Source organism: Serratia sp. M24T3, from assembly GCF_000257645.1.
GTDB lineage: Bacteria > Pseudomonadota > Gammaproteobacteria > Enterobacterales > Enterobacteriaceae > Rouxiella.
In genome coordinates, this window is the sequence record NZ_AJHJ01000010.1 from 1 (window position 1) to 115,343 (window position 115,343).

Here is a 115,343-nt window from a genome sequence, read left to right on the forward strand (position 1 = left end):
TAGAGCGCACCCTTGGTAAGGGTGAGGTCCCCAGTTCGACTCTGGGTATCAGCACCAGAAACAAAGCGTAGAGTTCGGTAAATTAACAGAATTTGCCTGGCGGCAGTAGCGCGGTGGTCCCACCTGACCCCATGCCGAACTCAGAAGTGAAACGCCGTAGCGCCGATGGTAGTGTGGGGTCTCCCCATGCGAGAGTAGGGAACTGCCAGGCATCAAATAAACAGAGAAACCTCAGTCGAAAGACTGGGGTTTTTTTGTTCTACCTCATTGATAAGTTTGAGTGATTTTCGATCAGTCAATGCTTAATAAAAAGGCCTCAATCTAACGATTGGGGCCTTTTTTGTTTCTTTTATCGGCAATAAATTAATGTTTACTGCTTTGTGAAATCCCAATACCGGTTTGAGAGCGTACAAATTGGGGCCAGAAAAGCTTTCTTTCTGCTGCGCCAGAAGGGGATTTATCAGTAATTGAGAAGAACCAGATACCCACAAAAGCCACGATCATTGAGAACAATGCAGGATACTCATACGGGTAAATCGGCTTGGCGTGACCCAAAATTTGCACCCAGATGGTCGGGCCGAGGATCATCAAGACGATCGCTGTAATTAGCCCTAACCACCCACCAATCATCGCACCGCGCGTAGTCAATTTAGACCAGTACATAGATAGCAGAATAATAGGGAAGTTACAGCTGGCAGCGATTGAGAATGCCAGACCAACCATGAAGGCAATATTCTGTTTCTCAAACAAAATGCCTAGAGCGATTGCTACAAAGCCCAGCACCACGACCGTCGATTTCGATACGCGAAGCTCGGCTAACTCTGTGGCTTTGCCGTCTTTTATCACGCTGGAATAGAGGTCATGCGAAACAGCAGACGCGCCCGCCAACGTTAACCCCGCAACGACTGCCAGAATGGTCGCGAAGGCAACTGCCGAGATAAAGCCAAGGAAGAAACTGCCACCTACCGCGTTGGCAAGATGAACGGCAGCCATGTTATTTCCACCTAGCAGTGCGCCGCTGGCGTCTTTGAAGGCCGGATTAGAACTGACCAACACGATGGCACCGAAGCCGATAATAAAGGTCAGAATATAAAAGTAACCAATAAAACCAGTGGCATAGAACACGCTTTTGCGCGCTTCTTTGGCATCGTTAACCGTGAAGAAGCGCATCAAAATGTGTGGCAAACCTGCTGTACCAAACATCAGTGCCAGCCCCAACGACAGTGCCGATATCGGGTCTGATACCAACCCTCCGGGGCTCATAATAGCAAGCCCTTTGGGATGCACGGCCACGGCCTGAGTAAACAGTGTATTGAAGTTGAAACCCACGGATTTCATCACCATTATCGCCATAAAGGTGGCACCCGCCAGCAGTAGGACTGCCTTGATGATTTGCACCCAAGTGGTCGCCAGCATGCCGCCAAAAAGAACGTAAAGCACCATCAGAATACCGACCAGCACGACTGCCACCAGATAGTTCAGCCCGAATAGCAACTGAATAAGCTTGCCCGCACCTACCATCTGCGCAATCAGGTACAAGGCGACGACAACCAATGAGCCGCAGGCTGATAGAGTGCGAATTGGTTTTTGTTTTAGACGATAGGAAGCCACATCGGCAAAGGTATATTTACCCAGGTTACGCAATCGCTCGGCGATCAGAAACAGAATAATCGGCCAGCCAATCAGAAAGCCGATCGAGTAAATCAGCCCGTCGTAGCCCGAGGTATAAACCAGTGCCGAGATCCCCAGGAACGAAGCGGCAGACATAAAGTCTCCCGCAATGGCCAAACCGTTTTGTAGCCCGGTAATCTGCCCACCTGCCGTGTAGTAATCCGTACGCGAGCGAGTGCGTTTTGATGCCCAATAGGTGATATAGAGTGTCGCGCCAACGAACAATACAAACATGATAATAGCTTCGATATTAAGCGGTTGCCGTTGCACAGCTCCGGCAATACCCTCGGCGGCCCAGGCACTGGAACTCAGCGCCAGAAGAGCCAGAACCCCCAGACGACGGGCGTTCATGGCTTCACCTCACGGATAATATCAGCGGTCAAACGGTCAAATTCACCGTTAGCGCGGAAAACATAAACACCTGTCAGCACAAAAGATATAACGATTAAGCCGACACCAACAGGGATGCCTCGCGTAATGGTTGCGCCAGCATAGAGAGGCGTGCCAAGCCATTGAGGCTCAAAGGCTATCAGGAAGATAAAAGCGACGTATAGCACCAAAGTGATGATAGAAAGCAGCCAGGCGAACCGGCTGCGTTTATGTACCAACTCTTTAAAGCGCGGATTACTTTCAACCTTTTGATAAATGAGATCATTCATCTACACGACTCCTATGAGGCATTGATTGAGTTCACCGCGCTCAGGCGGTGAAAATTATGACGACGTTTTCATTGATTGTTTTTCTTCCAACAATTTATCGACCACGCCCGGATCGGCAAGGGTTGAGGTATCTCCAAAGTTTGAGGTATCGCCCGCGGCGATCTTGCGCAGAATACGGCGCATGATTTTACCGGAGCGGGTTTTAGGCAATGAATCTGTCCAGTGAAGGATATCCGGCGTCGCGATTGGCCCTATTTCCTTGCGTACCCAGTTACGCACTTCGGTATAGAGTTCTGGCGACGGTTCTTCACCATGATTCAAGGTTACGTAGGCGTAAATAGCCTGACCTTTGATGCTGTGCGGATAACCAACCACTGCGGCTTCGGCAATTTTTGGATGCGAAACCAACGCCGATTCGATTTCGGCAGTACCCAGGCGGTGACCAGAAATATTCAGAACGTCATCCACGCGTCCGGTGATCCAGTAATAACCGTCTTCGTCACGGCGCGCGCCGTCACCGCTGAAATACATGTTTTTGAAGGTCGAGAAATAGGTCTGCTCAAAGCGTTCGTGGTCGCCAAACAGCGTACGTGCCTGACCCGGCCAGGAATCGGTAATTACCAGATTACCCTCGGTCGCCCCTTCCTGCGGATTGCCTTCATTATCGACCAGCGCAGGCTGTACGCCGAAGAATGGCAATGTTGCCGAGCCGGCCTTAAGTTCAGTAGCGCCCGGCAGCGGGGTTATCATGAAACCGCCGGTCTCGGTTTGCCACCAGGTATCTACAATCGGGCAATCACTATTGCCGATCGTTTTGTAGTACCACTCCCAGGCTTCCGGATTAATCGGTTCGCCGACTGAACCCAGAATACGCAACGAGCTGCGGGTAGTGCCTTCAATCGCTTTATCACCTTCGGCCATCAGAGCGCGGATTGCGGTCGGCGCGGTATAAAGGATGTTAACTTTATGCTTGTCTACAACCTGCGACATGCGGTTGGTTTGCGGATAGTTTGGTACCCCTTCGAACATCAGTGTAATCGCACCCACGGCCAACGGCCCGTAGAGCAAATAGCTGTGGCCTGTCACCCAGCCAACGTCGGCGGTACACCAGTAGACATCGCCAGGATGGTAATCGAAGGTGTATTTAAAGGTCAGCGCGGCATAAACCAGATAGCCGCCAGTAGTGTGCAGCACGCCCTTAGGCTTGCCGGTTGAACCCGAGGTATAAAGAATGAACAGCGGATCTTCGGCTTTAATTTCTGTCGGCGGGCATTCGGCGGAAGCGTTAGCGATGACTTCGTGCCACCAAACATCGCGACCCTCTTTCCATTCGCCTTTCTTGCCGGTGCGTTGGTAAACGATGACATTGGTAATGCTAACGACTGCGGGGTTTTTCAGCGCATCGTCAACGTTTTGTTTAAGCGGAATGGTGCGACCGGCACGCAGGCCTTCATCAGCGGTGATCACCAGTTTGGCGTTGGAATCGATGATACGGCCAGATACGGCTTCTGGGGAGAATCCGGCAAAAATTACCGAATGTACCGCCCCGATACGCGCGCAGGCCAGCATTGCCACGGCGGCCTCAGGCACCATTGGCATATAGATGGCCACCACGTCACCTTTTTGCACGCCGTGATCTTTCAATACGTTGGCAAATTTGCAGACGTCTTCGTGCAGCTGTTTGTAGGTGACGAATCTGTTTTCTGCATTCGGATCGTCGCCTTCCCAAATGATCGCCACCTGATCACCACGATCGGCCAAATGACGATCCAGGCAGTTTGCTGCCAGATTCAGCGTGCCATCCTCAAACCAGCGGATATCAATATTGCCGGGTGCAAAGGAAGTATTTTTAACTTTAGTGAACGGTTTGATCCAGTCGAGCACCTTGGCCTGCTCACCCCAGAACGTCTCAGGATCCTCAACAGACTGTTGATAATATTGCTGATATTTCTCAGGTGTGATTAAGGCTCGCTCTGCAATTGAAGCAGGAATCGGATGCTTTTGAGATTGGCTCATTATTGTTCTCCTTATGAATATGTTAATACTATGTCAATCAAAGGTTAATTGTAGTTTGCTGACCAGCTTTGTTTGGCTTTTGGGTGGCAGATCACGCAATGTCTCGGCAAGACAATCAGTTGTCATTGCTGTTTATAAATTGAGCGGTTAATTCAACACTTTTTCGCTCAAAATCGATTCTGATTTGGCTGCCTAAAGGCAACGTTAACATTGGATGGGTGTGACAACAGTCAAAGCCATCGACGATTGGCAGAGACTGTCCGTTAAGAACTTCTTGAAGAACATCGAAAGGACGGCGACCCGTACCTTTATCATCAAATCCTTCGTGTTTACCCAGCAAGACGGCAGCGACGCGATCAAACACGCCATTAAGTTTAAGCATGTTGAATGAACGTTCGATGGTGGCGATATCCTTGAGGCTGTCTTCAATCAGCAAAATATCGCCGCGCCTGATTTCAGGCATGTACGGGCTGCCCCAAATGCCGGATAAAGTATTCAGATTGCCACCAATCACTCTTCCCGATACCGAGCCCGAGCCAATATACCGGCAGTCATTTTCATAAAGTTTTTTCGGACGTTCGGGGGACGTGGTATCCCAGTTAAGCTTTTCATCGCTCCAGACTGGCGGTAAAGGATAGGTGTAAGGCAGAGCAGGAGGCGTTATCAGCAAATCAGAGAAAGATTGCCAGGTCGTGTCGACCAGGGGAGGAAACTCGCCGAAAGAGGCAACCAACGCCGGGCCGTAGAAAGTGATTAACCCTGTTTTGGCATAAATACCCAACAGCAAAGCGGTGCTGTCTGAATAACCGATGATAATTTTTGGATCGGCTTTAATCGCCTCATAGTCAATATAAGGCAGCAGCGCATTGCTGTTCATACCACCAATGGTTGACATCACGCAGCGAACTTTGGGGTCGCGCAGTAGCTGATTAAGCTCTTCGGCGCGTTCCTGAATGCTTCCCGAACGATAGAAATCGGATTTTTGCGTCAGACTTCCGGCCTGAAGTTTGAACCCTTTTGCCTGCAAAAACTGTTTGGCACGAGCAAAACGATTGGGTGCGGTAACGGTGACAGGCGATGATGCCGAGAAAAAACCAATGGTTTGTCCTGGCACAAGTGACTGAGGTAACAGCATTTGGAAGGCAGTATCCATAGGGTTCACTCCTTGTGACTGGGGAACCTTACCATCGCTTATTCGTTAAATTTCCTCAATAAAAATAGTGTGGCGCAATGAAACTTGCTCATTCAACGCCATCCTTAAATGGGTACAGAGAACTCGAAACAGGCACCTTTGCCAGGGCGATCAATTAATGTGATGTCGCTGCCGTGCAGTTCGAGTATGCGTTTTACAATCATCAGGCCCAGCCCTCCCGCGCGTTTGCGGCCAGTGCTTAAAATTGACGGGCGAATAAAAAGATCGTTCTTGAGTTCGGCGGCAATCCCCGGACCGCTATCGTTTAGCTGCACCATAACTTTTTCCTGCTGTGGCCACAGGCGTATTTCAATCGTGCCGTGGTCGGGAGTAAATCTGATCGCGTTATCAAGCAGATTAGTCATCACCCGCTCGATCATTGCCAAATCAGCATTGACCAGAGGAATACCCTGCGTCATATCGGCCTGTAACGTTAAATGGCGCGTTTCGGCGGTGAGTTCAAATTTTTGATAGACGTCCTGCACCAGCTCAGACATTGAAAACGGCTCTTTCTGCGGTTTCACCACGCCGTACTCGAGGCGCGCCAGTTCGAACAACTCCTGAGCCAATCGTCCAACCTTTTTACTCTGCACCAGAGCGATGTTCAGATAGCGATGACGATCTTCATCGCTGAGCTGGTCAGATTTCACCGACAGAGTTTCGAGATAGCCGTGCAGCGAAGTCAAAGGGGTACGTAAATCATGGGAGATGTTGGCGATAAATTCACGCCGCTGCTGGTCCTGGCGAGTCAGTCTCTGCCACTGTTCGTCGATGCGTTTTGCCATGTTGATAAACGTCTGCTGGAGCTGGAATACCTCGTCACGTTGCGCATTGGCGGCAGGAACCGTTTGTGACAAAGCTTGTACCGCCTCCATGCCGCCACTGTCGAGATTTCTGATTTGCGCAGTCAGGCGACGGATAGGGCGCGTGACCCAGCGGAATGCAAATCCCCCGGCCACCAGGCCAAATAAAATCACCAGCCCCATGGAGCGCACAGCCATCATGATTGCCGATTGAAGCTGGGCATCGCGGTCCAGCGCACTATATTGATCGCCCAGCAAAACGATGTAGATATAACCCTGCAACTGTCCGTGATCGAGTAAAGGCGCGGCGCTAAATACCTGATGTGAAGTTTGATCGGCATGGCGAGGGTTATCGCCATAGACCGGCATTTTTGCTCCCTTGAGCAATGCCTGTACCGGTTGCAGATTCACCTGCGACAATTTTACCGCGCCTGCCGGGGCGGCATCGCCAATAATTTTTCCTTGTTTATCTAGAAGATAAACTTCAACGCTGGGATTCACCGCCATCAGTTGATCAAAAAGGGTATGAACAGAAGCTGTGTTCAGTCCATTTTGGCCGAGCAAAGGGTTGCTGTCGGCAATGTGTTTGGCCATATCTTGCGATAGCCGCTGGATAACCGCCTGACTGTACTGACTGCTCGAACGAACCTGTAAAATACCCGAAATCGTGCAGCAGGCGACTAGCAAGAGGGTAAAGACTAGCGTCAGTCGCTGTGAAAGTGTCATATTTTTCATTGCATTACCCCTGAGATTCATCAGTGGATAGTATAAATTTGTAGCCTTTCCCCCACACAGTCAAAATCCTGTCAGGTTCTGCCGGATTAGTCTCGATCTTGATGCGTAACCTATTGATATGAGTATTAACCGTGTGCTCATAGCCTTCATGTTGATACCCCCAAACCTGATTAAGCAAACTAAGGCGCGAGAAGACTTTTCCCGGATTTTTAGCGAAGAAATACAGTAAATCGAATTCACGGGGCGTTAGCTCAATATTCTGCTGGTTGAGTAATACTTCACGGGCAATAGGATCGATAACCAGCCCGCCCGAGCTGAGCGTCCCGGCATCCATTTGCAGATTTCTGCCCATCGCATCTTGTCGCCTGAACAGCGCTTTTACCCGGGCAACCAACTCCAGCATTGAAAAAGGCTTCGCCAGATAGTCATCAGCTCCCAGCTCTAGGCCCAGAACGCGGTGGATCTCGCTGGAGCGCGCGCTGATGATGATAATCGGCGTATAGCGCGTCATGTTTCGGGCGCGGCGGCAAATTTCCAGACCATCGACGCCGGGCAACATCAAATCAAGTATCAGGGCATCCCACCCCCCCTTATCAAGGAGCGCGACACCCCGATCACCATCAGCGGCATGGGTAATGACATAGCCTTCATCGCGCAGATGCAGCGTCAGCAGCTCGGCAATATTGCTATCGTCTTCAACAATCAGAATCTTTTTATTCTTATCCATCAGTCGCGCCCTGAACCGGTTAAAGCGTGTTCGATCAGCTTGCAGTCTACACAAGGTCATCATCCGGAGTTATCACATTTTGTTTAACTTTGCGTGATGTCTCGGGGAACAAATCAATTCAATACTGCTTGCATCGAAAGTCGTGGGGCACAGGAGCAGTGGATGACAACTCATATTGAATCACCCGAGCCTTTGAAAACGGCGGGCAGGCCGAAAAAATCGCTTGTCGTTCACACCCTGTGGCTGCGTTTAACTCATTGGATCAATGCGTTGGCGATACTGATTATGGTCACCAGCGGTTGGCAGATTTACAACGCTTCACCGCTGTTTGCTTTTAATTTCTCGGAAAATCTTACTTTGGGCGGATGGCTAGGCGGTGGAATTCAGTGGCATTTTGCCGGAATGTGGCTGTTCGGCATCAACGGGGTGTTTTATCTGCTGATGAACATTGTGACTGGTCGCCTGAAAGCAAAGTTTTTTCCCGTCACTCCTCGGGCAATTCTGGCAGATTTGCTGGCCGCGCTGAAAGGCAAGTTAGCCCATGACGACCTCCGCCATTACAACATGGTGCAGCGAGTTGCCTATCTGTTTGTTATGGCTGACGGAATTGTGCTGGTGCTATCGGGGCTGGTGGTGTGGAAATCAGTACAGTTTCCTCTGCTACGTACGCTAATGGGCGGTTTTGATGCAGCCCGTTATGTGCACTTTTTTGCGATGTCGGCGATGGTAGGTTTTGTCGTTGTGCATTTGATTATGGTGTTGCTGGTTCCGAAAACACTGCTCGCCATGCTGCGTGGACGTTGAGGCTTTCGACATGAAAAAAGACAGCAAAATCATCATTCCTGGAACCGATGCTCAAGATATTTTGCAGCAGGCGCAGGCTCTGATTGCCCGTAGACTTGATTCCTCCTCCCGTCGCCAGTTTTTGCGTCAAGGGCTGACATTGGGTGGCATGGTGATGCTGACCGGTTGCGACATCAGCGATAATCAGAGTGTTGAAAAAGCGCTGGTTTCTATTTCTGGATTCAACGACAGGGTACAGGCATGGCTGTTTGGGGCAAATCGTCTGGCACCGGAATATACAGAATCGATGATCACCCGGCCGTTTCCTTTTAACGCGTTCTATGGTGAAGAGGATGCACCCGAAGTTGACGGACAAGCTTATCGCCTGCAGTTAGCGGGAAAAGTATTGGATAAATCTAGCTGGTCGCTGCCGCAGCTGTATCAGATGGCGCAGGTTAGCCAAATCACGCGGCATATCTGTGTTGAAGGCTGGAGCGCAATCGGTAAGTGGGGAGGCATCCCTTTTTCACAATTTTTAAAGCTGGTGGGGGCGGATCTCAGCGCCAAATATGTAAGTTTTAAATGTGCTGACGACTATTACACCAGCATCGATATGGCAACCGCGCTGCATCCGCAGACCCTACTGGCGCTGACCTATGATGGGCAAATTTTGCCACGCAAGTATGGTTTTCCAATGAAGCTTAGAATGCCGACCAAGCTCGGTTACAAGAATCCTAAACATATCAAACTGATTGAAATCACCAATGCCTATCCCGGTGGCTATTGGGAAGACCAAGGTTACAACTGGTTTGGTGGAAGTTAATTACAAACGACAACGACCCTGCACACATCGTGCATCTTCTTACAATAACGAGGAATTACCATGAAAAAGTTAATCGCTGTAATGATCTCTTCAACGCTGATGCTGGGTATGATGGGCGCACATGCCGAAGATACCATGAAGAAACCGATGGCCAAAAAAGACACCATGGGAATGTCTAAAGACAGCATGTCAAAAACCGACACCAAAATGTCAAAAGACCACATGTCAAAAGACAGCATGGCCAAAGACAAAATGAAGAAAGACGAAATGATGAAGAAAAAATCGGCCATGAGCCAATAAGCTTTCTCCCCCTGCGACTCTGGACCCTTAAAGTTCAGAGTCGTCTTCTGTTCTAATCAAAAGCGAATCAGCGTCACTATTTTGCCGTCAAGATAGTGCCATTGGCCGTTAAAAGTCATGCCGGCTGGAAGTGTGGCCGTCAAAGGTTGCACCAGCTGTAGAGTAAAACGTTGGGTCTGCGGGGAGAGCATGGTGATGTGCGCCGCAGAAAATTCAAAGTATTCTCCTACGTGGCGGAACAGCGCTTTAAACAAACTCTCTTTGGCCGAGAAGATAATCGTCAATGCCTCTTCTACTGAAAGGGTCGCCTGGCGCAGCAGTGCATATTCTTCACGCTGTATCACCCCATCGATTATTTCTTCGGTTTGTTTGGAAGAAAGCACCGATTCAATATCAATTCCTAATCCGCAAAGCCGCCCCGAATCTTTCGCTACCGCCGCCAATGCCAGACTCGCGGTGTGGCTTATCGAACCTATTATTCCCTCCGGCCACAGCGGCTGGCGATGCGACCCCACGGCCAGCAGCCGAGCCTCACAGTTAAGTCCGCGCAAGGCTTCCCGGGCGGCCAACCGGCCCGCGAGATGCTCGGCTTTACGCTGAGGCACGGCGCGAACCAATGTCTGATAATGAGGCAAAATCAGTAAATCCTCAGACTCCAGCGTATTGACATCGTAGTGGGTGACGATAATGCGCTGTGTCACAGTCGGTAATGTCAGGTCGATAAAAGAGAATCTCGTTTTCATGGATACATGGAAAAGTCGGCCCTGTTTGTAGGGTTTTCACTCTATTGCAAATGAAAATAATTATCAATACACTTATTTGCCACCTCGTTGAGGTTATAAACGCTTAAAGAAGTTAACCACTTCAAGGCATAGCCAGCCTTAGTTAATCACTATGTAGCCACAATAAGAGAAAGTGTTTTGAAACCAGATTGTTTAGACACACTGTCCCTCTCAGCGAGCCATACGCTGTTAAACAGTAAGCATGCAGGAAGCAACGGATGGTGGCTTGAAGTCGCCCGTCGGGGTACACCGTGGGTTGAATCTTCAGGCAAAGGGCGGTGCAAGGTCACCTTTTTTTGGCGTGATCCTCACGGCAGCGAGTTCACCTCCGCATATCAACGGGTCTGGATCAACATTAACTGCCTGACCGACCACCATCAGTCTTCGCCGCCGCAAAGTTTGCAGCGCCTGAATGGCACTGATGTCTGGTATTGGCAAATTGAACTTAAATCAGACTGGCGCGGCAGCTACAGTTTTATTCCCAGCGAAGAGAGTCAACCTTTCACTACACAGGCCGACGATGCCTTTGGGCAGATGTTTGCCGTGCGCAGCTGGTGGCGCAGCAATTTCGCCAACGCCAGCCATGATTTACTTAACCCCACCCGCAACTGGACAGGGGCGAAAGGCCATGCTTTGTCCGGCGTCAGTTTGCCAGATGCTCCTGCGCAACCGGCTTGGCGTGACTATGACAGCTATGGCACCTCCAGCGGGCGCTGCGTGCCTGCGCCACCGGCAAAAATCCAGCGTTTTTCCTGGAACAGCGCGCGTTTAGGCAACCAGCGTGACGTGTGGATTTATACCACCGGCGACGGCGTTGAGCTGTCATCCCGTCCGCTGGCTATCTTGCTTGATGGGCAGTTCTGGTCACAAAAAATGCCTCTTTGGGAACCGCTGCTGCAACAAACGGCGCAGGGCAACTTGCCGCAGGCCGTATATGTGTTGATTGAAGTGATTGATAGCCAGCATCGCAGCCAGGAGCTGACCTGTAATCCCGAATTCTGGTTGGCGGTGCAGCAAGAGTTGCTGCCCGAAGTGGCGAAACTGGCACCGCACAGCGATAACGCCGCAAAAACCGTAGTTGCCGGGCAAAGTTTTGGCGGCCTGTCTTCACTGTATGCAGGCCTCAACTGGCCGCAGCGTTTCGGCTGCGTATTGTCGCAGTCGGGATCGTTTTGGTGGCCGCGTCGCGATATGTTGCAGCTGGAAGAGATCCCCGAAGATGCTTGTTGGCTGCCAAAGCAAATAGAAAAAGGATTGGGCCGTGAAAGTGCGCTGCGAATCTTCATGCAGGCCGGTCGCCACGAAAGGCTGATCCACCGGGTTAATGACAGCCTGGCCGCAATGCTCGGTGATTCTCGACATAGCCTGCAATATCAGGTCGTTGAAGGTGGGCACGACGCTTTGTGCTGGCGCGGTGGTTTGCTCGATGGACTGCAGGCTCTGTGGGCCGAGGAATTCACCTCACAATTTTATTTGTTGGCAGGAGCCGATGATGGAAAAGCTTAACCCTTTCGATGACGAACAGCAGCGCAGCCTGATACTGCAAAATGACCAGCAACAATACAGCCTGTGGCCCGATTTCAGCGCGGTGCCGCCGGGGTGGCAACCGATTTTCGGCCCGGCCGAGCGCGCCGATTGTATTGCCTGGCTGGAAAGCCATTGGCGGGACATGCGGCCAACCGCGCAGCGCGCCGCTTCATAATTGCGCCATAGCCGCCGAAGGATACGGCAGAGGCTAATCATCCTCGGCACAGAGTTTATTTTTCAGGAGTATCAGGGTGCAAGACATCACTTCAAAGCTACAAACATCGCAGCCGCAGAGCTTAAAATCGCGGACTTCACAAGATACTTCCTCCCGCCGCGATGCTATGCCGCTGGTGGCCGCACAGCCGAGCATTTGGGTTGCCGATCAGCTTTCTCCCCACGATAACGCCTATGCAGTGGCCCACTATATTGAACTTGTCGGCGAGATTGACCGTGAAATTCTGCTGCAAGCTATCGCTCAGGGACTGTCCGAAGCCGATACTTTGCGTATGCGCTTTGAAGAGCACGACGGAGTGCCGATGCAGTGGTATGACAGCACCACCGCGATCCCGGCGGTGGAGTGTGTCGATCTTTGCGATCGTGCCTCGTTTAATATCTCCGCTCAGCCTGATCGACAAAGTCAGAGTCAGGATCACGCCGCGCTGGCGTTAATGCATGAGGATCTTAATGGCCAGTTACGCGTTGCCGATGGCGGGCCGCTGTTGCGTCATATTCTGATCCGCGTCGCGCAAAACCGCTGGTTTTGGTATCAGCGTTATCATCACGTTATCGTCGATGCCTTCAGCTTTAACGCCATCACACGCCGAATTGCCCACCTTTATACCGCCCTTTGCCAGCAAACCATGCCGGAACCAGCATCTTTCGTGGCGTTTCGCGACGTGGTTGAAGAGTATCAGCGGTACGAACAAGCCGCCGCCTGCCAGCGAGACAAACAGTTCTGGCTGGAGAAGGCGCGCCAGTCGCCGCCAGCGGCCAGCCTTAGTCCGCTTCCGTTAGCGGGGCAGACGCCAACCACGCATATTTTCCGTCTGTCACAGAGCTGCGATCGCCAACAGTTTGCCCAGTTGATTGCGGCCGGAGAGGCGCACAAGTTGACGCCTGCCGATATGGCGCTGGGACTGGTGGCGCTGTGGGTGTCCCGTTTGAGCGGGCAAAGTGCATTTACTGCCGGATTTATCTTTATGCGCCGAATGGGTTCTGTCGCGCTTTGTGCCACGGGTCCGGTGATTAACGTATTGCCGGTGGCCTTTAACGTAGAGCCGCAGCATACGCTGCTAGAAGTGGCGATTGAGGTGGCTCGTGAGCTGAAAAAGGCCCGTCGCCATCAGCGCTACGACGCGGAACAGATCCAGCGCGACGTCGGAGGCGTTGGTGATGCCCAGCCGATGTACGGCACGGTTTTCAACTTCAAGATGTTCGACTTCCGACTTGATTTCAATGGCATAAATGGTGTTACACACGAGTTGTCGTCTGGCCCGGTGCGTGATCTGGAAATCGCCCTGTATATCGATGAGTCCGGGCAACTGACAGTCGATGTGCTGGCGAACGCCGAACGTTATCAGCAGCAGGAGATTGAGGCACATTTACAACGTTTGCCACTCTTGCTTGGTCAGTTTGCCGCGAATCCCGCTTTGCTCTCGGGTGATGCAGAGATGTTGACGGCCGCCGATCGTGAACTGATTACACGGGTGAACGACACCGCTTTCCCGCTGGCCGAGAACACCTTGAATCGGTTATTGCAACAGCAGTCTGAGGCGACGCCGCACGCCCCGGCGCTGGCTGATGAGCAGCACCAATTTAATTATCGTGAAACGCGCCAGCAGGTTGTGGCTCTGGCGCAGCGGTTGATTGAGCAGGGCGTTGCAGCGGGCGATATCGTAGCCGTGGCGCTGCCTCGTTCAGTCTTTCTCTCACTGGCATTGATGGCGATTGTCGAGGTCGGAGCGGCTTATCTGCCGATGGACACCAGTTATCCTGACGATCGCCTGGCGATGATGCTGGAAGACGCCTCTCCACGTCTAATCATCACTGACAACAGCCAGCTGTCACGTTTTGCTCATAAAGGCAACGTGATGATTTACGATAGTTTATTAGACCTGAGATCAGATTTACCTCAGGAATTTAAGGGACCTTCAGAAAATCATCCGGCTTATCTCATCTTTACTTCAGGTTCGACCGGCAGGCCGAAAGGCGTGGTGGTGGGTCATCAGGCGATCGTTAACCGACTGCTGTGGATGCAAAACCAGTATCCGCTGGGCTGCGACGACGTAGTGCTGCAAAAAACGCCGAGCAGTTTTGATGTTTCGGTGTGGGAATTCTTCTGGCCGCTCGTTGTCGGCGCGAAACTATTCATGGCACCTCCTGAGGCGCACCGCGACTCGGAACAGCTCCAGCAGCTGATCGCCGCCCATCAGGTTACTACCTTGCACTTTGTCCCATCAATGCTCGCGGCCTTTGTCAGCACGCTGGAAGAGGCTGAATCGATGAGAAATTGTGCCTCGCTGCGTCAGGTTTTTTGCAGCGGTGAAGCCTTGCCTGCTGAACTTTGCCGCCTGTGGCAGCGCCGTACCGGTGTGGCTTTGCACAACCTTTATGGTCCGACCGAGGCGGCGGTTGATGTGAGCTATCACCCAGCCTGGGGTGAATCTTTAGCCGCAGTGCGCGGCGCGAATGTGCCTATTGGTTTGCCGGTCTGGAATACTGGCCTGCGCATTCTCGACGCACGTCTGCAACCGGTGCCGCCGGGTATTGCCGGAGATTTGTACCTGACCGGTGTACAGTTGGCGCACGGTTATCTGACACGGCCTGACCTCACGGCCAGCCGTTTTGTTGCCGATCCGCTGGGCCAGGGAGGCCGGATGTATCGCACCGGTGACGTGGCGCGTTGGCTGCCGTCCGGTGCGGTGGAATATCTGGGGCGCAGTGACTTTCAGCTGAAGATCCGCGGCCAGCGCATCGAGCTCGCGGATATCGATCACGCGCTGCTTTCGCTGCCGGGCATTGTTCAGGCGGTGACCCACGCTATGGCGCTGGGCAATGGCGGGCAAGAGGCGACCAGTGGCGATGCGCGTCAGCTGGTAGGTTATCTGGTGGCGCAACCCGGTGTCCGTTTGGATACTGCGGCTCTGCGCGGACAGCTCGCCGATCTTCTCCCTCCGCACATGGTGCCGGTGGCGCTGGTCGAGTTGCCAGATTTGCCGCTAAGTGCGAATGGCAAGCTAGACCGTAAAGCCTTACCTCAGCCCGAGGCGCAGCAGCAGACGGCAGGCCGTGAACCCGAAGCGGGGCTTGAAACACTGATTGCTCGCGCGATTGCGGGTTTGCTAAATCGTGAGACTGTGTATGCCGACGACGATTTCTTTGCGCTCGGCGGTCATTCGCTATTGGCGATGCGCCTGGCCGCGCAGCTGCGTCGTGAGCTGGAGCGCCCGGTTAGCGTCGGGCAAATTATGGTGGCATCAAAAGTTGAGCAGCTTGCGGCGCTGCTTGGCGAAAAACAAAGCCAGGCCGAGGTTGATAACTGCGGGTTCGAGGCGGTATTACCGCTACGCAGTGGTCAGGGGCCTGTCCTGTTCTGTCTGCATCCGGCTTCTGGTTTTTCCTGGCAGTTCAGTGTGTTGCCGCGTTACATCGACCAGCAATGGTCAGTGGCCGGTATTCAGTCGCCTCACCCAGACGGGCCGCTGTGCTCAAGTCAAAACATGGATCAGGTGTGCGACGCGCATCTGCAAACCGTGTTGAGCGTGCAGCCGCACGGCCCGTATCATTTTATCGGCTACTCCCTGGGCGGGACGCTGGCGCAGGGAATTGCCGCGCGTTTGCAGGCTCGCGGAGAAGAGGTTGCTTTCCTCGGCCTGCTCGATACCTATCCACCCGAAACGCAAAACTGGGACGTGATGCTCGACGACAACGTGCTTAAAGAGATCCAGCGCGAGCGGCAGCAATTTATTGCGGTTTCAGAAGAGGCGCTGGACCCCGCCGATAGCGGCGATAAAAGTGGCATGTTTGATAAAATCGAGGCCAACTACGCCGACTCGGTGCGATTGCTGTCGGCGACTCGCACCGCGTATTTTAACGGGCAGGCGACGCTTTTTGTGGCGAAAAGAACCCTGCAGGCCGGCATGGACGTGCAGCAGACTTGGTCACAGTATGTCAACGCGTTGCAGGTTCACGAGCTGGACTGTGCGCACGTCGATATTGTCTCGCCTTCGTCGTTTAAGGTATTAGGGCCACTGCTCAACAGGCTCCTGCGCGCACTGTAAATACCTTTCATCTTTCACGCTGCGGCGAAGTCTGACTCGCTGTAGCGTGAAATCTATTGGGGGTAAGTTTTTAATTAAGCTCGATGTCCCAAAGGTATCACCAGCGGGGTATGGGAAATTGGGCAATCGATGATGTGACAGCGCAGGCCAAATACTTGCTCAATCAACTGCGGCGTGACGATTTCTGCCGGAGCGCCTTCGGCAATAATCTGGCCGTCTTTCATGGCGATCAGATGACCCGCGTAGCGACAGGCATGATTGAGGTCGTGCAGCACCACTACCAGCGTGCGATCGTTTTGTCGGTTTAATCGACACATTAATTCCATTAAATCAATTTGATGGGCGATATCTAGCCAAGTGGTGGGTTCGTCCAGCAGTAATAAAGGTGTTTGTTGTGCCAACACCATGGCAATCCATACTCGTTGGCGCTGCCCGCCCGATAAATTATCTACCAGACTGTCGGCCAGTTCATAAACACCGGTTGCGCGCATTGCTTCATCTACCGCCTCAGAGTCTTTACGACTCCAGCGGCTAAATAAGTTTTGATGAGGATAACGCCCGCGAGCCACGAGATCGGCGACGCTGATATCCCCCGGCGCGATAGAACTCTGCGGCAACAATCCTAGCTGTTTGGCGACCTCTTTGGTCGGCACCTCGTTAATCATTTTACCATTCAGCCATACCGCTCCCGTTTGCGGCTGCATCAAACGGCTAAGCGTGCGCAGTAATGTCGATTTTCCGCAGGCATTCGGGCCGATAATTACCGTCAGCTTGCCTTCGGGGATCGCCACCGACAAATCTCGGGCGACGATTTTTTTTTCGTAGCCGAGGATGAGATTTTCTGCCCGTAAAGGGGATAAAGATCGATTGCTCATTAGCGTCGTGATTCTCGAATTAACAGCCCAATCAGATAGATACCGCCAATACTGACGGTCAATATCCCGACGGGTAATTGATAGGGAAGGAACATGCGCTGAGCAAGAACGTCGGCGGCAAGCAGCAACAGGGCCCCGGTCAGCGCCGCAAACAGCAGCGGCTGTTGATGACTGGCACACAGGCGGCGGGAAATTTGCGGGGCTACCAGGGCGATAAACGAGATTGGACCTGCTATCGCCGTGGCCGCTGCGGTGAGGGAAACGCCGACCAACATTAATAGTAGTCGTGAACGTTCCACCGGTACGCCCAGAGCGCAGGCAGTATCATCCCCCATCTCCAGCAGGCGCATCTTCCGGCATAACCATTGTGCCAGCACTACCGCGACTATCATTACAGCAATGGCGGGCAGACTCTTTTGCCAGCTGATGCCGTTGAGCGAACCTGCACTCCATAACCCGGCGGTCAGGGCCGATTCTAAAGAGGCGTTGATAATAAGCCAGGTGTTGGCTGCCGTCAGCAGGGCGCGAATGGCAATGCCGACAATGATCAGCCTGAAAGTTTCTACCCCTTTGCGCCACGCCAACCAATAGACCAGCAACCCGGTAAAAATGCCTCCGGCCATGGCTCCGGCGGTGATCTGATTAATGCTGCCGTTAAACAGAACGATGATCATCAGCACGCCGGTGTAAGCGCCGGAGTTGAAACCAATGACGTCTGGGCTGCCCAGCGGGTTGCGCATCAGCGATTGAAAAATAGCCCCGCTGATGCCCAGCGCTGCGCCGACGATCAGCGCTATCGTTACCCTCGGCAAACGCCACTGGGTCACAATAATGGATAGATTATGGGGACCTTCACCGCGAAGGGCATCGATCACCTGATGAGCGGTAAGTGAAAGCGCGCCGCTGCCAAGAGCGTAAACTGCCAGCACCAAGCAACACAACACCAGTGATAGTGCGATAAATAAAGGCCGCGTTAGACGGCTTTTTTTCGCAGCCAACGACGATTGGCCAAGTAGCGAATTCATGCTCATCCCCGGCCCAGTCCGTTATGACGGCGGACCAGCCAAATCAGCACCGGCGCACCGATCAGTGCCGTGACAACCGAAACTCTAAGTTCGCCAACAACTAACACTCTTCCTGCTAAATCTGCCGCCAGCAGCAGAGAAGGGGTGAGCACTAGTGTCCATGGCAGCATCCAGCGCGGATTGGCGCGTGAAACACGTCTGGCGATGTGCGGCATCATCAGTCCGACGAAACCAATCGGGCCAACGGCGGCGGTCGCACTGCCGCAAAGCAGGGTAATAGCCAGCAGGCCGGCTAACTGAGTCAGAGCAATACGCGTGCCGAGCGCGGTGGCAAGTTCGCTGCCCATCGTTAGATTATTTAGCGCGCGGCTTATCAATAGCGTCAAAATTGTGGCAACTAAGATCGGCAGCGCCACGGTATGGATCACTGACAGGCTGCGAATATCCAGCGAACCCGCCTGCCAGAAGCGCAGCTGATCAAAAGCCAGCGGGTTAAGTAAAGAGATCCCCGAAGACATCCCTTCAAGCACTGCGCCGAGTGCGACACCAGCCAGCGTGAGGCGGACAGGATTTAGCCTTCCGCGACCCAGCGCGCCAATCATTGCCACCAGCAGCGTGGCGACCATCGCGCCGGCGAAGGCATACCACAAGTATTGATCGATGCCAGTCGCGCCAAAAAATGCGATGCCTAGCACCACTGAGAATCCGGCCCCGGAATTAACGCCAAGAATGCCGGGATCGGCCAGCGGATTGCGCGTAAGAATTTGCATCAGCGCGCCGGAAAGGCCCAGCGCAATGCCCGCCAGGATGCCCGCCAGCGTTCGCGGCAAACGCGCATCGTGAATAATCACACAGTCGGCACTGGCACACTGGCCTTGCAAGGCGGGCAGCACGGTATCAAGAGGAATGGATTTTTCACCTATCGACAGGCTGAGCGCCACCATCGCCGCCAGCAGGAGGAGCGCGAGCAGCATGCCGCCCATCTGGCGTGAACCAGAAGAAAAGGAGGATGAAGATGCTGAGGAGGTGATTAGACGAGACATAGCAGCCTTTTTAATACCAGGTATCTTTCAAACTTCAACGGCGTTGAAGACCTGACTGCGATTTGAAATCTACTGAATATGTTCATTATCGAAACGGTCCGTCGAATCAAAAAGTATGAATGTTAATGATATTTATTATCGTTATTGATTTCATTTGTATATGGTAGCATGCCTCAATGTTCTGTTGCAGCCCTCTTGAATCGGGATCTTGTTGCTGCAACCCCAGTAACCGTTGGATTATGAATTTTCCATGGATAATTCCTCGATTTTATTGAATTTTAGTTTGCTAAAGACCCACCCTGCTTTTCGTTCCGTATTCTGTGCGCGCTTTATTTCAATATTGGCTCTTGGCCTGCTTGGCATCGCCTTGCCGGTGCAGATCCAGGCGCTAACCGGCTCAACGTTGTTAGTCGGTTTAGCCGTTACGCTGGCCGGTAGCGGCATGTTTGTCGGATTACTGCTGGGCGGTGTGATGGCTGACCGTTACGAGCGCCGTCGTTTAATATTGTTCGCCCGTTCCACCTGCGGTTTGGGTTTCATCGGCTTGTGTATTAACGCCACACTGCCTGCGCCATCTTTATTCGCTATTTACGTCCTGTCAGTTTGGGACGGATTTTTTGGTGCCGTTGGCGTTACGGCATTATTAGCCGCTACGCCTGCGCTGGTGGGGCGTGAAAATCTGGTACAGGCCGGTGCATTAAGCATGCTGACCGTGCGTTTCGGCTCAATTCTTTCTCCTGCCATTGGCGGTCTGATTATTGCCAGCGGCGGGGTAGTGTGGAACTACGGACTGGCTGCACTGGGCACTCTGCTGACGTTAATCCCGCTGCTGCGTTTGCCGAAATTACTGCCTCCTCCGCAGCCACGCGAGCACCCGTTAAAATCGCTGATTGGCGGCTTTAGCTTTTTATTGCGTAATAAAGTGATTGGCATGGTGGCGCTGATTGGCGCCCTGCTGACAATGGCCAGTGCGGTGCGCGTGCTTTATCCGGTGCTTTCTGGTCTCTGGCAGGTGGACGCTTCGCGGCTCGGGCTGATGTATGCCGCCGTGCCGCTGGGAGCTGCCATCGGCGCTTTCACCAGCGGTCGCGTTGCGGGCGTGGCTCGTCCCGGTTGGATGATGATGTTGACTGCGATTGCAGCCTTTGTCGCCATTGGGCTGTTCAGCCTGATGCCGTGGTACAGCACCGCGCTACTGTGTTTGGTGGTGTTCGGCTATCTCACGGCGATTAACTCTTTACTGCAATACGGCCTGATTCAGCGCCTGACGCCTGACGATTATCTCGGCAGGGTTAACGGCCTGTGGACGGCGCAGAATGTTACCGGCGATGCGATCGGCGCACTGTTGCTGGGCTCGATGGGCTCGGTGATGCTGCCTGCAATCAGCTCGGCCAGCTTTGGATTTGGCGCAGCCTTCGTCGGGTTGGTGCTGGTGTATTCGCTGCGGGCACTGCGAGAGGTGAGCAATCAAAGTACTCACTCCTAAGTGGAAGGGTTCCGCTCTAATATTATGAAAGGAAGTTCATATAATTAAGGAAACTTCCTTTCAGGACATTAGCCGATGCCACACTCTTTTGCTCATAAAAATGAGCAGTCTTCAAAAAAAAAGACTCTTTTGGTGAGGGTGAGAGCACCCAACTTGAAGATGCAATAGCCTATAACCCCATGGCACATTTGGATCCGAAAAGAGCTTTTCGTTTTCCTCAGGCACAAGGACGTGCGTTTGATAAATTGACCCTTACGCAAAAGGGGGTGTGGTCATTACATGCTTTTAACTCAGCGGCAGAGCTTCATCCGAACGGAAAAGTTCCCGCTTCTTTGCTACCCGTTGCCAAAGGAGGAGGGATCGGTGCGAATCTTAATAATAAAGATAAAGAAACGCCAAATAATGTGGAGAGTGTCGCTGTCGTCGGTGGATCATGGAATTCAGCTTCGAGCAGTTTTTTAACAGGTGTTGCAATGGCCGCATTAGCAGGACCGGTGACGGGCATCGCCACTGGGCTACTTTCTTTTCTTGCCAAGGATGCAAATAGTTACCCTTTGCATGCTTTACTTGAAATACAGAAGTACGATTCCTTAATCGACTACTATGATGAGCTTGATAACTCTACTCTCATTGATCCAAACGCAGCGCTGAGTAAATTAATCTTAGATGTCATGGTGTTTGGCTGTAAACAAAGAGGAATGACAGGAAATGTGAGAGCAAAACTTAAAAATACGACATTCAGAGTAACTATTTTCGATAGAGTTGATTCTGGATATAGTATTCTCAATGATAAGAAAAAGGCATATTTGACGACTACACCTTATAAAATTCTTACCGGACAATTTATGCGAGAGACGATTCCTTATCTTGGCTATGGAAGGGCGACAGCTTATGCTAGCCAAAAAATTCATTGGAGTGGTGATTTTAAAAATGACGATATTCAACAGTTTTTAAAGGATAATAGTGTCACTACTTATGTAGATAAACGGCTTGAAACATACTTTAAAAATTCTTCTAATCGCAGTACGTTGAAGTCTGATGTACGTAATACGGCTGAACTTGTAATATTATGGGCTAACCGTTTTGGTATAATGAAAAAACAAAATAAGCGTGTTTTGACATCGGAAGATCTGGATAATGTTCAGCAGGTCAAATTCAATGGTGACATTATTCCTAATTTATTTGCAATCGAAGGAATAGTGTATAGCCTTAACTTTGGATTTACCCCTGTGAATTTTTCTGATGTCCAATATAATTATGCAAACAATCAAGAATTGCTTGATGAAATTAAAAAAGGTTTAACGGAAAGCGAAAAACATGCCCGCAGTGATGCGCTAAAATTCACAGGGGATTTAACACTTTTACAACGATATCTCCGGGATAAATCACGAAGCATTTATAGGCTTGGAATTATAGGGCTGCAGCTGGGAAGCAGAGGTAAAGTTCAGGATTTAGCCATAGATAGGATGATTGAGGTTTATACTGAAAACTTTGATACTCAAACCTTTTCTGTCTATGAGCAGAGTTGGGTTAGTGGGGCTGCCATTATGGAGATTCCCTTTAAATTATTGCCATTCTGGGCACCTTTTGCCGGTCTTTCATTAGGTGTTAATATTGGCTTGGGACTGCTTTCATCCACTCCTGATTTTATTCGTGCTTTTGCAGAAGATGACCCGAAAAAAGCAAGTTCCTTTATCAAGCAGGCATTGATCACTCTTGCAATTAATGCCTTGGGAGGGGCGTTGTCGAATGTTAAAACTTTCCCAATTAATAAAGTAAAGCTAGATAAAGTGTATGGCTTAATTAGAAGAAGCATTTCTAAAATACTAAAAAATCCAGAGAAAAAAACAAAAGAAATAGTGAAATTTCTTCTTGCAGCAAATAGAATAATTTCTGGCCCGTCCCATGCTCAAGGTACTGTAGCAAGTTTATTAAAATTACCTCCAGGCCAGTTAAATCTTTTAATAAGAGTGCTGGGTGCAGAGGCTAGGTCTATTATAAAAGGAATCGAAAAATATTTTGCCAAAAAGCAGCGTAAACCGGCGGGGGTATCAACTGAAAAAAGTACTACTGAAAAAGAAGAGTTAATTAGTCTTGATGAATTAACTGACAGATTAATGAGTAACGAGAGCATTTCCTTAGGTAGTCTTCCCAGCAATATTAATATGTTACGCAGTCCCTTGAGTAGACTCTATAAGACCGAAGAAGGAGAATCGATAAGAAATATCACTATCAAAAGTTATGGCCCAAATCAGGAACATCTCTACTATCAACTGACCGATTTGAATAAAAACATATCAAAGGATCCAGATGATATAATACCGACTGGAACTGAGTTGACATTACCTTTTAAACTGATTGAGCGTGAGATCAAGATTCCGAATATTTTCGATACCGTGCGCCAGTAAGCAGCGGGCCGGAAGTTATTTCCAAGCCCGCCAAGCAGAGCCCACCAAACCGGTTAATGGCCGCTAAACTGCGTTTCCAGCTGCGTCAGTAAATTATTGGCGCTGTAATAATCCAGCCGGAAGGTGTCGTTACCCATGGCGTAAACCTGTTTGTTTTGTACCGCAGGCAGGTGGCTAAGGAAAACGTTACTTTCTAGGCGTTGAGCGTCAGTTTTATCCCCGGCAAACAGCAGCAGCGATTTACCGTTGAGCCCTGCCGCTAAATTCTCGCCTGATAGTTGAATAATGTCTTTGCGAATACCCTGAGTGTGGCCGCTGGCGGCGTTCGCCGGAGGTTGCGCCAGCGTGAAGCCGAGCTGCTGTAGCATTTGCCCCTGCGGCGACGCGGGTGTCCAAAGATTGGCGGCCTTGCCATCTGGGCGATAAACCAGCGCAGAAATCGGCTGCGGTGGCAGATGCAGGCTTTGTTTCAGCGTTTTTTCTCGCTGGTCAAAGCTGGCCACGACTTTAGCGGCATCGGCTTCTTTAGCGGTTGCCTCGCCCAGTTCTGCGGCCAATTCCTGCCAGCTTTTATCATCGTAGTTAACCACTATCACTGGCGCTATTGCCGAAAGCTGAGACTTCAGCTTCATGGCCGAATCCCCACCCGTAGCCGAAATCACAATTAAATCCGGTGCCTCACCGGCAATCGCTTCGGCGTTAGCTTCGCCGATATATAAAGCTTTCACTCCACGCTGTTTTGCCACGCTGCCCCATTGACGGAAAAAGCCCTGATCGTCAGCGATGCGGGTATTGGGGCTGGTGGCTCCGCTGGCAATAACTGGGGCATTAATCGCCAACAAAGTGCCGGTGACAGTCACGCTGGTGGAGACAATCCGCTGTGGCGGATGCTGCAAAATAAGGGTCCCGTGTGAGGTTTTAATCTGGCGTGGCCAGCCGTCAGCGGCGTGCGCAGCAGCCAAAAATCCCCAAAATACTGCTAAAAACGCCATAAACAGGCGAAATTTCATCCACTTCATGTTCAGACCTTAAAAGTAAGTTACTAACGATTTCAATAGATTAATGTCAAATACATGGCAGCTGAATTATGCCAGACCCATTTTTCACGCATTGACACTGATAAACGCATCACGTACTTTAACGCGATTAAATACAAATGATAATAATTATCATCCCAATTATCATTATATTGCATGGGAGTTTACAGATGGATACTGTGATGAAAGAACGTGATGTCTTGGGCGAAGAGTCAGTCAACCCAGGCGAACTTTCACCTACCTCGGGCTTTTTCTTTACCTCTGCCTATCGAAGCCTCAGTACTGAGGGATGCCTGCTAAAAGTTACTGCATCAGCGGCCGATGGCGATGCCATTGACGGTGAGTTTCAGCGGGCTATCAAGACAGCTTTTATCGATGCACACGCCGCAGGCATCAAGCATCCAGTGCTGGGCGGGGCCATTCCTTTTGATAAGCGCCTGCCTTCGGCGCTGTTTGTGCCACAGAAAACTCGGTGGCTGGATCGCCCATCCGCAATGGCGAGCGCAATGAGAACGGATAGCCCGCTGCCTGAAATAGAAAGCAAAACCGAGCTACCTGCTCAAAACATTTTTATGCAGATGGTCGGGGATGCCGTACAGGCAATGAACGAAGGGCGTCTCGACAAGGCCGTGCTGTCACGATTGCTGGAAATCAAGACCCGCAACCCGGTGTCACGCGATGCGTTGATGAACCGCGTAGTGGCGCAGAATCCCAACGGCTATCACTTCCACGTACCTCTTGAAAAGGGGGCGTTGATCGGCGCCAGCCCAGAGCTGTTGCTGCGTAAACACGGCAATCAGTTTTATTCCAATCCTCTTGCCGGCTCGGCGCGGCGCGAAAGCAGTCCACAAAAGGATGAAGAGGTCAGCCGCCAACTGCTGAACTCGGGTAAAGACCTTTATGAGCATCACATTGTGATTGAGGGCATGCGCAAGGTACTGGCTGAACGCAGCCATTCTTTGCAGTCTCCTGATTCTCCTGAATTATTAAGCACGCCAACTCTGTGGCACCTATCGACGCCTATCAAAGGTGAAGCACGAGATGCGCGAGAAAACGCGCTGTCACTGGCCTGTTTGCTACATCCGACACCGGCGCTGTGTGGCTCTCCGACAAATATTGCCCGTGATTTGATTGAGCAATTGGAACCCTTCGATCGTGGCCTGTTTGGCGGCATCGTCGGCTGGTGTGACGATCGCGGAAACGGTGAATGGGTTGTCACTATCCGCTGCGGCACCGTTGTTGAAGATCAAGTTCGGCTGTTTGCCGGTGCGGGCATAGTCCCCGACTCTTCGCCTGAATCTGAATGGCATGAAACCGGCGTCAAATTAAACACCATGCTGCGCGCATTCGGTTTGCATTAATTTCGAGAACACCTCTGGAAAAGTAAGTTTTAAAACTGAGCTTAATAAAATAGGTTTGAGAGAATAACTATGAGCATTGCTTTTAACGCCTGGCCCACCGATTTAGCCAAACGTTATCGCGAACGCGGCTATTGGATTGATCAGCCGCTGACCGACATACTTGCGCGCCAGGCCAACAATGACAGTATCGCGATGATTGATGCTGCTGGCAGTCTGTCTTATCGTGAATTGAATCAACAATCTGACCGGCTGGCAGGTGCGCTGCGTCGCCGTGGGCTGGTTTCCGGTGATACCGCGTTGGTTCAGCTTGGTAACATCAATGAATTCTACGTGGTATTTTTTGCACTGCTGAAAGTCGGGATTGTGCCGGTTAACGCGCTGTTTAGTCATCAACGCAGCGAACTACAGTCCTACGCTGGCCAGATAAAACCGTCGCTTGTCATCGCCGATCGCAATCACGCGCTTTTTGGCAATGACACCTTTTTGAATGAGTTTCTCGTCCAGCATTCTTGTGTACGCCAAGTCGCGCTGCATAACGAGGACAAGCCTGAACAATCATTAAAAGGGTGGATCGCCGAGCCGCAGGGCGATTTTATCGCCTCGCCAACCGCCGCCGAACAGGTGGCTTTTTTCCAGCTTTCCGGCGGCAGCACCGGCACGCCAAAGCTTATCCCGCGCACGCACAACGACTATTACTACAGCGTCCGCGCGAGCGTCGAGGTGTGTCATTTCGATACCGACACCCGCTATCTTTGTGCTTTGCCCATCGCCCATAACTATCCAATGAGTTCTCCGGGCGCGCTTGGCGTGTTCTACGGCGGCGGGCAGATGGTTTTGGCTGCTGACCCAAGCGCACAGTTGTGCTTCCAACTAATTGAAAAACATAAAGTTAATGTAACTGCATTGGTTCCGCCGGCGGTCACGCTCTGGTTGCAGGCTATTGAAGAATGGGGCAGCAATCAGGCTTTGGCTAGCCTCAGGCTGTTGCAGGTCGGCGGAGCCAAGCTGGGTGAAACGCTGGCTGCGCGCGTCCAGAATGAAATGGGCTGTCAGCTGCAGCAGGTGTTTGGCATGGCGGAAGGGCTGGTCAACTACACCCGTCTTGACGATTGCCAGCAGCATATTTTGACCACTCAGGGTTATCCGATGTCGCCAGACGATGAACTTTGGGTGGCCGACGATCAGGGTAATCCGCTGCCCGCCGGTGAAGTTGGGCGGCTGATGACGCGGGGCCCTTACACTTTCCGAGGTTATTTCAACAGTCCCGAGCACAATGCAGAGGCCTTTGACGAAAACGGCTTCTACTGTTCTGGTGACCTGATTTCACTGACCGCAGACGGCTACGTCAAAGTAGAAGGGCGGCTTAAAGATCAGATCAATCGCGGCGGTGAAAAAATCGCAGCCGAGGAAATCGAAAACTTGCTGCTGCGCCATCCCGGGATTATCAACGCGGCGCTGGTTTCTATGCCTGATGAACTGATGGGTGAGAAAAGCTGCGCATTTATTATTACTGATACTGAGCTGAAGTCCGCTGCGTTGCGCCGCCACCTGCGCGAGCAGGGCATTGCTGAGTTCAAACTGCCTGACCGCTTTATCCGCGTTGATCAACTGCCGCTCACTGCGGTCGGAAAAATAGATAAAAAACTTTTGCGCCAAACTTTTGAAGCGCAGCCAATTGCACAATCCTCTGGAGAATAATTGATGGCTATTCCAAAACTTGAATCCTACGCCTTGCCGACTGTGGCAGAGCTGCCAACCAACAAGGTGAAGTGGGAGCTTGAGCCCACGCGTGCGGCTTTGCTGATCCATGACATGCAGCAATATTTTTTAAACTTCTGGGGAGAAGACAGCCCGCTGATTAAGCAGGTGGTTGAAAATATTGCCAATCTGCGCCGCTACTGCAAAGCGCAGGGCATTCCGGTGTTTTATACCGCACAGCCGAACAATCAAAGCGATGAGGATCGTGCGCTGCTTAACGATATGTGGGGACCGGGCCTAAACAAGCATCCAGAGCAGCAGGCAGTAGTGGCGGCGCTTGCCCCGGATGAAGACGATCAGGTACTGGTGAAATGGCGTTACAGCGCCTTTCATCGTTCACCATTACAAGAAATCTTGCAGGAAACCGGTCGCGACCAGCTGATTATTTGCGGTGTCTATGCGCATATTGGCTGTCTGACTACTGCTATTGACGGCTTTATGCGTAATATCCAGCCGTTCATGGTTGCCGATGGCCTTGCCGACTTCTCCCGTGATGAACACCTGATGGCGCTGCGCTATACCGCTGGCCGCTGTGGCCGCGTGGTGATGACGGCAGACTTGACCGGCGCAGAATCCAGGCCTGGTTATGCCAGCAAGGAACAGCTGCGCAACGAAATTTTGCCGCTGCTGGATGAAGACAGCGAAGATTTGCAAGATGACGACAATCTGATCGATTACGGCCTGGATTCGGTACGTATTATGGCGCTGGCAACCCGCTGGCGTAAAATCCGCGAAGATATTGATTTTGTCGCGCTGGCTAAAAATCCTACTCTTAATGGCTGGTGGCAGCTGCTGTCCGGAGAAAAAGCCTGATGGAAAATAGTTTGGAGTTTGCCAACAAACGCGTATGGGTGACCGGCGCGGGGCAGGGCATTGGTTACACGACTGCGCTGGCCTTCGTTAAAGCCGGGGCCGAAGTTATAGGCTTTGATCGGCATTTCGGTAGTAGTCACTATCCTTTTCGCACTGAAGTGCTGGATATCACCGATGTCAAAGCGGTGCGCGAAGTGTGTCAGCGTGTGTTGGCTGAAAATGATCGACTGGACGTGCTGGTCAATGGTGCAGGTATTTTACGCATGGGCGTCACCGATGAGCTCAGCGATGATGACTGGAATGACTGCCTGGCAGTCAATGCTGGCGGGGCTTTCAATATGTTTCGCCATACGCTGCCGGTTTTTCGTCGCCAACAGCATGGTGCCATCGTCAGCATTGCCTCCAATGCGGCACACGTTCCGCGCATTGGCATGTCTGCCTATTGTGCTTCAAAAGCGGCATTGCGCAGTTTGTGCCTGAGCGTGGGATTGGAAATGGCTCCTTTTGGCGTGCGCTGTAACCTGATTTCTCCTGGCTCTACCGACACGCCGATGCAGCGCGGCTTGTGGACCTCGCCGGAAAGTGAGCAGAATACCATCAACGGTTTTCCGGCACAGTTCAAACTGGGCATTCCTTTGGGGAAAATGGGTAAACCGCAAGACGTGGCCGATGCTGTGTTGTTTATGGCTTCTGACCGCGCAGGGCACATTACCATGCAGGATATTGTGATCGATGGCGGTGCGACTCTCGCTGCCTGATAGATTACTGCTCTTTGGCTTGCAATAAAAAACCCACGGAAGTGAACTGCACCCCAAAAGTTGGATACCCGACTAAGTAAGGTGCAGTTTTTTATGGTGCTACCAGTGGCGAATCAACTTTTTGACCTTGATCAGTTTGCGTTTATAGCTAATCCGAACATTGGGATGCAGCAGGAAAGGCAGCATATCCACGTCCTCGATATTCTGTTTGATCGCGCCTCGGTCCTTCCATTTTGAAATCGTCAAATGGTTGCGATTAACAAATTCTATCCAATGACAGACTTGAAGGAATCGAAACTCTCCCTGCAGCACTAAAGACATTTGATCCAACCCTTTTCTGCACAGATGTATTTTCTCTTCACTGATATCGCTAGACAGCGTATTACCGTGCTTGAAGTACAAATAGGGGCCGGTTGCAGAAAGGTAGATTTTTTTGCAGCTCTTTAATACCTCAGGGAAAGCGAAAGAATCTTCGTAGCAAATATAGTTAGGGAATTTGCAGTGCAAAAGAATACTGCGCTTAATAAATTTGCCAATAAAGTGTGCCTGGAATGCCTGATGAATCAGATATTTTTTTATCGCAGCGTTGGTAGTAATCGGTTTGGGTTGCAGTGCTTGGCTAACCGCAGGCACGTCATTGTTTCTGACTTCGGTCAGGCGAGTGATAAGCATGTCGGGGTGATGGCTGCCAAGAAAATCGATGACTTCAATCATGGATCCAGCCTGTAGCTGGTCATCGCCATCAACCATGGTGATATATTCGCCCTGGGCTTTGGAAACGCCGAAATTCCTGACCTTACCAATATTTTTGTAGGCGACGTTATACAAGATGACATTGCTTTGGCTCTCGGCGAACTGCTGGTAAATATCGCCGGTGGCATCGGTGGAAGAGTCATTTATAAGCATGATCTCACACTGAGAGAATTTATCCCCCAAAGCCAGTTTGATTGAGTCAAGGCATGATGTTAAGTGCTGAGCACAATTATGCGCCGTGACTATTACACTCAAGTCATATTGTTTCATCTATATAATTTCTTAGTCGCTAAAGGAACCACTTTGGGTTGAGCCACTGCGTCAACAATCAGTTTAGCATTCTGGTTGCTGACTGCCTGTCGGGTTATTTTAGCAAATTCAATGAGGGTTATGTCACAAAGCCGAAACAATTCTCAGATGTTTAATAAAAATATCAGGCTGAGGCCATTAATTTAGGCAGGACTTATCGTTAGATAAATTTAAATGGTGAAAATTTTCAGGGCGTTGCGTTTGAAGTGGTAGGAGCGAAGAAGTGATTGGTGGGAAGAATCTGAAAGCAAAAAACCCGCCATAGGCGAGTTCTTCTAAATAGGGTGCCCGGACTCGGACAAAAACGTTGGGAACGTTTTGAACAGCGCTTGCGCTGGTCCGTCAGGGTGAGTCTCATGGATGAGACGAATAATCGAACGCAGTTCGATGGAGAGTCCGGATCACAGAAAGCAAAAAACCCGCCATAGGCGGGTTCTTCTAAATATGGTGCCCGGACTCGGAATCGAACCAAGGACACGGGGATTTTCAATCCCCTGCTCTACCGACTGAGCTATCCGGGCAACGGGGCGCATTAAACCGTATTGGCACTTGGTCGTCAACGCATTTATGCATTAAAGCCGTTAAAAGCTGACTGATTGCTGGCTTTTCAGACAAAAATCACGATTTTGGCATCAATTTAAGTCTTCAGACTTCAGGAAAGCGCGCCATGTTCGCGACAGCGCGCAATGTTCAACACGTCTTCCGCCAGACGATGAGCAACTTCGACATCATGCAACTGACGTTTTACCAGTAGCCTGCTTAAACAACCTTCCAGAATCAGCTCCATTTGGTGGGCAACCATTTCGGCATCGTCTGATCCCATCTCTTGTAACAGCGACAGGGTATAGTGATAAGACGCCTGTTTCTGCTGCTCGGCAAGCTGGTGAATTGGCGATTCGCGATCCGGGTAAAAACTGCATGCTGCAATAAACAGACAGCCAGGATAGCGCTCTTGCCTGACCTGCTCGTTAAGAACCTTATAACGTGCCAGCAGTTTTTGCGGCGGCGTCAGGGTCTCATCAAGCAATAACTGCCGACGCCAGACCTCAATCTGCTCACCGTGATGGCGCAGGCTGTCGTAAAGCAGCGCTTCGGCATCGGGCCAGTAAAGGGTTAGCTCGTTGAGAGGAACATCAACCAACTCGGCAACGGAGTCTAGCGACAAGGTTGCCAGACCGCGTTGTTCTAAAAAGTTAAGCGTTTGATCTAATACCTGTTCACGTAGCACTTTGTTCCTCCTCTCCTGCATGACTGGCGCCCTGAATCAATGGGCTATCCTAAGCTCAGCCACGCCGGAAAACATGCATTTCTTGATGCTATTATCGCCGCTCTAACCGATGGGTAATAATAACTCTGGGTTTCAGTTTCGTTTAAGGCTGAGTATTGTGCAAATGATTGCTGAATTCGGCGCTGTCCATAAAACCGGTAACCCGTGACTGTGGGATTTCCTTACCCTCAGGCCCAAAGAATAAAATAGTCGGCAGCCCCAGCACGTTCAGGCGCTTGAGCAGTGCAGCCTGTTCCGCACTATTTTGAGTGACATCCGCCTGTAATAATAAGGTGTTGGCAAGAGCGCTATGCACCTCGGGAGCCGTGAATGTGTACTTGTCGAACTCTTTACAGGCGACACACCAGTCAGCGTAAAGATCTAGCATCACGCGTTTGCCGTGCGCCTGCTGCAATGCAGCATTAAGCTGTTCAACATTCTGAATTTTCTGAAAATTAAGCTTTTGAGTGGCTGACTTGGCGGCATCAGGCTGCCCAAATACCCAATCCTGCAACGGGCGACTAACAATCAGCGCAGCGGCGAGAAACACCAGCTGGAGTAGCCTGACCAGCCCGCGTGAACTTTTCAGGCTTAGCTGCAATGCCCAGCCGAAGAAGGCGATGCCGAGAATACTCCACAGACGCAGCCCCCAGGTATCGCCCAATATTCTTTCCAGCAAAAACACCGGCAGTGCCAGAATGACAAAACCAAAGCCTTCTTTGACATAGTGCATCCACGGACCGCTTCGCGGCAGCAGACGATTACCAAACATTGTGGCGGCGATCAGAGGGATCCCCATGCCCAGCGCGTACAGATACAGCGTGCCTGCTCCGGCCCACGGATTTCCGCTTTGTGCGATATAAAGCAAAATAGCGCTGAGTGGCGCAGTGGTGCAAGGAGAACAAATCAGCCCGGCCAGAGCGCCCATGATAAACACGCCAATCAGCGATCCGCCTTTTTGCTCATTACTCATCAGCGCAAGCCGTGTCTGCACGGAGGAAGGGAGTTGCAGTGTAAACAGGCCGAACATCGACAGCGCCAGAGCAATAAACATCACAGACAGTGCAATCAGCACCCACGGGCTTTGCAGTGCTGCCTGAAACTGCAATCCGGCTGCGGCAACAATGACACCAAGCAGCGTGTAAGTTAGCGCCATACCCTGCACATACAGCATGGCCAGCAAAAAGATACGTTTAAGGCTGTGTGGGCGTTCGCGGCCCAGAATTATGCTCGAAATCAATGGGTACATCGGCAGTACGCAAGGGGTAAAGGCGATACCGATACCGATAATCAAAGCCCACAGCGGTGAGAATGGCAAAGGCGTGCTCTGTGCTGCGCTTTGCACGCCAACCGGGGCTGCTGGCGTCGTAACCGTGGCGGTATTGGTATTGTCAGCTGTGCCTGAATTCGTATAAGCCGCCACCTCGGCAAGCGGGATCTCGCGCGTTTCCGGTGGATAACAGAAACCTGCCGCCGCGCAGCCCTGATAGGTTACGCGGACTTTGGCGTCGGCCTTCACCTCGCGCAGCGGGATTGAAATATTCAGCGCGTTTTTGTAGATCTCGGAATCACCGAAAAATTCGTCATGGTGCGCCAAACCTTTTGGCAAAATATACGCCGCCAATGTGGCGTTGGCGGGCACGATTTCGATTTTCTGACGATAGAGATAGTAGCCGTCTTTTATTTGCCAGTTGAGAGCAAGATCCGAGCCTTTCTGAGAAAAATCAAAATTGAATGCCTGATCGACAGTAACAAAATGTGGCGTATCAGACCCGCCAAACAGCGATGCCCGGCTGCTGGTTGGCAAAAGCAACAGGCTGCATAACAGCAGACAGCAAAGCGGGAATAATTTTTTTAAAACTCGGTAATCCGTCACGGGAGCGTTTTCTCTATATATGTCGATAAGGCGTTGCTGATTTCAATCGCCTGTTTTTTAACCCGCGATTATAACCGTCATCGGGGAATACGAGAACGGTAGGGGCCAGGTATTAAGATTCTTTACACAAAAAATAAGGTAAACCAACGAGATAAGTGCCCGTAAAACTGTTAGAGAATGATGCCGCTGCCTATATGGCGGAAAAAAAAGGCGCGAGGTAGATTTAAACCTCGCGCCTTCAGCTGTTACCAAAAAATTTATTGCTCGTTTTCGTCGGTGTAGCGTTTTGCCTTGTAGGCCGGATGCATCAGGTTCTCGATAGAGAAAATATCATCCAGCTCGGCCTCGGTCAGTAACCCACGTTCCAACACCACTTCGCGCACGCTTTTACCGGTTTCTGCGCAAATCTTGCCAACAATGTCGCCATTGTGGTGGCCGATAAACGGATTCAGATAGGTGACAATGCCGATCGAGTTAAAGACATAGAATTCGCAAACTTCTTTGTTGGCGGTGATGCCGTTAATGCATTTTTCCAGCAGGTTGTAGCAGGCGTTGGTCAGAATATGAATTGACTCAAACATTGCCTGGCCGATAACCGGCTCCATTACGTTAAGCTGCAATTGTCCTGCTTCTGCCGCCATCGTGACACAAACGTCGTTGCCGATGACCTTGAAGCACACCTGATTCACCACTTCCGGGATCACAGGATTGACCTTGGCAGGCATGATTGACGAACCAGCCTGCAATTCAGGCAGGTTGATTTCATTCAGACCCGCGCGCGGCCCGGAAGACAGCAGGCGAAGGTCGTTACAGATTTTAGACAGCTTGACTGCCAGGCGTTTTAGCGAGCTGTGCACCATCACGTAAGCGCCACAGTCAGAGGTTGCTTCAATCAGGTCTTCCGCTGGCACACATGGCAGATTGCTGACTTCTGCCAGCTTCTGTACCGCCAGCGCCTGATAGCCTTCCGGCGTATTCAGACGAGTACCGATTGCGGTCGCGCCGAGGTTAACTTCGAGCAGCAATTCGCCGGTACGCAGCAGATTACGGGTTTCTTCTTTTAGCAGAACGTTGAAGGCGTGGAACTCCTGACCCAGCGTCATCGGCACTGCGTCTTGCAACTGAGTACGGCCCATCTTAAGAATTTTTGCGAACTCAACCGCCTTACGCTCAAAACCGTCACCCAGCTGGGCAATGGCGTCAATCAGCTTTAACTGTGAAGAGTAGACCGCCAGACGGAAGCCGGTCGGGTAGGCATCGTTGGTGGACTGGCATTTGTTCAGATGGTCGTTGGGGTTGAGGAATTGGTAATCACCTTTCTGGTGCCCCATCAGCTCGAGACCAATGTTCGCCAACACCTCATTGGTGTTCATGTTAACGGAGGTACCGGCACCGCCCTGGAAAACATCGATCGGGAACTGATCCATGCATTTCCCTTTGTCCAACACTTCATCACAAGCCTGAATAATGATGTCGGCTATTTTACGCGGGATAGTCTGCAGCTCTTTATTAGCTAATGCGGCAGCTTTCTTGACCATCACCATGCCCCGGACAAACTCGGGAACATCGCTGATTTTAGTGTTACTGATATAAAAGTTTTCAACAGCGCGCAGGGTATGGATACCCCAGTAAGCATCGGCAGGGACTTCACGTGTACCCAGCAGATCTTCCTCGATACGTATCGTATTTGACATGAGAACCTTCTTTTTGGTGCTGAACAGTTACAGGCTGATTAGAGTTATGTTACAGACGCTGGACTAGATAAAATATTACACCATGCGACGCGGCTGCGGGTGGGATCATATGCTGCTTGGCGCGAAATGCACACTTTAAGTGCATTGCATCGTGGCATAAATACCAAAGGTTTATGGTTTTGTGAAATTTCTCACAATAAATCACTCCGACCAATTTAAATCTTACCCACAGGTTGAAAACTCCCCTTAACGATACCATCTCAATGGAGTTAGTCCTCATAGGATAAGCCTATGGAGACCCCATTACAGAGTTCTGAATCGATGTCGTAAAGGATATTTTCAGAACTTCTTATTACAAGGAGAGCGCTGTGCGCTGGTTACCCCTTTTAGTGTTATTTCTATTGGCTTACATAGAAATAACCATATTCATTAAAGTTGCTGCTGCGATAGGCGTGGCAATGACTCTGCTGCTGGTGGTATTTACCTCCTGCGTCGGGGTGTCGCTGGTGCGAAATCAGGGCATGAAGACTCTTTTCCAGATGCAGCAGAAAATGGCGCAGGGTGAAAGCCCGGCGGCTGAAATGGTCAAAAGTGTTTCCTTGGTATTGGCCGGTTTTTTGCTGGTAATACCTGGCTTCTTCACTGATATTCTCGGCCTGCTGCTTTTACTGCCGCCGGTGCAAAAACTGCTGACCCTGAGGCTGTTGCCGCATTTACGGGTCTATCGCCCCGGCGGTGCCGGCCCAACGGCAGGCAATACTTTTGAAGGCGAATTTCAGCGCAAGGATGAAAACCCCGAGCGTTTGATTCGCCCGTATGATGAAGATCGACACGATCCCAAGGATCATTAAGTCGGCAGACAGGGAAAAACAAAAATTTTTCTTTTCTGCCCTTGAAGGGGCGCGGAATGCCCCCATTAATCAAACCACGAGGTCAGGATAGATCTTCTACCTGGCGTTCAACCCCTAAATTATTTAGATATGGACCTGCTCACAGGAGAGTTATCAATGAAAATTCGTCCATTGCATGACCGCGTTATCGTCAAGCGTAAAGAAGTTGAATCCAAATCTGCTGGCGGCATCGTTCTGACTGGCTCAGCAGCGGGTAAATCAACCCGTGGTGAGATTCTGGCCGTCGGTCATGGTCGCATTCTGGAAAACGGTGAAGTGAAAGCGCTCGACGTTAAAGTTGGCGACATCGTCATCTTCAACGACGGTTACGGCGTTAAAGCTGAGAAGATCGACAATGAAGAAGTGTTGATCATGTCTGAGAGCGACATTCTGGCTATCGTTGAAGCCTAATCGCCTCATATCACTTTTTCTGAACTGAACGAATTTAAGGGAAATTATAATGTCAGCTAAAGATGTAAAATTCGGTAATGACGCCCGCGTAAAAATGCTGAATGGCGTAAATATTCTTGCTAACGCAGTTAAAGTTACCTTAGGTCCTAAAGGCCGTAACGTAGTTTTGGACAAATCTTTTGGTGCGCCAACCATTACTAAAGATGGCGTCTCTGTAGCGCGTGAAATCGAACTGGAAGACAAGTTCGAAAATATGGGCGCTCAGATGGTAAAAGAAGTTGCGTCCAAAGCTAACGATGCTGCAGGTGACGGTACAACTACTGCTACCGTTCTGGCTCAGGCAATCATCATCGAAGGCCTGAAAGCTGTTGCTGCCGGCATGAACCCAATGGACATCAAACGCGGCATCGACAAAGCGGTTATCGCTGCTGTCGAAGAGCTGAAAACGCTGTCTGTTCCTTGTTCAGACTCTAAAGCTATCGCTCAGGTTGGTACTATTTCTGCCAACTCCGACGAAACCGTGGGCAAACTGATTGCTCAGGCGATGGAAAAAGTGGGTAAAGAAGGCGTTATCACCGTTGAAGAAGGCACTGGCCTGATCGACGAGCTTGACGTTGTTGAAGGTATGCAGTTCGACCGCGGTTACCTGTCTCCTTACTTCATCAACAAGCCTGAAACAGGTTCTATCGAACTCGAAAGCCCGTTCATCCTGCTGGCTGACAAAAAAATCGGCAACATCCGTGAAATGCTGCCAGTGCTGGAAGCCGTTGCGAAAGCCGGTAAACCATTGCTGATCATTGCTGAAGACGTTGAAGGTGAAGCTCTGGCAACGCTGGTGGTTAACACCATGCGCGGCATCGTTAAAGTTGCTGCTGTTAAAGCACCAGGCTTCGGCGACCGTCGTAAAGCTATGCTGCAAGATATCGCAACGCTGACTGGCGGTACCGTAATCTCTGAAGAGATCGGTATGGAGCTGGAAAAAGCGACTCTGGAAGATATGGGTCAGGCTAAGCGTGTTGTTATCAACAAAGACACCACCATCATCATCGACGGTATCGGCGACGAAACCACGATTCAGAGCCGCGTAACTCAGATTCGTCAGCAGATCGAAGAAGCGACCTCTGATTACGATAAAGAAAAACTGCAAGAGCGTGTGGCTAAACTGGCAGGCGGCGTTGCTGTTCTGAAAGTTGGCGCAGCGACTGAAGTTGAAATGAAAGAGAAGAAAGCCCGCGTTGAAGATGCCCTGCACGCTACCCGTGCTGCGGTTGAAGAAGGCGTGGTTGCTGGTGGTGGTGTTGCGTTGATCCGCGTTGCTCACAAACTGGCTGGCCTGAAAGGCGACAACGAAGACCAGACCGTAGGTATCAAAGTTGCACTGCGTGCAATGGAAGCGCCTCTGCGTCAGATCGTTATCAATGCCGGTGAAGAAGCTTCTGTTATCGCCAACAACGTGAAAGCGGGCGAAGGCAGCTACGGCTACAACGCTTACAGCGAAGAATACGGCGACATGATCGCGATGGGTATCCTGGATCCAACTAAAGTAACTCGTTCTGCTCTGCAGTACGCGTCTTCTGTAGCGGGTCTGATGATTACCACCGAGTGCATGATAACCGACCTGCCTAAAGACGATAAAGTCGATATGGGCGGCGCTGGCGGCGCTGGCGGCATGGGTGGAATGGGCGGCATGGGCGGCATGATGTAATCATCCCCCGGCAGCTTATCTGCTGAATTCCGGTGGCGTTTCGATGCCGTTGGAGTTAAAGAAGCCCGGCCTTTTTAGGTCGGGTTTTTTTTATTTGTACCTTTATTCCGCGCTGTTAAGTAAGATAAGTCTCATCGTCCAGATCAAATAACGTGTAAACTAGTGGCGCGCTCTGCCACGGGTTCGTGTCAGATAATGCGTTGAATTCTGGGTAAACTCGGCAACGGATGCCTTAGATTGCGAAATGTTATCTGATAGGCGTTAGGTTCTTCTCAACACAAATGGGGAAAGAGATGCGGATTAAAATGTTGCTTGGCCTTTCGGCAGTCATGCTGCTGGCAGGTTGCAGCACAGCACACCAATTAAGCTCTGCCGGTCAACAGGTGAAATTCACCGATGACAAACCGAGCAGCCACTGTCAGCTACTGGGAACCGTGACCGGTGCTCAAAGTAACTGGATGTCAGGCACCTCGGGTGATGGCAGTTCCATGCGCGGTGCTGCAAACGACCTGCGTAACAAGGCGGCAGACATGGGCGGTAATACTATTTATGGTGCCAATAGCCCAACGCAGAGTGTTTTCTCCAGCTTTGCGCCGCTGGACAGCAAAATGGTCGGACAGGTTTATAAGTGCCCGTAAGCGGCCAGAACTGATAGCGCTAGCCAATAAAAAAGGGATGCCAACGGGCATCCCTTTTGCTTTCTTTTTAAATGAAACAGTGACAAAAAGTCAGGACTGAGTCAGGCGTAAATCCAGCGGCGTTTTACTCGGCTCACCGCCGATTTCACGCGTCAGTGTTGGCACCAGGTAGCCCGAAACGCGACTCAACAGACCTTTTATCAGCATCCGCGCCTCTTCGTCTTCGACCATAAAGTGCGCCGCGCCCTGAACTTTGTCCAAAACGTGGATGTAGTACGGAAGGATACCGGCATCGAACAGCGCATTGCTTAGCATTGCCAGCTTGTCGGCACAGTCATTCACTCCGCGCAGCAAAACGCTCTGGTTGAGCAGCGTAACACCGGCTTTTTTCAGACGCGTCATGCTGTCTCGAAGTGTGTCATCTATTTCATTGGCGTGATTAATATGGGTCACCAACAACACCTGCAGACGTGATTCGCTCAGTCGCTGGCAAAGTTCCCGAGTGATACGTGCAGGGATAACCACCGGCAGACGTGTATGAATTCGCAGGCGTTTTATATGCGGTATCTCCTCAAGCCGGGTGATTAACCAGTCGAGTTCGTGGTCTTTAGCCATCAGCGGATCACCACCGGAGAAAATTATTTCATCCAGTTCTGGCTGAGTGCGGATATACTCCAGCGCCTGAGACCAGTTATTTTTGTTTCCCTGATTTTCCTGATAGGGGAAATGGCGTCTGAAGCAGTAGCGACAGTTCACCGCACAGCCGCCTTTGACCAGCAGCAACGCGCGATTGCGATACTTGTGCAACAACCCCGGCACCACGCTTTTTTGTTCATCCAGCGGGTCGGTGCTATAGCCAGGTGCCGTGATGAATTCCTCACGGGCAGTCAGTACCTGCAAAAGTAACGGGTCTTGTGGATCGCCCGGCTGCATGCGTGCAACAAATGCGCGAGGCACGCGCAACGGGAATAAACGACGGGCATCGTGGCCCTGCTGCAGTTCTGCATGATCGTTAAGTGCCAGAAGAGTAAGCAGTTCGTCCGGGTCCGTAATTACATCGCCGAGTTGATACAACCAATCTTCTCTAAATGGCGTATTTAGGGTTACAATGTGTGCCATTTTTTTGGCTAAGCTACCAGTTTAAAATTAAGAGGGCCATCATGGCGACTTATTCTAGCAACGATTTCCGTCCGGGTCTTAAAATCATGTTCGAGAGCGAGCCTTATGCTATCGAATCAAGTGAATTTGTTAAGCCGGGCAAGGGCCAGGCATTCGCACGCGTTAAAATGCGTCGTCTGCTGACCGGTTCTCGCGTCGAGAAAACCTTCAAGTCTACCGACTCTTGTGAAGGCGCGGACGTTGTTGATACCAACATGAACTACCTGTACAACGACGGTGAGTTCTACCACTTCATGCACCCTGAGACTTTCGAGCAGCACGGTGTTGAAGAGAAAACCGTTTCTGACGCGGCTAAATGGCTGCAAGACAACGCGGAATGTATCGTGACTCTGTGGGACGGTCGTCCTATCGCCGTTCAGCCACCGAATTTCATCGAAGCTGAAATCGTTGAAACTGACCCAGGTCTGAAAGGTGACACTGCAGGTACCGGCGGCAAGCCTGCTACTCTGTCCACTGGCGCCGTAGTTAAGGTTCCATTGTTCGTACAGATCGGTGAAGTTGTTCGCGTTGACACCCGTTCTGGCGAATACGTTTCTCGCGTTAAGTAATTTTCGCCCAAACGTATGATAAAGAGCCTCTGCATTGATGTTTTGCAGGGGCTTATTTCCAGAGCAGGCTGACCACAGAGTCGGCGTTCTACGCCTGGTGTATGGTTTTACTTTGATTAATTTTTATATTCTGCAGTACTTCTTATTGAACCTAAGACTCCCTCAATCAGTCTTCTCTGGGCGCGGATTTAACTACACCTAAAATGTCTTACTTTACATTCTCTAATAGGAAGGTTTTTTTATGTTTAAGAAAAGTATTCTTGCCATCATTTCTGTGTTGCTGCTTGCCAGCCTGCTGAGCGGCTGCAATACCTTCCGCGGCATGGGCGAGGATATATCGTCAGGTGGCCGTGCAATTTCACGCGCAGCCTAGCACTGATTAAAAAGCCGATGGTATAAGGGTGACAACCGTTTTGCAGTGTCACCCCCTGTCAAATTACTGCGTCGCTTTTGACTGATCGACCCACACCAGCTTGTTGGTATCAAAACCGTAATGCTGAGCGGTCTCAAGCAAATGCTGTTTCACGCCTGGCTGAAGCTGGGGGGTTCTTGAAAGGATCCACAGGTAGCTTTTATCCGGGCCGCAGACCAAAGCATACTGATAATCCTTGTCCAGCTCGATTACGTTATAGCCTCCGTAGAAGGGGCCAAAGAATGAGACTTTAAGCGCGGCTCTGGAAGTTGGGCCGGTAAAATAGCCTTTGCCTTCACTTTGCTGCCATTTGTTTTTCTCTGGGTTAAATCCGCGATTGATAACTTTTACGCCGCCGTCGTTGCGCAGGCTGTAATTAGCTGTAACTTGTTGTAGGCCGGATTCAAAACTGTGGTCGAGTCGCGCGACTTCATACCAGCTTCCCAGATATCGATTCAATTCAAAATTATTTACCACTTTGACGTTGTCAGGCGGAGTAATGCTGCAGCCGACTGAAAGTAATGCAGAAACAATAACACCCATTTTTGACCAGATACGCATAGTCTTCCCTTTCTTATGTTGAAGTTTAATTGTAGCTAATGGAAATTTGTTTGCCCGTCGCGATGCGAGTAGACTGCATGCCCTGTCTGATATCGGAGTAAGTCATCATGAGCGAAACAGCAAGCTGGCAACCCAGTGCATCTATCGCCAATTTGTTGAAGCGTGCGGCAATCCTTGCTGAAATTCGGCGTTTTTTCAGCGATCGCGGTGTTCTGGAGGTGGAAACACCAACCATGAGCCAGGCGACGATTACCGACATTCACCTGTTTCCTTTTGAAACCCGCTTTGTGGGGCCGGGCGCTGCCGAAGGCATGACACTGTACATGATGACCAGCCCGGAATATCACATGAAACGCCTTCTGGCGGCGGGAAGCGGGCCTATCTACCAGATGGGGCGCAGTTTTCGCAATGAAGAAGCCGGGCGCTACCATAACCCTGAATTCACCATGCTTGAATGGTATCGTCCGCGTTATGACATGTATCGACTGATGAATGAAGTGGACGACCTTCTGCAGCAGATCCTTGACTGCAATGCGGCTGAAACGGTGTCTTATCAGCAGGTGTTTATTCGTCATCTTGAGGTTGATCCCTTGTCTGCAGATAAAGCCCAGCTGCGAGAAGCAGCGGCGAAACTGGATCTTTCTAATATTGCCGATCAAGAAGAGGATCGCGACACGTTGCTCCAACTGCTGTTTGCGATGGGCGTCGAGCCGCATATTGGCCGCGACAAGCCGACTTTTGTCTATCATTTCCCGGCAACGCAGGCCTCTCTGGCAGAAATAAGTACCGAAGACCACCGCGTGGCCGAGCGTTTTGAGGTGTATTACAAAGGCATCGAGTTGGCGAACGGTTTCCGCGAATTGACCGACGGCCGCGAGCAGCGCCAGCGTTTCGAGCAAGATAATCGTAAACGAGCCGCGCGAGGGCTGCCGCAGCATCCAATCGATAACAATTTGCTGGCCGCGCTTGAACACGGCATGCCCGAGTGTTCTGGAGTTGCGCTGGGCGTTGATCGCCTGATTATGATTGCTCTGGGCGCTGAAAGCCTCAGCGATGTGCTGGCTTTCCCGGTAACGCGTGCCTGATTGACGTTGCGCGTCTGTAAAATAATCCTGGCCTGTAAGCGGTCAGGATTTTTTTTATCCTGATTTAATGCTCACTCTGACCCATTGCACATTAACAGTGCGAATTGGGCTTAATTTTGCACCTTATGAAACAAAAGTATGCAAATGATAATTTCATGATTTTAAAGTTTCAGGAAAAAATCATCTCGCCAAAGCCTGATAATTCGCGATGTTGCGAGCCGTGCAGTGAATTTTTCCTTCGGGTGGCCTGGTTTATGCATAACAAGATTAATTACTCCCCTTATTGCGGAACCTTGTTATGTCAGAATCCAATGAAAAAGAGCTGCTCTACGGACTTGAAGAACGCATCGCTCCAACGACTGCATTTTTCACCGCCGTGCAACACCTGCTGGCAAGTGTGGTCGGGATCATCACCCCGCCATTGATCATTGGATCGGTGCTCGGGCTTAACGCCTACATTCCTTACCTGATCAGCATGTCATTACTGGCTTCCGGGATCGGCACCTTTATTCAGGCGCGCCGCATAATGGGAGTTGGCGCGGGCATGATTTGCCTGCAAGGCACCAGCTTCGCCTTTCTTGGCGTGATCCTCTCGGGAGGCTTCCTGGTCAAGAGCCGAGGCGGTTCGCCGGAGGATATTATGGCGATGATCTTTGGTGTCAATTTTGTTGCTGCCTTTATCCCTCTTTTGATCAGTCGCTTTATCGGCCAGCTGCGCCGAGTGTTTACGCCGCTGGTCACCGGTACCGTGATCGTTCTCATCGGCATCAGCCTGATTAAGGTCAGCATCACCGACTGGGGCGGTGGCAACGGCGCAGCAGACTTTGGCGCACCGGCAAATCTCGGGCTTGGCGCGTTAACCCTGTTAGTGATAGTTATCCTTAACCGTATTCCCATTCGCGCTCTGCGCCTGTCGGCGATTGTGGTGGGTATTGCCGTAGGATGTCTGGCCGCCGCGCTGACTGGTCACCTGACCTTCAAGCCGCTACAGGGAAGCTGGTTTGAGTTGCCTCACCTGTTCCGCTTTGGCTTCCATTTTGACTGGACTATCTTCGCGCCTATCGCGCTAGTGTCGTTTATCAGCATTCTCGAGGCGGTGGGCGATTTAACCGCCAACTGCATGCTGTCTCAGCAGCCGATAGAGGGGGAGGCATTCCGCAAACGTCTGAAAGGGGGGATTTTGGCCGACGGCGTGAGCTGCATCATTGCCGCGATGTTCTCGTCTTTCCCGAATACAACTTTTGCGCAGAATAACGGCGTGATTCAAATGACCGGCGTGGCAAGCCGCCGCGTTGGCTTATATATTGGCGTATTACTGGCTGTATTGGGCCTGTTCCCAGTCATTGGCGGCGTGTTGCAGCAGATCCCGGCACCGGTATTGGGCGGTGCGACGCTGGTCATGTTTGGCAGCGTGGTAGCTGCCGGGATTCGCATTATGACTCAGGCACCGCTGGGTCGCCGCGAGATGCTGATTATCGCTATTTCGTTTGGTATCGGCCTGGGCATTGAGGCTGTGCCAGATGTGCTGAAACAGTTCCCACAGGTCATAGGAAACATCTTTGGCCATGCGGTCACCAGTGGCGGAATTGTCGCTATGTTGCTGAATTTCCTGATGCCGGCAGAAAACACCAAGACAGTCATCGAACCGGTAAAATCGTTGAAAACAAACTAATAGATCGCGCCGCGGCGCCCCTGGATCAGCAGACAGGGTATAACTGAGCTGGCTAACCTTATGATTCTTAAACTAAAGGAGCCAGTTATGTTGACGCAACGTACTTGGATCAAAAACCCTCTCGCCGTTTTCACCGCCAACGAGCTAAATGCCGATGGCGGTCTTGTCATCGAAGGTGCCCGTATTGTTGAACTGCTGAACGCGGGCCAGCATCCCTCGCTACCGGTTGACAGTGTTATCGACGCCTCTGAATGTGTGCTATTACCGGGGCTTATTAACACCCATCATCACTTTTATCAAACCTTGACCCGAGCCTGGGGGCCGGTGGTCAATGCGCCGCTGTTTCCCTGGCTCAAGCAGCTTTATCCGGTGTGGGCGCGCTTGCAACCCGAGGCTTTGGCGCTGGCAAGCCGCGTCGCAATGGCCGAATTGCTGCTTTCAGGCTGCACCACCACCACGGATCATCACTATCTTTTTCCGCAGGGTATGGAACAGGCAATCGACGTACAGGTTGAGGTGGTGCGAGAGCTTGGCATGCGCGCTTTGCTGACTCGCGGTTCGATGAGTTTGGGCGAGGACGACGGTGGACTGCCGCCGATGCATACGGTGCAGTCTGCCGAGGCGATTTTGCTGGACAGTCAGCGGTTGATTGACCGTTATCATCAGCGCGGAGAGGGGGCGTGGATGCAGATTGCTCTGGCGCCCTGTTCACCGTTTTCAGTGACCACCGATATTATGCGTGAAAGCGCTGCGATGGCCGAGCGCGAAGACGTCCGCCTGCATACTCACTTGGCTGAAACACTTGATGAAGAACAGTTTTGCCTGCAACGTTTTGGTCTGCGCACGGTGGACTATCTCGACAGTGTTGGCTGGCTTGGCAGTCGAACCTGGCTGGCGCACGGTATTCATTTCAATGATGACGAAATTCGCCGACTGGGTGCTGCGGGCACCGGCATTTGTCATTGCCCGGTATCCAATATGCGGCTGGCTTCGGGGATGTGTCCAACGCGTGACCTAGAGGCAGCGGGCGCGCCGATTGGTCTGGGGGTAGACGGCTCGGCTTCCAACGATGCCTCGAACCTGATGTACGAGGCGCGGCAGGCGCTGTATCTGCAACGACTGCGCTACGGCACCGAATATGCCACGCCGGAGCGGATCCTCGGCTGGGCAACACGCGGCTCGGCGCGAGTGATTGGTCGTGACGATATCGGGCAGATTGCGGTGGGTAAACAGGCGGATTTGGCTTTGTTTAAGCTGGACGAGCTACGTTTTAGCGGCAGTCATGATCCTATTGCAGCATTATTGCTCTGTGGAGCCGAACGGGCAGACAGTGTAATGGTTGGTGGGAAGTGGCGTGTTAAGGAAGGGCAGATCGTCGATCTGGATGTGAAGTCACTGATATCAGCCCATCGTCAAGCTGCCAGGAAACTTTTCGCCTGATTTTTTTCTGAGAATTTGGCAATGGACAATTTGGCAATGAAATAATTTGGCAATGTAATGTTAAAAGGGCCGGCAATCGCCAGCCCTGTTTTACTTTTTAAATCTTGTTACTTAGAAATTGTAGTTCACGCCCAGACGAACGCTGACATCTTTGTTGGTATCACCTGCGCTGGTGTAAATGCCTGAGTTCAGATTCAGGTTATTCGTCACCGCGGCGTTAACGCCTGCACCGGCAGAAACGACTTTACGCATTTTGCCTGAAGTTAAATGAAGGTCATTCGATTTTGTCACCGAACTTGCTGAGATATCAGTTTTATCCGCAAATTCCTGTGTGTAGCTCACATCTGCCCAAGGCATCAGTTTGACACTTTTCACTTCGACATTAGCCGTTACGCGAGTACCGATACCGGCATACCACGAACCGCTCTGATTCTTGCTGAAGTTAATTGTCTTATTGGCAAACTCGTCGGAGGTCGCTTTGTTCATGCCCAGCAATGCGTAAGGCTGAACCAGAATAGTTTCGGTCGCTTTAATATTCACACCCGAGCGAACTTCACCGTTGAGTACCTTGCCTTTATAGTTACTGTTCAGATGATCTTTAATACCTGAGGTAGATGCGCCTACGTTGTTGCTGTTGGCCGAATAGCTCAAGTCGCCGTAGCTCAGGTTTGCATTAGTGAACAGGCTCCAGGTTTTATTTTGCAGCGCTTGCTGCCAACCACCGTAAAGGCTGTAGAAGTTGCCGGTTACGTGGTTGTTGTAATCCCCTGAAGCAGACGCGTTGCTCAGTTTGTCTTTAACGCGTGCCAATGATATACCTGAAGTCAGACTGTCGCCGTTACTCAGTTTCCAGGTCCAATCAGCGCCGGTGTTCAGGCCTTGCAGTTTAGTATTGGAGGTAACGTTACCTTTAAGGTCGGCATCCTGATACAGATAGTCGCCCCAAACGCTGGCTCCTTCATGCACGCCGTTAAACAGGTTGCTGGCATTAAGAGTATTCATACGGTTAGCGATGCTGCTGGTAACCGCAGTAGCGGACTGTTTCGCACCATCAAGACCGGCAATTGCGCCTTTTACATCATTTACGAGGTCGGCCTGTTTAACGTCCAATACGATTTTCTGTTGTGCAACACCATTAACAGAATAATCGGCAAAAGCGCCATCGCTGAGCTGCAACTCGTAATTATACGCGCCGTTACGTGCCGATACGGTTTGTTTGCCGTTAGAGAAAGTGGCATTAACCATCGCTTTTTTGGCGAGCGTCATTTCTGCCAATTCGTGAGTTCCAGCCGTGGTGTCAGCAGAAAGCTTGTTGATGGTTAGCGTGCTGCTACCGGCGGCAGTTTTAGCTGATAACTGATCGCTGCTGCTCATGGTCACAGTAGAATTAGCGAGCGTATTCGTTATCAGGGTGTCATGGCCCGTCATATCGACGCGCATGTTTCTCAATTCTTCTGTCGCAACCAGCGCTTTATCACCTAGAGTCAGGCTCTTAACGTGGAAAATGTTGCCATTGTAATAGCTGCTGTCACCTACGGTCATCACGGTGTTACCCGCGCTGCCATCAACAAAACCTGATAAGGCACTGTTATTTTTGACGATAAGCTGATTGTCGCCTTCGCCAAAAGTAATGTTTCCTGCTGCCTGTGCACCATCGGCAATGTAGACTGCAGCACCTTTTTTACCGGAAATATCGATATTGCCCTGATGCGTAGAATTATTAATATCGAGATTGGCTTTACCGTCAGCTTGAATCAAAATATTGCCATTGTCATGGCTCTTATTCAGTATCAGTATATTTGAATCACCTTTGCTGGTAAGTATTTTTATACCTTCAACATTTGAATGATCCATAAAGACATTGTTTTGTACGGAATTAGTCAGCACGATAGCGTTTGGATTAGTTCCGAGATTTTTTTGATCGACAACATTAGCTTTTGCATTAAGAGCCGTGTTTTTTAAGAGAACATTATTGATGGATTGACCATCAATTGAAATATCTCCATGGGCCATAATGCTATTGTTGAGCTCAATGTTTTTATTTCCAGTACCACGGGCAATAATGGAGCCATTAATAACAGAGCCATTATCAGCAATTACGTTTAAATTGCCGTTATCTTTGGGATCCATCCAAATTGCCGCGCCGTCCATATAATCTTTATTGGGAACTTTTGCTATTGCCGGTTTATCGTCATACTTCACGCTAGCTTGTTGGCCTGACAGTTGGGCATTATTCAGCACGATAGTGGTATCAGTTTTTGCACCATTATCACCGATTTCAACCATGTCTACTTTGCTGCCGGGTAGCAGATAAAGATTTGCAGTGCCGCCTTTACTCATATTGATGTAATGACCAGAAAGATCGGTGCCGGCTACAACCAGTTCTTGCTTATCTTTAGCCGTTCTGGTGCCAGCAACGTTAGGGCCAGAAAAGTAAACATTATGATTTTCTGCATTCTTTGCCAGCACGGCCGCATTACCGTTTAAGTGATCAAGATTCCATTCAGTTTCGCCATGTGCGCCAGATTTAGTCTGAGTAAGACCTGAGGCCTGTTCAGACAATTTAAGCACTGGTGTTGCAGCAGAGGCATTACCCGCAATAATTAATGATGAGGTTGCCAGTAAAATACACTGAGAAAGCTTTGAAAGACGCATTACGTTTCGCATTTGAAATCCTTGAATTATATCTAGCCTAATTCCAACGTTCTTTTTTAATAAATAAGAAACGAAAGAAGAGTTTTAAACTCATTTTGTGACGGCTATTTTCAAGGTTAATTGCTTGCAGAGATATCGTACTAGTCAGGAAAGTGCGCGTGGAGTTTATAAAATATTTATATTTGAAGATTCAAATAAATTTAATGTTTAAATAAATTTATTTTTTAGCGGGAAGTCTCCCCCGAAGTTATTAATTATCCGGGGGAGAAAGAGTTTAGTTATCAGAGGTCGCCCTGATTTCTGGGGCCTGTGCTGCTCAGCGTGGCGTTACTGCCATTCTGTGCGCGATGCAGGGTTTCCATCCGTACCTGGAAAGGTGGGAATGGCAAAATAATTCCATGTTCGCGGAACCCGGCCAGAATGAGCTGGTGGATTTCATGGCGCAGCGGCATACGGTGCGCCATCTCTGCGGCGTGCATACGCAGCTCAAAGATTTGAATACCCTGCTGTAAATCAACCAGATACGCCTCAGGAGCAGGAGTATCGAGCACGAGCGAGCACTTTTTGGCGGCATTGGTGAGAATCGACGTGACTTCTTCGCTGTTGGCCTCAACCGGCGCAGGAACGGTTAACACCACGCGGGTAACCGAATCTGACAGCGACCAGTTGATAAACTGCTCGGTGATAAAGGCCTTGTTAGGCACGATAATCTCTTTGCGATCCCAATCGACAATCGTGGTAGCGCGAGTATTAATTTTCGTCACGCTGCCCGTGAGGTTGCGAATAGTCACGGTATCGCCGATACGAATCGGTTTTTCGAACAAAATCATCAGGCCGGAGATAAAGTTGGCAAAAATCTCCTGCAGGCCGAAGCCCAGCCCAACGCCCATGGCGGCAACCAGCCATTGCAACTTGCCCCATTCGATACCCAGCATCGAGAAGCCGGTTAATCCGCCAATCAGCAACACTGCGTATTTGGTGATAGTCAACGCGGCATAGCCAGTGCCTGGCGTCAGGTCGAGGTGCTGTAACAGCGCCAGTTCAAGCAGGGCGGGCAGGTTACGAACCAGCTGTGTGGTGATAATCAGTACCAGAATGGCGATCAGCACGTGGCCCAGAGTGATCGGCTGCATGCTTTCGACGCCCTGAGTAGTTGAAGAAACATCCCACAGCTTGATGTTTTCCAGGAATGAAAACGCTGAATGGATCTCTGACCAGAGAAAAATTACCGACATCAGTGCGACCATCGCCAGCAGCGAGCGAACCAGCCTGAGTGACTGCGAGCTGATGGCATCCAGGTCGACCACGGGTTCTTCAATCTCAATCGCGCCTTCATTACTGTTGGCCAATGGCGTTTCTTCTTCACCTTTGGCGCGCTGCGAGAGGATTTCTGCGCGGCGCTGCTTGGCACGTTCAAAGGCTATTTTGCGGCGTTGGATAAGCATCCAACGGCGAATAATATGATAAATCACCAGCAGCAGGAACCAGATAGCCAGTGAGGTTTCCAGACGCGCGAGCAGTGCCTGCGAGGTTGCCAGATAGCCGAGCATCGAGGCAAAGGCGGCGATCAGCGGCGCGCTAAGCATCATCCACCATAGCGAGCTGTTAATCAGGTTTTCACCGTTGCCCTGCTTGTCGAGATACAGTGGTATCCCCGCACGTTTTAGGCTCTGAGTTACCAGACCCAACAGCGCGCAAAGGATGATGAAGCACAGGCGTCCCAAGGTGTTTGAAAACTCGCGGTCATTAAGATTATCAAAGGTAATCAGTGCCATAATCAGCGGCACGATAAGCCAGATGGACAGCGAGTAATAGCGAAGTGCGCGGGAAACGCGGCGCTGTGGCCAGTTAAAGTGAGTAATGAACAGCCCTTTGGGATGCGCCAGATAATGGCTGATCATAAACAACCACAGTACCGGCAGCGTGGCGGTGACTCCATCGCCAATCGCTACCGCAATTGGAAACGGCCAGGCACTTTGCAGCCCGAAACCCAGCGCCGCCCAAAGCACCGGCAGTGGCAGGGCGACCAGAATCGACCAAAACACGGTGCGCGCAGTCAGGGAGAAATGATCCTGCGTGACTTTACCGACACGGCTGGTGGCCCGATCCAGGAAATTATAATAATGACGGCGCGAGCTAATACTGACAATCACCAACACCAGCGCGCCAAACAGCGGCAGCAGTGTTTCCTTGCTGGTGACCATCATTACGGAGGCTTTGCCCAGCTGCGACAGGGTATCCAGCGACAGTAGGCGATTCAGGTCGTGCATGGTTTGCAGCGGATAGTTGAAGCCTATCGGGCTGACATCGGCCACCCAGAACAGATAGCGGTGCGCGGCGTCATTGATATCTTTCAAAGCATCAACCAGCTGAGTATTGGCGACTTTCAACTTGGTCAGCTCGAGAATTTGCGTGTCACAGCCCGAAAGCAACGAGTTGAGTAGATCGCTCTGGGTTTTCAGCTGGGCTTGCAAGATCCTCTGTTGCGCGGTGCTTAATGGCTGGCCGTCGTCTTGCTTGCCTTGACGATACTGCTGCTGTTTGCCGAGTAAATCCTCATAGTGCAAACGCTGCACGCGCAGCTGGCCCATATCGCCATCAAGCTGTTGCGGTTTCGGCATTTCAGGCAGTTTCGCGACTTGGGCGCGGAGAGTTTCACCCAACAGCGGAGAAGCGTCGAGCCACTGCGCCTGCTCTTTGATTGTGCTCAGCGCCTGACGAACCTGCAGAGTTTGCGCCGCAGCCTGTCGCTGCTGTGAAGAGATCAGATCCATGCGCTGTGCCTGCTGGTTTAGTGCCAGCGAAAGTTCGCGGTTGGACTGCAACTGTTGGGTAATCGATTTGGGTAATTCGCCACTTTGCTCGGCCAGCTGCTCGGTTTTTTCAAGCGCCGTTTCGGCTTCACGCTGGCGTTGGCTATTGAGATTATTGCGCAGAGTCTGCAACTGTTCATCGAGACGATCGTGGCGCGTTTTATACAGTTCGGCGCGAATGCGCGATAGTTCCTGCCGGTTGCTGGCAGAAAGCTGCGCCAGCTCTAACTCGTCAACGCGGGCTTTACGGGCGTTAGATTCTGCCTGCAATGCTTTGAGCTGGGCCTGTGCCAGCGCCGATTTGTTGTTATTAAAGCTTTGCAGGCGCTGATCGACATCCGCCAGCGCGTTACGTGCTTCAGATTGCTGCTGAGGAAGCTGGCTGAGAGAATCGCTGATATCGCGAGAACGGTCCTGCTCCTGTCGCAGCTGGCGCGCCTCTTCCAGCAGTTGGCTACTGACCTGCAATATTTGCTGGTCAAGCTCGGTGCTCGACAGGCTATCGTCAACAGGCAACGCCTTGTCGGCCTGAGTTTTCAGCTCCTGACGCAGACTTTGCGACAGGCGTGGAAAATCATCGATGGCGGTTTGATACTGCCCGGATCGCGCCGTGGAGGCATTGGCTTCGTCCAACCAGTTGATCGCCTTTTGCAGCGATTCAACAATTTGCGCCTGATTGGCCCCCTCCTTATTGGATTCGGCTTGTTTCAGCTCTTGCTGGAGCTGATCTTCTGAGAGCGCTGCGCTGGCATACAGCGGCAGCGCCAGCAGCAAACTCACCAATAGGGTGGGGATCAGGCGCACAGGCAGTATCCTTTCACAAACTTTTAGAAAACAAATTTCTTGCAGAATCGTGATTAGCTTGCTGAAAGCTAAACGACGTTTTCTGGTTCTGGTATGACTGGCTCAGCAGCAGGAGCACGCAATGCCTCGGCAAACGGTTCACCCATGCGTGTCACGGTGCCGTTTTTCAGCTGTGGCATAAACGTGACCTGATCGGCAGCAAACAGGTTGATCACTGTAGATCCCAGCTTGAATCGACCCATTTCCTGACCTTTTTCCAGCGCAATAACGCCTTCACTGCCAGCGGCAGGATAGGTCCAACGTTTTATAATGCCCTCGCGCGGTGGAGTTACCTGACCCGCCCACACGGTTTCAATACTGCCGACGATGGTCGCGCCCACCAGGATTTGTACCATTGGGCCAAATTCCGTATCGAATACGCAAATAACGCGTTCGTTGCGGGCAAACAGGTTTGGCACATTGGCCGCAGTCAGCGGGTTGACCGAGAACAAATCGCCCGGCACGTAAATCATTTCGCGCAGCACGCCGTCGCAAGGCATGTGCACGCGGTGATAGTCGCGTGGAGCCAGATAGATCGTGGCGAATTGACCTTGTTTAAACTTTTCTGCCAGCACGTAGTTACCTGCCAGCAGCGCTTCAAGCGTGTAAAAATGGCCTTTGGCCTGGAACAGTTTATCGTCGGCAATCGGGCCAAGCTGGCTGATAGCGCCATCGGCTGGCAGGCATAGCATATCCAGACCACTCACCACCGGACGCGCACCGGCGCGCAGGGGGCGGACAAAAAATTCGTTAAACGTCGGATAGGCGGTAAAGCTCGGATCCTGCGCTTCTTTCATGTCGACTTTGTAATAGCTGGCAAACGCTTTAATCACCCAATGGGTCAGCATTGCACCACGGCGCTCTGCTCCCCAGCCAGCAAGTCGAGTAAGCCCTTGTTTAGGAAGTAAGTATTGAAGTTTTATTTTGAGCTTATCCAGCACAGTCAACCCTCTTGTAAATTTATATCCTGCATATTTCGAACCGCAGAGCGTTGACTACGATCGCTTGTCTCAGCCACTTATTTGCATAAGCTTTTGGGATTTGCTCGTTTACCGACTTCCTGCAGCTCGAACTATTTTGGATATATCCGCTATTTCTTGGCAGCGGATTTTATGAAAAATGAAATAAATAGCCTAAATGGTGTGCGGCTGATTCTAATCAAAATGACGACTTTTATCAGAGGCTATCAAAGTTTTTACGCGTTTTTACATCGGCCATACTTTCAAGGATGCGGTGATAATTATCAAAACGTTCCTCTGCAATTTCGCCTTTGTCGACGGCTTCACGGATGGCACAGCCCGGATCGCTGCCGTGTTTGCAGTCGCGGAACTTGCAGTAGCCTAGGTAAGGCCTGAATTCGATGAAGCCCTGAGTGATTTGCTCAGGTGCCAGGTGCCACAAACCAAACTCGCGAACACCCGGTGAATCGATGACGTCACCGCCGTGCTGGAAGTGGTACAAGCGAGCGGCGGTGGTGGTGTGCTGGCCCAGACCTGAGTTATCGGACACGTCATTGACCACAATCTGCTGCTTTTCAGGCGGCAATAACGCGTTGAGCAGGCTGGATTTACCCACGCCCGACTGACCGGCAAAAATGCTGATGCGGTCGGTCAATGCGGTAATGAACTCTGGCATGCCTTCACCGGTATAGCTTGAAACCTCTAACACGCGATAATTGATGCGACGATAGATATCCATCATTTCTGCCACGAATTTGCGGCTTTCATCGTCGAGCAGGTCAATTTTATTCAGAACAATCAGCGGCTCGACTTCAACGGTTTCACACGCTACCAGATAGCGATCGATGATGTTGAGAGACAGCTCGGGTAAAATAGCCGAGACAATCACGATTTGATCAATGTTGGCGGCGATGGGTTTTACGCCGTCATAGAAATCAGGGCGAGTCAGTACCGACGTGCGCTCATGCACGGCTTCTACGATGCCCTTGGTATCGGCGTTTTCGCCCGAGCGCCATACAACGCGGTCACCGGTTACCAGTGAACGGATGGTCCGACGAATGTTACAGCGATGCGTGCTGCCGTCGGTAGCTTCAACGTCGGCATGCATCCCGAATCGGCTGATCACCACGCCTTCTTGCGGTTCACCGTGCAGGGAGTCGTCCAGCTCTTTACGTTTGTCGGTCTTGGTCAGACGACGTTCGTGGTTGGCTTTAACGCGACGTTGTTGCCCTTTTGACAGTTTTATCTTAGTCACTGCGCCTCACTTGACTGGCTTCAATCGCTCGTTGCGACCAAAAGGGCTATGATACCAGCTATTTCGTATTAATTAACCGTTGTGGGACTATTCATGACTGGAGTCACTATGTCTTTAACTGATACCAACCTGTCTTTAACTGATACCAACCCGTCTGCAAGTGAGAACAATTTAATCTGGATCGATTTGGAGATGACTGGTCTGGATCCAAAACGCGATCGAATCATCGAAATCGCGACGCTGGTCACCGATGCCAATCTCAACGTGCTGGCAGAAGGCCCGGTGATGGCAGTGTATCAATCTGAGGCGCAGCTGGGGCTCATGGACGAGTGGAACGTGCGTACTCATACCGGCAGCGGGCTGGTGGAACGAGTCAAAGCCAGCACCTTTGATGAAAATGCGGCTCAACAGGCGACGATTGAATTCCTTAAAAAGTGGGTACCCGCCGGTAAATCGCCAATCTGTGGCAACAGTGTGGGTCAGGATCGCCGCTTCCTGTTTAACTACATGCCGGAGCTGGAAGCCTATTTCCACTATCGCTATCTTGATGTCAGTACATTGAAAGAGCTGGCTCGTCGCTGGAAGCCTGAAATTCTTGCCGGTTTTACCAAGCAGGGGACACATCAGGCATTGGACGATATCCGCGAGTCGGTTGCTGAACTTGCCTATTATCGTGAGCATTTCATCCAGCTGTAAAAGAGTTAAAAATATTTTTCAGAACGCTATGTCGTTCTGAAACCTCAAAATTGCCGGTTAATTGAGCTAATCGTTGTTTTAATCGGCAGTTGAACGATTTCTTGAATAAAAACGGTTTTTTTTGGGAAAGGGGGCTTGCGGGAGCGAAGATTTCTCGTATAATGCGCACCCCGTACCGATGAAGAATTTCGTTAGTACGCAGAGCGGGAATAGCTCAGTTGGTAGAGCACGACCTTGCCAAGGTCGGGGTCGCGAGTTCGAGTCTCGTTTCCCGCTCCAAATTTTTTTGATTGGTTTTTCAATCGATTAGATTTAGAAAAAAGAGCAGTAAAGAAAAACAGTAGTATAAGCACCATGCGACGCGGGAATAGCTCAGTTGGTAGAGCACGACCTTGCCAAGGTCGGGGTCGCGAGTTCGAGTCTCGTTTCCCGCTCCAAACTTTTCAAATGTTGTACTTGATGAAAAGTGAATGACTCTTCAAACGAAGAGAGTTTGCTGGAAACAATTTACAACCGATGCACATTGCATCTCCTAAGCGGGAATAGCTCAGTTGGTAGAGCACGACCTTGCCAAGGTCGGGGTCGCGAGTTCGAGTCTCGTTTCCCGCTCCAATTTTATTCATTCAATCAACACCCCAGTCACCACGCCACTTGCGTGACTTTTCTGTTGTTAAAAAAACAGATTGAATTAATTTTGTGAACAGAGTTATCCACAGATTTAGTTTGTTTTTTGCACTGTTCTTTATTTGATCTTCCAATATTGCCAAAAAATAACTTGCTGATTTTTAAAGATAAAAAATAAACCCAAAACGTTATAGTGATCTCTTGCGCTTTTTTGTGCAGTTGATCGGCAAAGCATTTTTATTTTTATGCACAGCGCAGAAATTCCGATTTTTACAGAAAAACTTGCGTTTTATGCGTCTCTAGGCAGGCCTTTTTCCACAGCGCGGATCAGCCGTTTCTTCTGTGAAGACTGCACTTCTATCTGATGTTCGCTTCTTCTTGCCTTTTGCTGCGCGATAGCCCACTCGATATGTTCATCCAGCATGCTATTTTCTCCTTTTCTACCTTGCAGCGCTAAAACTATGTTTTCGTCGTAAGGCGCATTTCCCAGCGCCACCGAAATATTACGCAGCCAGCGCAGATGTCCAATGCGTCGAATCGGCGATCCCTCGGTGATGCGCAGGAACTTCTCTTCTTTCCAGTTAAATAACTCAATCAATTCTGGGGCATGCAGCGCTGCGCGTGGGCTAAAATCATCTTCGTCAGTCAATTGCGAATAGCGATTCCACGGGCAAATCAGCTGGCAATCATCGCAGCCATAGATTCGGTTGCCCATTAACGGACGAAATTCTTCAGGAATGGCGCCTTCAAGCTCGATAGTCAGATAAGAGATACAGCGGCGGGCATCGACCTGATAAGGCGCGACAATAGCGCCGGTCGGGCAGGTAGTGATACAGGCTACGCAGCGGCCACACTGCTCTTCTTGCGGTTTGTCGACTGGCAAGGGCAGGTCAATCAGCAGTTCGCCGAGAAAGAACCAGGAACCAGATTCACGATTTAGAATTAGTGAGTGCTTACCAACCCAACCAAGCCCCGCCTTCTCGGCCAATGGGCGTTCCAAAATCGGTGCAGAATCGACAAACGGTCTGAAAGTCAGGGCAGTATCCGGCTGCGATTCACTGCAAAAATTCTGAATCATGTCGCCGAGTTTTTTCAGCCGCTGGCGCAAGACTTTGTGATAATCACGGCCCAGGGCGTAACGGCTAACATAACCAAGTGTTGGATTATTCAGGGTTTTCGCAAAAGCAGCCTTAGCGGGGAGATAGTTCATGCGCACGCTTATCACCCGCAGTGTTCCGGGCAGCAGCTCATGAGGACGGGCGCGCAGCATGCCGTGACGCGCCATCCACTCCATCTCTCCATGATATTGTTTATCAAGCCACTCTTGCAGCTTTGGCTCTTCTACCGACAGGTCGGTATCGCAGATGCCAACTTGCTGGAAGCCTAGCGACTGGCCCCATTGCTTGATATGTTGGGCTAATTGACTGAGATCGAGGAGGTGTGTCATGACTAACCAAATTGAAAAACAGAACCCGGCAAGTTTACCATACTCCGTCTATTCTGCGGACTGGTTAAGGAAGGCCGAAGCCGATGCTGCCCGCGATACCGGACTTTCACTGTTTACATTGATGCAGCGCGCAGCCGCGGCGGCTTTTCAGCTGGCCCGATCGAAATTTCCCCATGCTACTGAATGGCTGGTGCTTTGTGGGCACGGCAATAACGGCGGTGACGGCTATGAAGTCGCGCGGCTGGCAAAATTGGCCGGTTTGAATGTTACCGTATTGGCACTTGACAGTGAAAAGCCGCTTCCCGCTGAAGCAGAGCAGGCCAGAAGCGCGTGGATTGCGTCAGGCGGTCAGATTGGCGCAATCGCCTCTCCCTGGCCTGAGAACAGCGCGCTTATTGTTGATGCGCTGATGGGCACCGGTTTAGCTTCGGCGCCGCGAGAGCCGCTGGCTGGCTACATCAAGGCCATCAATCAATATTCCGCGCCAGTAATTTCGCTGGATCTGCCCTCGGGTCTGGCAGCAGAAACCGGTGCTGCGGCGGGAGAGGTGGTTCGTGCTGCGCTGACGATGACATTTATCGCCTTGAAACCGGGTTTGCTGACCGGGCAAGCCAGAGATTACGTCGGCGAGCTGCACTGCGACGCACTGGGCCTTCAAAGCTGGCTCAGCGGGCATCGGCCTCTTTTGCAGCGGCTGGATGCCGGGCGGTTGCCGGAATGGCTGCATCCGCGTCGTCCGTGTTCCCACAAGGGCGAGCACGGGCATTTACTGCTGGTCGGTGGAGATATCGGCTATGCAGGAGCGATTCGCATGGCTTCAGAATCCGCACTGCGCGCTGGTGCAGGGATGGTGCGAGTACTCACTCACAAGCAACATATTGGCCCGCTGCTGACCGCGCGACCTGAACTGATGGTGCAGGAACTTACGGAAGAATCGATTAAAGCCGGGCTTGAATGGGCCAGCGCGGTGGTAATAGGACCAGGGCTTGGCCAAAATGAGTGGGGTGAATCTGCTTTCAAGCTCCTCTCCGCTAGCGATAAACCCGCTTTGTGGGATGCTGACGCGCTTAACATGCTGGCAAAAGCTCCCGAGAAACGGCAAAATCGCGTCTTGACGCCTCATCCCGGTGAAGCAGCCCGACTTTTGGACTGTTCAGTCAAAGATATTGAAAGCGATCGCTTACTTTCATTGCATCGCCTGGTGCAGCGCTATGGCGGCGTGGTGGTATTGAAAGGCGCAGGCACGCTGATTGGCTCGCAAGAGGGGCAAATTGCACTTGCCGATGTCGGTAACGCGGGTATGGCCAGCGGCGGAATGGGTGATATCCTTTCAGGCATTATTGGCGGTCTGCTCGCTCAGAAGTTATCTTTTTATGATGCAGCATGCGCTGGAACAGTCGTTCACGGCACGGCGGCGGATATCATTGCTCAACGCCAGGGCACGCGCGGCATGCTGGCAACGGATTTGTTACATTGGATAGCCCCGACGGTTAATCCTGACCTTAAAAAATAGAAATCACCCATGAATCAAATTAACTTACCTTTGCCCGATGAAGCTGCCACCCTGAAGCTTGGGGCTGATTTAGCCAACGCCTGCACTGGCGCGACTGTCATTCATCTCTTTGGCGATCTGGGTGCCGGAAAAACCACCTTTAGTCGTGGTTTTCTGCAGGCTCGCGGTCATCAAGGCAATGTAAAAAGCCCAACCTATACTCTGGTCGAGCCTTATCAGCTTCATCCGATGGCAGTCTATCATTTTGACCTGTATCGTCTCGCCGACCCCGAGGAGCTTGAGTTCATGGGCATTCGCGACTACTTCACAGAAGACGCGATTTGCCTGGTTGAATGGCCTCAGCAAGGTGCGGGCGTTTTACCCGATCCCGACCTGGAACTGACGCTTGCCTATCAGTCAGAAGGCAGATTGGCGACCATCAAAGCTGTTTCAGAGGCAGGTAACCGTTTACTGCAGATGCTACAAAAGCAAGGATAATGCTGTAATGATTCAATGCGTTAACAGATTTTGGAAAAGCGTCGCGACGAGTGTGTTGCTCGCCGTGGCAGTGATGATACCTGCTCTCACCGTTCCTGCTTTTGGCGCAGGGATGAAAAACATCAATGTTTCCAACGGGAGTACGCAATCTACCGTTACCATCGATTTCGATGGCAAGCCTGACTATTCATTCTTCCCGCTGCACAGTCCAGAACGGGTGGTTATTGATATCAAGCAAGATGGCGTAATGCGTGGGTTACCGCTGAACTTTAGCGGGCAAAATCTGGTTAAGCGGGTGCGCGCGAGTACGCCAGCGGAGGCCAAAACGCAGCGTCTGGTGTTTGAGTTAACGCAAAAAGTCAGGACCAACGCTCAGGTCCGTCAGGATGGCAGCCAATACACGGTGATCTTTACGCTAAATGCGGCCACCGCGCAGCGTAATACCTCGCCAACGATTTCGCGGGTGCAGACCGCCAGCAGGCCGTTACCAGCACCTTCGTCGAGCGCCAATCCGTTTGACGGCGATAAAACAACGGTGGCGATCAGCGGTAAAGTTCCTGCGGCCAATTTAACGCCGCGTACCGTGGGCACCACCTCTGATAACCAAATCATCGTGGCAATCGATGCAGGTCACGGTGGACAAGATCCAGGCGCCCAGGGCGTGGGCGGGTTGAAAGAGAAAAACGTGACCATTGCCATTGCCCGCAAGCTGCAGGCAGAAATGGCGCAGGATCCGATGTTCAAGCCGGTACTGACCCGTGACGGCGACTATTTCATTTCGGTGATGGGCCGTTCGGATGTGGCGCGTAAAAAAGGTGCCAATCTGCTGGTATCAATCCACGCCGATGCCGCACCCAATCGCAGCGCCAGCGGGGCCTCGGTCTGGGTACTTTCCAACCGTCGCGCCAATAGCGAAATGGGTAACTGGCTCGAACAGCACGAGAAGCAGTCAGAATTGCTGGGAGGCGCGGGGGACATGCTGGCCAACACCGCCTCTGATCCCTATCTGAGCCAGGCGGTATTGGATCTTCAGTTCGGCCATTCGCAACGCGTGGGCTACGACGTCGCGGTGAAAGTACTTCAGCAGTTGCGAAAAGTCGGCGCACTGCACAAAGCCAAGCCGGAGCACGCCAGTCTGGGCGTATTGCGTTCGCCGGATATCCCGTCATTGCTGGTCGAGACGGGCTTTATTAGTAATCCAAGCGGGGAGCGGCTGCTGGGTAGCAGCGCGTATCAGGATAAAATTGCTCATGCCATCTATGAAGGGCTGCGCAATTATTTCCTGTCGCATCCGTTACAAACCGGCCCAAAGGTCGAAAACCGACCGTTGCTGGCCAACGCAACGGCGGTCAATAACTCAGCGCCTGACAGTGCGTCCCTAAGCCAGCCCGGGCCGATTGAAACCACGGCAGCACTTGGCGGCGCGACGCAGATTCATAAGGTAGTACGCGGCGAGACGCTAACCGGGATTGCAGCGCATTACGGTACAACCAACGGCACGCTGCGCGATCTCAACAAGCTCAAGAAAGATGGCGTATGGGTCGGGCAACGGCTGAAAGTGCCGGCAGGCAGTGTGGCGGTATCACGAAATACTACTGCCAAACTCACCAGCACTCATGGGGCGAAGAAAAAAGCGGCAAGACATAAAGTGGTGCGCGGTGACACGCTGTCGGCGATTGCTTCGCACTACGGTGTTAGCATGAGTGAAATCAGAACTGCTAATCATATGAAAACCGGTGACGTACAGTTGGGGCAAACGCTGACGATTCCGCAGTCCTGATCGCGCGTTAATATCATTTATCGAGACTACAGGAGCGGCTATGCCGATTCGGGTACTGCCACCGCAGCTGGCAAATCAGATAGCCGCAGGTGAGGTTGTTGAACGGCCCGCGTCGGTAGTGAAAGAGCTGGTCGAAAATAGTCTCGATGCGGGTGCCACGCGAATTGATATTGATATCGATCGCGGCGGCGCCAAGCTGATCCGCATCCGCGATAACGGCTGTGGTATTAGTAAAGACGAGCTGGCGTTGGCGTTGGCGCGGCATGCGACCAGTAAAATCAGCTCGCTTGATGACCTTGAAGCCATTCTAAGTCTGGGTTTTCGCGGTGAGGCGTTGGCCAGTATCAGCTCGGTTTCTCGTCTGATGCTGACTTCGCGGACTGCCACGCAGGATGAAGCCTGGCAGGCCTACGCCGAGGGGCGTGACATGGCGGTAACGGTAAAACCGGCCGCGCATCCGCAAGGCTCAACCGTTGAAGTGCTGGATTTATTTTATAACACCCCGGCGCGACGCAAGTTTATGCGTACCGAGAAAACGGAATTTACTCATATTGATGAGGTAGTGCGGCGCATTGCGCTGGCCCGTTTTGATGTGTCATTCAATCTGAGCCATAACGGCAAGCTGATGCGGCAGTATCGCGCGGTGAAAGATCCTGCGCAAACTTCGCGTCGGCTGGCCAGTATTTGCAGCACCACCTTTGTTGAGCACGCTTTGGAAGTCGAGTGGAGCCACGGTGATTTGGCGATCCACGGCTGGGTGGCCGATCCCGCCGGATCGCGTAATCTCACCGACATGCAATATTGTTACGTGAATAATCGCATGATGAAAGACCGGCTGATCAATCACGCGATCCGCCAGGCCTATCAGGATCAGCTTAAAGATGATCAACAACCGGCCTACGTTCTGTATCTCGATGTTGATCCGCATCAGGTAGATGTCAACGTGCATCCCGCGAAGCATGAGGTGCGTTTCCATCAGTCTCGGTTGGTGCATGATTTTATCTATCAGGCAGTTGTCTCAGTATTGCAGCAGGCCGGATCGCCAATGCTGGATACCACTGAACCTCAGGAAGAAACGCCGCGCTGGCAGCCAGAAAACCGGCAGGCCGCAGGCGGGAATCATTTCGCTCGGCCGTCTGAAAACCCTGCAAAAGTCGAATCAGCGCGTGCTAAACCTCATGCGGGCGGATCATCGGCGTCTTCTGGCGTCTCATCTCAGAGCAAAGCCATTTTCCCTGAAACATCGCGCTCGGCCCATTTACGTGAGCCAGCGCAGCGTTTTACCGAGGGAAATCCTTACAGTAAGCCGCAGGGCGAGCTTTATCAGCGTCTGCTGCAGCCAACTGAAAGTCCGGATTATCAGGTATCGCTGCCGTCGGTGGCAGAAAAGGCTTCCGGAGCAGAAACCGCAGCCCAAAAGCCCACTGCTGCGGGGGGGCAAAAGGCCGAAAATGCCCTTGAAGGACACAGCCAAAGCTTTGGTCGAGTGATGACGGTTTGCGCATCAAGCTATGCCCTACTGGAGCGTGGTCAAAAATTAGTGCTTTTATCGCTGCCAGTGGCAGAAAGATGGTTGAAAACGGCCCAGCTGACCCCCACTTCTGAAGGATTGAAGCCTCAGCCGTTGCTTATTCCGGTGAAACTGAACCTGAGTAAAGAGGAACGCGTGGCGTTTACCCGCCATCAAGCTATGTTTCAGCACTTTGGCATTGAGATGCAGCTTGAGCAGCAGCGTGGGACCTTACGCACAGTACCTTTACCATTACGCCAACAAAATTTACAAAAGTTGATACCCGACCTGTTAGCATATGTTTCAGTCATGCAGGAAATCACTCCTGATGCGGTAGCTATGTGGTTTGCCCGCAGTATTGGCAGTGAACATGAAGTCTGGACGGTATCACAAGCTATACAATTACTTACGGACGTTGAGCGACTTTGCCCCCAGTTGGTCAAATCTCCCCCTTCCGGACTCTTGCAACCTGTTGATTTACAGCCGGCCTTGGCGGCTTTCAAGCATGACTGATTCAGAAAATACAGCACTTCCTCCTGCAATTTTTATTATGGGCCCTACGGCTTCGGGCAAAACTGCCTTGGCGATGGCCCTGCGCCAGCAGCTTCCAGTTGAACTTATCAGCGTTGATTCTGCTCTTATCTACAAGGGCATGGATATTGGCACCGCTAAGCCGACGCCCGAAGAACTGGCAGAAGCACCGCACCGGCTTATTGACATCCTCGATCCGGCACAATCTTATTCGGCAGCTGATTTCCGCGCCGATGCGCTGCGTGAAATGCAGGAAATCACCGCGCGTAAGAAAATTCCGTTATTGGTCGGCGGAACAATGCTTTATTACAAGGCCTTGCTGGAAGGGCTTTCTCCCCTTCCTCCGGCGGATCCTCTGGTGCGTGAGCGTATAGAGGCTGAGGCGGCGGAGCTGGGATGGGAAGTGCTGCATCAGAAATTAAGTGAAATAGATCCGGTTTCGGCAATGCGAATTCATCCGAATGATCCTCAGAGACTCTCCAGAGCACTGGAAGTTTTTTATATTTCGGGTAAAACTTTAACGGAACTCGTTAAAATTTCGGGTGAAGCTCTACCTTACCGGGTACATCAATTTGCGATTGCACCTACGAGTCGCCAATTGTTGCATGATCGTATTGAATTGCGTTTTCGGCAGATGGTTGCCAATGGATTTGAAGACGAGGCGAGAGCGCTATTCACTCGAGGTGATTTGCATACGGACATGCCTTCCGTTCGTTGTGTCGGTTACCGCCAGATGTGGTCATATTTTTCTGGTGAAATCGACTACGATGAAATGGTTTATCGTGGTGTTTGTGCGACACGGCAGCTGGCCAAACGCCAGATGACATGGTTGCGCGGTTGGGAGAACGTCGAGTGGCTTGATTCAGAGAAGCCAGAAGAAGCCTTAAACCGTGTAATTCAGGTTGTTAGTGCATAGGTTGGATGATTGTGTACAATTGATAAGTACTCAACGCGCAAATTTTTTATGTGATTTATTTTCGAGCTTCTAGGCTCTAAGTTACAAACAACAAACAAATAAGGAAAAGATAGAATGGCTAAGGGGCAATCTTTGCAAGATCCGTTCCTGAACGCATTGCGTCGCGAACGTGTTCCGGTTTCTATTTACTTGGTGAATGGTATTAAGCTGCAAGGCCAGATTGAGTCTTTCGATCAGTTTGTGATTCTTTTGAAAAACACGGTAAGCCAGATGGTGTACAAACACGCTATCTCCACCGTTGTTCCTTCGCGCCCAGTTTCTCATCACAGTAATAATCCAGGTGGTGGTACTACCAATAACTATCATCATGGTAGCGCACCGACTGCTCCACAGCAGCCGCAGGATGGCGATGACGCCGAATAAGGCGCACAGCTATTCAATCTCGAAGGGGTTCATAAGGGGTTTAATACCACTTATGTGCCCCTCGTTGAATTTTTTTTCTCAATTGAGAGGTCACACGCTTGTTTGACCGTTATGAAGCCGGTGAACAGGCCGTACTGGTTCATATCTATTTCTCGCAGGACAAAGTCACTGAAGATTTAAGCGAATTTGAATCGCTGGTCTCTTCAGCAGGTGTCGAGGCATTACAAGTCATCACTGGTAGCCGTAAGGCTCCACACCCAAAATACTTTGTCGGTGAAGGAAAGGCCCAAGAAATCGCGGATGCCGTTAAAGCTACAGGCGCATCTGTAATCCTGTTTGATCACGCATTATCACCTGGCCAGGAACGTAATCTTGAAGCCTTGTGTGAATGTCGCGTGGTTGATCGCACCGGACTTATTCTAGATATTTTTGCCCAGCGCGCCCGTACTCACGAAGGTAAATTACAAGTAGAATTGGCACAGTTACGCCATATAGCAACCCGACTGGTACGAGGCTGGACTCACCTTGAACGCCAGGGCGGCGGGATTGGTGCGCGTGGTCCAGGCGAAACCCAGCTTGAAACTGACCGCCGTCTGTTACGTGACAGAATAACCCTTATTTTAAGTCGCCTTGAACGCGTTTCCAAACAGCGCGAGCAGGGACGTCGTTCCAGAATGCGTGCCGACATTCCGACAGTTTCGCTGGTGGGTTACACCAACGCCGGAAAGTCTACGCTGTTTAACCGTATTACCGAGGCCGATGTTTACGTGGCCGATCAGTTGTTTGCCACACTGGACCCCACCTTGCGACGCATTATGGTTGCTGATGTAGGTGAAACGGTGATGGCGGATACCGTAGGGTTTATTCGTCACCTGCCCCATGATTTAGTTGCCGCTTTCAAAGCAACGTTGCAGGAAACCCGACAGGCATCTCTGTTATTACATGTGATTGATGCAGCGGATATTCGCGTCGAGGAAAATATCGACGCGGTAAATACGGTGCTGGCAGAGATTGAAGCAGATGACATTCCTGCGCTGTTAGTGATGAATAAAATAGATATGCTGGATGATTTTGTTCCGCGTATTGACCGCAACGAAGAGAATTTACCGATCAGGGTCTGGTTATCAGCCGTGACAGGTGAAGGCATCCCGTTGTTATTTCAGGCATTAACGGAGCGTCTGTCTGGTGAAATAGCACAGGTTGAATTGTGTTTGCCACCCGATGCCGGCCGCCTTCGTAGCCGTTTTTACCAGCTTCAGGCGATTGAAAAAGAATGGATTGAAGAGGATGGAAGTATCGGTTTAATGGTGCGAATGCCCATTGTTGACTGGCGCCGCCTCTGCAAACAAGAACCGGCTATGGGCGAATACGTCCGTAACGGCTTCCCGGTAGATTTCGAAGAGAAAAACCACTGGGATAACTTGACTGATATAGAGCCTGAAGAACACCAATCATAGAATAATGGAGCTATAACATGGCGTGGAATCAGCCCGGTAATAACGGACAGGACCGCGACCCCTGGGGAAGCAGCAAAAATAGCGGCAACTCTGGTGGAAATAATTCTGGTGGAAATAACAATAAAGGCGGGCGCGAACAGGGCCCACCTGACCTTGATGATATCTTCCGTAAGCTCAGTAAAAAATTAAGCGGTTTTGGTGGTAAGGGATCCGGCAACGGAAATACCACCGGCCCGCAAAAGAATCTGAGCGGTCGGTTCGCTGGTCTTGCCGTGGTCGCCGTAGTGGTGATCTGGGCAGCAAGCGGGTTTTATACAATCAAAGAAGCAGAACGCGGTGTAGTTACCCGTTTCGGTAAGTTCAGCCACTTGGTTGAGCCTGGCCTGAACTGGAAACCGACCTTTATCGATCAGGTTCAGGCGGTTAACGTCGAATCTGTTCGCGAGCTTGCAGCCTCCGGTATCATGCTGACTTCTGATGAAAACGTGGTGCGCGTCGAAATGAACGTGCAGTACCGCGTTACCGATCCTCGCGCCTATCTGTATAGCGTTGCCGATGCCGATGACAGCTTGAGTCAGGCAACTGACAGTGCGCTGCGCGGCGTGATTGGTAAATACACCATGGATAAAATCCTCACTGAAGGTCGTACGACGGTTCGTAGCGACACTCAGCGCGTGCTGGAGGAGACTATTCGTCCTTATCACATGGGTATTACCGTTCAAGACGTTAACTTCCAGACAGCGCGTCCGCCGGAGGAAGTGAAGGCTGCTTTTGACGATGCCATTGCCGCCCGTGAAAACGAGCAGCAGTATATTCGCGAAGCAGAAGCCTACGCCAACGAAGTTCAGCCTCGCGCCAACGGTCAGGCTCAGCGTTTATTGGAAAATGCCAAAGCTTACAAAGATCGTACCGTGCTGGAAGCACAGGGTGAAGTTGCGCGTTTCTCGGAACTGTTGCCTGAATATAAAGCCGCGCCGCAAATCACCCGCGAACGTCTTTATATCGAAACAATGCAAAACGTTCTTAGCCATACCCGCAAGATTATGATCAACGATAAAAGCAACAATTTGATGGTATTGCCGCTTGATCAAATTCTGAAGGGTAAAACTGCAGCAGCCACGGGTAGCGAGAGTGATGCCAACAGCATGATCCCTCTTCGCCAGACAACAACTCCGTCGAGCAGCAGTAAAAGCAGCAGTGCCAGCAATAGCTCAAGTTCTTCTGGCAGTGTCATGGATCAGCGCCGTGCCGATGTACAGCGTGACGACACCGTTCGCGTAGGGAGAGAATAACCAATGCGTAAGTCAATTTTACTTGTCGTTGTTGTAGTGTTGGTGGCGCTTTACGCTTCACTATTCGTGGTGCAGGAAGGCCAGCGCGGGATTGTGCTGCGTTTTGGCAAGGTTCTGCGCGACGGTGACAACAAGCCGTTGGTGTATGCGCCAGGCCTGCATTTCAAAGTGCCATTCGTCGAATCAGTGAAAACGCTGGATGCCCGTGTGCAAACTATGGACAACCAGGCCGACCGCTTTGTGACCAAAGAGAAGAAAGACCTGATCGTCGACTCTTACCTGAAATGGCGTATCAGCGATTTCAGCCGTTACTACCTGGCAACCGGTGGTGGCGATGTGTCTCAGGCTGAAGTATTGCTGAAACGTAAATTCAGTGACCGTTTGCGTTCTGAGATTGGTCGTCTGGACGTGAAAGATATCGTCACCGACTCTCGCGGTCGTTTGACGCTGGACGTTCGCGATGCCCTGAATAAAGGGACTGACGATGACGATGCCGCCGCTGCGGCTACAACCGAAGCCGATGATGCTATCGCCTCTGTTGCCAAGCGCGTAGAGCAGGAAACCAATGGCAAAGTGCCTGCGGTGAACCCTAACAGCATGGCTGCTCTGGGTATTGAAGTGGTTGATGTGCGTATCAAACAAATCAACCTGCCGGCCGAGGTGTCTGATGCCATCTTCCAGCGCATGCGTGCAGAGCGTGAAGCCGTGGCTCGTCGTCATCGTTCGCAAGGTCAGGAAGAAGCCGAGAAATTGCGTGCCACTGCCGATTATCAGGTTACTCTGACGCTTGCCGAAGCTGAACGTCAGTCGCGTATTACTCGCGGTGAAGGTGATGCTCAGGCGGCCAAACTGTTTGCCGATGCATTCAGCGCTGACCCTGACTTCTACGGTTTTATCCGTAGCCTTCAGGCGTACAGAGAGAGCTTTAGCAGCGGTAACGACGTAATGGTGATGAGTCCTAACGATGATTTCTTCCGCTATATGAAATCACCGGACAAGACGACTAAACCATAAGCCGATACTGACAGATTGACAGTATTGCCAAAAGGCCCCTTGCGGGCCTTTTGCTTTTTCCGAGCCTCATTCTCGTATCAGAGAGCTGTCGCACGAAACGGCAATTTTTCAGCCAATCGGATGCTAAAAGTACTGAAAGCCACCGGTCAGGATGTTAGTATCTTTTTTTAACGCAACCTGGTGATTATTGAGATGGGTAAGAACGTCGTCGTACTTGGCACTCAATGGGGTGATGAAGGCAAGGGCAAGATTGTCGACTTGCTGACTGAACGGGCAAAATATGTGGTGCGCTATCAGGGCGGTCACAATGCCGGTCATACTCTGGTTATCAACGGTGAAAAAACCGTACTTCATTTGATTCCTTCTGGCATTTTACGTGAAAACGTCACCAGCATCATCGGCAACGGTGTGGTTCTGGCGCCTGACGCGTTGATGAAAGAAATGGGTGAACTTGAAGCCCGTGGGATCCCGGTTCGCGAACGTCTATTGATCTCCGAGGCCTGCCCGCTAATCCTGTCCTATCACGTTGCACTGGACATGGCGCGTGAGAAAGCGCGGGGTGCGAAAGCCATTGGCACCACTGGCCGTGGTATTGGCCCAGCCTATGAAGACAAAGTGGCTCGCCGTGCATTGCGCGTCGGTGATCTGTTCAATAAAGAAACTTTCGCCCACAAGCTGAAAGAAATTGTCGACTATCATAACTTCCAGTTAGTGAACTACTACAAAGTGGAAGCGGTTGATTATCAAAAAGTTCTTGATGATGTGATGGCAATTGCCGATATTCTTACCGCTATGGTTGTCGACGTCTCCGATTTGCTGGATAACGCACGCAAACAGGGCGAGCTGATCATGTTTGAAGGTGCGCAGGGTACACTACTGGACATCGATCACGGAACTTATCCCTATGTAACATCGTCAAATACTACAGCAGGCGGCGTAGCTACCGGTTCTGGTATGGGCCCGCGTTACGTTGATTACGTGCTGGGTATTGTGAAAGCCTACTCAACTCGCGTCGGTGCCGGTCCATTCCCGACCGAGCTGTTTGATGATGTGGGTGAATATCTTTGCAGGCAGGGTAACGAATTTGGCGCCACCACCGGCCGTCGTCGTCGCTGCGGTTGGCTTGATATTGTGGCCGTGCGTCGCGCGGTGCAGATTAACTCCCTTTCAGGTTTCTGCATGACCAAGCTGGACGTGCTGGATGGTCTGCAAGAGGTCAAGCTGTGTGTGGGATATCGCCTGCCAAACGGTAAAGAAGTCACCACTACACCGCTGGCGGCTGAAAATTGGGAAGGTATCGAGCCCATTTACGAAACCATGCCGGGCTGGACGGAAACCACGTTTGGCGTTAAATCGCTGGAAAAACTGCCACAGGCTGCGCGTGATTATATCAAACGTGTAGAAGAGTTGACCGAAGTGCCGGTCGATATCATCTCTACGGGACCGGATCGCAGCGAAACCATGATCCTGCGAGACCCGTTTGACGCGTAATTCTTAATGGCTTCATCACGGGTTTGCCGCGGCGAATCCACTAAAAACCGGGCACTGTGCCCGGTTTCTTTTTGTGGCGGGCACACCACTCAATAGAGTAATCTTAAATAGCCCATCATCTTGGAATCTATTGGGTATTATCGCATTAGGAGCGCTGTCATCATAAATGCGAAAAAAACGGGGTAAAGTACCCACAGGTGAACAGGGTTAGCCTACCGCCGTAGACCACTTTATTGATGAGTTGGATCAATGCACGTTAACCAAGAAGGTTGGCGATTATGCTCAACTCTACAAATTATTGCTTGTTGAAACATAGACTTTCAACAAACTGCTGATGACAACGGAGGAACCGCTATGTCACAAGATCCATTCCTGGAACGAGAAGCAGAAAAATACGAATCGCCTATCCCTAGCCGTGAATTTATTCTCGAACATCTTGGTAAACGCGAAACGCCTGCCAGCCGCGAAGAGCTGGGCAATGAACTGAATCTTTCTGGTGAAGAGCAGCTTGAAGCGCTGCGTCGTCGACTGCGCGCCATGGAGCGTGATGGTCAGTTAGTATTTACACGTCGCCAGTGCTATGCGCTGCCGGAGCGTCTGGATTTGCTGAAAGGCACCGTTATTGGCCATCGCGATGGCTATGGCTTCCTGCGCCTTGAAGGCGTGAAAAAAGACGACGTTTATCTCTCTGCCGAGCAGATGAAAATGTGTATCCACGGTGACGTAGTGCTGGCTCAGCCGGTTGGCACTGACCGTAAAGGTCGCCGCGAAGCGCGTATTGTTCGCGTTGTGGTGCCTAAGGTCAGCCAGATAGTCGGTCGTTACTTCACTGACGCCGGTGCAGGTTTTGTGGTGCCGGACGACAGTCGTCTCAGCTTTGACATCCTGATCCCGGCAGACGGCGTTAACGGCGCGCGCATGGGCTACATGGTGGTCGTCGAGCTGACTCAGCGCCCGACGCGCCGTACCAAGGCCGTGGGTAAAATCGTTGAAGTACTCGGCGATAAAATGGGCACCAGCATGGCGGTAGATATCGCGCTGCGCACCCATGAAATTCCTCACGTCTGGCCACCACAGGTTGAAAAACAGGTCGCAGGCCTGAGTGAGCAGGTTCCCGAAGAAGCCAAAAAAGGTCGCGTTGACCTGCGTAATCTGCCGCTGGTCACTATCGACGGTGAAGATGCGCGAGACTTCGATGATGCAGTTTACTGCGAAGCCAAGCGCGGTGGCGGCTGGCGCCTGTGGGTTGCCATTGCCGACGTGAGTTATTACGTGCGTCCTGGCACTGCGCTGGACGATGAAGCCCGCAGCCGCGCAACTTCCGTTTACTTCCCGTCGCAGGTTGTTCCGATGCTGCCTGAGGTGCTGTCGAACGGCCTTTGCTCGCTCAATCCTCAGGTTGACCGCCTGTGTATGGTCTGTGAAATGACCATTTCAGCCACCGGTAAGCTGACCACTTCCAAGTTCTACGAAGCGGTGATGAGCTCCCATGCCCGTCTGACTTACACCAAAGTCTGGCACATTATCGAAGGTAACCCAGAGCTGCGCGAGCAGTACGCTCCGTTGGTCAAGCATCTTGAAGAGCTGCACAAGATGTACAAAGTGCTCGATCAGGCGCGTGCCGAACGCGGCGGTATTGCCTTCGAAACCGAAGAAGCCAAGTTTATCTTTAACGCCGAGCGTCGCATTGAACGCGTAGAAGCTACCGTTCGTAACGACGCGCACAAGCTGATTGAAGAATGTATGATCATGGCGAACATCGCCGCGGCGCGTTTTGTTGAAAAACATAACGAACCGGCGCTGTTCCGCGTGCATGACCGCCCTAGCGATGACCATATTTCCGCGCTGAGAAGCGTGCTGGGCGAGCTGAGTTTGACCATGGGCGGCGGTCTCAAGCCTGAGCCGAAAGACTATGCCGATATTATGGACCAGCTGAAAGATCGCCCCGATCGCGAGATGCTGCAAACCATGCTGCTGCGCTCGATGAAGCAGGCGGTTTACGATCCTGAAAACCGTGGGCACTTTGGTCTGGCACTCACCTCGTACGGGCACTTTACTTCACCAATCCGTCGTTATCCCGACCTGGCATTGCATCGCGCAATTAAATATGTGCTGGCGAAAGAACACGGTAATCTCAAGGATCGCTGGACGCCAACCGGCGGCTACCACAGCGATTACGAAGATATGGTGGTGTTGGGCGATCACTGTTCTACCGCAGAACGTCGCGCCGATGAAGCCACGCGTAATGTTGCCGACTGGCTGAAATGTGACTTCATGCAGGATCACGTCGGCGAAGTGTTTAACGGAATTATCTCCAGCGTCACCGGCTTTGGTTTCTTCGTCCGCCTGGCTGACCTGTTTATTGACGGTCTGGTGCACGTTTCATCGCTCGATAACGACTACTATCGCTACGATAATATTGGTCAGCGTCTGGTGGGCGAGTCTTCGGGAAGTGTTTACCGCCTCGGTGATGCGGTAGAAATTCGCGTGGAAGCGGTACACATGGACGAGCGTAAAATCGATTTTGCTCTGGTTTCCAGCACTCGCAAACCGCGTGGTGAAGGCAAAACTGCTCGCGATCGTGCCAAAAAAGGCGAGCGCGCAATGCGTCCAGCCGGTGCTGCCAATTCGGGGCGTCGTCGTTCAGTGAAAAAGAACGTAAACTTTGAGCCGGACAGCGCATTTCGTAAAGACGGCGATAAAACTGCCAAACCAGCGAAAGCCAAAAGGGCGGGTAGAGCTGAAACTGCCAAGGCCGCAGTGAAGCCAGAAGCGGCGAAGGCCGGTAAAGTTGTCAGCGCTGTGGGCAAAGACGGCAAACCCAAGAAAGTTAAAAAGCCTTCCGATAAAACGCAGAAGATTGCGGCAGCCACCAAGGCCAAGCGAGCGAAGAAAAAGCAGATTGAATCCTAATCTGCGTATTTATTGACTGATGCCAACCTCAGTCAATGATAGAATCGCCGTTAAGCATCACAGCTATTCATGACACATGCGGGCACAAGTTGCCCGCATTATGTTTTTTTAAAAAGCACTATTAAGAGCCTCATGAGCGAAATTATTTACGGTATTCATTCCGTTAAAGCCTTACTCGACAACGATCCGCAGCGCTTTCTGGAAGTCTTTATTCTTAAAGGCCGTGACGACAAGCGCCTGAAACCACTGATTGATGAGCTGGAAGCCAGCGGCATCGTGCTTCAGGTTGCCAGCCGTCAATGGCTTGACGACAAGTCTGAAGGCGCGGTTCATCAGGGGATCATTGCCCGAGTTAAAGAAGGGCGTCAGTATCAGGAAAACGATCTTCCTGCGCTGCTCGAAAGCCTGGAGTCACCGTTTTTGCTGGTACTCGATGGCGTTACTGATCCGCACAACCTTGGTGCCTGCCTGCGTACCGCCGATGCGGCCGGCGTTCACGCGGTCATCGTGCCCCGCGACCGTTCTGCCAAGCTGAATGCGACGGCGAAAAAAGTTGCCAGCGGCGCAGCGGAAAACGTGCCGTTGATCAACGTTACTAATCTGGCGCGTACTTTGCGCGTGCTGCAAGAGCACAATGTCTGGATCGTTGGAACTGCCGGCGAAGCCGATCACACTCTGTTCGAGAGCAAAATGACCGGCCCGATGGCGCTGGTAATGGGCGCGGAAGGCGAAGGTATGCGCCGTCTGACTCGTGAACACTGCGACGAGCTGATCAGCATTCCAATGGCCGGATCGGTTTCCTCTCTGAATGTGTCTGTTGCGACCGGCGTTTGCCTGTTTGAAGCCGTGCGTCAGCGTGCGGTAAAAGCCAAAGGCTAGTATCCGCTGTACGCGGCCGTTTAGCGGTGGCGTAAATATCAAATTCGCCCGCATCCTCCACGATTGCGGGCGTTTTCACTGTTTGTGATCCACTCTGCGGTAAAAAACTCAGTTTTTACCATACTTAATCCAGATGCTATGGATGACGGAGATGGCGATGAACTGGGAAACTCACCGGGTGTTTAATCAGCCCAAACCTCTGAGCAACAGCAATTTATTCCTTTCTGATACCGCGTTGCGCGAAGCCGTAACCAGGCAACATGCGGCCTGGGATCTCGACGTGCTTGCCTCGCTGGGGCAGCAGCTGGGGTCGGTCGAATCTCTGGAGCTGGGGCGGCTTGCCAACGCCAATCCTCCCGATCTCTTACGTTTTGAACCCACCGGTGAACCGCTGGACGACGTGCGCTTTCACCCTGCCTGGCATTTGCTGATGCAGGGACTCGTGGCCAACCGCGTGCACAATCTGTCGTGGGAAGAGGATGCGCGCATTGGCAGTTATGTCGCGCGAGCCGCTCGTTTCTTGTTGCATGCGCAGGTCGAAGCCGGAACGCTGTGTCCGATTACCATGACACATGGTGCGATCCCTTTGTTGCAACAGTCACTGCCTAATGAATTCCAGTCTTGGTTAACGCCATTACTTTCAGACCGTTATGATGCGCATTTATTGCCCGGCGATAAAAAACGCGGGCTGTTGATTGGCATGGGTATGACCGAGAAGCAGGGCGGTTCTGACGTGTTGAGCAATACCACCACCGCCACGCCAATTGAGAGCCGTGGGTCGGGCGAGTCTTATCGGCTGGTGGGGCATAAATGGTTTTTCTCGGTACCACAAAGTGACGCGCATCTGGTGCTGGCACAGGCGCCTGGAGGCTTGTCCTGCTTCTTCCTGCCACGAGTTTTGCCAGATGGCGATCGCAATCACGTGCGTATTCAACGCCTGAAAGACAAGCTTGGTAATCGTTCGAACGCCAGCAGTGAGGTCGAATTTTTCGATGCCGTAGGTTGGCTACTGGGAGAAGAGGGTGACGGCGTGCGGCATATCCTCAAGATGGGGGGACATACCCGTTTTGACTGCGCGCTGGGCAGCCACGGGATGATGCGCCGCGGATTTTCCGTCGCGCTGTATCATGCCTTTCAGCGGCAAGTATTCGGCAAGCCTCTGATTGAACAGCCTCTGATGCGTCAGGTGCTTTGCCGTATGGCGCTGCGGCTGGAGGGGCAAACGGCATTACTTTTCCGCCTGGCTCATGCGCGCGGAGAGACTGATAATGCCCAGGAACAGGTGCTCGCCCGCTTGCTCACACCGGCTGCAAAATTTGAGGTCTGTCGACAGGGAATGCCGTTTATCGCCGAGGCTATGGAGGTGTTGGGCGGCATAGGCTATTGCGAGGAAAGCGAGTTGTCGCGCCTGTATCGTGAAATGCCGGTTAACAGCATCTGGGAAGGCTCTGGAAACGTGATGTGTCTGGACGTATTGCGGAGCCTGAAAAAAATTCCTGCGGCACTGGAAATGGTTCAGCAACGTCTGCATGAGGTACGAGGCCAGAATCGGCTGTTCGACAAAGCGGCGCGCCAGTTTGTGCAGCGACTGAAAAGGGCCGAAGAGGCGCAGGGGCGAATTTTTACCAGCCAGCTGTTTAACCTCTATGCCGCCGCCGAAATGCTGGAGTTTTCTTCACCGCCGCTGGCTGATGCCTGGTGTCGGCTGGTACTCGACGATCGTGGCGATACGCTGATTGACGACCGCCTGTGCCAGCAACTCATTGAGCGGGCCATCGGCGTGCTTTAACACGATGTTTATGAAGATAATATTGACGAATACGATATTGAAGCTGGCCGCTTTTATTTATACAGGATGGCTTCTGAATACCAGCGGCCCGGTCGAATCGAGTCGCTGATCAGCAGTATCTGGTAGTAATGCGCTCCTGCCTCATTGGCCTTGCGATGGATAGCACGTTCCACGTCCATTGGGCTGCCTACTACGTCGGCAGAAACAGTGCCGATTTTAGTCAGTGTAGTGGCCTGCGCGCGCACTATTTCCTGTGCTTTGTCTGTTGGCGGCGGTGGCGGTTCAGGCGTAGTCTTGAGCAGGCTACAGGCATTGAGCATGCACAATAAAAGTAGTGCACTGAGGCCTCGTTTAATCACGGCAAGTCTGATTTTCATATTGGTATTCCCCAGAAGTCATTATTCAGTGTAGACCTGTCGCGCGCAGTCTGGCGAGGCGCATCTTGTGTCAATTCGCTATCTTCAGTTGATATTGTTTTAACCCCTGTCGGCTGGTTATAAAACATAGCAAAAAGTTAGTGGTGGCATTTTTTCAGGCAGATAAACTGAAGCTCGTCACTTACAGGCAGCCTGACCCATTGAGGCCTGAAAACCAAGGAGCGAGAGATGGTTGAATTGTTCGAGGAAGACGTTGAGGGGATTCAGATAATCCACGCGGTTCCTGCCGGGAAATATCATGAATTACTGCCGACTGTGTTCTTCTATCACGGATTTACCTCTTCGAAAGAAATCTATTCCTACTTTGGTTACACTTTGGCCAAGGCTGGTTTTCGGGTGATATTGCCCGACGCATTAATGCACGGCGCTCGCGCTGAGCAGGATGAAAGTGTGCTGTTGAAAAACTTTTGGCGAATTCTGCAAAATAACGTCACCGAGCTTGCCCTGCTGAAAGAAACCTTTGTTGCGCGCGGATTGGCCGATGAAAAACGCCTTGGCGTCGGTGGTGTGTCAATGGGGGGAATGACTGCCATGGCGGCGCTGGTGCAATATCCGTGGGTGAAAGCGGCGGCTAATTTGATGGGGTCAGGCTACTTCTCTTCACTTTCAGACCATCTTTTCCCGTCTTATGGTGGCGGCAGCGAACTGTCGCGTGAAGATTTTGAACGCCAAACGGCGCTGTTGCTGAGTCTGGATATCAGCAATAAAACCTCGATAATCGCCAAAAAACCGCTGTTTGTCTGGCATGGCGAAAAAGATGATCTGGTGCCTTACATTGAAAGCTTGAAACTTAAGCAGGCGCTTGAGTCATATAACCAGGCTGCTAACCTGACTTTTATCAGCGAACCCGAGGCGAAACACAAAGTTTCTGTCAACGGATCGATTCATGCGACCGATTTTTTTGCCGCCCATCTGTAATTTCACTGTAAAAAACGTCTACAGATCAAACAAAACTCGCTAACTGAACCGCGCCGAAAAATTAATCAGACTGGGTCCTTGAGTTTCTTGGCTCCCAGTCATATAATTGCGCGTCATTTTTTCAGCCGTACACATAACACGTTCCTTGCTTCCATGGGCCACGGTTGACCCTGACAGGAGGCTGAATAATCCGTAAGGAGCAATTCTATGCGTCATTACGAAATCGTATTTATGGTTCACCCTGACCAAAGCGAACAGGTTCCGGGCATGATCGAGCGTTACAGTGCAACCATCACTAACGCTGCTGGTCAGATTCACCGTCTGGAAGACTGGGGCCGCCGTCAACTGGCTTATCCGATCAACAAACTGCATAAAGCCCACTACGTTCTGCTGAACGTTGAAGCTCCGCAGGAAGCGATCGATGAGCTGGAAACTAACTTCCGCTTCAACGACGCCGTTATCCGTAGCATGGTTATGCGCACTAAACACGCGGTAACTGAAGCTTCACCAATGGTTAAAGCGAAAGACGAACGCCGTGAGCGTCGTGAAGATTTCGCCGAAGCTAACGATGATTCCGAAGCTGGGGATTCTGAAGAGTAATAATTGTGATGACTAATCGCCTGGAGTTGTCTGGCACTGTGTGCAAGACCCCCATTCGTAAAGTCAGTCCATCGGGTATTCCTCACTGTCAGTTTGTGCTTGAGCACCGCTCGCAGCAACAGGAAGCCGGATTTAACCGACAAGCATGGTGCAGAATGCCCGTGGTTGTTAGTGGACACCAGTCACAAGCATTAACTCACAGTATAACGGTCGGCACGCAACTCACTGTTTCCGGATTCATTAGCTGCCATCAAGGTCGCAATGGACTGAACAAAGTGGTGTTACATGCCGAGCAGATTGATTTGATAGATTCTGGAGACTAGCCTAATGGCACGTTATTTCCGTCGTCGCAAGTTCTGCCGTTTCACCGCGGAAGGCGTTGTAGAGATCGATTATAAAGATATCGCTACGCTGAAAAACTACGTTACCGAAAGCGGTAAAATTGTACCGAGCCGTATCACTGGGACTCGTGCAAAATACCAGCGTCAGCTCGCTCGTTGTATCAAGCGCGCTCGCTACCTTTCTTTGTTGCCATATACTGATCGTCATCAGTAATAGGCCACTGTCCATAAACGACTTTGAGAGGTTAAGGTAATGCAAGTTATTCTGCTTGATAAAGTAGCAAACCTGGGCAGCCTGGGTGATCAAGTTAACGTTAAAGCGGGCTACGCTCGTAACTTCCTGGTACCACAGGGCAAAGCTGTTCCTGCTACCAAGAAAAACGTTGAGTATTTCGAAGCACGTCGTGCAGAACTGGAAGCTAAATTAGCTGACGTTCTGGGCGCCGCTGAAGCTCGCGCAACCAGCATCAACGAACTGGGCTCTGTTACCATCGCGTCTAAAGCAGGCGACGAAGGTAAACTGTTCGGCTCTATCGGTACCCGTGACATCGCTGACGCAGTAACTGCGGCTGGTGTTAAGGTTTCCAAGAGCGAAGTTCGTCTGCCAGAAGGCGTTCTGCGCACTCTGGGTGAGCACGAAGTGGACTTCCAGGTTCACAGCGACGTGTTTGCCAAGCTGACTGTAGTACTGGTTGCTGAAGCGTAATATTACGCTTTAAGTAGTCTGTCAAAACGCCGGCCTTGTGCCGGCGTTTTGCATTTTAAGAGCGGGGATTTAGCGCTGGCGCTGATAGCTTCCATCTGACTGGCGAGTAAAGGTCACAGTATTATTTTGATCGTTAGTCACTTGCAAGGCAGTCACGACCCCTTGGCTATTAACCTGAATTCTAACCTGCTGACCGGCGTGCAGATTGCTCAACGGTTTATCATTACCCTCCACCTGCGCCATGGCAAACACGTCATTGACCATCAGATTGTTATCGCGGAACAGCTGGGCCAGCGTCTGACCTGACTGAATCTGATAATTTCTCCAATTACCCTGCGGCTGCTGAGTTGCCGGCTGCGAGTTGTCATTCTGTGGAAGCTGAGTGGTTCGCCCCTGTTCGTTGCGTAAATCGGCCTGCATCGGTATCGAGGTTGGCTGATCCGAAGGCGCATAGGTATTTGTGGGTGAATAAGGCCACAACATTGCCACCAATACCACGATAATGCTGACAATAATCCAGCGGCGGTGGAACAGCGGCAGTGGCTCCATCCAGTGAAAATCGTCGCTCAGGTGCCAGATTTTTGACAGCGGCGATGGCGCCCTTGGTTTTAATACTGGACGCTCAATTGCACCTGCTTCCAACTCAGAATCTTGTGACAGATCAGCCTCGTTTTCCGTCTCTGGGGCTTTCTTGCGCAATGGCCTTTGCATAATCGAAATCCAGGATCTCAACATCGGTTGATAAATGCGGGTGGCCTTCCTTCTCCTGGGCGGGTATTTGCCCATGACAACCTCTCTTGTTACGCCAATTACTAATGAAATCAGATGTAAATAACCTAACGTTAGTATAGCTGTTTAACCGCCTCTCGCGATATCCCCTTCATCCTTTGAAATACAGGGGCGTTGGCTGCCTTCACTCACTCCAGTCACTGACTTGTGTCAGCTCCTGAAGATTCGTTCAGTTGCCGCCTGCCTGTCTTCCAAATGCTATTGGGGAAACCCCTTTATCCTTTGAAATACAGGAGCGTTGGCCGCCTTCGTTCACCTCGGTCACTGACTTTTGTCAGCTCTTGAAGGTTCGCTCAGTTGCCGCCTGCCTGTATTCCAAATGCTATTGGGGAAACCCCCTTCATCCTTTGAAATACAGGGGCGTTGGCTGCCTTCACTCACTCCAGTCACTGACTTGTGTCAGCTCCTGAAGATTCGCTCAGTTGCTGACTTCGTTCACCTCGGTTACTTATTTGTGCAAGGTGAAGCGGGGTGTTACCTATCGTTTTTCGCTGTAATATTTTACCCAAAAGTCCTGCGCTGTTATGCTGCGTCTTCGACTTTTTATGATTAAAGGAAATTCCATGACAACCCCTTCATTTGACAGCGTTGAGGCTCAGGCAAGTTACGGTATCGGCTTGCAGGTCGGTCAACAGTTGCAAGAATCTGGTTTAGAAGGCCTTGAGCCTGATGCTCTTCTTGCAGGTTTACGCGATGCGCTGGAAGGGAATACCCCTGCTGTGCCAGTTGACGTAGTTCACCGTGCGCTGCGTGAAGTTCACGAACGTGCTGATGCCGTTCGTCGTCAACGTCAAGAAGCCTTGGCCGTTGAAGGTCAGGAATTCCTGGCTACCAATGCACAGCGTGAAGGCGTGACCAGCACTGAATCAGGCCTGCAATTCTCTGTAATCACTCAGGGCGAAGGCCCAATCCCTGGCCGTCAGGACCGCGTTCGCGTTCACTATACCGGCAAACTGATTGACGGCACGGTATTCGACAGCTCTGTACAGCGTGGCGAGCCGGCTGAGTTCCCGGTTAACGGCGTCATTGCTGGCTGGATTGAAGCACTGACTCTGATGCCAGTGGGTTCCAAGTGGCAGCTGTATATCCCTCACAACCTGGCTTACGGTGAGCGTGGTGCTGGTGCATCTATCCCGCCATTCAGCGCGCTGACTTTCGAAGTTGAGCTGCTGGAAATCCTGTAATCTATTGATTGCATAAAGAAGCACAGAAGTTGTGATTTAGAAAAGGCGCCTTGAGCGCCTTTTTTGTTGCCGGCGATCTCATCACGTTTAATGACGCTGCGACTGCAAGTCTATTTGATAGAGAGCAAAACCCACTGCGTCAGTGCCTTTGGCGATCATTGGATATTGGGCCTGAGTTTTAATGAACTCTGCGGCTTTGGCGTCCGGTGACGTTTCAAAACGAATATCTAGCGGCTGCGAGGCGTAAATCGGTGCTAAACGCCAGTTATTGTCGGCGCTTGGTGTAACCGCCCCGTGCTTTTTGCTCTCGGCACTGATGTAAGCCGCGAGCACCGCACGGTTTTCGTCGGGCGAAGCAAAGGCAACGTGCTTGTCGCCGGTACCGGCAAATTTACCGCCGTAAGCGCGATAATTATTGGTCGCCACCAGGAAGACTGCGTCGGGTTTAACTGGCTTGCCCTGATAGGTCAGGTTTTTAATGCGTTCAGCATTTTTATTGATGAGATTGCACTCGCCGTCAAAGCGAGCGGGCTGGGTGACATCGATCTGATAGTTAACGCCGTCAATTACGTCGAAATTATAGGTACGAAAACCTTCCCAGTTAATCAATGACTGAGGTTTACTGCTGTTAACGTCAATCTGATTAAACTCTCCTGCCGAACATTCGAGCCAGTCCTTTACTTCCTGACCCGTTACCTTCATAACGACCAAAGTATTTGGATAAAGATAGAGATCGGCGGCATTGCGAAAGGTCAGCGGCCCTTTTTCAACTTCTACAAAGCTGGCCGGATCGTTTTTACGCCCACCGGCTTTGAAAGGTGCAGCGGCAGAGAGTACCGGAAGATCTGCCAGATCGGGATCGCCCTGAATAAAGTGTTCTGTGTAGGCTTTCTGCGCGTTATTGACGATCTGCACTGTCGGATCGTCCTGAACTAGCGAAAGGTAGCTGTACATATTGGCCGTAGACTTTCCGATGGGCTGGCCGACAAACTCGCGGGTGGCATTATGATCCGCCTCCAGTACTTTTACTAAATTGGGATCTTCCGCCGCCAGGGATTTTTTTGCTGCAAGATCGTAAATCGGCCGCGCCTGGGCCTTGGCATGGCTGACTTTCCAACTGCCATCGTCATTATTCAGTACCAGATCCACCACGCCAAGATGGTCACCCCACATGCCCGGCATTACTGCGGGTATGCCGTTTAAGGTGCCCTGCTGGATATCCGCGCCTTTGATATTGGCAAACTCCGCACTTGGAAACACCGCGTGCGCATGGCCAAACATAATCGCATCGATGCCTTTTACCTGGCTGAGATAATAGACCGAGTTCTCAGCCAGCGTTTTGTAAGGTTCGGCAGAAAGGCCGGAATGCGGGATAGCAACAATGATATCGGCACCTTGTTTACGTATTTCCGGCAGCCATTTTTTGGCCGTTTCGGTGATATCAGCTACTGTGACCTTGCCCTGTAAGTTAGTTTTGTCCCACACCATGATTTGCGGCGGTACGAAACCGATATAGCCGATCCGCAGATTGTGGGTTTTGCCTTCGCTGTCGGTTACCTGATTATTGGTAATGATAAACGGCGTAAACAGCGGCTTGCCGGTTTTTGCGTCAATAACATTGGCATTGATATAGGGAAATTTTGCTCCGGCCAGGGCTTTTTTCAGATAGTCCAGACCATAGTTGAACTCGTGATTCCCCAGATTACCCACCGCATAGTCGAGGGTATTCATTGCCTTGTAGACCGGGTGAATATCACCGGTTTTAAGCCCTCTGGCCGCCATATAATCACCCAATGGACTGCCTTGAATAACGTCACCGTTGTCTACCAGCACCGAATTTTTGACTTCGCTACGGGCGGCCTCAATCAGGCTTGCGGTACGCACCAGGCCAAATTTTTCGGTAGGTTTATCTTTGTAATAGTCGAAGTCCATCATATTGCTGTGCAGGTCGGTGGTTTCCATGATGCGCAGATCCACCGTAGCTGCCTGTGCTGTTACCGCCAAAATTGAAATTGCCAGTGCAGAAAGTTGAAGGTGACGCTTAAGCATAATAAAGGCTCCGTCAGAGAAGTTTTGCAGGGGAAATAAGACATGTATCTCAAAAATATTAGAGAATGTAACCAGCTGTCACTAATAAGTGTGATCTATGACGAATTAATAGCCGAGACGACGTAGGGAAGATTATCCAAATAAATTGCTTTGAAATTAAATCATTAACAGAATCCAAATACGGGATGGCTATTAGCGGCAAAAAAAACTAGGCTTAATTAAATATGATGAATTCCTGAATTAAGTACTGAGGTGACTATGTTGGAACAAATTTGCCAGCTCGCCCGCGATGCAGGCGTTGCGATTTTGAAGGTCTACGACGGAGAACAGCCGCTCAATGCCCGTCAGAAAAATGATGATTCACCGGTGACTGCCGCAGACATTGCCGCGCATAACGTGATCAAAAAAGGGTTGCTGGCGTTGGATCCTTCGATACCGCTGCTGTCGGAAGAAGATCCGCCTTCGTGGTCCGTACGTCAGAACTGGACCCGTTTCTGGTTGGTCGACCCTTTGGACGGCACCAAGGAGTTCCTTAAGCGCAACGGCGAGTTTACCGTTAACATTGCATTGATTGAAAACGGTAGCCCGGTGCTTGGCGTGGTATACGTGCCGGTGACTGGCGTAATGTACGCCGCCGCCGAGGGCAAAGCCTGGAAAGAAGAAGACGGCCAGCGGGTCGAGATCACTGCCCGCGAAGCGCATCCGCCGCTGGTGGTGGTGAGCCGCTCACACAGCGACGATCAGGAGTTGCAGGATTATCTGGCGCAGCTCGGTGAGCATCAGACGGTAACCATTGGTTCCTCCCTGAAGTTTTGTCTGGTCGCAGAAGGTGCTGCCCAGCTTTATCCGCGCTTTGGACCAACCTCAGTGTGGGACACTGCTGCTGGCCACGCCGTGGCGAGCGCCGCCGGTGCTACCGTCACCGACTGGCAGGGTCAGACCCTTACCTATACTCCGAAAGAATCATTCCTTAATCCTGGATTCAGGGTTTCGCTGTTTTAAGCTGTTTAAATTGACCTGTCTGGTTAAGCGGGGGAGTAAAAGCGCTATTCGGGCTTTTACTCCTTAACCAACTGATTCACCGTATCTATCACTTTCTGCACTTCCTGCGATGTTAACGCGCCTTCTTTGGCGAAGCGAATCATCCCGTTTTTATCCAGCACGATGATAGCTGAGCTCTTGCTCTGCAATTGCCACGCCTTTTTAACTTCCCCGTTGCTGTCGACGATGACCTGTGACCAGGGAAACTCTTTTTTACCGCTTTCAATGCTGTTACGCACAAACAGGCCGGTGCCTATAATTGCGTCGTCAGTATTCACGATAGTGGTGGTTTGGTAGCGATCGCGCGGCAGATTATCTTGCCGAATTGCCTCAATCAATGGTTCGTTCATCTCTTTTGCCGCGGTTCTGCCAGCCATGTGCTGAACGATGCGCACCTTGCCGGGCAACTTGGCGCTGTTCCAGCGGCTATAGCTAAATTGACCATTTTCATAGCTCAGCTCACCTTTGTCGTCCACGCCGACGGCGGCAAGGCGGCTGCCGATCTCAAAATTGTGGGCTGAAGCCATAAATGAAACTAATAAGCAGGCTATAATTGATAAATACTTAACTAGCATAGATTCTCCTGACAATTTTAGTGAGGAAAGGGATTTATGATGTCATCGATATTGTGACCTGAGTGAATCATAGGTGGGGGTTAAGTGGTCTGTCCTGTTGAAATGTCAACAATGTGCTGTGCTTAGCAAAAATTTGGATTTTGTCTCATAGTTCTGGAGGATAAAATGGTGAAAAATTTACGCGCTGTAATATCCGGTACATATTGAAGCGTTAAACTATGCAGCGTTTATAAATAAAGATTCAATATCGTCAGTCTGTGTAAAAGTAGTGAAATAGACTGGTGGCAAAGGAACTGAGTGCTATCTTTTAGGTCTACTCAGCGTATAGCAGTACAACTCAGACAATCTGTAATCAATAGCATTAATCAACGCAGGGTCTGAGCCAACGAAATACTCAAGGGAGGAAAGTGAAATAAGATGAGGATCTTCCAGCGTTATAATCCACTAATCGTGGCGAAGTATGTGAAAACGTTGTTCAGAGGCCGTTTGTACATCAAAGATGTCGGTGCATTTGAGTTCGATCAGGGCAAGATACTGTTGCCAAAAATTCGTGACAAACGCCATTTCAGCGTAATGTCTGAGGTGAACAAACAGGTTGTTCATCTGCAGCTCGAAGCATAACAGGCGACAAAGGGCGCTGAATGTTTTCTCTGAGCTAAAAAATGCTGAAAAAAAGGCCGCTAATTAAAGCGGCCTTTTTAGTTTTTATCTTCTGAATCTGCCTGCAACCAGCCCGCTATGAGGCCAGCGAATCTTCAGCAGATTTTGGAAGCAGTGAGGCTACCGGTTTGTCAGTAATTCGAGTGACCAATAGCTGATCGATTTTGTAGCTGTCGATATCTACCACTTCAAATTTGAAGCCGGCGAATTTCACAAAGTCGGTGCGCTTAGGAATTTTACGCAACATAAACATCATGAAGCCGCCAATGGTTTCGTAATTACCAGACTGCGGGAAGTCTTCGATATGCAGCACGCGCATCACGTCTTCAATTGGCGTGCCGCCTTCAATCAGCCATGAGTTTTCATCACGGGCAACAATCTGTTCTTCCATGCCCTGACCAACCAGATCGCCCATCAGCGTAGTCATCACGTCGTTCAGGGTAATGATGCCAACGACCAGCGCGTATTCATTAAGAATAACGGCAAAGTCTTCACCGGCAGTCTTGAAGCTTTCTAATGCCTCAGAAAGGGTCAAGGTGTCGGGGACGATTAGCGCCGAGCGAATTTGCACCCCGCTGCTCAGCATCAGGCTCTGATTTCCCAATACGCGATTCAGCAAATCTTTGGAGTCGACATAACCGACAACCTGATCAATTTGCCCGTCACATACCAGAAACTTCGAGTGAGGATGAGTCGAGATTTTATTTTTGATGCTGTCTTCGCTTTCGCGCAAGTCAAAGTAAATGACGCTTTCACGCGAGGTCATTGACGACGGCACGGTGCGCGATTCGAGTTCAAAAACGTTTTCAATCAACTCATGTTCCTGCTTGCGCAGCACGCCAGCCAACGCACCGGCTTCAACCACGGCATAAATGTCGTCGGAAGTAATGTCGTCATTACGCACGGTCGGCAGTTTGAACAGGCGGAAAATCATGTTCGCCAGTCCGTTAAAGAACCAGACCATAGGGCGGCAAATCATCAGGCAGAAACGCATCGGGTTGACTATCCGGACGGCAACAATCTCGGGTGAAATCATACCGATGCGCTTCGGGGTAAGGTCAGCGAACAAAATAAACAGGCTGGTGACCAGAACAAAGGAGCAGATAAAGCTGACCTGATCGGCGAGTTCCGGAGACAGGAACTTTTCGAAAAAGGTTTGGAAAGCCGGGGAGAAGGCAGCGTCACCGACGATACCGCCTAAAATGGCAACGGCATTGAGACCAATTTGGACAACGGTGAAGAACAATCCTGGTGTTTCTTGCATCTTGAGTACACGAACGGCGTTGATGTTTCCTTCATCTGCCAAAAGTTTGAGTTTGATTTTGCGCGATGCAGCCAGCGATATCTCAGATAAAGAGAAAAAGGCACTGATCGCGATTAATAAAAGAATCAGTAAAATACTGTTTAACATAATCTATCCGTTTAACACCGGCTCGGAGGCCGACAGGGAAAGGTAATTCGTTTGGTATTGTTAAAAGAAAAATCACTCGCAGGTGATAAAAGCTAAGATAACAGCAAGAAACGTTTTACCGGGCCGCGATTGCGGCCCGCATAGTATAGCAGTGCCAGTGATATCACCGCTACTGCTGAATCTCTAGCCGTTTTATGGTGCCAACTTAATCCCTTAACTCAACCCTTCTACTATAGTAAACAACGTCTGTCAGCCTTGTCGTTGAGGAGGAAGACAGACGCCGATACCGCCAAGGCCACAATAGCCCTCAGGATTTTTGTAAAGGTACTGTTGATGATCGTCTTCTGCGTAGTAGAAGGGCATGGCTTCGCTGATTTCGGTTGTTACCGCGCGAGCATCGCCAGCTGCTTTCATCGCGTCCTGGAAGCGTTGCAGGCTGGCCAGTGCTGCAAGTTGCTGTTCGCCACTGAGAACGTAAATAGCCGAGCGATACTGGGTACCAATGTCGCCGCCCTGACGCATACCCTGCGCCGGATCGTGATTTTCCCAGAAGGTTTGCAGTAACTGTTCATAGCTGACTATTGTTGGGTCAAACACTACGCGAACCACTTCGGCATGAGCAGTTTGGCCGCTGCACACTTCACGGTAGGTTGGATTCGGCGTGAAACCGCCGGCGTAACCCGCAGCAGTGCTGTGAACGCCGTTCAACTGCCAGAATAGGCGTTCGACGCCCCAGAAGCAGCCCATGGCAAAAATGGCGACTTCCATGTGGTCTGGCACGTGGGTCATGGAATGGCCGTTAACGGCATGAAGCGTAGCAACCGGCATGGGTGTTGTACGGCCTGGCAGCGCGTCTGCTTTGCCAATAGCCCGTGTTTTATCTGAGAGTTGAACCACGAATGACTCCAGTAATTTTATTCGATAAGGTTTGTTGGTTGTATCTCGGCGCTTCTTTGCACACAATAGCACGTTATGCACATCACCTGTTTCAGGCGATTTGAATGTATATTTTAACAGGATAATGAAACATAGCAGGAGAGCTTGTGCCACGATACCGTGAACTTTGTTTGTTAGGCTTACTGCTGGCACCGTCCTTATCCTTAGCTGCTAAAGTGCGGCTTCAGTTGGAAGGGTTGAGTGGAGAAATGCAAAAAAACGTTCGTGTACGTCTTGCCGCGATAGGAAGCGACGAGGTGTCAGCGAACGGGCGTTTTCGCGCCAGAGTCAGTGACGCTATTCAGTTGGGGCTCAGGCCACTGGGTTATTACAACCCCACCATTGATTTTAATTTTGTGCAAACTCCGCCGCCGGGTCGCCCGGTGCTGATTGCCAAGGTTTCACCCGGTACGCCAGTCAAAATAGCCGGAACCAGCGTTTCCATTAAAGGGCAGGCTAAAGACGATAACGAGTTTGAAGCGCTGAAAAAAAGTAAAGTCCCGGCTAACGGCACGATCCTCAATCACGGCACCTATGACAGTTTCAAAAGCTCGCTTAGCGGGCTGGCGCTGCGTAAAGGCTATTTTGATGCCAATATGCTTAAAAGCCAGTTGGGGGTGATTGAAGACAGGCATCAGGCATTCTGGGACATCGATTTTGACAGCGGGCAGCGTTATCGTTTCGGCAAGGTCGATTTCCAGGGATCGCAAATTCGTCAGGAATATCTGCAAAACGTGGTGCCTTTTCATCAGGGCGACTACTACAGCTCGACGCAGTTGGCAGAGCTCAATCGCCGTCTTGCGGCCACTGGCTGGTTCAACTCGGTAGTGGTTTCTCCTGATTTTGATGATAAAGCCGCTAAAGTCAGCAAGACATTGCCGCTGAATGCTGTGGTCACGCCACGCACCAGGAACAGCCTCGAGCTGGGCGGAGGCTATGCGAGCGACATTGGACCGAGGGTCAAAGCCGACTGGAAAAAACCGTGGCTGAACGATCGCGGGCAGAGCCTCGAAACCTCGCTGAGCCTTTCAGCGCCGGAGCAGACGGTCGATGTCAGCTATAAAATCCCGCTGCTCAAAGATCCTATTCAGCAGTATTACACCATCAGCGGCGGCATTAAAAACGTCAACCTTAACGACACCAAATCCGACTCCAGTACCGCTAATATCGCGCGCAACTGGGACAGCGACAGCGGCTGGCAGCGTGCGTTAAATCTGACCTGGAGCCTGGATCACTTTACACAGGGTTCGGTGACCAACACCACTATGCTTATCTATCCCGGAGTCAGCTTCAGCCGCACCCGTTCGCGCGGTGGCCTGATGCCGACCTGGGGTGATAGCCAACGCTACTCTCTCAAAGTTTCCGACACTACCTGGGGTTCGGATATCGATTTCGCGATTGTACAGGCGCAAAACGTCTGGATCCGTATGTTGGGCGAGAGAAACCGTTTCGTTTTCCGTGGCAACGTGGGCTGGATTGAAACCAACGATTTTGAAAAAGTACCGCCATCGCTACGTTTCTTTGCCGGTGGTGACCGCAGTATTCGCGGTTATAAATATGAAGGCATCTCCCCCAGAGACAGCGACAATAAACTGACCGGTGCCTCCAAAATGGCAACAGGCTCAGCGGAATATCAATACAACGTGACCGGTAAGTGGTGGGGCGCAGTGTTTATCGACAGCGGTGAAGCAGTAAATAATCTCGCCAAGAGTGATATTAAAACCGGTGCCGGCGTGGGTGTACGCTGGGCGTCGCCGGTTGGTCCGATCAAGCTTGATATCGCGACTCCAGTGGGCGACCCGGACAACCACGGAGTACAATTTTATATCGGTCTGGGGCCAGAATTATGAGTTGGTTTAAAAAGATCTGCCTGGCGTTCCTGGTCCTTGTTTTACTGCTGGTGGGCACAGTGGTATTTCTGGTCGGCACGCAAACTGGCCTGCATCTGGTCATTAATGGTGCCCAGCGCTTTGTTCCAGGATTGTCGATCGCTAATGTTGATGGCGGTTGGCGCAGTCTGACGCTCAAGGGCGTGAAATACAAAATGCCGGGCGTGGACGTCACTGCCGGAGAGTTTCATCTCTCGCTAGACTTGTCCTGTTTCCGTCACACCGAGCTGTGCATCAATGCGGTGCGGGCGAAAGATGTCAATGTGGTGGTCAACACTAAAGAAATGGCACCTTCTACCGCGCCGGAGCCGGCTTCCAGCCAACCGCTGACCAATCTCAGCACGCCGTATCCAATCATTCTCAAGCTGCTAACGTTGAATAACGTTAATGTGGCAATCGACGATCGAAACATTTCACTCGCCGAGTTCCGCACCGGCATGGAGTGGCGCGAGCGTGCTTTAACGCTGAAGCCGACCAATATTTCCGGGCTACTGATAGCATTGCCCAAGACGCCGCTGCATCCACTGCCGCCGGTGGTGCAGGCCGCGCAGGACAAAGCCGTTGCCACAGTAAAGGAAAAAGTGACTGGGCAACCGGCAGAGGCACCAAAGCCTGCAGTCGCAGAACCCCCATTGGGCGATACGCTAAAAGCGTTGTTTGCCAAACCGTTGCTGCCTGATTTGCCAGACTTCAAGCTACCGCTGGACCTCACCGTGCAGCAGCTTACCGGTGAGAATCTGCATCTTACTGGCGATAATGATCTGCTGATCACCCGTCTGCTGCTGAAAGTCACCACGCAAAATCAGCAAGTTAAACTGGATAAGCTTGAGGTTCGTTCACCACAGGGCTCGATAGACGGTATGGGTCAGGCACAGTTGACCGATAGCTGGCCGGTGTCCATGACCATCAACACCGCGGTGAATATCGACCCAATAAAAGGCGAGAAGGTTAAATTGACCGTGGGCGGTGAGTTGCGTAAACAGCTCAAGGTCGGTGTGAATCTTTCAGGTCCGGTGCGAGCAGAACTTGCCTTGCAAACCCGGCTGGCTGAAGTTGGCCTGCCTATCGACCTCAGTGTACAAAGTGATGCGCTACAGTGGCCGCTCACTGGCACGCCGCAGTATCAGGTTAAAGGTTTAAACCTCAAATTCAGCGGCAAAGCCACCGATTACGCGCTGGCTCTTCATTCGGACTTTAGCGGCAATCAGATCCCGGCGGCCTCACTGGCGCTTGATGGCAAAGGTAACCTCGAGCAGTTTAACCTTAAGCTGATGCGACTGGCTGCTCTTCAGGGCAACACTGATTTAACCGGCGTGGTGGACTGGAGTAAAGCGGTTAGCTGGAATACCGTGCTTACGCTAAACGGCATTGATACTGCGAAACAATATCCAGACTGGCCGGCCAAATTACAGGGCAAAATTGCCATGCGAGGCAGCCTGTATGGTGGAACCTGGCAGCTGCAGGTGCCAACACTGGAACTTGACGGTAACGTGAAGAAGAACCTGGTCAAGGCGCGCGGTAACTTGAGCGGTAACAGCTACGGCCAGTGGAATATTCCTCAGCTGCATTTGGAACTGGGTCGCAATAATCTTGATGTCAAAGGTAAGCTTAGCGACAAATGGGCTCTGGACGCCAACGTCGATGCTCCGCATCTCGATGGTGCTCTGCCGGGTTTGGGTGGGGTTGTGAAAGGAATGATCCAGCTGCGCGGAAATCTTAAAGCGCCTCAGGTCTTGGCTGATCTTACCGCCAACAATCTGCGCTGGCAGGCGTTGAGCGTTAGTCGCGTCAATATCAAGGGCGACGTGATTTCCAGTGACCAGATTCAGGGTACGCTGGCGGTCAAAGTGCAGCAGCTCAAACAGGACGCGCTGGACATCAGCGATATCACCCTCGATGCCAAGGGCAATGAAAAACAGCATCAACTGACGCTTAACGTGACCGGTAAGCCAGTGGGAGGCCATCTGGCGCTGAGCGGTAGTTTCGACCGCAAAACCCAGCAGTGGAAAGGAAATATCAGCAATACGCTGTTTGATACGCCGGTCGGCCAATGGCGTCTGACCCGGCCGATTGCGCTGACCTATTTCAATACCGAGCAGCGCGTAACGGTTGGGCCACACTGCTGGCAGAACCCGGATGCCGACGTCTGCGTGCCGACCACGATCAATGCCGGTGCCAGTGGGCAGGCCAGCATCGTGCTGAATCGCTTTGATTTAGCGATGCTCAAACCATTCCTGACCGATGATACGAAAATTGGCGGGCAATTCAGCGGCAAGGCGAACGTTGCCTGGAAAGCCAACGGCGGGTTGCCAGACGCGAGTGTGTCGCTGGTGGGCAGAAGCGTGAAAGTAGAGCAACTGGTGCAGGGCAATCCTCTGCCGGTGGCTTTTGATACCTTAAACCTTAATGCCGCGTTGCAAAACGGGCGCGCCAACCTCGATTGGCTAATTAAGATCGCCAACAATGGCCAGCTTGACGGTAAAATCCAGATTGCCGATCCTCTGGGTCGTCGAGATCTCTCCGGTAACGTCAATATTACCCGTATTTCGATGGGGTTGTTGCAACCGGCACTGATGGACGGAGAGAAAGCCTCGGGCATTTTGAATGCCAATTTGCGCGTGGGGGGCAACGGAAAAGCGCCGCAGGTCTATGGCAAACTGGCATTGTCAAACGTCGATTTTGACGCGCAGTTTATGCCGTTTGATGTGACCAATGCCAATCTGAATATCGATTTTAACGGTATGTCTTCGCTGCTGGCAGGGGTCATTCAGACCACGCACGGTCAGCTGGCATTAAACGGTAATGCGGACTGGAGTCAGCCGGAAAACTGGCATGCGAACATCGCAGCGAAGGGTGAAAAAGTCAGGGTATCGGTTCCACCAATGGTTCGGCTTGATGTCTCGCCCGATCTAGTGTTTGATGCTACACCGCAAGCGTTCACGTTGAACGGCAAGGTGGATATTCCCTGGGCCCGCATCACGGTTCAGGAACTTCCGGAGAGTGCGGTAGGCGTATCATCGGATGAAGTGATGCTAAACGATCAGCATCAGCCGATTGCACCTGCTTCAACCTCGATTCCGATCAACACGAACCTGGTGGTGAACATCGGGGATGATGTTCGTCTCGATGCCTTTGGTCTGAAAGCGCGTCTCAAGGGCGCACTTAAAGTAGCTCAGGACAAACGTGGGTTAGGATTAAACGGCCAGATTGATATACCATCAGGCAGGTTCCACGCCTACGGACAAGATTTAATCGTCAGAAAAGGCCAGCTGTTATTTTCTGGTCCGGCGGACCAGCCGCTGCTGAATATCGAAGCTATCCGTAATCCGGATTCAACCGAGAATGATGTAGTGGCAGGGGTGCGTGTGACCGGCGATGCAGATACGCCGAAGCTGGAGGTTTTCTCTGACCCGGTGATGTCTCAGGAGGAAGCACTGTCTTATTTGTTACGCGGACAGGGCCTGGACAGCTCGGGGGCCGACAGTAGCGCCATGACTTCCATGCTTATCGGTATGGGGGTTGCACAAAGTGGCAAACTTGTGGGTAAAATCGGTGAGGCATTTGGTGTCAGTAATCTGGCACTGGATACCGAAGGCGTTGGGGACAGTTCTCAGGTTGTGGTCAGTGGTTATGTTCTGCCCGGGCTGCAGGTTAAATACGGCATGGGGATCTTTGACTCCCTGGCTACCCTGACGCTGCGCTATCGTTTGATGCCTAAATTGTATTTGGAAGCGGTGTCTGGCGTCGATCAGGCACTAGATTTGCTCTATCAGTTTGAGTTTTAACCATGCGAATAATTGTCTACGGCAGTTTACGACGCAAGCAAGGTAATAGTCACTGGATGACAAACGCTCAGTGGTTGGGTGACCACGAGCTTGACGGCTATGCCCTGTATGATTTGGGGCATTACCCGGCAGCGATTCCCGGAGAAGGGAAGATCTACTGCGAAGTTTACCGCATCAACTCATCCATTATGGCTGAGCTTGACGAACTGAAAAGTAACACCAAAGATTACCGTCGAGAGCTAATCTCTACGCCGTACGGGAGTGCCTGGATTTACCTGTATATTCGCGCGCTGGAAGGTGTCGAACGTATTGAAGGTGGAGACTGGGTTAAACGTACGTTAGAAGAGAAGTGAGAATAAAATAAAGGTCGTCTTAGTCAGTAATTTTTAAAGCCAGAAAAAAACACCGCCTTATTGGCGGTGTTTTTTTTGCATCAAAGCAAAGGCAGAGCCTTATTTTGCTTTAGCTGCACGCTCGAAAGAGGTCACGATTTCAGCTTTGGCAGCTTCAGCGTTATCCCAGCCTTCAACCTTAACCCATTTGCCTTTTTCCAGCGCTTTGTATTGCTCGAAGAAGTGGGTGATTTGGCCACGCAGCAGTTCTGGCAGATCGTTCACATCTTTGATGTGATCGTATTCTTTGCTCAGCTTGGTGTGCGGAACAGCAACAACTTTCGCATCTTCACCAGATTCGTCAGTCATTTTCAGAACGCCAACCGGACGGCAGCGAATGACTGAACCGGGTTGCAGTGGGTATGGAGTAGGAACCAGAACGTCTACCGGGTCACCGTCCAGAGAAAGGGTGTGGTTGATATAACCATAGTTGCATGGATAGAACATCGCCGTTGACATGAAACGGTCAACAAAAAGTGCACCGGTATCTTTATCTACTTCGTATTTGATGGGATCGGCGTTTGCCGGGATTTCGATAACAACATAGATATCTTCTGGCAGATCTTTACCAGCCGGTACATTGATTAAGCTCATTGTTGGTTTCCCTTTATTGAACCAGAAATGGATTGCCGGACATTATAGCCAACTCGGGCAAGAATTCCTGCCTTTTCCGGGGCGCTTTTGTCCTAAAAAACGTCTGCTATAAACATTTGCAATAAAAAATGGGGTGGCATCGGGCCACCCCATGGTTAGGGTACTTTAAAGTAATTTAGCAAACAGCCTGACTGGGATTTTTATTCGTCAGGATACTGTTTGATAAGTCGTTCGGCGTCTTCAACCATATTGGTATTGCCCACGAAGAATGGTGCGCGCTCGTGCAGTTTTTGAGGAACAATGTCCAGGATACGGTTTTTACCGTCGCTGGCTTTACCGCCAGCCTGCTCGGCCAGAAAGGCCATTGGATTACATTCGTAAAGCAGACGCAGCTTGCCCTGAGGATGGCTTGCAGTGCTTGGGTAAATGTAGATGCCGCCTTTGAGCAGGTTGCGATGGAAGTCGGCAGCCAGAGAGCCGATGTAACGTGAGGTGTAAGGACGGCCAGACTCTTCGTCCTGCTCCTGACAATACTTGATGTATTTCTTCACGCCTTTCGGGAATTTAATGTAGTTCCCTTCATTAATAGAGTACATGTAGCCTTTTTCTGGATACATGACTTTTTCGTGCGATAGGCAGAAAACGCCGAGGGAAGGGTCGTAGGTAAAGGCGTGAACGCCAGCACCGGTCGTGTAAACCAGCATGGTAGAGGAACCATACACTACATAACCTGCTGCGACCTGTTGACTGCCCGGTTGCAGGAAGTCAGCTTCGGTAACGGGTTTGCCCAATGGTGAAGTACGACGATAGATTGAAAAAATAGTACCCACTGAAACGTTGACGTCGATGTTTGACGAGCCGTCCAGGGGATCCATCAGAATCACATATTTCGCATTGTTGGCACGTTCGCCTTCGAAAATAACAATTTCGTCTTCTTCTTCAGATGCGATACCGGCAATTTCGCCACGTGCTTTCATGGCGGCTTTCAATTTTTCGTTGGCATAAAGGTCGAGTTTCATTTGAACTTCGCCCTGAATGTTCTCAACGCCGCTGGTGCCGAGTATATCTACCAGTCCCGCCTTGTTGATATCCCTATGAATAATCTTAGCACCAAGTTTAATTGCCGAGAGTAGCGCAGTGAGCTCGCCGGTGGCATGTGGAAAATCTTGCTGCTTTTCGACAATAAATTCGCCTAACGTTTTCATGATACGATCCCTGAATCTTAGGATGAGTAAAGGTTTTGTAATTGAAATTTTACAGAAGCGATCGCAGTTTAGCCCAAATATATGGACGCTTCATAGGCAAATCATAGCCAAATGCATTTCTTCTAGATGATTCTCAGCGTTAGAATAGCCACTGACTTAAAGAGCAATAATGGAAAATTTATGCGCATTCATATTCTTGGGATTTGCGGCACGTTTATGGGCGGCCTTGCTATGCTGGCTCGCGCTCAGGGACATCAGGTAACCGGATCGGATGACAACGTCTATCCACCGATGAGTACGCTATTGGAAAATCAGGGGATCGAGCTGATTAAGGGCTATTCGCCAAGTCAGTTGGATCCCAGGCCCGATCTCGTTGTGATCGGCAATGCCATGACGCGAGGCAATCCTTGCGTGGAGGCGGTGCTCGAGCAGGGTATTCCCTATGTTTCTGGCCCGCAGTGGTTGCACGATCACGTGCTGCCCGGTCGCTGGGTGATTGCGGTTGCCGGTACGCACGGGAAAACCACTACTTCAGGTATGGTCACCTGGATCCTCGAAGCCTGCGGCTATGAGCCGGGCTATGTTATTGGCGGTGTGCCGGGGAATTTCGACGTTTCTGCGCGATTGGGAAACAGCCCGTTTATGGTCCTCGAAGCCGATGAGTATGATTGTGCCTTCTTCGACAAGCGTTCCAAATTCGTGCATTACAGCCCGCGTACGCTGGTGCTGAATAATCTCGAATTCGATCACGCCGATATTTTTGACGATCTGAAGGCGATCCAGAAACAGTTCCATCATCTGGTCAGACTTGTGCCGGGTCAGGGCAAAATCATTCTGCCCGAGCATGACACTCCACTCAGGCAAGTGATGGCGATGGGTTGCTGGAGCGAGCAGGAATACGCGGGAGACGGCTGCACCTGGAATGCCAAAAAGACGACGCCAGATGCCAGCAAGTTCCAGGTATATCTTAACGGTGAAGTGGCCGGTGAGGTTTCATGGTCGCTGGTGGGTGAACACAATATGCACAACGCACTGATGGCCGTTGCAGCCGCGCGCCACGTCGGCGTTACACCTGCAGATGCCTGTAAGGCGCTCAGCGGATTTATCAACGCCCGCCGTCGGCTCGAGCTTCGTGGTGAAGCGAACGGTGTAACTGTTTACGACGATTTTGCACACCATCCTACCGCCATTCTTGCCACTTTGGCTGCCCTGCGCAGTAAAGTTGGCGGCACAGCACGTATTATTGCAGTGCTGGAACCGCGTTCGAATACCATGAAAATGGGGATGAGCAAAAACGAACTTGCACCTTCTCTGGGACGTGCCGACGAAGTGTTTCTGCTTCAGCCGCAAAACATCCCATGGCAGGTTTCAGAAGTGGCAGAACGTTGTATTCAGCCTGCGCACTGGCATGCAGACGTTGATGCACTGGTTGAGATGATTGTCAAAACCGCGCAGCCGGGCGATCACATTCTGGTGATGAGCAACGGTGGTTTTGGTGGCATCCACGGCAAGCTGTTGAGCGCGCTGGATAAAAAAGCTCAGTTGGCTAACAACAAATAGTTACCCCCTTCCTTAATAATACCAGCCCTTAAAGCCTCGACGAAAAAAAGCCCTCGCAAGCGAGGGCAAAAGGGTGTCGTCGGACAGGACGACAGAGGGTCTGGTATATCTTGCAAATTTTTTGCTAAAACTTCGCGGTACTACAGATTAAATCGGGTTCAGTTATTTATAAATTTCTGCGGTGGCGTGGTAAGTACCGTCATTACGCGCTTCGATTACACGATAAGAAGATGCACCCTGGCTATCGGCTTTTTGTGATAACTCTTGACGGATATCACTAGGCACGCCATCAATCCCACTAACGGTAATTGTCCCCATAGGTTGAAGATTTTCAGCCTGTTGGTTGGTGATTAGTTGAGCGGCAGAAGAGCCAAATGAAACAGCGGTCAACAGGCCCAGGGCAGCAACAGCAGCGATGATTTTCATGATAATTTCCTTAATTTACCTTATGCAACCTGTCTATGGCGGACGGTGGCGCGGTTTCATTATGGATTTATCAAAACTGTAAAATTCGGTGTGCATAACCTCGTCGCCTATTTCTCGCGAACAAATGCATCGGTTTTCGCAGCGATAAATCCGTTTTATCGGCGGCATTTGAATGGATATTCAAATCTCGTCTCTCGGGGGATATCTCTTTCTAAAATACAGTGATGTGGTGCTTTGTCGTGTTTCACATCATGGAGATGAGTATACATCTAATAACTGGAAAAATTAATAGTTTGCTAATAGTTTGTTAGGTCTCTATTTGCCCGAAATGAGTGGTTTTAATAACCGAAAAGCATAAAAAATGATGATTACTTGCTCATTTATTGTTAAATATATTTCAAATCAATAGATTGGCATAAATGAGCATTCTGTGCGGAATTTAACAGGGGATCGTTTTGGAAATGAAATGATTTATAGGTCGATCATCTGGAGGTTGAACAAGATCCGGCATGAATAGCAGATCAGCAAGCGCGTTACTTGCCGATCTTGATACTGCCTAAAGTTCCTGCTCGAACAGACTCAAAATGGCATCATAGAGTTGTTTGACAGTAAACTTGCGTGCTGGCGTAATGAAGATGGTGTCATCACCAGCAATTGTACCGAGGATACCTTCCGACTTGCCCAGTGAATCAAGCAGGCGAGCAATCAGCTGTGCAGCGCCAGGACTGGTGCGGATAACCACGACAGCATCGTTATAGTCAATATCCAGAACCAGGTTCTTCAGCGGGCTGGTGGTGGTTGGAACGCCGATCTCGGCAGGCAGGCAGTACACCATTTCCATTTTGGCGTTACGGGTTCTAACCGCGCCAAATTTGGTGAGCATGCGTGAAACTTTGGATTGATTGATGTTTTCGAAGCCATCATCTTGCAGTGCGACAACGATTTCACCCTGAGAGCTGAACTTCTCTTCCTTCAAGAGAGCCTTGAAAGCTTTGATTAAATCTTCCTGTTTAGCAGGATTACGCATTTTGCACCCATAGATTCACAATTGTGTGGCGTTGATTATGCAGATATTTGCATTTTTATGCAATAAAACATAACGGGTTTGATCAACAAAGAGTTAGATTTTAGGAAGGAAGGCCCAACGAAGCTGCGTAGACTTTAATGAATATGCCAAATATCTGCATGAAGAATTGTCTCAAACTTAAAATAAAATGTATAGCCTGATTATTTTATTTGATAACTTAACCAGCCAGGTAATTAATGTATTTATTTTTTAATAAAGTCATTTTTTTAATTATTTTAACTTAATGTTTTATCTTAATGAAAATAAGCAGTAATTTCTTACTCAAAATTTAAAGATGCTTTTAATTTCTGCGCTACCTCCCAATCTATTAATAGGTTGTTTGTTTTTAATACACCCGTTAACTAAGGTTATTAAGTGAATGAATGCGCGGTATTTTAATCGTCGTTTATAAAGAACGTCATTTAAAAAGGAGTATAGGATGAAAGTTGCAGTCCTTGGTGCCGCAGGCGGAATCGGCCAGGCCCTCGCTCTACTACTCAAGACTCAATTGCCGTCTGGCTCTGAACTCTCCCTGTATGATATCGCACCTGTTACTCCAGGTGTGGCGGTGGATCTCAGCCATATCCCTACAGCTGTTAATATCAAAGGATTTTGTGGTGAAGACGCGAGGCCCGCTTTGTACGGGGCTGAGGTTGTACTTATCTCGGCTGGCGTGGCGCGAAAACCAGGCATGGATCGCTCTGACCTTTTTAATGTTAATGCCGGCATTGTTCGTAATTTAGTTCAGCAAATTGCGACCACCTGTCCCGAGGCGTGTATTGCGATAATCACTAACCCGGTAAATACGACGGTGCCTATTGCGGCAGAGGTTTTAAAAAAAGCCGGAGTTTATGATAAAAATAAACTTTTTGGCGTCACTACGCTTGATACCCTCCGCGCCAATACATTTGTTGCAGAGCTTAAAGGTAAATCTCCGCAAGAAATTGAGGTATCGGTTATTGGGGGGCATTCGGGCGTAACAATATTACCGTTGTTATCGCAGGTTAAAGGGCTCAGCTTCTCGGAGAGTGAAATACAGCAGCTGACGACACATATTCAAAATGCCGGTACAGAAGTTGTTGAGGCAAAAGCAGGTGGCGGGTCGGCAACCCTTTCCATGGGGCAGGCCGCGGCAAGACTGGGACTTTCTTTAGTGCGCGCGTTGCAGGGAGAAAGCGGGATCGTGGAATGTGCCTATGTTGAGGGGCGCGGTGAGCATGCACGCTTCTTTGCTCAACCGGTGCTATTAGGTCGAAATGGTATTGCTGAATTCAAAGACATTGGCCAGTTAAGCGAGTTTGAACAACATTCGCTGAATTCGATGCTGGACGTATTACACAAAGATATCGAGTTGGGTGAGAACTTTATCAATATTTAATATTCTTTTTATGTATTCCTCAAGATTATTAAAACAACCCGCCGGGTAAATTCCGGCGGCTTTTTATTGTGCTTATTTTAAAATTATTCGCGGTATGCACTGATCAAATAACTTAATAAAATTCAATCAGTATTTAATAATCTACATCCCCTTCTTATCTGCGTTATCTGCATTTTTACTCTTAACTATTGAATTTTCAGGCAGAATGATATTCTTGGTCGGTACTTTTTCCCGCCCCAGATTATCAGGAAGCTTGCAGCGCATTTTTCTTTCCAGAAGTTCATCTGTTTCAGGATGATAATAACGGCTGGGCCAGATTTCTGCCGGATGTAACTTCAGTGCATTAGCGATAATCCACTCTCCTTTTGGCCACGGACGTGACAGCGCATTCGCCAGTGTGGATGAACTCAGGCCCGCGGATCGGGACAATGCTGCCAAGGTGGTACGCTGTTTATGTAACGATGCGATTATATCAGCGTGATGCCAATCCGTTCTCCGTAAAAGCATAGAAAAACTTCCTTATATAATAGGCTTGCAGGTTTTGTTATATGTTTGAGGGGTTAGCACCCATATTCATTCGGAAGCTATAAGAGCAAATTTCTGAACTTAGTTCAAACCTGTTTCTCAAAAGATATTTTTATTTTTTATTAATAGCCTACTATTTTATTTGAACCACTAACTGGGTATGTTTGGTCTTCTAATGGTTTGTAATATAAGTGATTTATCGGCGCTCTTTGGGTTGTTATCAAATTTTTCTTAATGCAAATCTTCTTTTTTAAGAAAAGTTAATTGTTATCAAATCTTTTCAAAAAATGCATTTTTTCTGAAAAGTGGTGATTGGTCAATATCCGAAATATGGTTACTTAGATGAATTTACAGGCTTTTCTATTGTTAGTTCACTCAAAGATTTAACGTAACTTACTTTTGAGCGTTAGATGGTTCTTTTAGTTTTATTTTTCTCCATAAAAAAGTTTCATCAATATACCTAGGCTTTAATTTATTGATGCACATTTGCATTCGCTAATGGTATAACTTATGCGTTCAATGTAAACGCCTCGCTAAATATGCCGTGAAAATATGGCTTTTTTAATGTCTTAACAGTTAATGATTTATATCAATCATATTTTTGTATAAATAAGAGAGAATTCTTATGAATCCTGAATGGTTTTCCGCCAAAGAACTGATCGGTTTTACGGGGCTTCCTTCATCACCTCAGGGGATACATAGCATGGCCCGTCGACAAAAGTGGGTCAGACGACGCAGATTCGGCGTACAGGGACGTGGAGTTGAATATCATATTGATAGTCTGCCGATCAAAACTAATTCAAATCTTGTGCTTAACGAACCTTCAGCCGAATATTTTTATTCCAACAACCAAGATCCCTTATTAATCTGGATCGAAAGTTATAAACAATTGGATGAAAGAGAAAGGCAAAAAATGATTACCTTTATTGTTCGCAATGGGATGATTGAAGTAATTAACAGGTTAGGGGCTTCGAACGAATTTATTTATTAAAGCTTTTAAAATCTATAGTTTTTATATCAACGGTTTGTTTAAAAGAGCAGGTTTATGTGTTAACTGTAGTCGTTGAACTTAGTTATAGATCCAAATTGTAAATTCTGGTTATAAACTCTCGTTGTGAGTGACCTTTAAGCAAAACGTTGGCCTATATTATTAGCCTGAGTTGGCAAGTGCCGGGCTGAATTTTATTCTGCTCTTTTTTTGGATTTAAAATAATAAAAGGAATGCCATGAAAAAGGAATGGTTTGCTGCAAAAGATCTGGTTGGAATAAATGGATTACCCACCACGACTCAGGGTATCCATGGCATGGCCAGAAGGCAGGGATGGGAAACGCGGCGAAGGCTTGGTGTTCAAGGTAAGGCGGTGGAATATCACATTAACAGCCTGCCTAAAATGATGAAACCAGCACTAATCATTCAAGAAAAATCTGCAGAATATCTTTGTTCTTCTTATCACGACCCTCTACTTATATGGATTGAAAGTTATAAGCAGCTTAATGATAGAGAGCGCGAGACGATAGTCTCATTTATTGTGCGCGAAGGAATGCTGGCAGTAATTAAACGTCTGATGCCTGCACAAGCAGAGATAGAATAAGCAAGGCGGCCAAAAACACGGCGCCTTGCTTACTAAATCGCTTTTAGAAATCACGCTTGACGGCTAAATGAGCGAGACCTTCCAGGGCGAGTCGATAGGGTGATTCTGGTAACGCCTGCAATGCACTGATTGCTTTGTCTGCTTCGTCTTCTGCTCGTTGGCGAGTGTAATCCAGAGAATGACACTGATGCATGGCTTGCAGTACCGGCTCAAGTAAATGTCTGCCGTTGCCTTGTTCGATGGCCTGGCGAATCATGGTCGCCTGTTGCTCAGTGCCGTTTTTCATGGCATGAAGCAGCGGCAGAGTCGGCTTACCTTCGTTGAGATCGTCACCGGTGTTTTTGCCCAAAGTCTCGCCATCTGCGTCGTAATCAAGCAAATCGTCGATCAGCTGGAAAGCAGTGCCTAAATAGCGCCCGTAGTCCTGCAACGCGCAGACCTGCTCTTCGGTGCCTCCTGCCAGCATGGCTGAAGCCTGAGCAGCCGCTTCAAACAATCGCGCTGTCTTGCTATAGATAACCTGCATGTAACTTTCTTCGGTAATGTCCGGATCGTTGCAGTTCATCAATTGAAGCACTTCACCCTCGGCAATCACGTTGACGGCTTTGGACATCAGAGCCAGCACCGGGAGTGATTCGAGGTCAGTCATCATCTGAAACGCGCGGGTGTAGATGAAGTCGCCTACCAATACACTGGCCGCGTTGCCAAAAGCGGCATTGGCGGTGGCTTTGCCCCTGCGCATGTTCGACTCGTCAACAACATCGTCATGCAACAACGTTGCCGTGTGGATAAACTCTATCAGCGCAGCGACGGTAACGTGCTTGTCACCGGTGTACTTGAGCGCACGGGCAGCAAGAACGGCAATCATTGGGCGAATTCGTTTACCACCACCGCTAATGATGTAATATCCGAGTTGATTGATGAGCGAGACATCAGAGTTCAACTGCTCGAGAATTGCCGCATTGACTGCAGCCATATCCTGTTCGGTGAGGTCGGTAATCTGTTCTAGGTTCATTGTGATTTTTCGGCTGTATTTCTCTTCACCGCAATGAGAACGGGCTCACATTGGCACATGATGCAATTTGTAGTAATGATTGTACTTGAAAAACGAGTGAGATAAACGCGTTGTAGTGAACTGCGCTTTTTTTCTTCTTTTCTAGTGATTGTGCTCTTGTCATATGCTGATTTTTTGCGTAGAATTCGCGCCCTATTGTGAATATTTATAGCGCCCTCTGGACTATACAAAGTTGAGTGCGCGGAAAGCGGAGTTTTATATGTACGCGGTTTTCCAAAGTGGTGGTAAACAACACCGAGTAAGCGAAGGTCAAACTGTTCGCTTGGAAAAGCTGGACATCGCAACTGGTGAAACAATTGAGTTTGACCAAGTTCTGATGATCGCTAACGGTGAAGAAATCAACATCGGCTTGCCTTTAATTGCTGGCGGTGTGATCAAAGCAGAAGTCGTTGCTCACGGTCGTGGCGAGAAAATTAAGATCGTTAAGTTTCGTCGTCGTAAGCACTACCGTAAGCAGCAGGGCCACCGTCAGTGGTTCACTGATGTAAAAATCACCGGCATTAGCGCTTAAGTTTAGGAGAGCGGAACAATGGCACACAAGAAGGCTGGCGGCTCCACCCGCAACGGTCGCGATTCAGAAGCTAAACGTCTGGGCGTAAAACGCTTTGGCGGCGAAGCAGTACTGGCAGGCAGCATCATCGTTCGTCAGCGCGGCACCAAATTCCACGCTGGTATCAACGTGGGTTGCGGTCGTGACCACACTCTGTTTGCTTTGACTGACGGTAAAGTCAAGTTCGAAGTTAAAGGCAAAGACAACCGTAAATTCATCAGCATCGAAGCTGAATAATTTACTGTCTGAGTCTTGATAGACTGATGTAAGCCCCGCAATTAGTTGCGGGGCTTTTTACATTGTGTTGGCCAACACCGGCAAGAAAATGGATGTCAGGAAAACTGACTTCAACGCAGATTCTCATTTTGCTGTACACTTTATGTGCTATCGCACTGCTTCCTTTGGCGAAGCCTGAGACATTTTTTTATGCTGGCAAGTAGCCTGTCTTCTGACCTGCGGTACTTAACCTGAACGGTTAATATAGTGCCCTTGAGGTTGTTGCAGGAGTTAAATTTTCTGCAATGAGCCTGTGGGTGGCAACCAGGAACAGAACAAGACCTGATGGCTGAGACAAGCATCCGGGTGAATGATTTACGGAGACAGTTCAAATGAAGTTTGTAGATGAAGCAACGATCCTGGTTGTAGCAGGCGATGGCGGTAATGGTTGCGTCAGCTTCCGCCGCGAAAAATATATTCCTCACGGTGGCCCGGACGGCGGCGACGGCGGAGATGGCGGCGACGTCTATGTCCTTGCCGACGAGAACCTGAACACCCTGATCGACTACCGTTTTGTAAAATCTTTCCGTGCAGAGCGCGGTGAGAATGGCCAGAGCCGTGACTGTACCGGCAAACGCGGTAAAGACATCGTTATTAAAATCCCTGTGGGTACCCGTATCCTGGATCAGGGAACTGGCGAAGTGCTGGGCGATATGACTCGCCACGGTCAGCAACAGCTGGTTGCCAAAGGCGGCTGGCACGGTTTGGGTAACACCCGTTTTAAATCCTCGGTAAACCGTTCACCGCGCCAGAAAACCATGGGCACTAAAGGTGAGCTGCGTGACCTTTCCCTGGAACTGATGCTGCTTGCCGACGTCGGTATGCTGGGTTTGCCGAATGCGGGTAAATCTACCTTTATTCGTGCCGTATCGGCGGCTAAACCAAAAGTTGCCGATTATCCGTTTACTACCCTGGTTCCAAGCCTGGGCGTAGTACGTATGGATAGCGAGCAGAGCTTTGTGGTTGCCGACATCCCCGGTCTGATCGAAGGCGCGCACGACGGCGCTGGTTTGGGTATTCGCTTCCTCAAGCACCTTGAGCGCTGCCGTGTTCTATTGCATCTGGTTGATATCGCGCCAATTGATGAGTCAAATCCGGTTGAAAATGCCAAAATTATCATCAATGAGCTGCAGCAGTACAACGAGAAACTGGCGAACAAACCACGTTGGTTAGTCTTCAACAAGATTGACGTAATTGGTCAGGAAGAAGCCGAGCGTCGCGCTAAAGAAATCGCCGAAGGTATGGGCTGGGAAGGGGATTACTTCCTGATTTCTGCTGCCAACCGCGAAGGCGTTACCGCTCTGTGCTGGGAAGTGATGAAATTCATCAATGAAAATCCTAAACACATGTCGGTTGAAGAAGCCGTACCAGAGAAAGTCGAGTTCATGTGGGACGATTATCACCGTGAACAACTGGCCGAAGTCGAAGAAGATGATGACGAAGACTGGGACGACTGGGACGATGAAGACGACGAAGGCGTTGAAATCATTTACGAGCGTTAATCTCGTTGCCCGTTCCTTAATAGATTGAATATTAAGAAATATATGAAAGGTCGCTTAATTGCGACCTTTTTTGTTTCTGTTATTCCAGTAACTGGTGATCCAAACGGGTTTGCGTAAAGGCCTGCTGGGGTATCCAGCACTGCGCGCTGAGCCCATTACCATCCTGGCGATTGGTTAATCGCAGATGACCGCCGTGCAGGTTAATAATCCGTAAAACAATATTCAGACCCAATCCACTGCCACCGAAGCGTTGATCGGCGCGTCTAAAGGCCTGTGTCAGCTCTCCAGCCTTTTTCTCATCAATGCCTGGTCCGCAGTCATCTACCTGAATCATAACGCCCTGATCGCGTTCTGACAGCGAAATCGTTACGTCACTGCCGTGAGGGCTATAGCGATAAGCATTTTCAACCAAGTTTCTCAGCATCAGGCGGAGCAAGACAGGATCACCTTCAACTGCCGTATGACTGGCAGTCTTTACGACCAAATGCTGTTGATGGTTTGCCAGCAACTCAATCAACTCCGCTCTTAGCGGCTTAATGACGTGGTTAATAAGTTCAACTTTCTGATATTGACCCTCGGCAAAGTTCTGACCGGCGCGGGAAAGCATTAACAGTTGTTCCACGGTATGCATCAGTTGATCGATACGTCCTATCAGCATGTTGCTGCCATCCACGCCTTTCTTTTCCATTAGTTCAAGATGCAGGCGCAATCCTGCCAGAGGCGTTCGCAGTTCGTGGGCGGCATCGGCGGTGAACAATCTTTCCTGAGCGATGGTCTGAGAGAGGCGAGCTAAAAGTTGATTTAGCGCATTGGTTACGGAAACCACCTCCTGAATTTCGCTGTTGAGCGGAAGCGGAGAGAGGTTGTCGGCAGAACGAGCTTCAAGACGGTTTTGCAACTGTTGCAAAGGCCTGATAATCCAGCTAATAGCCCAAAAACACAGCAGCAAGGTGACCGCCAGCATCGTTAGCGAGGGGGCAATCAGTGAGGCAATCGCTTCGGCAATCTCTTTTTCGACGTGAGCATTACGTACTTTGGCCGATAACGTGTCATTGACCAGCAAATTAATTTGCTCCTGGCTTTCGTGCCAGAGCCAAAAAACACTGGTGAGCTGAGTAACAAATAAAATTAGTGCCAGCATCACCAGCAGCCGACGGCGCATGCTGTTCATTTAGCCTGGTCCAGACGGTAGCCAATTCCGCGCACCGTGTGGATCAAATCCTTGCCAAGCTTACGTCGCAGGTTATGTACGTGGACTTCAAGAGTGTTTGAGCCCAGATCGTCCTGCCAAGAGTAAAGATCCTGCTGCAACAGCTCGCGATTCACCGTTTGCCCAGCCCGCATGATGAGTCTTGTAAGAATGGCGAACTCTTTTGGGGTGATCTCTATCAGTTGTTCCTGATGGTAGACCTGCTGCGAGGAGAGATTTAGCGTCAGATTACCGACGCTAAGCAGGTTGTCGCTGTGCCCCTGATAACGGCGAATCAATGCTCTGACTCTGGCCATGAGCTCGACCAGGGCAAAGGGTTTGACGAGATAGTCATCGGCACCAGCGTCTAAGCCTTCAACCCTGTCCTCCAGCGCGTCACGGGCAGTAAGTATCAGCACCGGCAGAGAAATATTCTGACGCCGCCACTGGCGAAGCAGTGTGGCACCGTCGGTGTCGGGCAAGCCCAAATCGAGAATAATCAGGCTATACTGGCTGCTTTGTAACAGCGCATTGGCTTCGGCCGCGGTAGACGCGCTGTCGCTGGCATAACTTTCGCCGTTGAGCGCCATGGTCAACCCCTGGCGCAGTAGGTCATCATCTTCGACGATAAGTAGTTTCATAGCCGCCTTTCACCACCGCTTTTATCACAGTGCATTGATTAATCTCTATCCTGTGACAACAGCTACTGCTAGTTGTTCTGGTAAATATCCCGATACAGGCGACTTTCAAAACGGACCAAAGGTGCGCGGCGGGTGCGTTGGTCTTCAGGCGGTACGGCATAGCCTGAAAGGTATTGCACAAACGCCAGACGCTGCCCGCTGGCAGTGGTGATAAAACCTGCCAGATTATAGACGCCAGCCAACGAACCGGTCTTGGCCGAAACTTTACCGTCAACGCCCGCCTCGTGCAGACCGCCGCGATATTGCAGAGTGCCATCATGGCCTGCCAATGGCAGCATCGAGATGAAATCCAGCTCTTTATCGTGCTCGGCAATATATTGCAGTGCCTGCATCATAGTTTTTGGCGATACCAAATCGTGGCGCGACAGGCCGGAGCCGTCTACCTGAATATTATTGGCAAGGTCAATCCCGGCTTTTTGGCGCAGGATCTGCCTCACGGCATCTGAACCTGCGCGCCATGTGCCGGGTACGCCGTAAAGCTGATGGCCAATAGTGCGGAATACGGTGTCGGCAATCATGTTGTCAGACTTTTTCAACATCGTATGCAGCAAATCATGCAGCGGGGCAGATTGCGTCTGCGCCAGCACCGTACCCGCAGGCGTCACGTGGGTCTGACGTTTTAACCGACCGTCGATCTGGATATCAGATTTGGTCAGCTCGTCTTTGAGGATTTCCCCGGCATAGGCAGCGCCGTCCTGGATAGCAAACGCCAAAGGCAGCGGCTCACTGCGTTGAGTCAGGCAGCCAGTCAACGTAAAGCGATTAAATTCGCCAGGCATCACGTCCAACTCGCAGTACTGCGCATCAGGTGAACCTTTGGCTAACGTACGGACCTCGCTGAACATCTGCACCGGATAATAAGATGCGACGCGAATAAACGCGTTTTCATCGGGTTTCGCCGCGCTATAAAGCGAAACGGAGAAACAGTTGCGGTCGACAATCGCCGCTGCCGGTGGAGCATCGAAGCACTGGGTAATGTCGTTCCACGGCCAGCCCGGCGCTTTGTCATGACTGGCAAAAACAGAGGTGTCGATGACCACATCGCCGCTAATTTCTTTGACGCCCTGTTTTTTCAACACAGCGACCATATTGCGAATATTCTGACGCGTAAAAGTCGGATCACCATCAAATCGTGCGACCAGATTGCCATGAAGAACGCCACCGCTGACGCTGCCGTTGGTTTCAAAAGTGGTATTGAAACGGAAATCCGGACCTAACTGGAGCAAAGCTGCCAGCGCGGTAAATATCTTCATCGTACTGGCAGGCAGGCCCATTTGGTCGCCATGGTAGTCGACAACAGGCGTGGTTGAACCAATCTTTTGTACCAATACCGAGAGGTTAGTGCCCTCCGGGAGGTACTGCGTATAGCTTTCTACCTGTGCTGCGTTTGCATTAAGAGCAATCGCGCAGGCTAATCCACTGACAATTCGTAAAAAACGCATTATTTTGAGTATAGGCTCTGGATAACTACAGGATGACGTGGTGCCATACTACGATGCAACGAACGGGGGTGCAACGTGGGTGAAAGTAAACGATGATCCCAAAGGAACTCTACGGTAAAATACCACTCAAAATGAAAAACCAATCCTGGCCTGGTGTTTACTCCGGGTGAGGTTTTTTTTGTTTATCGCCAGAGCGAGTCAACCTTAACAGCTTGATTTCTACCTGATTATTTCAGGACGGTGTTTTACCGAAAGGACAAAGTTAGAGGCAATAAAATATGAACCAAATTCCGATGACATTGCGTGGCGCTGAAAAATTACGTGAAGAATTAGATCACCTGAAAGGCGTTCGTCGCCCTAAAATCATTGCTGATATCGCAACCGCGCGCGAGCATGGCGATCTGAAAGAGAATGCTGAATATCATGCGGCGCGTGAACAGCAGGGGTTCTGTGAAGGGCGTATTCAGGAAATTGAAGCCAAGCTGTCCAATGCTCAGATCATTGATATCAAAAAAATGCCGGTTACCGGGCGTGTTATCTTTGGTGCGACAGTAAAAGTCATGAACCTGGATACCGACGAAGAGCAGACTTACCGTATCGTTGGTGACGACGAAGCAGACTTTAAGCAGAATCTGATTTCTGTGAACTCACCCATTGCCCGCGGCTTGATTGGTAAAGAGCAGGACGACGTGGTGGTTATTAAAACCCCAGGTGGCGATGTTGAGTTCGAAATTCTGAAAGTAGAATATCTTTAACAGGTGACCCAGCGGTGGATTTTGTGATGACTACCGCTCTTTTTAACGCGGATTTTGGCGTTAAAATGAAAAAAGGCCCGCGAGGGCCTTTTGTAAAACCACGTATAGATAGCAACTTTTCGTTAAATCCAAAGCGCTTTTCGTTAAACTCTTAAAACTTAACGCGGTAAGATAATTTTGCGGTCTTCAGTAGAAGGGCGATACAGTACCAGCATATTGCCGATGACTTGCACGTTGACTGCTTTGGTTTCACGCACAATTGCGTCTGCAATCAACGTCTTGGTTTCACGCTCTTCGGCGGCAATTTTCACCTTGATGAGCTCATGATGTTGCAGCGCCTGTTCGATTTCGGCAAGCACGCCTTCGGTAAGGCCGTTATTACCTAACATGACTACCGGTTTTAACGGATGTGCCAAGCCTTTCAGGTACTGTTTTTGTTTATTGTTAAGATTCATCGTCTTTTTTTACTTAAGTTGGGATTGAAAACGGGGCATTCTACCGCCATCTCATCTATATCACCAACTCGGTGTGCATCCGAGTTAAGTGCGAAGACGACTTAGCCATAGACTAAACGACGCTAAGAGCTTGTTGTTAGGGCTCTACTCAGGGTAGTTTGAAAACTATATGGTTACTAAATAATGTCTAATAAAAAGCGTTCTGCAAGTTCCAGTCGCTGGTTGCAGGAACACTTTAGCGATAAATATGTGATAGCAGCACAGAAAAAAGGGCTGCGCTCCCGTGCCTGGTTTAAACTTGATGAAATACAGCAAGGCGACAAGCTGTTTAAACCGGGTATGACCGTGGTTGATTTAGGTGCTGCACCGGGCGGATGGTCACAGTACGTAGTGACGCAAATCGGCAATAAAGGGCGTATCATCGCTTTGGACCTCCTGCCTATGGATCCCATCGTAGGTGTTGATTTCCTTCAGGGCGATTTTCGTGATGAGTTAGTTCTCAAAGCCCTGCTCGACAGAGTAGGAGAAAGCAAAGTTCAGGTGGTCATGTCCGATATGGCCCCGAATATGAGTGGTACTCCGGCAGTCGATATACCAAAATCGATGTATCTGGTTGAGTTAGCGCTGGATATGTGTCGAGATGTGCTGGCACCAGGCGGAAGTTTCCTGGTGAAGGTGTTCCAGGGAGATGGTTTTGATGAATACCTGCGGGAAATTCGCTCCCTGTTTACGAAGGTTAAGATTCGTAAGCCAGACGCTTCCCGAGCTCGTTCCCGAGAAGTGTACATCGTAGCGACAGGGCGAAAGTCGTAGTACCCTAACGCTGTTTGTTAACACAGTTGTAATATGAGGTTAATCCCTTGAGTGACATGGCGAAGAACCTGATTCTCTGGTTAGTCATCGCGGTTGTATTGATGTCTGTATTTCAGAGCTTTGGGCCCAGCGAGTCTAATGGCCGTAGGGTAGATTATTCTACCTTCATGTCCGAATTGACCCAAGATCAGATTCGTGAAGCACACATTAATGGACGTGAGATTGACGTTACCAAGAAAGACAGTAACAAATACACGACCTACATCCCTGTCAACGATCCTAAGTTGCTGGATACCCTGTTGACGAAGAATGTGAAAGTTGTTGGTGAGCCGCCTGAAGAGCCGAGCCTGCTGGCATCTATCTTTATTTCCTGGTTCCCGATGCTGTTGCTGATAGGGGTCTGGATCTTCTTTATGAGGCAAATGCAGGGCGGCGGTGGCAAGGGTGCGATGTCCTTTGGCAAGAGCAAAGCCCGCATGCTGACGGAAGATCAAATCAAGACCACTTTTGCCGACGTTGCAGGTTGTGACGAAGCCAAGGAAGAGGTGAGCGAGCTGGTAGATTACCTTCGCGAGCCAAGCCGTTTCCAGAAACTGGGCGGTAAAATTCCTAAAGGCGTGCTGATGGTGGGCCCGCCAGGTACCGGTAAAACCCTGCTGGCGAAAGCCATTGCCGGTGAAGCCAAGGTGCCATTCTTTACCATTTCAGGTTCCGACTTCGTTGAAATGTTCGTAGGTGTTGGTGCATCTCGTGTGCGTGACATGTTCGAACAGGCCAAGAAAGCTGCACCGTGCATCATCTTTATTGATGAAATCGATGCGGTCGGTCGTCAGCGCGGTGCCGGTTTGGGCGGTGGTCACGATGAGCGTGAGCAAACCCTGAACCAGATGCTGGTTGAGATGGATGGCTTCGAAGGTAACGAAGGTATTATCGTTATCGCTGCAACTAACCGTCCAGACGTGCTTGACCCGGCGCTGCTGCGTCCAGGTCGTTTTGATCGTCAGGTTGTGGTTGGCTTGCCAGATGTCCGCGGTCGCGAGCAGATCCTGAAAGTCCACATGCGTCGCGTTCCACTGTCTCCAGATATTGATGCAGCGGTAATTGCACGCGGGACTCCAGGCTTCTCTGGTGCTGACCTTGCGAACCTGGTCAACGAAGCGGCGCTGTTCTCGGCACGTGGCAACAAGCGCGTGGTGTCGATGGTCGAGTTCGAAAAAGCCAAAGACAAAATCATGATGGGGGCAGAACGTCGCTCCATGGTGATGACCGAAGCGCAGAAAGAATCGACTGCGTATCACGAAGCGGGTCATGCCATTATTGGCTGGTTACTGAAAGACAAGGGTCATGACCCGGTTCATAAAGTAACCATCATCCCTCGTGGTCGCGCATTGGGTGTGACGTTCTTCCTGCCGGAAGGCGACGCAATCAGCGCAAGCCGTGAAAAACTTGAAAGTCAGATCTCCACGCTTTACGGCGGTCGTTTGGCTGAAGAGATTATCTACGGTGCAGGTAAAGTTTCTACCGGTGCGTCTAACGACATCAAAGTTGCTACCTCGATTGCCCGCAACATGGTCACTCAGTGGGGCTTCTCCGAGAAACTGGGTCCGCTTCTGTATGCAGAAGAAGAGGGCGAAGTGTTCCTGGGTCGTTCAGTGGCGAAAGCCAAGCACATGTCTGATGAAACTGCGCGTATTATCGACCAGGAAGTTAAGTCGTTAATCGAAACCAACTACAAGCGTGCTCGTGAGATTCTGGATGCCAACATGGATATCCTGCATAGCATGACTAAAGCGCTGATGACGTACGAAACCATCGATGCCCCGCAGATCGACGATCTGATGACCCGCAAAGATGTCGTTCGTCCGCCAGCAGGGTGGGATGCTGCAACCAGCACCGGTTCAGATGACAGTAACAACGGTACGCCTAAAGCGCCAACGCCAGTTGACGAGCCACGTACGCCTAACCCGGGCAATACGATGTGCGAGCAGTTCAGCGGCAAGTAAGCAGCTGATGACAGCCTTTGCTTCGGCAGTCTGTACTGACTAAAATAAAACCCCGGCTTCGACCGGGGTTTTTTTATGCTGATCCGATACAGTACAGCGAACAAAAAGCATTGCGTATTAGAACAAACTGACAGGAATATCACCATGCAGCTCACCGCAAACGGCAGCACTCTGAATCTTGCTTTTCCTCAGGTTATGGGGATCCTCAACGTCACACCTGACTCCTTCTCTGACGGCGGACGCCATAACAGCCTCGAACTGGCGATTAAGCATGCCCATGAAATGGTCGATGCTGGTGCTACCATTCTCGACATTGGTGGCGAGTCGACGCGTCCGGGTGCTGCCGAGGTCAGTGATGACGAAGAGTTATCGCGGGTAGTTCCGGTGGTAGAAGCGCTGGCAAAACGCTTTGACGTATGGCTGTCGGTCGATACTTCAAAGGCGTCGGTGATTCGCGAATCTGCCCATGCTGGCGCACATCTGATTAATGATATCCGCTCGCTGCAAGAGCCGGGTGCGATGCAGGCAGCGGCTGCGAGCGGGCTTCCAGTTTGTCTGATGCACATGCAGGGCGATCCAAAAACAATGCAGCAATCGCCGCAATATGGCGATTTAGTGGCTGAAGTCGACCAGTATTTTGTGCAACATATTGCCCAGTGCATTGATGCCGGTATTGCGAAAGAGAAATTGTTGCTCGACCCGGGCTTCGGTTTCGGTAAGAATTTAAATCATAACTATGAGTTACTAGCCAGACTGGCTGAGTTTCATCATTTTGGTTTACCGCTACTCGTCGGAATGTCGAGAAAATCGATGATTGGCCAACTGTTGCACGTTTCTCCTGAACAACGCCTCGCAGGCAGTGTAGCCTGTGCCGTTATTGCCGCCATGCAGGGTGCACAAATTGTACGCGTGCATGACGTCAGGGAAACGGTGCAGGCCATGCGTATCGTCGAAGCAACACTTTCAGCTAAGAAGGGATGAAGAAAAATTATGAGCAACCGTAAATACTTTGGTACAGACGGCATTCGTGGCAAGGTTGGCGATACCCCGATTACGCCTGATTTTGTACTGAAGCTCGGTTGGGCGGCAGGTAAAGTCCTGGCTCGCCACAGCTCAGGAAAAGTCATTATTGGCAAAGATACCCGTATTTCTGGCTATATGCTGGAGTCGGCGCTTGAGGCGGGTTTGGCGGCTGCCGGCCTTTCTGCTTCGTTTACAGGCCCTATGCCGACCCCGGCAATTGCCTATCTGACGCGTACCTTCCGCGCCGAGGCAGGTATCGTTATCTCCGCATCGCATAATCCATTTTACGATAACGGCATTAAGTTCTTCTCTACTGACGGCACCAAGCTGCCTGACCATGTAGAAGAAGCGATCGAAGCCGAGATGGAAAAACCGCTGACCTGCGTTGACTCGGCCGAATTGGGTAAAGCCAGCCGCATCGTCGATGCCGCGGGGCGTTACATCGAATTCTGTAAAGGCACTTTTCCTGCCGAACTTAGCCTTAGCAGCCTAAAAATTGTGGTCGACTGTGCCAACGGCGCAACTTACCACATCGCCCCAAGCGTAATGCGTGAGTTGGGGGCGAAGGTGATTGCCATCGGCTGTGAGCCCGACGGCATGAACATTAATGAAGGCTGTGGAGCGACCGATGTCACCCTCCTACAGCAACGCGTGCTTGAAGAAAAAGCCGATCTTGGCCTGGCATTTGACGGCGATGGCGACCGCATCATCATGGTCGACAATCAGGGAAACAAGGTCGATGGCGACCAAATTCTCTACATCATCGCTCGTGAGGCACTGCGCCAGGGGCAGCTACGCGGCGGCGTTGTCGGCACGCTAATGAGCAATATGGGGCTGGAACTGGCACTTAAACAGTTAGGTATTCCATTTGCTCGTGCCAAAGTAGGTGACCGCTATGTGCTTGAGAAGCTGAAGGAAAAAGGCTGGCGCACTGGCGCAGAAAACTCCGGACACGTCATACTGCTCGACAAAACCACCACCGGTGACGGCATTGTCGCTGGTTTGCAAGTGCTTACAGCAATGGTGCGTAACCACATGAGCCTGCATGACCTTTGTAGTGGTATGAAACTGTTGCCGCAAATTCTGGTTAATGTGCGCTTCTCCGGCGAGGGCGATCCGTTGCAGGATGTCGAGGTGAAACGCATCACCGCCGAGGTAGAAAATCAGCTAGCAGGTAAGGGGCGTGTGCTGTTGCGTAAATCGGGCACCGAGCCGTTGATTCGCGTGATGGTAGAGGGCGAAGATGCTGCACTGGTAGAAAGCCTGGCTAATCGTATTGCCGAAGCGGTAAAAGCGGTTTAAAACAGTTTAAATAAGTTAAGGGCGGCATGAAGTCCCATGTCGTCGAAGTTTTTTTCTTTACTTCAATGGGAACCGTGTTGCTCAAGTTCTCGCCGGAAAAGGTGCTAAATAGCTGCTTTTGTCGCTTTTTTCCGCAATCGAACGCGAAGGTGAAAATTGCTCTTGCACGAGCATAACGGTTTGGTTAGTATTCACACCCGCTTCAGTAGGTCCTTGAAGACCTACGGCTAATCATAGTAAGAAGCTGGTGAGAAGCAATTAGCACGCGGTGAACCCGCAAGGATACAGGTACAACTATGTACGATGCTCTTCTGGTGATTTTCCTTATCGTGGCAATCGGCCTTGTCGGTCTGGTTATGCTGCAGCAAGGTAAAGGTGCAGATATGGGAGCCTCTTTCGGAGCAGGTGCATCAGGCACATTGTTCGGTTCGAGCGGTTCCGGTAACTTTATGACCCGCATGACGGCTATTTTGGCGGCGCTGTTCTTCGTCATTAGTTTGATTCTGGGGAACATGAGCACCAATAAAAGCCAAAAAGGCAGCGAGTGGGAAAACCTGAGTCAGCCAGCAAAAACTGAGCAGACAACTGCACCGGCCGCACCAACAGGCCCAAGCAGCGATATTCCTAAGTAAGTTGCTGACCAGTAGTTGAAGTAGATTAGTAAGTTAGAAGCAAAGAGTTTTAAACAATTGCAATTACTCGGACAGTAAGCGCGATTGTGAAAAAAAGAGTGCCGAGGTGGTGGAATTGGTAGACACGCTACCTTGAGGTGGTAGTGCCCGAATGGGCTTACGGGTTCAAGTCCCGTCCTCGGTACCAATCTTTTGATGACTTGCATTCTTGCGGTTATCAGCGTAGTATTTTGCGGCATCAAGTCGCGACAATATGTACGCGTTACGTTGTTTTCGGACGCGGGGTGGAGCAGCCTGGTAGCTCGTCGGGCTCATAACCCGAAGGTCGTCGGTTCAAATCCGGCCCCCGCAACCACTTTCCTCAAGTATTTGTTTTCAAATATACTGCTAGTATCTCCCTGGTGCTTACGAGTATCCATTTGAAAAAAATCCTTTTGAAAGTGCACCGAAGCCGCCATGCGGCAAATAGGGTCCAGTTGCATAAAGCCCCGATTTATCGGGGTTTTTTGTTATTTGGCAACAGAATCACTGGGCTATTAGGCCCTTTTTTTATGTCTTGGGGGTGGACTTGTCCACATTAGAACAAAAATTAACAGAGATGATTTCAGCACCAGTCGAAGCATTAGGTTTCGAGCTGGTAGGTATTGAGTTCGTTCGAGCTCGCCAATCGACACTACGCATCTATATTGATAGTGAAGACGGGATCAACGTTGATGATTGTGCTGATGTCAGCCACCAGGTTAGCGCTGTACTCGAAGTAGAAGACCCGATTACCGTTGCATATAACCTGGAAGTTTCCTCCCCGGGCCTCGATCGCCCTATGTTCACCGCAGAACATTATCAACGTTTCATCGGTGATGAAGTCAGCGTGGTATTGCGTATGGCTATGCAGAACCGCCGCAAGTGGCAGGGAATAATCAAGGCTGTCGAAGGCGAAATGATCACGGTTACGGTGGATGGGAAAGACGAAGTGTTCGCACTGAGCAA

98 protein-coding genes, 6 tRNA genes, 1 rRNA gene and 1 pseudogene (1 of these 106 running past the window's edge) are annotated in these 115,343 nt (G+C 50.6%); 67 read left to right on the forward strand and 39 right to left on the reverse strand.

Annotation, left to right across the window (positions count from 1 at the left end):
* The first annotated feature begins 95 nt into the window (after positions 1-95).
* A 5S ribosomal RNA gene (gene rrf / locus SPM24T3_RS10280) occupies positions 96-211 on the forward strand.
* 152 nt (positions 212-363) lie between these two features.
* On the opposite strand, the gene SPM24T3_RS10285 is transcribed toward rrf, so the two are convergent.
* From SPM24T3_RS10285 to SPM24T3_RS10310, 6 genes are all read right to left on the reverse strand, one after another.
* Positions 364-2,022, reverse strand: a complete 1,659-nt coding sequence (locus SPM24T3_RS10285) for a cation acetate symporter (RefSeq protein ID WP_009636688.1) — start codon at positions 2,020-2,022, stop codon at positions 364-366.
* Complete coding sequence (locus SPM24T3_RS10290) at positions 2,019-2,330, reverse strand: DUF485 domain-containing protein (protein ID WP_009636689.1); 312 nt, start codon at positions 2,328-2,330, stop codon at positions 2,019-2,021. Before SPM24T3_RS10290 ends, SPM24T3_RS10285 begins: the two co-directional genes overlap by 4 nt.
* A gap of 54 nt (positions 2,331-2,384) precedes the next feature.
* Positions 2,385-4,346: an acetate--CoA ligase gene (gene acs, locus SPM24T3_RS10295; protein ID WP_009636690.1), complete on the reverse strand. Its 1,962-nt coding sequence runs from the start codon at positions 4,344-4,346 to the stop codon at positions 2,385-2,387.
* A 115-nt stretch (positions 4,347-4,461) separates the two neighbouring features.
* A complete protein-coding gene (locus tag SPM24T3_RS10300) occupies positions 4,462-5,499 on the reverse strand; it encodes a S66 peptidase family protein (RefSeq protein ID WP_037378202.1) in 1,038 nt (345 codons plus the stop codon).
* Between the two features lie 104 nt (positions 5,500-5,603).
* On the reverse strand, positions 5,604-7,076 hold the full coding sequence (locus SPM24T3_RS10305; RefSeq protein WP_009636692.1) for a HAMP domain-containing sensor histidine kinase: 1,473 nt from the start codon (positions 7,074-7,076) through the stop codon (positions 5,604-5,606).
* A 4-nt stretch (positions 7,077-7,080) separates the two neighbouring features.
* Entirely contained in the window at positions 7,081-7,803 is a 723-nt protein-coding gene (locus tag SPM24T3_RS10310; protein ID WP_009636693.1) for a response regulator transcription factor, read from the reverse strand.
* Between the two features lie 162 nt (positions 7,804-7,965).
* Between SPM24T3_RS10310 and SPM24T3_RS10315 the strand changes: the two genes are divergently transcribed.
* The 3 genes from SPM24T3_RS10315 to SPM24T3_RS10325 are packed head-to-tail and all read left to right on the forward strand — an operon-like array spanning position 7,966 to position 9,709.
* Complete coding sequence (locus SPM24T3_RS10315; protein ID WP_009636694.1) at positions 7,966-8,607, forward strand: cytochrome b/b6 domain-containing protein; 642 nt, start codon at positions 7,966-7,968, stop codon at positions 8,605-8,607.
* Between the two features lie 10 nt (positions 8,608-8,617).
* Positions 8,618-9,409, forward strand: a complete 792-nt coding sequence (locus SPM24T3_RS10320) for a molybdopterin-dependent oxidoreductase (protein ID WP_009636695.1) — start codon at positions 8,618-8,620, stop codon at positions 9,407-9,409.
* Positions 9,410-9,469: 60 nt separating this feature from the next.
* Positions 9,470-9,709 (forward strand): pentapeptide MXKDX repeat protein, encoded by a 240-nt coding sequence (locus tag SPM24T3_RS10325; RefSeq protein WP_009636696.1) that lies wholly within the window; start codon positions 9,470-9,472, stop codon positions 9,707-9,709.
* 56 nt (positions 9,710-9,765) lie between these two features.
* Here SPM24T3_RS10325 and SPM24T3_RS10330 read toward each other — a convergent pair whose 3' ends face one another.
* Complete coding sequence (locus SPM24T3_RS10330; protein WP_009636697.1) at positions 9,766-10,452, reverse strand: 4'-phosphopantetheinyl transferase; 687 nt, start codon at positions 10,450-10,452, stop codon at positions 9,766-9,768.
* A gap of 177 nt (positions 10,453-10,629) precedes the next feature.
* Here SPM24T3_RS10330 and fes point away from each other — a divergent pair, with 177 nt between their 5' ends.
* From fes to SPM24T3_RS10345, 3 genes are all read left to right on the forward strand, one after another.
* Positions 10,630-11,997 (forward strand): enterochelin esterase, encoded by a 1,368-nt coding sequence (fes, locus tag SPM24T3_RS10335; protein ID WP_009636698.1) that lies wholly within the window; start codon positions 10,630-10,632, stop codon positions 11,995-11,997.
* Positions 11,984-12,193: an MbtH family protein gene (locus SPM24T3_RS10340; RefSeq protein ID WP_009636699.1), complete on the forward strand. Its 210-nt coding sequence runs from the start codon at positions 11,984-11,986 to the stop codon at positions 12,191-12,193. Before fes ends, SPM24T3_RS10340 begins: the two co-directional genes overlap by 14 nt.
* Before the next feature lie 166 nt (positions 12,194-12,359).
* Complete coding sequence (locus SPM24T3_RS10345; protein WP_050956157.1) at positions 12,360-16,298, forward strand: enterobactin synthase subunit F; 3,939 nt, start codon at positions 12,360-12,362, stop codon at positions 16,296-16,298.
* 74 nt (positions 16,299-16,372) lie between these two features.
* Here SPM24T3_RS10345 and SPM24T3_RS10350 read toward each other — a convergent pair whose 3' ends face one another.
* Genes SPM24T3_RS10350 through fepD form a run of 3 tightly spaced genes read right to left on the reverse strand, consistent with a single transcriptional unit; the run spans position 16,373 to position 19,172 of the window.
* Positions 16,373-17,173 (reverse strand): ATP-binding cassette domain-containing protein, encoded by an 801-nt coding sequence (locus SPM24T3_RS10350; protein WP_009636701.1) that lies wholly within the window; start codon positions 17,171-17,173, stop codon positions 16,373-16,375.
* Positions 17,173-18,204: an iron-enterobactin ABC transporter permease gene (fepG, locus tag SPM24T3_RS10355; protein WP_009636702.1), complete on the reverse strand. Its 1,032-nt coding sequence runs from the start codon at positions 18,202-18,204 to the stop codon at positions 17,173-17,175. The genes SPM24T3_RS10350 and fepG overlap by 1 nt, the downstream gene beginning before the upstream one ends.
* Positions 18,201-19,172 (reverse strand): Fe(3+)-siderophore ABC transporter permease, encoded by a 972-nt coding sequence (gene fepD / locus SPM24T3_RS10360; protein WP_009636703.1) that lies wholly within the window; start codon positions 19,170-19,172, stop codon positions 18,201-18,203. Before fepD ends, fepG begins: the two co-directional genes overlap by 4 nt.
* Before the next feature lie 319 nt (positions 19,173-19,491).
* Here fepD and entS point away from each other — a divergent pair, with 319 nt between their 5' ends.
* Positions 19,492-20,727 (forward strand): enterobactin transporter EntS, encoded by a 1,236-nt coding sequence (gene entS / locus SPM24T3_RS10365; protein WP_009636704.1) that lies wholly within the window; start codon positions 19,492-19,494, stop codon positions 20,725-20,727.
* Positions 20,728-20,906: 179 nt separating this feature from the next.
* Positions 20,907-23,135: a hypothetical protein gene (locus SPM24T3_RS10370; protein WP_009636705.1), complete on the forward strand. Its 2,229-nt coding sequence runs from the start codon at positions 20,907-20,909 to the stop codon at positions 23,133-23,135.
* Between the two features lie 53 nt (positions 23,136-23,188).
* On the opposite strand, the gene fepB is transcribed toward SPM24T3_RS10370, so the two are convergent.
* Positions 23,189-24,145 carry a Fe2+-enterobactin ABC transporter substrate-binding protein gene (fepB, locus tag SPM24T3_RS10375; RefSeq protein WP_009636706.1) on the reverse strand — a complete coding sequence of 319 codons (957 nt, stop codon included), beginning with the start codon at positions 24,143-24,145 and terminating at the stop codon, positions 23,189-23,191.
* Between the two features lie 197 nt (positions 24,146-24,342).
* Between fepB and SPM24T3_RS10380 the strand changes: the two genes are divergently transcribed.
* The 4 genes from SPM24T3_RS10380 (at position 24,343) to dhbA (ending at position 28,862) form a co-directional block, all read left to right on the forward strand.
* Positions 24,343-25,533 carry an isochorismate synthase gene (locus SPM24T3_RS10380; protein ID WP_009636707.1) on the forward strand — a complete coding sequence of 397 codons (1,191 nt, stop codon included), beginning with the start codon at positions 24,343-24,345 and terminating at the stop codon, positions 25,531-25,533.
* 69 nt (positions 25,534-25,602) lie between these two features.
* Positions 25,603-27,231, forward strand: coding sequence for a (2,3-dihydroxybenzoyl)adenylate synthase (locus SPM24T3_RS10385; protein ID WP_009636708.1), 1,629 nt, complete (start codon positions 25,603-25,605; stop codon positions 27,229-27,231).
* 3 nt (positions 27,232-27,234) lie between these two features.
* Complete coding sequence (locus tag SPM24T3_RS10390; RefSeq protein WP_009636709.1) at positions 27,235-28,104, forward strand: isochorismatase; 870 nt, start codon at positions 27,235-27,237, stop codon at positions 28,102-28,104.
* Positions 28,104-28,862 carry a 2,3-dihydro-2,3-dihydroxybenzoate dehydrogenase gene (gene dhbA, locus SPM24T3_RS10395; protein WP_037378214.1) on the forward strand — a complete coding sequence of 253 codons (759 nt, stop codon included), beginning with the start codon at positions 28,104-28,106 and terminating at the stop codon, positions 28,860-28,862. Before SPM24T3_RS10390 ends, dhbA begins: the two co-directional genes overlap by 1 nt.
* A gap of 99 nt (positions 28,863-28,961) precedes the next feature.
* Here dhbA and SPM24T3_RS10400 read toward each other — a convergent pair whose 3' ends face one another.
* From SPM24T3_RS10400 to aspA, 5 genes are all read right to left on the reverse strand, one after another.
* Positions 28,962-29,885 carry a glycosyltransferase family 2 protein gene (locus SPM24T3_RS10400; protein ID WP_071988423.1) on the reverse strand — a complete coding sequence of 308 codons (924 nt, stop codon included), beginning with the start codon at positions 29,883-29,885 and terminating at the stop codon, positions 28,962-28,964.
* 484 nt (positions 29,886-30,369) lie between these two features.
* Positions 30,370-30,445, reverse strand: a tRNA-Phe gene (locus SPM24T3_RS10405).
* A gap of 131 nt (positions 30,446-30,576) precedes the next feature.
* Entirely contained in the window at positions 30,577-31,152 is a 576-nt protein-coding gene (locus SPM24T3_RS10410) for a transcriptional regulator (protein WP_009636713.1), read from the reverse strand.
* Between the two features lie 142 nt (positions 31,153-31,294).
* The gene (locus SPM24T3_RS10415; protein ID WP_009636714.1) at positions 31,295-33,067 is read right to left on the reverse strand and encodes a protein-disulfide reductase DsbD; all 1,773 of its coding nucleotides are present in this window, start codon (positions 33,065-33,067) and stop codon (positions 31,295-31,297) included.
* 257 nt (positions 33,068-33,324) lie between these two features.
* The gene (gene aspA, locus SPM24T3_RS10420; protein ID WP_009636715.1) at positions 33,325-34,761 is read right to left on the reverse strand and encodes an aspartate ammonia-lyase; all 1,437 of its coding nucleotides are present in this window, start codon (positions 34,759-34,761) and stop codon (positions 33,325-33,327) included.
* 368 nt (positions 34,762-35,129) lie between these two features.
* Between aspA and SPM24T3_RS10425 the strand changes: the two genes are divergently transcribed.
* The 4 genes from SPM24T3_RS10425 to SPM24T3_RS10440 all read left to right on the forward strand — a co-directional run bounded on the left by SPM24T3_RS10425 (position 35,130) and on the right by SPM24T3_RS10440 (position 38,405).
* Positions 35,130-35,612, forward strand: a complete 483-nt coding sequence (locus SPM24T3_RS10425; RefSeq protein ID WP_009636717.1) for an FxsA family protein — start codon at positions 35,130-35,132, stop codon at positions 35,610-35,612.
* Between the two features lie 156 nt (positions 35,613-35,768).
* Entirely contained in the window at positions 35,769-36,062 is a 294-nt protein-coding gene (locus SPM24T3_RS10430) for a co-chaperone GroES (protein ID WP_009636718.1), read from the forward strand.
* Between the two features lie 49 nt (positions 36,063-36,111).
* Positions 36,112-37,767: a chaperonin GroEL gene (gene groL / locus SPM24T3_RS10435; RefSeq protein WP_009636719.1), complete on the forward strand. Its 1,656-nt coding sequence runs from the start codon at positions 36,112-36,114 to the stop codon at positions 37,765-37,767.
* Positions 37,768-38,060: 293 nt separating this feature from the next.
* The gene (locus tag SPM24T3_RS10440; protein ID WP_009636720.1) at positions 38,061-38,405 is read left to right on the forward strand and encodes a DUF4156 domain-containing protein; all 345 of its coding nucleotides are present in this window, start codon (positions 38,061-38,063) and stop codon (positions 38,403-38,405) included.
* A 90-nt stretch (positions 38,406-38,495) separates the two neighbouring features.
* Here SPM24T3_RS10440 and epmB read toward each other — a convergent pair whose 3' ends face one another.
* Positions 38,496-39,524, reverse strand: coding sequence for an EF-P beta-lysylation protein EpmB (gene epmB, locus SPM24T3_RS10445; RefSeq protein ID WP_009636721.1), 1,029 nt, complete (start codon positions 39,522-39,524; stop codon positions 38,496-38,498).
* Between the two features lie 41 nt (positions 39,525-39,565).
* On the opposite strand from epmB, the gene efp reads away from it, so the two are divergent.
* Both efp and SPM24T3_RS10455 read left to right on the forward strand, forming a co-directional pair.
* Positions 39,566-40,132 (forward strand): elongation factor P, encoded by a 567-nt coding sequence (gene efp / locus SPM24T3_RS10450; protein WP_009636722.1) that lies wholly within the window; start codon positions 39,566-39,568, stop codon positions 40,130-40,132.
* 241 nt (positions 40,133-40,373) lie between these two features.
* Positions 40,374-40,505 carry an entericidin A/B family lipoprotein gene (locus tag SPM24T3_RS10455; protein ID WP_009636723.1) on the forward strand — a complete coding sequence of 44 codons (132 nt, stop codon included), beginning with the start codon at positions 40,374-40,376 and terminating at the stop codon, positions 40,503-40,505.
* A 63-nt stretch (positions 40,506-40,568) separates the two neighbouring features.
* On the opposite strand, the gene blc is transcribed toward SPM24T3_RS10455, so the two are convergent.
* A complete protein-coding gene (gene blc / locus SPM24T3_RS10460; RefSeq protein WP_009636724.1) occupies positions 40,569-41,105 on the reverse strand; it encodes an outer membrane lipoprotein Blc in 537 nt (178 codons plus the stop codon).
* A gap of 107 nt (positions 41,106-41,212) precedes the next feature.
* Between blc and epmA the strand changes: the two genes are divergently transcribed.
* The 3 genes from epmA (at position 41,213) to SPM24T3_RS10475 (ending at position 45,302) form a co-directional block, all read left to right on the forward strand.
* Positions 41,213-42,190 (forward strand): elongation factor P--(R)-beta-lysine ligase, encoded by a 978-nt coding sequence (gene epmA / locus SPM24T3_RS10465; RefSeq protein WP_009636725.1) that lies wholly within the window; start codon positions 41,213-41,215, stop codon positions 42,188-42,190.
* Between the two features lie 298 nt (positions 42,191-42,488).
* Positions 42,489-43,862 carry a nucleobase:cation symporter-2 family protein gene (locus SPM24T3_RS10470; protein ID WP_009636726.1) on the forward strand — a complete coding sequence of 458 codons (1,374 nt, stop codon included), beginning with the start codon at positions 42,489-42,491 and terminating at the stop codon, positions 43,860-43,862.
* A gap of 87 nt (positions 43,863-43,949) precedes the next feature.
* Entirely contained in the window at positions 43,950-45,302 is a 1,353-nt protein-coding gene (locus tag SPM24T3_RS10475) for an 8-oxoguanine deaminase (protein WP_009636727.1), read from the forward strand.
* Between the two features lie 111 nt (positions 45,303-45,413).
* Here the strand turns inward: SPM24T3_RS10475 and SPM24T3_RS10480 are convergent, their stop codons facing one another.
* The 4 genes from SPM24T3_RS10480 to rsgA all read right to left on the reverse strand — a co-directional run bounded on the left by SPM24T3_RS10480 (position 45,414) and on the right by rsgA (position 53,827).
* Positions 45,414-47,969 carry an autotransporter outer membrane beta-barrel domain-containing protein gene (locus SPM24T3_RS10480; RefSeq protein WP_009636728.1) on the reverse strand — a complete coding sequence of 852 codons (2,556 nt, stop codon included), beginning with the start codon at positions 47,967-47,969 and terminating at the stop codon, positions 45,414-45,416.
* 269 nt (positions 47,970-48,238) lie between these two features.
* Positions 48,239-51,574, reverse strand: coding sequence for a miniconductance mechanosensitive channel MscM (gene mscM, locus SPM24T3_RS10485; protein WP_009636729.1), 3,336 nt, complete (start codon positions 51,572-51,574; stop codon positions 48,239-48,241).
* A gap of 68 nt (positions 51,575-51,642) precedes the next feature.
* Positions 51,643-52,554 (reverse strand): archaetidylserine decarboxylase, encoded by a 912-nt coding sequence (gene asd, locus SPM24T3_RS10490; RefSeq protein ID WP_037378219.1) that lies wholly within the window; start codon positions 52,552-52,554, stop codon positions 51,643-51,645.
* Between the two features lie 235 nt (positions 52,555-52,789).
* The gene (rsgA, locus tag SPM24T3_RS10495) at positions 52,790-53,827 is read right to left on the reverse strand and encodes a small ribosomal subunit biogenesis GTPase RsgA (RefSeq protein WP_009636731.1); all 1,038 of its coding nucleotides are present in this window, start codon (positions 53,825-53,827) and stop codon (positions 52,790-52,792) included.
* Between the two features lie 108 nt (positions 53,828-53,935).
* On the opposite strand from rsgA, the gene orn reads away from it, so the two are divergent.
* From orn to SPM24T3_RS10515, 4 genes are all read left to right on the forward strand, one after another.
* On the forward strand, positions 53,936-54,523 hold the full coding sequence (gene orn / locus SPM24T3_RS10500) for an oligoribonuclease (RefSeq protein WP_009636732.1): 588 nt from the start codon (positions 53,936-53,938) through the stop codon (positions 54,521-54,523).
* A 203-nt stretch (positions 54,524-54,726) separates the two neighbouring features.
* Positions 54,727-54,802 (forward strand) — tRNA-Gly (locus SPM24T3_RS10505).
* Positions 54,803-54,884: 82 nt separating this feature from the next.
* A tRNA-Gly gene (locus tag SPM24T3_RS10510) sits at positions 54,885-54,960 on the forward strand.
* 99 nt (positions 54,961-55,059) lie between these two features.
* Positions 55,060-55,135: transfer RNA gene (locus SPM24T3_RS10515), tRNA-Gly, on the forward strand.
* A 301-nt stretch (positions 55,136-55,436) separates the two neighbouring features.
* Here SPM24T3_RS10515 and queG read toward each other — a convergent pair.
* Positions 55,437-56,594 carry a tRNA epoxyqueuosine(34) reductase QueG gene (gene queG, locus SPM24T3_RS10520; RefSeq protein ID WP_009636733.1) on the reverse strand — a complete coding sequence of 386 codons (1,158 nt, stop codon included), beginning with the start codon at positions 56,592-56,594 and terminating at the stop codon, positions 55,437-55,439.
* Here queG and nnr point away from each other — a divergent pair.
* The 13 genes from nnr (at position 56,593) to SPM24T3_RS10585 (ending at position 74,579) form a co-directional block, all read left to right on the forward strand.
* Positions 56,593-58,107, forward strand: coding sequence for a bifunctional ADP-dependent NAD(P)H-hydrate dehydratase/NAD(P)H-hydrate epimerase (gene nnr / locus SPM24T3_RS10525; RefSeq protein WP_009636734.1), 1,515 nt, complete (start codon positions 56,593-56,595; stop codon positions 58,105-58,107). The genes queG and nnr overlap by 2 nt on opposite strands.
* Before the next feature lie 9 nt (positions 58,108-58,116).
* Positions 58,117-58,584, forward strand: coding sequence for a tRNA (adenosine(37)-N6)-threonylcarbamoyltransferase complex ATPase subunit type 1 TsaE (gene tsaE / locus SPM24T3_RS10530; protein WP_009636735.1), 468 nt, complete (start codon positions 58,117-58,119; stop codon positions 58,582-58,584).
* 73 nt (positions 58,585-58,657) lie between these two features.
* Positions 58,658-60,364 carry an N-acetylmuramoyl-L-alanine amidase AmiB gene (amiB, locus tag SPM24T3_RS10535; RefSeq protein WP_369699988.1) on the forward strand — a complete coding sequence of 569 codons (1,707 nt, stop codon included), beginning with the start codon at positions 58,658-58,660 and terminating at the stop codon, positions 60,362-60,364.
* A gap of 40 nt (positions 60,365-60,404) precedes the next feature.
* Positions 60,405-62,387 carry a DNA mismatch repair endonuclease MutL gene (gene mutL / locus SPM24T3_RS10540; RefSeq protein WP_009636737.1) on the forward strand — a complete coding sequence of 661 codons (1,983 nt, stop codon included), beginning with the start codon at positions 60,405-60,407 and terminating at the stop codon, positions 62,385-62,387.
* The gene (gene miaA / locus SPM24T3_RS10545) at positions 62,380-63,321 is read left to right on the forward strand and encodes a tRNA (adenosine(37)-N6)-dimethylallyltransferase MiaA (protein ID WP_009636738.1); all 942 of its coding nucleotides are present in this window, start codon (positions 62,380-62,382) and stop codon (positions 63,319-63,321) included. The genes mutL and miaA overlap by 8 nt, the downstream gene beginning before the upstream one ends.
* 114 nt (positions 63,322-63,435) lie before the next feature.
* Positions 63,436-63,744: an RNA chaperone Hfq gene (gene hfq, locus SPM24T3_RS10550; RefSeq protein WP_009636739.1), complete on the forward strand. Its 309-nt coding sequence runs from the start codon at positions 63,436-63,438 to the stop codon at positions 63,742-63,744.
* Positions 63,745-63,842: 98 nt separating this feature from the next.
* Positions 63,843-65,201: a ribosome rescue GTPase HflX gene (hflX, locus tag SPM24T3_RS10555; RefSeq protein ID WP_009636740.1), complete on the forward strand. Its 1,359-nt coding sequence runs from the start codon at positions 63,843-63,845 to the stop codon at positions 65,199-65,201.
* Between the two features lie 17 nt (positions 65,202-65,218).
* Positions 65,219-66,493 carry an FtsH protease activity modulator HflK gene (hflK, locus tag SPM24T3_RS10560; RefSeq protein WP_009636741.1) on the forward strand — a complete coding sequence of 425 codons (1,275 nt, stop codon included), beginning with the start codon at positions 65,219-65,221 and terminating at the stop codon, positions 66,491-66,493.
* Between the two features lie 3 nt (positions 66,494-66,496).
* Positions 66,497-67,507 carry a protease modulator HflC gene (gene hflC / locus SPM24T3_RS10565; protein ID WP_009636742.1) on the forward strand — a complete coding sequence of 337 codons (1,011 nt, stop codon included), beginning with the start codon at positions 66,497-66,499 and terminating at the stop codon, positions 67,505-67,507.
* 192 nt (positions 67,508-67,699) lie between these two features.
* Positions 67,700-68,998 (forward strand): adenylosuccinate synthase, encoded by a 1,299-nt coding sequence (locus tag SPM24T3_RS10570; protein WP_009636743.1) that lies wholly within the window; start codon positions 67,700-67,702, stop codon positions 68,996-68,998.
* A gap of 354 nt (positions 68,999-69,352) precedes the next feature.
* A complete protein-coding gene (rnr, locus tag SPM24T3_RS10575) occupies positions 69,353-71,911 on the forward strand; it encodes a ribonuclease R (protein WP_009636744.1) in 2,559 nt (852 codons plus the stop codon).
* Between the two features lie 132 nt (positions 71,912-72,043).
* Positions 72,044-72,790, forward strand: coding sequence for a 23S rRNA (guanosine(2251)-2'-O)-methyltransferase RlmB (gene rlmB / locus SPM24T3_RS10580; protein WP_009636745.1), 747 nt, complete (start codon positions 72,044-72,046; stop codon positions 72,788-72,790).
* A 157-nt stretch (positions 72,791-72,947) separates the two neighbouring features.
* Complete coding sequence (locus tag SPM24T3_RS10585; protein WP_009636746.1) at positions 72,948-74,579, forward strand: isovaleryl-CoA dehydrogenase; 1,632 nt, start codon at positions 72,948-72,950, stop codon at positions 74,577-74,579.
* Positions 74,580-74,632: 53 nt separating this feature from the next.
* Here SPM24T3_RS10585 and bsmA read toward each other — a convergent pair whose 3' ends face one another.
* On the reverse strand, positions 74,633-74,956 hold the full coding sequence (bsmA, locus tag SPM24T3_RS10590) for a biofilm peroxide resistance protein BsmA (protein WP_009636747.1): 324 nt from the start codon (positions 74,954-74,956) through the stop codon (positions 74,633-74,635).
* 228 nt (positions 74,957-75,184) lie between these two features.
* On the opposite strand from bsmA, the gene yjfP reads away from it, so the two are divergent.
* The 5 genes from yjfP to rplI all read left to right on the forward strand — a co-directional run bounded on the left by yjfP (position 75,185) and on the right by rplI (position 77,581).
* Positions 75,185-75,934, forward strand: coding sequence for an esterase (yjfP, locus tag SPM24T3_RS10595; protein WP_009636748.1), 750 nt, complete (start codon positions 75,185-75,187; stop codon positions 75,932-75,934).
* 207 nt (positions 75,935-76,141) lie between these two features.
* On the forward strand, positions 76,142-76,534 hold the full coding sequence (rpsF, locus tag SPM24T3_RS10600; protein ID WP_009636749.1) for a 30S ribosomal protein S6: 393 nt from the start codon (positions 76,142-76,144) through the stop codon (positions 76,532-76,534).
* Between the two features lie 8 nt (positions 76,535-76,542).
* Positions 76,543-76,857 carry a primosomal replication protein N gene (priB, locus tag SPM24T3_RS24650; protein WP_071988424.1) on the forward strand — a complete coding sequence of 105 codons (315 nt, stop codon included), beginning with the start codon at positions 76,543-76,545 and terminating at the stop codon, positions 76,855-76,857.
* A 4-nt stretch (positions 76,858-76,861) separates the two neighbouring features.
* Entirely contained in the window at positions 76,862-77,089 is a 228-nt protein-coding gene (gene rpsR, locus SPM24T3_RS10605) for a 30S ribosomal protein S18 (RefSeq protein ID WP_004392491.1), read from the forward strand.
* Between the two features lie 39 nt (positions 77,090-77,128).
* Positions 77,129-77,581: a 50S ribosomal protein L9 gene (gene rplI, locus SPM24T3_RS10610; protein WP_009636750.1), complete on the forward strand. Its 453-nt coding sequence runs from the start codon at positions 77,129-77,131 to the stop codon at positions 77,579-77,581.
* A 69-nt stretch (positions 77,582-77,650) separates the two neighbouring features.
* Here rplI and SPM24T3_RS10615 read toward each other — a convergent pair whose 3' ends face one another.
* On the reverse strand, positions 77,651-78,367 hold the full coding sequence (locus SPM24T3_RS10615; RefSeq protein WP_037378227.1) for an OapA family protein: 717 nt from the start codon (positions 78,365-78,367) through the stop codon (positions 77,651-77,653).
* A gap of 566 nt (positions 78,368-78,933) precedes the next feature.
* On the opposite strand from SPM24T3_RS10615, the gene fklB reads away from it, so the two are divergent.
* Positions 78,934-79,554: an FKBP-type peptidyl-prolyl cis-trans isomerase gene (gene fklB / locus SPM24T3_RS10620; RefSeq protein ID WP_009636752.1), complete on the forward strand. Its 621-nt coding sequence runs from the start codon at positions 78,934-78,936 to the stop codon at positions 79,552-79,554.
* Between the two features lie 87 nt (positions 79,555-79,641).
* On the opposite strand, the gene SPM24T3_RS10625 is transcribed toward fklB, so the two are convergent.
* Positions 79,642-81,603: a bifunctional 2',3'-cyclic-nucleotide 2'-phosphodiesterase/3'-nucleotidase gene (locus SPM24T3_RS10625; protein WP_009636753.1), complete on the reverse strand. Its 1,962-nt coding sequence runs from the start codon at positions 81,601-81,603 to the stop codon at positions 79,642-79,644.
* 258 nt (positions 81,604-81,861) lie between these two features.
* Between SPM24T3_RS10625 and cysQ the strand changes: the two genes are divergently transcribed.
* Positions 81,862-82,605 carry a 3'(2'),5'-bisphosphate nucleotidase CysQ gene (gene cysQ / locus SPM24T3_RS10630; protein WP_009636754.1) on the forward strand — a complete coding sequence of 248 codons (744 nt, stop codon included), beginning with the start codon at positions 81,862-81,864 and terminating at the stop codon, positions 82,603-82,605.
* Between the two features lie 56 nt (positions 82,606-82,661).
* On the opposite strand, the gene SPM24T3_RS10635 is transcribed toward cysQ, so the two are convergent.
* Positions 82,662-83,219 (reverse strand): YtfJ family protein, encoded by a 558-nt coding sequence (locus SPM24T3_RS10635; protein WP_009636755.1) that lies wholly within the window; start codon positions 83,217-83,219, stop codon positions 82,662-82,664.
* A gap of 417 nt (positions 83,220-83,636) precedes the next feature.
* Between SPM24T3_RS10635 and SPM24T3_RS10640 the strand changes: the two genes are divergently transcribed.
* A complete protein-coding gene (locus SPM24T3_RS10640; RefSeq protein WP_009636756.1) occupies positions 83,637-83,840 on the forward strand; it encodes a DUF1107 domain-containing protein in 204 nt (67 codons plus the stop codon).
* 115 nt (positions 83,841-83,955) lie between these two features.
* Here SPM24T3_RS10640 and SPM24T3_RS10645 read toward each other — a convergent pair whose 3' ends face one another.
* Positions 83,956-85,290: a hemolysin family protein gene (locus tag SPM24T3_RS10645; protein ID WP_009636757.1), complete on the reverse strand. Its 1,335-nt coding sequence runs from the start codon at positions 85,288-85,290 to the stop codon at positions 83,956-83,958.
* 249 nt (positions 85,291-85,539) lie between these two features.
* Positions 85,540-86,187 (reverse strand): peptide-methionine (S)-S-oxide reductase MsrA, encoded by a 648-nt coding sequence (gene msrA / locus SPM24T3_RS10650; protein WP_009636758.1) that lies wholly within the window; start codon positions 86,185-86,187, stop codon positions 85,540-85,542.
* A gap of 146 nt (positions 86,188-86,333) precedes the next feature.
* On the opposite strand from msrA, the gene SPM24T3_RS10655 reads away from it, so the two are divergent.
* The 3 genes from SPM24T3_RS10655 to SPM24T3_RS10665 are packed head-to-tail and all read left to right on the forward strand — an operon-like array spanning position 86,334 to position 92,253.
* Positions 86,334-88,076 (forward strand): autotransporter assembly complex family protein, encoded by a 1,743-nt coding sequence (locus tag SPM24T3_RS10655; protein ID WP_009636759.1) that lies wholly within the window; start codon positions 86,334-86,336, stop codon positions 88,074-88,076.
* The gene (locus SPM24T3_RS10660; protein WP_009636760.1) at positions 88,073-91,900 is read left to right on the forward strand and encodes a translocation/assembly module TamB domain-containing protein; all 3,828 of its coding nucleotides are present in this window, start codon (positions 88,073-88,075) and stop codon (positions 91,898-91,900) included. Before SPM24T3_RS10655 ends, SPM24T3_RS10660 begins: the two co-directional genes overlap by 4 nt.
* A 2-nt stretch (positions 91,901-91,902) precedes the next feature.
* Complete coding sequence (locus SPM24T3_RS10665) at positions 91,903-92,253, forward strand: gamma-glutamylcyclotransferase (RefSeq protein WP_009636761.1); 351 nt, start codon at positions 91,903-91,905, stop codon at positions 92,251-92,253.
* 99 nt (positions 92,254-92,352) lie between these two features.
* On the opposite strand, the gene ppa is transcribed toward SPM24T3_RS10665, so the two are convergent.
* Positions 92,353-92,886 (reverse strand): inorganic diphosphatase, encoded by a 534-nt coding sequence (gene ppa, locus SPM24T3_RS10670; protein WP_009636762.1) that lies wholly within the window; start codon positions 92,884-92,886, stop codon positions 92,353-92,355.
* A 200-nt stretch (positions 92,887-93,086) separates the two neighbouring features.
* Positions 93,087-94,091 (reverse strand): class 1 fructose-bisphosphatase, encoded by a 1,005-nt coding sequence (gene fbp / locus SPM24T3_RS10675; RefSeq protein WP_009636763.1) that lies wholly within the window; start codon positions 94,089-94,091, stop codon positions 93,087-93,089.
* Between the two features lie 180 nt (positions 94,092-94,271).
* Here fbp and mpl point away from each other — a divergent pair, with 180 nt between their 5' ends.
* Positions 94,272-95,651 carry a UDP-N-acetylmuramate:L-alanyl-gamma-D-glutamyl-meso-diaminopimelate ligase gene (gene mpl / locus SPM24T3_RS10680; protein ID WP_009636764.1) on the forward strand — a complete coding sequence of 460 codons (1,380 nt, stop codon included), beginning with the start codon at positions 94,272-94,274 and terminating at the stop codon, positions 95,649-95,651.
* Between the two features lie 162 nt (positions 95,652-95,813).
* On the opposite strand, the gene yhcN is transcribed toward mpl, so the two are convergent.
* Positions 95,814-96,077, reverse strand: a complete 264-nt coding sequence (gene yhcN, locus SPM24T3_RS10685) for a peroxide/acid stress response protein YhcN (protein WP_009636765.1) — start codon at positions 96,075-96,077, stop codon at positions 95,814-95,816.
* Positions 96,078-96,633: 556 nt separating this feature from the next.
* Positions 96,634-97,104 carry a transcriptional regulator ArgR gene (gene argR / locus SPM24T3_RS10690; protein WP_009636766.1) on the reverse strand — a complete coding sequence of 157 codons (471 nt, stop codon included), beginning with the start codon at positions 97,102-97,104 and terminating at the stop codon, positions 96,634-96,636.
* Positions 97,105-97,582: 478 nt separating this feature from the next.
* Between argR and mdh the strand changes: the two genes are divergently transcribed.
* Positions 97,583-98,521, forward strand: a complete 939-nt coding sequence (gene mdh, locus SPM24T3_RS10695; RefSeq protein WP_009636767.1) for a malate dehydrogenase — start codon at positions 97,583-97,585, stop codon at positions 98,519-98,521.
* A 141-nt stretch (positions 98,522-98,662) separates the two neighbouring features.
* On the opposite strand, the gene SPM24T3_RS10700 is transcribed toward mdh, so the two are convergent.
* Positions 98,663-99,028 carry a helix-turn-helix transcriptional regulator gene (locus SPM24T3_RS10700; protein ID WP_009636768.1) on the reverse strand — a complete coding sequence of 122 codons (366 nt, stop codon included), beginning with the start codon at positions 99,026-99,028 and terminating at the stop codon, positions 98,663-98,665.
* Between the two features lie 643 nt (positions 99,029-99,671).
* Between SPM24T3_RS10700 and SPM24T3_RS10705 the strand changes: the two genes are divergently transcribed.
* Positions 99,672-100,037, forward strand: a complete 366-nt coding sequence (locus SPM24T3_RS10705) for a DNA-binding protein (protein ID WP_009636769.1) — start codon at positions 99,672-99,674, stop codon at positions 100,035-100,037.
* 235 nt (positions 100,038-100,272) lie between these two features.
* Positions 100,273-100,638, forward strand: a complete 366-nt coding sequence (locus SPM24T3_RS10710; RefSeq protein ID WP_009636770.1) for a DNA-binding protein — start codon at positions 100,273-100,275, stop codon at positions 100,636-100,638.
* A 43-nt stretch (positions 100,639-100,681) separates the two neighbouring features.
* On the opposite strand, the gene ispB is transcribed toward SPM24T3_RS10710, so the two are convergent.
* Positions 100,682-101,653, reverse strand: coding sequence for an octaprenyl diphosphate synthase (gene ispB, locus SPM24T3_RS10715; protein ID WP_009636771.1), 972 nt, complete (start codon positions 101,651-101,653; stop codon positions 100,682-100,684).
* Between the two features lie 259 nt (positions 101,654-101,912).
* Between ispB and rplU the strand changes: the two genes are divergently transcribed.
* The 4 genes and pseudogenes from rplU (at position 101,913) to cgtA (ending at position 104,041) form a co-directional block, all read left to right on the forward strand.
* Positions 101,913-102,224, forward strand: coding sequence for a 50S ribosomal protein L21 (gene rplU / locus SPM24T3_RS10720; RefSeq protein ID WP_009636772.1), 312 nt, complete (start codon positions 101,913-101,915; stop codon positions 102,222-102,224).
* Between the two features lie 18 nt (positions 102,225-102,242).
* On the forward strand, positions 102,243-102,500 hold the full coding sequence (rpmA, locus tag SPM24T3_RS10725) for a 50S ribosomal protein L27 (RefSeq protein WP_009636773.1): 258 nt from the start codon (positions 102,243-102,245) through the stop codon (positions 102,498-102,500).
* A 110-nt stretch (positions 102,501-102,610) separates the two neighbouring features.
* A pseudogene (locus tag SPM24T3_RS25890) lies at positions 102,611-102,723 on the forward strand (EamA family transporter); the annotation flags it as partial.
* Between the two features lie 148 nt (positions 102,724-102,871).
* Entirely contained in the window at positions 102,872-104,041 is a 1,170-nt protein-coding gene (gene cgtA, locus SPM24T3_RS10730) for an Obg family GTPase CgtA (protein ID WP_009636774.1), read from the forward strand.
* Positions 104,042-104,120: 79 nt separating this feature from the next.
* On the opposite strand, the gene pmrB is transcribed toward cgtA, so the two are convergent.
* The 3 genes from pmrB to dacB form a co-directional block, all read right to left on the reverse strand.
* On the reverse strand, positions 104,121-105,212 hold the full coding sequence (gene pmrB / locus SPM24T3_RS10735; protein ID WP_009636775.1) for a two-component system sensor histidine kinase PmrB: 1,092 nt from the start codon (positions 105,210-105,212) through the stop codon (positions 104,121-104,123).
* Positions 105,209-105,871, reverse strand: coding sequence for a two-component system response regulator PmrA (gene pmrA / locus SPM24T3_RS10740; RefSeq protein WP_009636776.1), 663 nt, complete (start codon positions 105,869-105,871; stop codon positions 105,209-105,211). The genes pmrB and pmrA overlap by 4 nt, the downstream gene beginning before the upstream one ends.
* A 68-nt stretch (positions 105,872-105,939) precedes the next feature.
* The gene (gene dacB / locus SPM24T3_RS10745; RefSeq protein ID WP_009636777.1) at positions 105,940-107,373 is read right to left on the reverse strand and encodes a serine-type D-Ala-D-Ala carboxypeptidase; all 1,434 of its coding nucleotides are present in this window, start codon (positions 107,371-107,373) and stop codon (positions 105,940-105,942) included.
* Positions 107,374-107,651: 278 nt separating this feature from the next.
* On the opposite strand from dacB, the gene greA reads away from it, so the two are divergent.
* Positions 107,652-108,128 carry a transcription elongation factor GreA gene (greA, locus tag SPM24T3_RS10750; RefSeq protein WP_009636778.1) on the forward strand — a complete coding sequence of 159 codons (477 nt, stop codon included), beginning with the start codon at positions 107,652-107,654 and terminating at the stop codon, positions 108,126-108,128.
* A gap of 158 nt (positions 108,129-108,286) precedes the next feature.
* On the opposite strand, the gene yhbY is transcribed toward greA, so the two are convergent.
* Entirely contained in the window at positions 108,287-108,583 is a 297-nt protein-coding gene (yhbY, locus tag SPM24T3_RS10755) for a ribosome assembly RNA-binding protein YhbY (protein WP_009636779.1), read from the reverse strand.
* A gap of 183 nt (positions 108,584-108,766) precedes the next feature.
* Here yhbY and rlmE point away from each other — a divergent pair, with 183 nt between their 5' ends.
* The 8 genes from rlmE to rimP all read left to right on the forward strand — a co-directional run.
* Positions 108,767-109,396: a 23S rRNA (uridine(2552)-2'-O)-methyltransferase RlmE gene (rlmE, locus tag SPM24T3_RS10760; protein WP_009636780.1), complete on the forward strand. Its 630-nt coding sequence runs from the start codon at positions 108,767-108,769 to the stop codon at positions 109,394-109,396.
* Between the two features lie 56 nt (positions 109,397-109,452).
* Positions 109,453-111,399, forward strand: a complete 1,947-nt coding sequence (gene ftsH, locus SPM24T3_RS10765) for an ATP-dependent zinc metalloprotease FtsH (protein ID WP_009636781.1) — start codon at positions 109,453-109,455, stop codon at positions 111,397-111,399.
* Between the two features lie 144 nt (positions 111,400-111,543).
* Complete coding sequence (gene folP / locus SPM24T3_RS10770; protein WP_009636782.1) at positions 111,544-112,380, forward strand: dihydropteroate synthase; 837 nt, start codon at positions 111,544-111,546, stop codon at positions 112,378-112,380.
* A gap of 9 nt (positions 112,381-112,389) precedes the next feature.
* Positions 112,390-113,724 carry a phosphoglucosamine mutase gene (gene glmM / locus SPM24T3_RS10775; RefSeq protein ID WP_009636783.1) on the forward strand — a complete coding sequence of 445 codons (1,335 nt, stop codon included), beginning with the start codon at positions 112,390-112,392 and terminating at the stop codon, positions 113,722-113,724.
* Between the two features lie 296 nt (positions 113,725-114,020).
* Entirely contained in the window at positions 114,021-114,356 is a 336-nt protein-coding gene (gene secG / locus SPM24T3_RS10780; RefSeq protein ID WP_009636784.1) for a preprotein translocase subunit SecG, read from the forward strand.
* 100 nt (positions 114,357-114,456) lie between these two features.
* Positions 114,457-114,543 (forward strand) — tRNA-Leu (locus tag SPM24T3_RS10785).
* A gap of 91 nt (positions 114,544-114,634) precedes the next feature.
* Positions 114,635-114,711: transfer RNA gene (locus tag SPM24T3_RS10790), tRNA-Met, on the forward strand.
* A gap of 213 nt (positions 114,712-114,924) precedes the next feature.
* A protein-coding gene (gene rimP / locus SPM24T3_RS10795) for a ribosome maturation factor RimP (protein WP_009636785.1) crosses the window boundary here: on the forward strand, positions 114,925-115,343 show its 5' portion. 34 nt of this gene lie beyond the right edge of the window; the window shows 419 of its 453 coding nt (coding positions 1-419); its start codon is at positions 114,925-114,927; its stop codon lies beyond the right edge, outside the window.

What these genes read in the sequence shown, in the direction of transcription:
- SPM24T3_RS10400 (WP_071988423.1), bottom strand. Translation starts at nt 29,885, where the DNA reads ATGAAACAATATGACTTGAGTGTAATAGTCACGGCGCATAATTGTGCT.
- nnr (WP_009636734.1), top strand. Translation starts at nt 56,593, where the DNA reads ATGACTAACCAAATTGAAAAACAGAACCCGGCAAGTTTACCATACTCC.
- SPM24T3_RS10470 (WP_009636726.1), top strand. Translation starts at nt 42,489, where the DNA reads ATGTCAGAATCCAATGAAAAAGAGCTGCTCTACGGACTTGAAGAACGC.
- SPM24T3_RS10475 (WP_009636727.1), top strand. Translation starts at nt 43,950, where the DNA reads ATGTTGACGCAACGTACTTGGATCAAAAACCCTCTCGCCGTTTTCACC.
- aspA (WP_009636715.1), bottom strand. Translation starts at nt 34,761, where the DNA reads ATGTCAAATACGATACGTATCGAGGAAGATCTGCTGGGTACACGTGAA.
- SPM24T3_RS10330 (WP_009636697.1), bottom strand. Translation starts at nt 10,452, where the DNA reads ATGAAAACGAGATTCTCTTTTATCGACCTGACATTACCGACTGTGACA.
- miaA (WP_009636738.1), top strand. Translation starts at nt 62,380, where the DNA reads ATGACTGATTCAGAAAATACAGCACTTCCTCCTGCAATTTTTATTATG.
- mpl (WP_009636764.1), top strand. Translation starts at nt 94,272, where the DNA reads ATGCGCATTCATATTCTTGGGATTTGCGGCACGTTTATGGGCGGCCTT.
- SPM24T3_RS10710 (WP_009636770.1), top strand. Translation starts at nt 100,273, where the DNA reads ATGAAAAAGGAATGGTTTGCTGCAAAAGATCTGGTTGGAATAAATGGA.
- ftsH (WP_009636781.1), top strand. Translation starts at nt 109,453, where the DNA reads ATGGCGAAGAACCTGATTCTCTGGTTAGTCATCGCGGTTGTATTGATG.
- SPM24T3_RS10585 (WP_009636746.1), top strand. Translation starts at nt 72,948, where the DNA reads ATGAACTGGGAAACTCACCGGGTGTTTAATCAGCCCAAACCTCTGAGC.
- entS (WP_009636704.1), top strand. Translation starts at nt 19,492, where the DNA reads ATGGATAATTCCTCGATTTTATTGAATTTTAGTTTGCTAAAGACCCAC.
- groL (WP_009636719.1), top strand. Translation starts at nt 36,112, where the DNA reads ATGTCAGCTAAAGATGTAAAATTCGGTAATGACGCCCGCGTAAAAATG.
- cgtA (WP_009636774.1), top strand. Translation starts at nt 102,872, where the DNA reads ATGAAGTTTGTAGATGAAGCAACGATCCTGGTTGTAGCAGGCGATGGC.
- greA (WP_009636778.1), top strand. Translation starts at nt 107,652, where the DNA reads ATGAACCAAATTCCGATGACATTGCGTGGCGCTGAAAAATTACGTGAA.
- SPM24T3_RS10570 (WP_009636743.1), top strand. Translation starts at nt 67,700, where the DNA reads ATGGGTAAGAACGTCGTCGTACTTGGCACTCAATGGGGTGATGAAGGC.
- SPM24T3_RS10440 (WP_009636720.1), top strand. Translation starts at nt 38,061, where the DNA reads ATGCGGATTAAAATGTTGCTTGGCCTTTCGGCAGTCATGCTGCTGGCA.
- rpsF (WP_009636749.1), top strand. Translation starts at nt 76,142, where the DNA reads ATGCGTCATTACGAAATCGTATTTATGGTTCACCCTGACCAAAGCGAA.
- mdh (WP_009636767.1), top strand. Translation starts at nt 97,583, where the DNA reads ATGAAAGTTGCAGTCCTTGGTGCCGCAGGCGGAATCGGCCAGGCCCTC.
- SPM24T3_RS10480 (WP_009636728.1), bottom strand. Translation starts at nt 47,969, where the DNA reads ATGCGAAACGTAATGCGTCTTTCAAAGCTTTCTCAGTGTATTTTACTG.
- ppa (WP_009636762.1), bottom strand. Translation starts at nt 92,886, where the DNA reads ATGAGCTTAATCAATGTACCGGCTGGTAAAGATCTGCCAGAAGATATC.
- SPM24T3_RS10705 (WP_009636769.1), top strand. Translation starts at nt 99,672, where the DNA reads ATGAATCCTGAATGGTTTTCCGCCAAAGAACTGATCGGTTTTACGGGG.
- folP (WP_009636782.1), top strand. Translation starts at nt 111,544, where the DNA reads ATGCAGCTCACCGCAAACGGCAGCACTCTGAATCTTGCTTTTCCTCAG.
- SPM24T3_RS10665 (WP_009636761.1), top strand. Translation starts at nt 91,903, where the DNA reads ATGCGAATAATTGTCTACGGCAGTTTACGACGCAAGCAAGGTAATAGT.
- SPM24T3_RS10645 (WP_009636757.1), bottom strand. Translation starts at nt 85,290, where the DNA reads ATGTTAAACAGTATTTTACTGATTCTTTTATTAATCGCGATCAGTGCC.
- SPM24T3_RS10350 (WP_009636701.1), bottom strand. Translation starts at nt 17,173, where the DNA reads ATGAGCAATCGATCTTTATCCCCTTTACGGGCAGAAAATCTCATCCTC.
- SPM24T3_RS10305 (WP_009636692.1), bottom strand. Translation starts at nt 7,076, where the DNA reads ATGAAAAATATGACACTTTCACAGCGACTGACGCTAGTCTTTACCCTC.
- blc (WP_009636724.1), bottom strand. Translation starts at nt 41,105, where the DNA reads ATGCGTATCTGGTCAAAAATGGGTGTTATTGTTTCTGCATTACTTTCA.
- hflK (WP_009636741.1), top strand. Translation starts at nt 65,219, where the DNA reads ATGGCGTGGAATCAGCCCGGTAATAACGGACAGGACCGCGACCCCTGG.
- SPM24T3_RS10635 (WP_009636755.1), bottom strand. Translation starts at nt 83,219, where the DNA reads ATGCTAGTTAAGTATTTATCAATTATAGCCTGCTTATTAGTTTCATTT.
- argR (WP_009636766.1), bottom strand. Translation starts at nt 97,104, where the DNA reads ATGCGTAATCCTGCTAAACAGGAAGATTTAATCAAAGCTTTCAAGGCT.
- SPM24T3_RS10345 (WP_050956157.1), top strand. Translation starts at nt 12,360, where the DNA reads ATGCCGCTGGTGGCCGCACAGCCGAGCATTTGGGTTGCCGATCAGCTT.
- SPM24T3_RS10300 (WP_037378202.1), bottom strand. Translation starts at nt 5,499, where the DNA reads ATGGATACTGCCTTCCAAATGCTGTTACCTCAGTCACTTGTGCCAGGA.
- rpmA (WP_009636773.1), top strand. Translation starts at nt 102,243, where the DNA reads ATGGCACACAAGAAGGCTGGCGGCTCCACCCGCAACGGTCGCGATTCA.
- priB (WP_071988424.1), top strand. Translation starts at nt 76,543, where the DNA reads ATGACTAATCGCCTGGAGTTGTCTGGCACTGTGTGCAAGACCCCCATT.
- rpsR (WP_004392491.1), top strand. Translation starts at nt 76,862, where the DNA reads ATGGCACGTTATTTCCGTCGTCGCAAGTTCTGCCGTTTCACCGCGGAA.
- cysQ (WP_009636754.1), top strand. Translation starts at nt 81,862, where the DNA reads ATGTTGGAACAAATTTGCCAGCTCGCCCGCGATGCAGGCGTTGCGATT.
- yjfP (WP_009636748.1), top strand. Translation starts at nt 75,185, where the DNA reads ATGGTTGAATTGTTCGAGGAAGACGTTGAGGGGATTCAGATAATCCAC.
- rnr (WP_009636744.1), top strand. Translation starts at nt 69,353, where the DNA reads ATGTCACAAGATCCATTCCTGGAACGAGAAGCAGAAAAATACGAATCG.
- glmM (WP_009636783.1), top strand. Translation starts at nt 112,390, where the DNA reads ATGAGCAACCGTAAATACTTTGGTACAGACGGCATTCGTGGCAAGGTT.
- amiB (WP_369699988.1), top strand. Translation starts at nt 58,658, where the DNA reads ATGATACCTGCTCTCACCGTTCCTGCTTTTGGCGCAGGGATGAAAAAC.
- yhbY (WP_009636779.1), bottom strand. Translation starts at nt 108,583, where the DNA reads ATGAATCTTAACAATAAACAAAAACAGTACCTGAAAGGCTTGGCACAT.
- SPM24T3_RS10370 (WP_009636705.1), top strand. Translation starts at nt 20,907, where the DNA reads ATGGCACATTTGGATCCGAAAAGAGCTTTTCGTTTTCCTCAGGCACAA.
- rlmB (WP_009636745.1), top strand. Translation starts at nt 72,044, where the DNA reads ATGAGCGAAATTATTTACGGTATTCATTCCGTTAAAGCCTTACTCGAC.
- rplU (WP_009636772.1), top strand. Translation starts at nt 101,913, where the DNA reads ATGTACGCGGTTTTCCAAAGTGGTGGTAAACAACACCGAGTAAGCGAA.
- epmA (WP_009636725.1), top strand. Translation starts at nt 41,213, where the DNA reads ATGAGCGAAACAGCAAGCTGGCAACCCAGTGCATCTATCGCCAATTTG.
- pmrA (WP_009636776.1), bottom strand. Translation starts at nt 105,871, where the DNA reads ATGAAACTACTTATCGTCGAAGATGATGACCTACTGCGCCAGGGGTTG.
- SPM24T3_RS10640 (WP_009636756.1), top strand. Translation starts at nt 83,637, where the DNA reads ATGAGGATCTTCCAGCGTTATAATCCACTAATCGTGGCGAAGTATGTG.
- hflC (WP_009636742.1), top strand. Translation starts at nt 66,497, where the DNA reads ATGCGTAAGTCAATTTTACTTGTCGTTGTTGTAGTGTTGGTGGCGCTT.
- SPM24T3_RS10430 (WP_009636718.1), top strand. Translation starts at nt 35,769, where the DNA reads ATGAAAATTCGTCCATTGCATGACCGCGTTATCGTCAAGCGTAAAGAA.
- tsaE (WP_009636735.1), top strand. Translation starts at nt 58,117, where the DNA reads ATGAATCAAATTAACTTACCTTTGCCCGATGAAGCTGCCACCCTGAAG.
- pmrB (WP_009636775.1), bottom strand. Translation starts at nt 105,212, where the DNA reads ATGAACAGCATGCGCCGTCGGCTGCTGGTGATGCTGGCACTAATTTTA.
- rplI (WP_009636750.1), top strand. Translation starts at nt 77,129, where the DNA reads ATGCAAGTTATTCTGCTTGATAAAGTAGCAAACCTGGGCAGCCTGGGT.
- mutL (WP_009636737.1), top strand. Translation starts at nt 60,405, where the DNA reads ATGCCGATTCGGGTACTGCCACCGCAGCTGGCAAATCAGATAGCCGCA.
- SPM24T3_RS10320 (WP_009636695.1), top strand. Translation starts at nt 8,618, where the DNA reads ATGAAAAAAGACAGCAAAATCATCATTCCTGGAACCGATGCTCAAGAT.
- queG (WP_009636733.1), bottom strand. Translation starts at nt 56,594, where the DNA reads ATGACACACCTCCTCGATCTCAGTCAATTAGCCCAACATATCAAGCAA.
- SPM24T3_RS10380 (WP_009636707.1), top strand. Translation starts at nt 24,343, where the DNA reads ATGGATACTGTGATGAAAGAACGTGATGTCTTGGGCGAAGAGTCAGTC.
- SPM24T3_RS10390 (WP_009636709.1), top strand. Translation starts at nt 27,235, where the DNA reads ATGGCTATTCCAAAACTTGAATCCTACGCCTTGCCGACTGTGGCAGAG.
- fbp (WP_009636763.1), bottom strand. Translation starts at nt 94,091, where the DNA reads ATGAAAACGTTAGGCGAATTTATTGTCGAAAAGCAGCAAGATTTTCCA.
- efp (WP_009636722.1), top strand. Translation starts at nt 39,566, where the DNA reads ATGGCGACTTATTCTAGCAACGATTTCCGTCCGGGTCTTAAAATCATG.
- SPM24T3_RS10385 (WP_009636708.1), top strand. Translation starts at nt 25,603, where the DNA reads ATGAGCATTGCTTTTAACGCCTGGCCCACCGATTTAGCCAAACGTTAT.
- SPM24T3_RS10455 (WP_009636723.1), top strand. Translation starts at nt 40,374, where the DNA reads ATGTTTAAGAAAAGTATTCTTGCCATCATTTCTGTGTTGCTGCTTGCC.
- bsmA (WP_009636747.1), bottom strand. Translation starts at nt 74,956, where the DNA reads ATGAAAATCAGACTTGCCGTGATTAAACGAGGCCTCAGTGCACTACTT.
- epmB (WP_009636721.1), bottom strand. Translation starts at nt 39,524, where the DNA reads ATGGCACACATTGTAACCCTAAATACGCCATTTAGAGAAGATTGGTTG.
- SPM24T3_RS10700 (WP_009636768.1), bottom strand. Translation starts at nt 99,028, where the DNA reads ATGCTTTTACGGAGAACGGATTGGCATCACGCTGATATAATCGCATCG.
- SPM24T3_RS10285 (WP_009636688.1), bottom strand. Translation starts at nt 2,022, where the DNA reads ATGAACGCCCGTCGTCTGGGGGTTCTGGCTCTTCTGGCGCTGAGTTCC.
- fepG (WP_009636702.1), bottom strand. Translation starts at nt 18,204, where the DNA reads ATGAGCATGAATTCGCTACTTGGCCAATCGTCGTTGGCTGCGAAAAAA.
- fepB (WP_009636706.1), bottom strand. Translation starts at nt 24,145, where the DNA reads ATGAAATTTCGCCTGTTTATGGCGTTTTTAGCAGTATTTTGGGGATTT.
- rlmE (WP_009636780.1), top strand. Translation starts at nt 108,767, where the DNA reads ATGTCTAATAAAAAGCGTTCTGCAAGTTCCAGTCGCTGGTTGCAGGAA.
- SPM24T3_RS10340 (WP_009636699.1), top strand. Translation starts at nt 11,984, where the DNA reads ATGGAAAAGCTTAACCCTTTCGATGACGAACAGCAGCGCAGCCTGATA.
- fklB (WP_009636752.1), top strand. Translation starts at nt 78,934, where the DNA reads ATGACAACCCCTTCATTTGACAGCGTTGAGGCTCAGGCAAGTTACGGT.
- secG (WP_009636784.1), top strand. Translation starts at nt 114,021, where the DNA reads ATGTACGATGCTCTTCTGGTGATTTTCCTTATCGTGGCAATCGGCCTT.
- SPM24T3_RS10325 (WP_009636696.1), top strand. Translation starts at nt 9,470, where the DNA reads ATGAAAAAGTTAATCGCTGTAATGATCTCTTCAACGCTGATGCTGGGT.
- ispB (WP_009636771.1), bottom strand. Translation starts at nt 101,653, where the DNA reads ATGAACCTAGAACAGATTACCGACCTCACCGAACAGGATATGGCTGCA.
- orn (WP_009636732.1), top strand. Translation starts at nt 53,936, where the DNA reads ATGTCTTTAACTGATACCAACCTGTCTTTAACTGATACCAACCCGTCT.
- SPM24T3_RS10290 (WP_009636689.1), bottom strand. Translation starts at nt 2,330, where the DNA reads ATGAATGATCTCATTTATCAAAAGGTTGAAAGTAATCCGCGCTTTAAA.
- dacB (WP_009636777.1), bottom strand. Translation starts at nt 107,373, where the DNA reads ATGCGTTTTTTACGAATTGTCAGTGGATTAGCCTGCGCGATTGCTCTT.
- SPM24T3_RS10615 (WP_037378227.1), bottom strand. Translation starts at nt 78,367, where the DNA reads ATGGGCAAATACCCGCCCAGGAGAAGGAAGGCCACCCGCATTTATCAA.
- SPM24T3_RS10310 (WP_009636693.1), bottom strand. Translation starts at nt 7,803, where the DNA reads ATGGATAAGAATAAAAAGATTCTGATTGTTGAAGACGATAGCAATATT.
- SPM24T3_RS10625 (WP_009636753.1), bottom strand. Translation starts at nt 81,603, where the DNA reads ATGCTTAAGCGTCACCTTCAACTTTCTGCACTGGCAATTTCAATTTTG.
- fepD (WP_009636703.1), bottom strand. Translation starts at nt 19,172, where the DNA reads ATGCTGCTCGCGCTCCTCCTGCTGGCGGCGATGGTGGCGCTCAGCCTG.
- SPM24T3_RS10660 (WP_009636760.1), top strand. Translation starts at nt 88,073, where the DNA reads ATGAGTTGGTTTAAAAAGATCTGCCTGGCGTTCCTGGTCCTTGTTTTA.
- yhcN (WP_009636765.1), bottom strand. Translation starts at nt 96,077, where the DNA reads ATGAAAATCATCGCTGCTGTTGCTGCCCTGGGCCTGTTGACCGCTGTT.
- SPM24T3_RS10315 (WP_009636694.1), top strand. Translation starts at nt 7,966, where the DNA reads ATGACAACTCATATTGAATCACCCGAGCCTTTGAAAACGGCGGGCAGG.
- acs (WP_009636690.1), bottom strand. Translation starts at nt 4,346, where the DNA reads ATGAGCCAATCTCAAAAGCATCCGATTCCTGCTTCAATTGCAGAGCGA.
- hfq (WP_009636739.1), top strand. Translation starts at nt 63,436, where the DNA reads ATGGCTAAGGGGCAATCTTTGCAAGATCCGTTCCTGAACGCATTGCGT.
- dhbA (WP_037378214.1), top strand. Translation starts at nt 28,104, where the DNA reads ATGGAAAATAGTTTGGAGTTTGCCAACAAACGCGTATGGGTGACCGGC.